The sequence below is a fragment of the Bacteroides sp. CACC 737 genome (genome assembly GCF_013874375.1).
In the GTDB taxonomy this organism is placed as follows: domain Bacteria; phylum Bacteroidota; class Bacteroidia; order Bacteroidales; family Bacteroidaceae; genus Bacteroides; species Bacteroides uniformis.
Genome location: NZ_CP059408.1, coordinates 2477263 through 2592605 on the forward strand (window position 1 = coordinate 2477263; position 115343 = coordinate 2592605).

92 protein-coding genes and 3 pseudogenes (2 of these 95 only partly in view) are annotated in these 115343 nt (G+C 45.4%); 39 read left to right on the plus strand and 56 right to left on the minus strand.

The genetic code is table 11. The features are described 5' to 3' along the window. The 10 genes from H1A11_RS10880 to H1A11_RS19750 form a co-directional block, all read right to left on the minus strand. Positions 1-1900: the 5' portion of a cation:proton antiporter gene (locus H1A11_RS10880; protein WP_005825801.1), read on the minus strand. 347 nt of this gene lie to the left of the window's left edge; only the first 1900 of its 2247 coding nucleotides appear in the window; the start codon lies at positions 1898-1900; its stop codon lies off the left edge, out of view. Positions 1901-1913: 13 nt separating this feature from the next. Next, a complete protein-coding gene (gene pfkA, locus H1A11_RS10885) occupies positions 1914-2900 on the minus strand; it encodes a 6-phosphofructokinase (protein ID WP_005825800.1) in 987 nt (328 codons plus the stop codon). Between the two features lie 22 nt (positions 2901-2922). Continuing rightward, positions 2923-3420, minus strand: a complete 498-nt coding sequence (locus tag H1A11_RS10890; RefSeq protein ID WP_005825799.1) for an RNA polymerase sigma factor — start codon at positions 3418-3420, stop codon at positions 2923-2925. A gap of 101 nt (positions 3421-3521) precedes the next feature. Next, positions 3522-3950 (minus strand): Hsp20/alpha crystallin family protein, encoded by a 429-nt coding sequence (locus H1A11_RS10895; protein ID WP_005825798.1) that lies wholly within the window; start codon positions 3948-3950, stop codon positions 3522-3524. A 75-nt stretch (positions 3951-4025) separates the two neighbouring features. Next, on the minus strand, positions 4026-4775 hold the full coding sequence (gpmA, locus tag H1A11_RS10900; RefSeq protein ID WP_005825796.1) for a 2,3-diphosphoglycerate-dependent phosphoglycerate mutase: 750 nt from the start codon (positions 4773-4775) through the stop codon (positions 4026-4028). A 13-nt stretch (positions 4776-4788) separates the two neighbouring features. Then, positions 4789-5838 (minus strand): class I fructose-bisphosphate aldolase, encoded by a 1050-nt coding sequence (locus tag H1A11_RS10905; RefSeq protein ID WP_005825795.1) that lies wholly within the window; start codon positions 5836-5838, stop codon positions 4789-4791. Between the two features lie 28 nt (positions 5839-5866). Further along, positions 5867-6349, minus strand: a complete 483-nt coding sequence (locus H1A11_RS10910; protein ID WP_181757199.1) for a ferritin — start codon at positions 6347-6349, stop codon at positions 5867-5869. A 50-nt stretch (positions 6350-6399) separates the two neighbouring features. Beyond that, positions 6400-7047: a MarC family protein gene (locus tag H1A11_RS10915; RefSeq protein WP_005851956.1), complete on the minus strand. Its 648-nt coding sequence runs from the start codon at positions 7045-7047 to the stop codon at positions 6400-6402. A gap of 102 nt (positions 7048-7149) precedes the next feature. Next, positions 7150-7602, minus strand: coding sequence for a ferritin-like domain-containing protein (locus H1A11_RS10920; protein ID WP_008777875.1), 453 nt, complete (start codon positions 7600-7602; stop codon positions 7150-7152). 160 nt (positions 7603-7762) lie between these two features. Continuing rightward, a complete protein-coding gene (locus tag H1A11_RS19750) occupies positions 7763-7972 on the minus strand; it encodes a hypothetical protein (protein WP_005654431.1) in 210 nt (69 codons plus the stop codon). Positions 7973-8766: 794 nt separating this feature from the next. Here H1A11_RS19750 and H1A11_RS10925 point away from each other — a divergent pair. Continuing rightward, positions 8767-9042, plus strand: coding sequence for a hypothetical protein (locus H1A11_RS10925; protein ID WP_151881457.1), 276 nt, complete (start codon positions 8767-8769; stop codon positions 9040-9042). Positions 9043-9183: 141 nt separating this feature from the next. On the opposite strand, the pseudogene H1A11_RS10930 reads toward H1A11_RS10925, so the two are convergent. Both H1A11_RS10930 and H1A11_RS10935 read right to left on the minus strand, forming a co-directional pair. Then, positions 9184-10637, minus strand: a pseudogene (locus H1A11_RS10930) (IS1182 family transposase). Positions 10638-10827: 190 nt separating this feature from the next. Then, positions 10828-11133 (minus strand): hypothetical protein, encoded by a 306-nt coding sequence (locus tag H1A11_RS10935; RefSeq protein ID WP_005859437.1) that lies wholly within the window; start codon positions 11131-11133, stop codon positions 10828-10830. A 439-nt stretch (positions 11134-11572) separates the two neighbouring features. On the opposite strand from H1A11_RS10935, the gene H1A11_RS19145 reads away from it, so the two are divergent. Then, a complete protein-coding gene (locus tag H1A11_RS19145) occupies positions 11573-11683 on the plus strand; it encodes a helix-turn-helix domain-containing protein (RefSeq protein ID WP_229031962.1) in 111 nt (36 codons plus the stop codon). Between the two features lie 98 nt (positions 11684-11781). Here the strand turns inward: H1A11_RS19145 and H1A11_RS10945 are convergent, their stop codons facing one another. Continuing rightward, positions 11782-12399 carry an FAD:protein FMN transferase gene (locus H1A11_RS10945; RefSeq protein ID WP_005825771.1) on the minus strand — a complete coding sequence of 206 codons (618 nt, stop codon included), beginning with the start codon at positions 12397-12399 and terminating at the stop codon, positions 11782-11784. An 81-nt stretch (positions 12400-12480) separates the two neighbouring features. Further along, positions 12481-12672: pseudogene (locus tag H1A11_RS19150) on the minus strand (site-specific integrase); the annotation flags it as partial. Between the two features lie 18 nt (positions 12673-12690). Between H1A11_RS19150 and H1A11_RS10950 the strand changes: the two are divergent. Then, positions 12691-12843 carry a hypothetical protein gene (locus H1A11_RS10950; protein WP_229032916.1) on the plus strand — a complete coding sequence of 51 codons (153 nt, stop codon included), beginning with the start codon at positions 12691-12693 and terminating at the stop codon, positions 12841-12843. Positions 12844-13339: 496 nt separating this feature from the next. On the opposite strand, the gene H1A11_RS10955 is transcribed toward H1A11_RS10950, so the two are convergent. Continuing rightward, positions 13340-14452, minus strand: coding sequence for a site-specific integrase (locus H1A11_RS10955; protein ID WP_181757200.1), 1113 nt, complete (start codon positions 14450-14452; stop codon positions 13340-13342). A gap of 1065 nt (positions 14453-15517) precedes the next feature. Between H1A11_RS10955 and H1A11_RS10960 the strand changes: the two are divergent. From H1A11_RS10960 to H1A11_RS10970, 3 genes and pseudogenes are all read left to right on the plus strand, one after another. Continuing rightward, a pseudogene (locus H1A11_RS10960) lies at positions 15518-18345 on the plus strand (glycoside hydrolase family 3 N-terminal domain-containing protein). Positions 18346-18438: 93 nt separating this feature from the next. Next, positions 18439-19566 (plus strand): lactonase family protein, encoded by a 1128-nt coding sequence (locus H1A11_RS10965; protein ID WP_138345307.1) that lies wholly within the window; start codon positions 18439-18441, stop codon positions 19564-19566. 70 nt (positions 19567-19636) lie between these two features. Beyond that, a complete protein-coding gene (locus H1A11_RS10970; protein WP_138345306.1) occupies positions 19637-20686 on the plus strand; it encodes a DUF4831 family protein in 1050 nt (349 codons plus the stop codon). 7 nt (positions 20687-20693) lie between these two features. Here the strand turns inward: H1A11_RS10970 and H1A11_RS10975 are convergent, their stop codons facing one another. The 15 genes from H1A11_RS10975 to H1A11_RS11045 all read right to left on the minus strand — a co-directional run bounded on the left by H1A11_RS10975 (position 20694) and on the right by H1A11_RS11045 (position 36474). Further along, the gene (locus tag H1A11_RS10975; protein ID WP_138345304.1) at positions 20694-21047 is read right to left on the minus strand and encodes a PqqD family protein; all 354 of its coding nucleotides are present in this window, start codon (positions 21045-21047) and stop codon (positions 20694-20696) included. A gap of 19 nt (positions 21048-21066) precedes the next feature. Further along, positions 21067-22458, minus strand: coding sequence for a nitrate/nitrite transporter (locus H1A11_RS10980; RefSeq protein WP_119961318.1), 1392 nt, complete (start codon positions 22456-22458; stop codon positions 21067-21069). A gap of 153 nt (positions 22459-22611) precedes the next feature. Then, entirely contained in the window at positions 22612-23001 is a 390-nt protein-coding gene (gene secG, locus H1A11_RS10985) for a preprotein translocase subunit SecG (RefSeq protein ID WP_009038088.1), read from the minus strand. 4 nt (positions 23002-23005) lie between these two features. Beyond that, positions 23006-23779: a tetratricopeptide repeat protein gene (locus H1A11_RS10990; protein ID WP_117964198.1), complete on the minus strand. Its 774-nt coding sequence runs from the start codon at positions 23777-23779 to the stop codon at positions 23006-23008. 4 nt (positions 23780-23783) lie between these two features. Continuing rightward, positions 23784-24308, minus strand: a complete 525-nt coding sequence (locus H1A11_RS10995) for an LptE family protein (RefSeq protein WP_117600431.1) — start codon at positions 24306-24308, stop codon at positions 23784-23786. Beyond that, entirely contained in the window at positions 24295-25545 is a 1251-nt protein-coding gene (locus tag H1A11_RS11000; RefSeq protein ID WP_117964197.1) for a sigma-54-dependent Fis family transcriptional regulator, read from the minus strand. Before H1A11_RS11000 ends, H1A11_RS10995 begins: the two co-directional genes overlap by 14 nt. 1 nt (position 25546) lies before the next feature. Continuing rightward, entirely contained in the window at positions 25547-26644 is a 1098-nt protein-coding gene (gene pdxA, locus H1A11_RS11005) for a 4-hydroxythreonine-4-phosphate dehydrogenase PdxA (protein WP_117964196.1), read from the minus strand. Between the two features lie 5 nt (positions 26645-26649). Then, positions 26650-27705, minus strand: coding sequence for a DUF4837 family protein (locus H1A11_RS11010; RefSeq protein WP_117600434.1), 1056 nt, complete (start codon positions 27703-27705; stop codon positions 26650-26652). A 70-nt stretch (positions 27706-27775) separates the two neighbouring features. Beyond that, positions 27776-28816, minus strand: coding sequence for a 23S rRNA (adenine(2503)-C(2))-methyltransferase RlmN (gene rlmN / locus H1A11_RS11015; protein WP_117600517.1), 1041 nt, complete (start codon positions 28814-28816; stop codon positions 27776-27778). 152 nt (positions 28817-28968) lie between these two features. Beyond that, the gene (locus tag H1A11_RS11020; protein ID WP_138345302.1) at positions 28969-31107 is read right to left on the minus strand and encodes a peptidylprolyl isomerase; all 2139 of its coding nucleotides are present in this window, start codon (positions 31105-31107) and stop codon (positions 28969-28971) included. Positions 31108-31229: 122 nt separating this feature from the next. After that, positions 31230-32486 (minus strand): hemolysin family protein, encoded by a 1257-nt coding sequence (locus H1A11_RS11025; RefSeq protein WP_117600436.1) that lies wholly within the window; start codon positions 32484-32486, stop codon positions 31230-31232. Positions 32487-32490: 4 nt separating this feature from the next. Further along, on the minus strand, positions 32491-33117 hold the full coding sequence (gene lptC / locus H1A11_RS11030) for an LPS export ABC transporter periplasmic protein LptC (protein ID WP_117600437.1): 627 nt from the start codon (positions 33115-33117) through the stop codon (positions 32491-32493). A 4-nt stretch (positions 33118-33121) separates the two neighbouring features. After that, positions 33122-34447 carry a M48 family metallopeptidase gene (locus H1A11_RS11035; protein ID WP_117600438.1) on the minus strand — a complete coding sequence of 442 codons (1326 nt, stop codon included), beginning with the start codon at positions 34445-34447 and terminating at the stop codon, positions 33122-33124. Positions 34448-34493: 46 nt separating this feature from the next. Beyond that, the gene (locus H1A11_RS11040) at positions 34494-35756 is read right to left on the minus strand and encodes a hypothetical protein (RefSeq protein ID WP_117600439.1); all 1263 of its coding nucleotides are present in this window, start codon (positions 35754-35756) and stop codon (positions 34494-34496) included. Beyond that, positions 35743-36474 carry a type III pantothenate kinase gene (locus H1A11_RS11045; protein ID WP_117600440.1) on the minus strand — a complete coding sequence of 244 codons (732 nt, stop codon included), beginning with the start codon at positions 36472-36474 and terminating at the stop codon, positions 35743-35745. Before H1A11_RS11045 ends, H1A11_RS11040 begins: the two co-directional genes overlap by 14 nt. 505 nt (positions 36475-36979) lie before the next feature. Between H1A11_RS11045 and H1A11_RS11050 the strand changes: the two genes are divergently transcribed. The 5 genes from H1A11_RS11050 (at position 36980) to H1A11_RS11070 (ending at position 44985) form a co-directional block, all read left to right on the plus strand. Continuing rightward, complete coding sequence (locus H1A11_RS11050; protein ID WP_181757201.1) at positions 36980-38200, plus strand: DUF4105 domain-containing protein; 1221 nt, start codon at positions 36980-36982, stop codon at positions 38198-38200. After that, complete coding sequence (locus H1A11_RS11055; RefSeq protein ID WP_117964192.1) at positions 38200-39768, plus strand: alkaline phosphatase family protein; 1569 nt, start codon at positions 38200-38202, stop codon at positions 39766-39768. The genes H1A11_RS11050 and H1A11_RS11055 overlap by 1 nt, the downstream gene beginning before the upstream one ends. A 97-nt stretch (positions 39769-39865) precedes the next feature. Continuing rightward, complete coding sequence (gene secA, locus H1A11_RS11060; RefSeq protein ID WP_117964191.1) at positions 39866-43201, plus strand: preprotein translocase subunit SecA; 3336 nt, start codon at positions 39866-39868, stop codon at positions 43199-43201. Positions 43202-43371: 170 nt separating this feature from the next. Continuing rightward, complete coding sequence (locus H1A11_RS11065; protein ID WP_044467707.1) at positions 43372-44472, plus strand: DUF6340 family protein; 1101 nt, start codon at positions 43372-43374, stop codon at positions 44470-44472. Positions 44473-44538: 66 nt separating this feature from the next. Continuing rightward, positions 44539-44985 (plus strand): hypothetical protein, encoded by a 447-nt coding sequence (locus H1A11_RS11070; protein ID WP_174647072.1) that lies wholly within the window; start codon positions 44539-44541, stop codon positions 44983-44985. A 108-nt stretch (positions 44986-45093) separates the two neighbouring features. Here H1A11_RS11070 and H1A11_RS11075 read toward each other — a convergent pair whose 3' ends face one another. The 6 genes from H1A11_RS11075 to H1A11_RS11100 all read right to left on the minus strand — a co-directional run bounded on the left by H1A11_RS11075 (position 45094) and on the right by H1A11_RS11100 (position 58598). Further along, positions 45094-48096 carry a glycoside hydrolase family 55 protein gene (locus H1A11_RS11075; protein WP_174647073.1) on the minus strand — a complete coding sequence of 1001 codons (3003 nt, stop codon included), beginning with the start codon at positions 48094-48096 and terminating at the stop codon, positions 45094-45096. 29 nt (positions 48097-48125) lie between these two features. After that, on the minus strand, positions 48126-51140 hold the full coding sequence (locus H1A11_RS11080; RefSeq protein ID WP_181757202.1) for a glycosyl hydrolase family 28-related protein: 3015 nt from the start codon (positions 51138-51140) through the stop codon (positions 48126-48128). A 66-nt stretch (positions 51141-51206) separates the two neighbouring features. Next, a complete protein-coding gene (locus H1A11_RS11085; protein ID WP_119961322.1) occupies positions 51207-51923 on the minus strand; it encodes a DUF3823 domain-containing protein in 717 nt (238 codons plus the stop codon). A gap of 20 nt (positions 51924-51943) precedes the next feature. Next, on the minus strand, positions 51944-53938 hold the full coding sequence (locus H1A11_RS11090) for a RagB/SusD family nutrient uptake outer membrane protein (RefSeq protein ID WP_119961323.1): 1995 nt from the start codon (positions 53936-53938) through the stop codon (positions 51944-51946). A 12-nt stretch (positions 53939-53950) separates the two neighbouring features. Then, positions 53951-57427, minus strand: coding sequence for a TonB-dependent receptor (locus H1A11_RS11095; protein ID WP_181757203.1), 3477 nt, complete (start codon positions 57425-57427; stop codon positions 53951-53953). Between the two features lie 157 nt (positions 57428-57584). Continuing rightward, positions 57585-58598: a FecR family protein gene (locus H1A11_RS11100; RefSeq protein WP_181757204.1), complete on the minus strand. Its 1014-nt coding sequence runs from the start codon at positions 58596-58598 to the stop codon at positions 57585-57587. A gap of 137 nt (positions 58599-58735) precedes the next feature. Between H1A11_RS11100 and H1A11_RS11105 the strand changes: the two genes are divergently transcribed. From H1A11_RS11105 to H1A11_RS19155, 5 genes are all read left to right on the plus strand, one after another. Then, a complete protein-coding gene (locus tag H1A11_RS11105) occupies positions 58736-59314 on the plus strand; it encodes an RNA polymerase sigma-70 factor (RefSeq protein WP_057258640.1) in 579 nt (192 codons plus the stop codon). Positions 59315-59668: 354 nt separating this feature from the next. Beyond that, positions 59669-60163 carry a hypothetical protein gene (locus H1A11_RS11110; protein ID WP_005831978.1) on the plus strand — a complete coding sequence of 165 codons (495 nt, stop codon included), beginning with the start codon at positions 59669-59671 and terminating at the stop codon, positions 60161-60163. Beyond that, positions 60160-61089, plus strand: coding sequence for a ThuA domain-containing protein (locus H1A11_RS11115; protein WP_009038079.1), 930 nt, complete (start codon positions 60160-60162; stop codon positions 61087-61089). Before H1A11_RS11110 ends, H1A11_RS11115 begins: the two co-directional genes overlap by 4 nt. Before the next feature lie 5 nt (positions 61090-61094). After that, a complete protein-coding gene (locus H1A11_RS11120; protein WP_255461433.1) occupies positions 61095-63233 on the plus strand; it encodes a glycoside hydrolase family 9 protein in 2139 nt (712 codons plus the stop codon). Then, entirely contained in the window at positions 63176-63496 is a 321-nt protein-coding gene (locus H1A11_RS19155; protein WP_255461434.1) for a hypothetical protein, read from the plus strand. Before H1A11_RS11120 ends, H1A11_RS19155 begins: the two co-directional genes overlap by 58 nt. Before the next feature lie 78 nt (positions 63497-63574). Here the strand turns inward: H1A11_RS19155 and H1A11_RS11125 are convergent, their stop codons facing one another. Continuing rightward, positions 63575-66208, minus strand: coding sequence for a valine--tRNA ligase (locus tag H1A11_RS11125; RefSeq protein WP_181757205.1), 2634 nt, complete (start codon positions 66206-66208; stop codon positions 63575-63577). Positions 66209-66309: 101 nt separating this feature from the next. Here H1A11_RS11125 and H1A11_RS11130 point away from each other — a divergent pair, with 101 nt between their 5' ends. Both H1A11_RS11130 and mazG read left to right on the plus strand, forming a co-directional pair. Continuing rightward, positions 66310-67356, plus strand: coding sequence for a DUF3810 domain-containing protein (locus H1A11_RS11130; protein WP_181757206.1), 1047 nt, complete (start codon positions 66310-66312; stop codon positions 67354-67356). 11 nt (positions 67357-67367) lie between these two features. Continuing rightward, the gene (mazG, locus tag H1A11_RS11135) at positions 67368-68189 is read left to right on the plus strand and encodes a nucleoside triphosphate pyrophosphohydrolase (RefSeq protein ID WP_117964180.1); all 822 of its coding nucleotides are present in this window, start codon (positions 67368-67370) and stop codon (positions 68187-68189) included. A 130-nt stretch (positions 68190-68319) separates the two neighbouring features. Here the strand turns inward: mazG and H1A11_RS11140 are convergent, their stop codons facing one another. From H1A11_RS11140 to rpsA, 6 genes are all read right to left on the minus strand, one after another. Beyond that, positions 68320-68793 carry a hypothetical protein gene (locus H1A11_RS11140; protein WP_009038074.1) on the minus strand — a complete coding sequence of 158 codons (474 nt, stop codon included), beginning with the start codon at positions 68791-68793 and terminating at the stop codon, positions 68320-68322. A 25-nt stretch (positions 68794-68818) separates the two neighbouring features. After that, positions 68819-69184 carry a hypothetical protein gene (locus H1A11_RS11145; RefSeq protein ID WP_181757207.1) on the minus strand — a complete coding sequence of 122 codons (366 nt, stop codon included), beginning with the start codon at positions 69182-69184 and terminating at the stop codon, positions 68819-68821. 47 nt (positions 69185-69231) lie between these two features. Then, positions 69232-69786 carry an RNA polymerase sigma factor gene (locus H1A11_RS11150; protein WP_117964178.1) on the minus strand — a complete coding sequence of 185 codons (555 nt, stop codon included), beginning with the start codon at positions 69784-69786 and terminating at the stop codon, positions 69232-69234. Positions 69787-69921: 135 nt separating this feature from the next. Beyond that, a complete protein-coding gene (locus H1A11_RS11155; protein WP_117964177.1) occupies positions 69922-70836 on the minus strand; it encodes a ribonuclease Z in 915 nt (304 codons plus the stop codon). Positions 70837-70870: 34 nt separating this feature from the next. Beyond that, positions 70871-71662 carry a hypothetical protein gene (locus tag H1A11_RS11160; protein WP_117964176.1) on the minus strand — a complete coding sequence of 264 codons (792 nt, stop codon included), beginning with the start codon at positions 71660-71662 and terminating at the stop codon, positions 70871-70873. A gap of 174 nt (positions 71663-71836) precedes the next feature. Next, complete coding sequence (gene rpsA, locus H1A11_RS11165) at positions 71837-73633, minus strand: 30S ribosomal protein S1 (RefSeq protein ID WP_005831997.1); 1797 nt, start codon at positions 73631-73633, stop codon at positions 71837-71839. 196 nt (positions 73634-73829) lie between these two features. Between rpsA and H1A11_RS11170 the strand changes: the two genes are divergently transcribed. Next, positions 73830-74651 (plus strand): alpha/beta hydrolase, encoded by an 822-nt coding sequence (locus H1A11_RS11170; RefSeq protein ID WP_117964175.1) that lies wholly within the window; start codon positions 73830-73832, stop codon positions 74649-74651. Between the two features lie 3 nt (positions 74652-74654). Here H1A11_RS11170 and coaW read toward each other — a convergent pair whose 3' ends face one another. Both coaW and H1A11_RS11180 read right to left on the minus strand, forming a co-directional pair. Continuing rightward, complete coding sequence (coaW, locus tag H1A11_RS11175) at positions 74655-75485, minus strand: type II pantothenate kinase (RefSeq protein WP_117600456.1); 831 nt, start codon at positions 75483-75485, stop codon at positions 74655-74657. Between the two features lie 143 nt (positions 75486-75628). Then, positions 75629-77950 carry a DUF5686 family protein gene (locus H1A11_RS11180; RefSeq protein ID WP_138345287.1) on the minus strand — a complete coding sequence of 774 codons (2322 nt, stop codon included), beginning with the start codon at positions 77948-77950 and terminating at the stop codon, positions 75629-75631. A 416-nt stretch (positions 77951-78366) separates the two neighbouring features. Here H1A11_RS11180 and H1A11_RS11185 point away from each other — a divergent pair, with 416 nt between their 5' ends. After that, positions 78367-80556 carry a glutamine synthetase III gene (locus H1A11_RS11185; RefSeq protein WP_181757208.1) on the plus strand — a complete coding sequence of 730 codons (2190 nt, stop codon included), beginning with the start codon at positions 78367-78369 and terminating at the stop codon, positions 80554-80556. A 185-nt stretch (positions 80557-80741) separates the two neighbouring features. After that, entirely contained in the window at positions 80742-81443 is a 702-nt protein-coding gene (locus tag H1A11_RS11190; protein ID WP_005832010.1) for a Crp/Fnr family transcriptional regulator, read from the plus strand. 90 nt (positions 81444-81533) lie between these two features. On the opposite strand, the gene trxB is transcribed toward H1A11_RS11190, so the two are convergent. The 4 genes from trxB to H1A11_RS11210 form a co-directional block, all read right to left on the minus strand. Then, positions 81534-82484: a thioredoxin-disulfide reductase gene (trxB, locus tag H1A11_RS11195; protein ID WP_181757209.1), complete on the minus strand. Its 951-nt coding sequence runs from the start codon at positions 82482-82484 to the stop codon at positions 81534-81536. Positions 82485-82521: 37 nt separating this feature from the next. Further along, entirely contained in the window at positions 82522-83172 is a 651-nt protein-coding gene (locus tag H1A11_RS11200) for a LolA-like putative outer membrane lipoprotein chaperone (RefSeq protein ID WP_181757210.1), read from the minus strand. A gap of 3 nt (positions 83173-83175) precedes the next feature. Further along, a complete protein-coding gene (locus tag H1A11_RS11205) occupies positions 83176-85680 on the minus strand; it encodes a DNA translocase FtsK (protein WP_181757211.1) in 2505 nt (834 codons plus the stop codon). A gap of 271 nt (positions 85681-85951) precedes the next feature. Beyond that, positions 85952-86563 (minus strand): winged helix-turn-helix transcriptional regulator, encoded by a 612-nt coding sequence (locus H1A11_RS11210; protein WP_181757212.1) that lies wholly within the window; start codon positions 86561-86563, stop codon positions 85952-85954. Between the two features lie 177 nt (positions 86564-86740). Between H1A11_RS11210 and H1A11_RS11215 the strand changes: the two genes are divergently transcribed. The 12 genes from H1A11_RS11215 to H1A11_RS19160 all read left to right on the plus strand — a co-directional run bounded on the left by H1A11_RS11215 (position 86741) and on the right by H1A11_RS19160 (position 100631). Further along, positions 86741-88036 carry a hypothetical protein gene (locus tag H1A11_RS11215; protein ID WP_255461435.1) on the plus strand — a complete coding sequence of 432 codons (1296 nt, stop codon included), beginning with the start codon at positions 86741-86743 and terminating at the stop codon, positions 88034-88036. A 96-nt stretch (positions 88037-88132) separates the two neighbouring features. Continuing rightward, positions 88133-90223, plus strand: a complete 2091-nt coding sequence (locus H1A11_RS11220; protein ID WP_181757213.1) for a BT4734/BF3469 family protein — start codon at positions 88133-88135, stop codon at positions 90221-90223. A gap of 64 nt (positions 90224-90287) precedes the next feature. Beyond that, positions 90288-90842 (plus strand): DUF5063 domain-containing protein, encoded by a 555-nt coding sequence (locus H1A11_RS11225; RefSeq protein WP_181757214.1) that lies wholly within the window; start codon positions 90288-90290, stop codon positions 90840-90842. A 3-nt stretch (positions 90843-90845) separates the two neighbouring features. Then, a complete protein-coding gene (locus H1A11_RS11230) occupies positions 90846-91469 on the plus strand; it encodes a 3'-5' exonuclease (protein WP_005826911.1) in 624 nt (207 codons plus the stop codon). 39 nt (positions 91470-91508) lie between these two features. Continuing rightward, complete coding sequence (locus tag H1A11_RS11235) at positions 91509-92690, plus strand: class I SAM-dependent rRNA methyltransferase (protein ID WP_181757215.1); 1182 nt, start codon at positions 91509-91511, stop codon at positions 92688-92690. 313 nt (positions 92691-93003) lie between these two features. Next, positions 93004-94260, plus strand: coding sequence for a nucleoside permease (locus H1A11_RS11240; protein WP_025834162.1), 1257 nt, complete (start codon positions 93004-93006; stop codon positions 94258-94260). A 26-nt stretch (positions 94261-94286) separates the two neighbouring features. Beyond that, positions 94287-94871: a bifunctional nuclease family protein gene (locus H1A11_RS11245; protein ID WP_181757216.1), complete on the plus strand. Its 585-nt coding sequence runs from the start codon at positions 94287-94289 to the stop codon at positions 94869-94871. Position 94872: 1 nt separating this feature from the next. Beyond that, positions 94873-95571 (plus strand): 16S rRNA (uracil(1498)-N(3))-methyltransferase, encoded by a 699-nt coding sequence (locus H1A11_RS11250; RefSeq protein ID WP_181757217.1) that lies wholly within the window; start codon positions 94873-94875, stop codon positions 95569-95571. Positions 95572-95593: 22 nt separating this feature from the next. Further along, on the plus strand, positions 95594-97147 hold the full coding sequence (locus H1A11_RS11255; RefSeq protein WP_181757218.1) for a DUF4836 family protein: 1554 nt from the start codon (positions 95594-95596) through the stop codon (positions 97145-97147). 41 nt (positions 97148-97188) lie between these two features. Next, on the plus strand, positions 97189-97833 hold the full coding sequence (locus tag H1A11_RS11260; RefSeq protein WP_181757219.1) for an ATP-binding cassette domain-containing protein: 645 nt from the start codon (positions 97189-97191) through the stop codon (positions 97831-97833). A gap of 11 nt (positions 97834-97844) precedes the next feature. Next, complete coding sequence (locus tag H1A11_RS11265) at positions 97845-99050, plus strand: ABC transporter permease (protein ID WP_181757220.1); 1206 nt, start codon at positions 97845-97847, stop codon at positions 99048-99050. Between the two features lie 618 nt (positions 99051-99668). After that, on the plus strand, positions 99669-100631 hold the full coding sequence (locus H1A11_RS19160; protein WP_370528664.1) for a TIM-barrel domain-containing protein: 963 nt from the start codon (positions 99669-99671) through the stop codon (positions 100629-100631). A gap of 147 nt (positions 100632-100778) precedes the next feature. Here H1A11_RS19160 and H1A11_RS11275 read toward each other — a convergent pair whose 3' ends face one another. After that, positions 100779-102638, minus strand: coding sequence for an SLC13 family permease (locus tag H1A11_RS11275; RefSeq protein ID WP_119961339.1), 1860 nt, complete (start codon positions 102636-102638; stop codon positions 100779-100781). 78 nt (positions 102639-102716) lie between these two features. After that, on the minus strand, positions 102717-102992 hold the full coding sequence (locus H1A11_RS11280; RefSeq protein ID WP_117964158.1) for a putative quinol monooxygenase: 276 nt from the start codon (positions 102990-102992) through the stop codon (positions 102717-102719). 167 nt (positions 102993-103159) lie between these two features. Here H1A11_RS11280 and H1A11_RS11285 point away from each other — a divergent pair, with 167 nt between their 5' ends. Beyond that, entirely contained in the window at positions 103160-103453 is a 294-nt protein-coding gene (locus H1A11_RS11285) for a YtxH domain-containing protein (RefSeq protein WP_117964157.1), read from the plus strand. 90 nt (positions 103454-103543) lie between these two features. Here H1A11_RS11285 and H1A11_RS11290 read toward each other — a convergent pair whose 3' ends face one another. Together H1A11_RS11290 and H1A11_RS11295 are read right to left on the minus strand one after the other, a co-directional pair. Continuing rightward, positions 103544-105205 (minus strand): IS1182 family transposase, encoded by a 1662-nt coding sequence (locus tag H1A11_RS11290; RefSeq protein ID WP_061411457.1) that lies wholly within the window; start codon positions 105203-105205, stop codon positions 103544-103546. A gap of 134 nt (positions 105206-105339) precedes the next feature. Then, the gene (locus tag H1A11_RS11295) at positions 105340-105690 is read right to left on the minus strand and encodes a helix-turn-helix domain-containing protein (protein WP_009038044.1); all 351 of its coding nucleotides are present in this window, start codon (positions 105688-105690) and stop codon (positions 105340-105342) included. 213 nt (positions 105691-105903) lie between these two features. On the opposite strand from H1A11_RS11295, the gene ung reads away from it, so the two are divergent. Next, positions 105904-106566 (plus strand): uracil-DNA glycosylase, encoded by a 663-nt coding sequence (ung, locus tag H1A11_RS11300; RefSeq protein ID WP_005826944.1) that lies wholly within the window; start codon positions 105904-105906, stop codon positions 106564-106566. A 4-nt stretch (positions 106567-106570) separates the two neighbouring features. On the opposite strand, the gene H1A11_RS11305 is transcribed toward ung, so the two are convergent. Then, complete coding sequence (locus H1A11_RS11305) at positions 106571-107278, minus strand: TIGR02757 family protein (RefSeq protein WP_181757221.1); 708 nt, start codon at positions 107276-107278, stop codon at positions 106571-106573. A 193-nt stretch (positions 107279-107471) separates the two neighbouring features. On the opposite strand from H1A11_RS11305, the gene H1A11_RS11310 reads away from it, so the two are divergent. Next, a complete protein-coding gene (locus H1A11_RS11310) occupies positions 107472-108329 on the plus strand; it encodes a GyrI-like domain-containing protein (protein WP_016272950.1) in 858 nt (285 codons plus the stop codon). Positions 108330-108671: 342 nt separating this feature from the next. Continuing rightward, entirely contained in the window at positions 108672-109568 is an 897-nt protein-coding gene (locus H1A11_RS11315) for a DMT family transporter (RefSeq protein ID WP_117974322.1), read from the plus strand. Positions 109569-109574: 6 nt separating this feature from the next. Here H1A11_RS11315 and H1A11_RS11320 read toward each other — a convergent pair whose 3' ends face one another. Beyond that, positions 109575-110591, minus strand: a complete 1017-nt coding sequence (locus H1A11_RS11320) for an N-acetylmuramoyl-L-alanine amidase (protein WP_035457740.1) — start codon at positions 110589-110591, stop codon at positions 109575-109577. A 137-nt stretch (positions 110592-110728) separates the two neighbouring features. On the opposite strand from H1A11_RS11320, the gene H1A11_RS11325 reads away from it, so the two are divergent. Further along, positions 110729-112009, plus strand: a complete 1281-nt coding sequence (locus tag H1A11_RS11325) for an O-acetylhomoserine aminocarboxypropyltransferase/cysteine synthase family protein (protein ID WP_087331714.1) — start codon at positions 110729-110731, stop codon at positions 112007-112009. Between the two features lie 64 nt (positions 112010-112073). Here H1A11_RS11325 and H1A11_RS11330 read toward each other — a convergent pair whose 3' ends face one another. After that, positions 112074-114578 carry a family 20 glycosylhydrolase gene (locus H1A11_RS11330; protein ID WP_181757222.1) on the minus strand — a complete coding sequence of 835 codons (2505 nt, stop codon included), beginning with the start codon at positions 114576-114578 and terminating at the stop codon, positions 112074-112076. A 175-nt stretch (positions 114579-114753) separates the two neighbouring features. Between H1A11_RS11330 and H1A11_RS11335 the strand changes: the two genes are divergently transcribed. Continuing rightward, positions 114754-115343: the start of an NADP-dependent malic enzyme gene (locus H1A11_RS11335; RefSeq protein WP_181757223.1), read on the plus strand. The gene runs 1699 nt beyond the window's last position; 590 of the gene's 2289 nt are visible here — the first part of the coding sequence; its start codon is at positions 114754-114756; the stop codon falls past the right edge of the window.

Below are 115343 nucleotides of genomic sequence, written 5' to 3' on the forward strand. Positions count from 1 at the left end.
GTATATCCAGGCGTTTTTCTCCACGGGTGATTGAAATCACATTTATCTGAAACAAGGTGCGCAGGCTGCTTTCTTTTAATGTTCTGCCCACATATATGGAATCAGGGGATACTGTGAAATCCGCCAAATGTAATTCCTTGAACGGGATATTGCTGCCAAGGGTGGAGCCTGTATCACTTTCTGTAGAAAGTCCATTCCCATCCGTCCCTTGAAAGTTTGCCATAAATTGTCTCTCTATAGTCAGCGACCGTTTCTTGATCCGCTTGGAGAAATAAATGACGGCAATGATAAGGGAAGAAACTACCAGCCCGGCTCCCAAGGCAACATTGAAAAGATGGGTAATGATACTCATCATGATAATCGTGCAAATCAGTATTTTGACAAGTACGATTGATACCAAAGGCCCTCTGTTGAACTTGTTGTCCGTCCAGAGTTTACGGAACTCGGCTGAATTGTTCTTTTTCATGATGATGGCCCATAGAAACGGGGATATGACAAGAAAGATGATGATGAAGCCCAACAAGTTCCCTTCCATTCCCGGCAGACTTTTCCTAATCAAAGGATGCACATAGGAAAAATATAAAGTGATGAAAAAAACGCATACGACCAGATAGAGTGTGACAGACACCAGCATAGACCGGATCAGTTTATGCCAAGTGCCCTGGTGTTTTACAGTCATTGCCCCGGACGTATAGTGTACGAGATAATCTTTCAGGAATCCAGGCATGTGGATGTCTATAAACCGGTATGCCGGTTCCGAAAGCCGTATCATATAGGGGGTAAGAAAAGTCGTTATGACAGATACGGCCACTATAACCGGATAGAGATACTTGTCCGTGACATTCAGACTGACGCCTAAAGATGCGATGATGAATGCGAACTCACCGACCTGTGTCAGTGAAAAGCCGGACTGTATGGCAATTTTCAACGGCTGGCCGGAAAGCAGGACACCAAAGCTCCCGAACAGGACCTGACCGGACAGTACCAGCAATGTCAGGATAAGAATAGGGACGGCATATTCCCACATCATGGCAGGATCGATCATCATTCCCACCGACACGAAAAATATGGAAGCGAACAGGTCTTTTACCGGCTGTACGATATGTGCGATTTTTTCCGCTTCAACGGTCTCTGCCAGCAGGGACCCCATGACAAAGGCTCCCAATGCGGCAGAAAATCCCGCTTTTGTCGCAATCATCACCATTCCCAGGCAAAGTCCCAGAGAGGTTATCAATAAAATCTCGTTGCTGGTGAAACGGCGTATCTTCTTCAGCAGGGTAGGTATCAGATAGATACCCAATGCCGACCAGAAAATCAGGAAAGCGGCCAGCTTCAATATACTTTCCAGCATCTCCTTCCCTTCAAAATGTTTGCCTACCGCCAACGTGGAAAGAATAACCATCATCACTACCGCCACCAGATCTTCGATGACAAGAATCCCCAAGACAATGCCGGTGAATTTCTGTTGGAGAAGTCCCATGTCATTGAAGGCCTTGAATACGATGGCCGTGGACGACATGGACAACATTCCACCCAGAAAAATACTGCTCATGTGGGAGAACCCCATTGCATTCCCCGCTGTATAGCCTATGAACATCATGCCACATACAATAGTGACAGTGGCAACGATAGCCGTAATGCCCACATTTATCAATTTCTTGAACGAAAAGTCCAGTCCCATCGCGAACAGCAGAAAAATGACACCGATGTCCGCCCATATTTTGATATTGGCAGGATCGGAAACAGTCGGGACCAGGGAAACGGAAGGACCCGCCATAATACCGGCTACAATGTAGCCCAATATGACCGGTTGCTTCAGCCACTTGAAAATGACGGTTACAATACCGGCAATAATCAGAATTATGGCAAGATCCGATATTAAAGGAGCAACTTCTGACATATTAACGGTTATTTTAGATCGATAATTCGTTAAGGACCCGGATCAGGCTTTTGTCAATAGGCTTGTCCTTTTTGATTGCCTGGACAAAAGGAACATAAACAATCTCGTTGTTCCGTATGCCTATCATAACATTTCGCTGGCCTTCCATTAAGGCCTGGATTGCGGCTTCACCCAGCCGGCTTGCCAGTATGCGGTCATTGGCACTCGGAGCGCCACCCCGTTGCAGATGGCCCAGGATAGAAACCCTGACATCATATCCGGGATATTCCTTCTTTACCCGGTCGGCGTAATACATGGCACCTCCATTCTTGTTTTCAGGACTTTCGGTCACAATTACGATGCTGCTGTTTTTCGTCTTTCTGAATCCACGTCCGATGAATGTTTCCAACTGGTCCACGTCCGTCCGGTCTTCCGGAATGATGGCCGCTTCAGCACCGGAAGCTATTGCGCTGTTTTGTGCCAGGAAGCCCGCATCACGCCCCATCACCTCGACAAAGAAAATGCGGTCGTGCGAGGTGGCCGTATCCCGGATTTTGTCCACACACTCCACGATGGTGTTCAGGGCCGTATCATATCCTATGGTAAAATCGGTGCCGTACAGATCATTGTCAATGGTGCCGGGCAATCCTATGCACGTCACATCATACTCCTCCGCAAAGATCCGGGCTCCCGTCAGGGAACCGTCTCCACCGATAATTATCAATGCATTGATGTTCTCTTTCTGTATGATCTCATAAGCTTTCTTGCGTCCTTCGGGAGTGATGAAAGTCTCGGAGCGGGCTGTTTTCAGTATGGTACCTCCCCTCTGGATAATGCTGCTTACGTCTTCCGTAGTGAGTTCTTTCACTTCACCGGCAATCAGCCCCTCGTAACCTCTATAAATTCCTTTCACTTTAAATCCGTTAAAAATAGCGGCGCGGGTCACGGCACGGATAGCCGCGTTCATTCCGGAAGCGTCCCCTCCGGAAGTCAGAATTCCTATATATTCATCTTTTTTCATCTATCTCAGTTCTTGTTTTGTTTCATTCTGCCAATATAGCTTTCAGTTTTTTCCGGCAGTGAAAAATACGGCTCTTTATAGTTCCCAAACTCACGCCGGTTCTTTCCGCTATCTCACGGTATTTGAATCCTGACAGGTACATCTCAAAAGGTATGAAATGTGACTCCGGTACACTTTTGATGGCATTACGTATCTTTTCCAGGTCATAGTTCTTGTCCACCTCCTCTGTACGGGACTCGTCCATGATCCGCGAATAATATGCAGGATCGGAGGATATGTACAGGCGGGTATGACCGACCTCCGCCCGGTAACCGTTGATAAACGTGTTGCGCATGATGATAAACAGCCACCCTTTGAAATTCGTGTTCTTGTTGTAACTTTCTTTGTGAAGCATTGCCTTGAGCAGGGTATCCTGCAACAGGTCTTCCGCCTTCTCCCTGTTAGCTGTCAGTTTGTACGCAAAACGGAACAGTTCGTCCTGTACGCCAAGTAGTTCTTTTTCAAAATTGAATTCCTTCATCGGTTGTGCCGGTTCCCTGTTCCGGAAGTGTCTGTTAAAGGTCGGACGGCTTTTCCGAACAAGAAAAGCCTGTCCGACCTTACGACATTCCAGATCTGGAATTATTTAACCTCGATAGCCTTGAAAGTTTTTTGTTTTTCTTCCTCCTTCATTTTCGGGATTTCAATGGACAGAATCCCGTGTTCGACTTTTGCGGAGATCTTATCCTTCTCCACATTTTCAGGCAGCAGGATGGTCTGCTGGAACTTGGAATATGAGAATTCGCGGCGGAGATACTTCTTGTCTTTCTTCTCCTCCTTCTTCTCTTCTTTCTTTTCCATGCAGATTGTCAGGTTGTTGTTCTCGTCAACATTCACCTTGAAATCATCCTTTGTCATTCCGGGAGCCGCCATTTCAACCTTGTAGTCCTTGTCATTCTCAATGACATTGATGGCAGGAGCCGTAACTCCCGTTTTTGCCAGCCACTCATTCTCGAAGAAATCGTTAAAAATACTCGGCAACCAGTTTGAGTTTGTTTTTACAGGTACCATTTTTACCTCCTTTTTTAATTGTTAATAAATAAAATATTCAAAAAGACAATACAATCCAGTCTGATTGACTGACTTTTATCGTCTGATCATACCTTGTTCGGCTACAGCCTTTGTCCGTTTCCGTATCTCTTCCGGGTTTCCAAGGTAGTAGTCCTTGACAAGAACCAGTCTGTCGTCAAATTCAAAGACATAAGGAACCGCCGTAGGCAGGTTCAGGTTGGAAATATCCGTATCGGAAATCCCTTTGAGATGCTTGATGATTCCGCGCAGGCTGTTGCCATGGGCGACTACCAGCAGGCTGTCCTTATACATCAATGCGGGAAAGATGATGCATTCCCAGTAAGGCATGACACGCCCAATAGCATCTTTCAGGGATTCCGTACGGGGAAGTTCCCTATCTGGCACACCGGCATAGCGGATATCCATGCCCGGATTACGGGGATCATCTTTGCCTACCGGAGCGGGAGCCACGTCATAGCTTCTTCGCCAGATGTGTACTTGTTCTTCACCATATTGGACCGTCGTCTCACTCTTATTCAGTCCTTGAAGCATGCCGTAATGCTTCTCGTTCAGCCGCCAGGTCTTTTCAACCGGAATCCAGTCTTCATCCAGCCGGTCCAGGACACAGTTCAACGTTTTTACGGCACGTTTCAAGTAAGAAGTGTAAGCTGCCTCAAAAGAAAATCCGGCCTCCCGTAATGCATCGCCTGCCTTGCAGGCTTCTTCGACTCCTTTCTCGCTTAAATCCACGTCCGTCCATCCGGTAAAACGGTTTTCTTTGTTCCATAGGCTTTCGCCATGACGTAATAACACTATTCTTTTCATGGATACTTCTCCTTTATGCAATGGTTATTGAAGAATCCAGATATACGTCCTGAATGGTGTTCAGAAGTTGAACTCCGTCTTTCATCGGTTTCTGGAAAGCCTTACGACCGCTGATCAGCCCCATACCACCTGCACGCTTGTTTACTACTGCCGTTACGACGGCATCATGCAGGTCGGATTCCCCATGGGATTCCCCGCCCGAGTTGATCAATCCGACACGTCCCATATAGCCATTCGCCACCTGATAACGACAAAGGTCTATCGGATGGTCAGTGGTCAGTTCCGAATACATACGCTCGTTTGTCTTTCCGAATCCGATAGCCTTGAAACCGCCGTTATTGGATGGGAGCTTCTGCTTCACGATATCGGCTTTGATGGTAACCCCGATATGGTTGGCTTGTCCTGTTAAATCGGCAGCGGCATGATAGTCGGTTTCATCCTTTTTGAAGCTGCTGTTTCTCAAATAGCACCATAAAATAGTAGCCATTCCCAGTTCGTGGGCATATTCAAAAGCCTGTGACACTTCTACTATCTGGCGGCGGCTTTGTTCCGAACCGAAATAAATGGTAGCGCCGACAGCTACAGCACCCATGTTCCATGCCTCTTTTACCGTACCGAACATTACCTGGTCGTAGCTGTTCGGATAAGTCAACAGCTCGTTATGGTTCAACTTCACGATGAAAGGAATCTTATGGGCGTACTTACGTGCCACAGCTCCCAGAACTCCGAATGTGGATGCCACGGCGTTGCATCCTCCTTCAATGGCCAGCTTTATGATGTTTTCGGGATCGAAATAAAGCGGATTGGGGGCGAAAGACGCTCCTGCAGAATGTTCTATCCCCTGATCCACCGGCAGGATGGAGACATACCCGGTATTGGCCAAACGCCCGTGCCCGTACAGGGCTTGTAGGCTCTCCAAGGTGCGTATATTCCTGTCGGAATTCATCCATACCTTATCTATCATATCCGGTCCCGGAATATGGATAAGTTGTTTGTCTATCGTCTTACATGTATGGTTCAGGTAGTACTCAGCCTGTCCTCCCAATAAATCTACTATTTTCATCTTATTTATTTTTATTGATTATTCTGGTTTATGACTCCCGTTCACCCAGTTTTGCATCCATAAAAAGGATAGCACTGTCTCCGGCTTTCCTTAGCCGACTAACAATATTGAGTACATTCGCTTCTTCTTCTACCTGCTCACGAACAAATTGCCACAAGAAGTTCTGAGTGGCATTGTCTTTCTCTTCGGATGCTACCTGTACCAATTCATCAATCAGTTTGGAAACATGTTTTTCATGCTCCAAAGTATGTTCGAATACTTCAACAGGGTTACCCCAACCTTGTGGAACCACATCGACCTTGTCCACTTTCGGGGTTGCCTCACGCTTAATCATGTACTCAGCAATGGCATATGCATGCCCGATCTCTTCTGCAGATTGTTTCTGCATCCAGCGAGCCATTCCGGAAAAGCCCTCTCTTTCCAGATAAAAAGACATCGATAAATACAGGTTGGCAGACCATAATTCTGCTGTGATTTGCTCATTCAGGGCATTTTGCAATTTTTCAGTCATGACGAATCAAACTTTTAATGTTAATAATAAATCCAAATTATCTCTCTTCTTTAAGAACAAGCATGGGCTTGTTTCAAAATTTCAATTAATACCGGACGTATCCCGCTGATAAAACATTCCACGGCGATCACCATCAGAATAAGTCCCATCAGTCTCATCATTACATTGTTTCCCGTCTCTCCCAAGATTTTTAAAAGCTGGGTGGACGCGCACAGAATAAAGAATGAAAGAATGCAGACCAAAGCGATTACGCCAAGCAATACTATTTTGAAAGTATATTCCGAAGCATCTTCCATCAATGTTATTCCACTGGAAATCGCTCCCGGACCGCATAACATCGGAATGGCAAGAGGTGTGATGGTTATATCTTTGGAATATTCTTTTCGTTCAGTTTCATTCAGTTTCACATGGGTGAAATGTGCCTGCAACATATCATATCCGATTTTAAAGATGATGATACCTCCCACAATCCGGAATCCGTCTGTTGAGATGCCGAAAAAATGAAACAGGAACCTGCCCGATAATGTAAAAAGGACTAATATGATAAATGCAATGGTACATGCTTTCAAGGCGATACATCTGCGTTCTTTCGTATCCATTCCATCAGTCATTTGCAGGAATACCGGCATCACTCCAAGCGGGTCCATCAAGGTGAATAGCGAAGTGAAACACAATGTTATATATACAAATATATCCATGATGACATATATTTTATTGTCGATTATTATATCGCAAAAAACATACCAGATAGCATTCTGCAATATTAAATTTTGCAGAATATCAATCTTAAATCCATACCGTCAAAAATAAGGTAGTCTCCGTTCGTTTTCCTTGGCGAGGATACGTAATAATTCCATAAATACCGTACTTACATATATACGGTCTGCATACAGCCCGCTGATGAAAGAATGGAAGGACATGTTCACATTCCGGCATAATATGAGAAATGTGTTTACCTGACATGATATGTACTGCTCGTGTTCAAGCAATTCATTCAGGGCATTCAATGGCGTTGTCCATTCATGTGTATCCCGTTTCATTTCATTGATTGCAACACATCCTCCATCATGGCATATCCGATTCATCATCTGATAAACCTTGTTCATATTGTCCTGTGCTTGGGAGTTTAGCCAGGAGCTAAGTATTGGAAGCCGTTCATCTTCAAAATAGACCTGCAATGACAGGTATAAACCGGTTGACCATATTTCTGTATTGATCAACTCATTCATGGCGTTTTCTATTCGTTTATCCATTATCACTCTGAATATTGAAAATCCATTACTAATATTATGTGTTATTCCCTGTATATAAAAATTCCATTCGATTGTGGGTAACCCATAAAACGGAATTCTTAAACGAGGCTTAAATAATAGGATACTTATCCGCATAGACAAATTGTCACAAAAAATAGTGCTATGGTGTCTTTTTGTCTTGTCTTCCTTGCAGAATATCCAATAAGATATCCAGTTCTCTTTCTATTCCTTCAATCTTATCGGAAATACAGTCCAAAGTATTATGGTGCAGACTAGCTTTACAGTCCTGCAACTCTCTTGATAGAGAAAGTACCTGCAACCAAAGTTCTTCCTCTGTGTGACAGGGGGAGTTACTATTATCTAGTACCATAGAAGGAGAAGGCAGAAAAGTGTCTTGGCATGTAATTTGTATGATTATGATAATGAACGGTATGTCCCGAAAGAGACAGGATGGAAATGAAAGGATAGAATATTCCACAAAAGACAGTAACAAACGAAGGGGGGGAAGTCGTTGGAGACAGTTGTCTCGCTTTTAAAACAAGTTGCTTTCATAATGTTTATAATAAGCCAACCCTGTTCCCTGGAGTTGTGTTTATATAAAGTTAAGCGTGGGAACTTTGGTATTACCGTTCAGAAGTATCCCCATACTCAACAACATATAATACACAAAGCCCCACGCCTATATATAACAAAAATCTATATAAATAGTACGTGGAGCGTCCAATGTATTATCCAATTGTTGTTTCGAAATTGGGGATTTCCTGAACTTGGATAATGCCTTAACGCTTTACTATAAATCTTCTATTTTTAAAAGACTAATACAAATGTAATAAAAGAAATGAATTCTTTCAAAGGAAATATCTCCTTTTTTAAGGGGTGGCTTAATTTTTCTTCATTAAAAGTCTTAGAATTACTGCCTGCCAAAGCCCGTCACAATTTTTTTGAAATCCTCAAGCTGTACATTAAGCTCTATATAGTACAAGCAGAAAAACAGACCATGATGCCGCAGGCAGTATAGGCCATAACCCACTCTTCCGTGAGTATCTTATCTATTTGACAATAATAAAAATGTAAAGGAGGATAATGGCATGGACAATATTCGTATCCCAATACATATAGGTTAACATATAAGGGAAAATGGTCACGGAGCCCACAAACCGTAGAATGAAAAAATATATTTCCATCGTGCACGGTTTATGCCTCTATCCGGATATTTGGCCGGTGCCGCAAAATGCACAATGTATACTCCATAAAAAACACCAGGGAGGAAAAATAAGTCATACTGAACAACGCCTGTCTGTAATGGGTCATGGATACAAATGGACTACAGATAATGGCTGCAATGGATATAACGATACAATCAAGCACAAAATAATGTACGAACGTGCCTATCAGTTGCATTTGGATGAAGCAGTACCACTTCATGCGATGTTTGGTTAGATTGAGTATGGATATAGGGGCTTAAAAATTAGACAGATACAAATTTACTAAAAAAGGAGAGGCTGTCTCAAAAGAGGTGTTTACAAACTTACTTTTGAAGATTTCATCCTTTCAAACTGCTTTTTCGTTGCCATAAGCCTCCTAAGAGGCTACTTTTGCAAGATTATATGCTATGGCTAGCAGGGCGAACTCAATTTCAACCTTCTTAAATCCACGAAGATGGAACCTCTTGAAGTGCTTGTTGTTCTTGAGGTTTCCAAATACGGCTTCCACATCCTGTGGTCGCTGACTGCGATATTTCAGACCTTCATCAGAGAGTAGCTTTTCACGTTCTCTTTCCTTGATTTTCCTCAGACGGTGATTTACCTGTACAATCCTTTCCGAGCGGCTTCTGTAGCACCGGCATCTTAACGGGCAGTCCTTATAGTTACGTGCCTTGTATCTTGATATGGTCTGCACAAAACCGTTGTTTGTTACCCGCCTTGCATCGGAGAGTCTTTCCATTCTCTGTCCCGTAGGACAATACATGCCGTCGGTTTCTTCGTTATGAAAATAATTGTACTTTATAAAGGTTTCAATGCCATGTCTGAAAGCATACAGATAGTTCTCTTCACTTCCGTATCCGGCATCACAGACAGACACGTCAGGGTATCTGCCGTAGAGGGAATGGAAATCATCCATATGCAGAGGATAGGTGGAGGTATCGCCCAACACTGATGGATGGTATAGTTCAGAATGAACTGTTTATTGGTACTGAACTGGGGATTGTATCCGGGTTTGAGTTGTCTGTTCTTCATATGGTCATCTTTCATGCGCATGAAAGTAGCATCATTGTCTGTCTTTGAGTAGCTGTTACGTCCGTCAAGTATCTTTCCCTGCGATTCATATTTCTTGAGCTGTTCAGGCCATGACTTCCTTACACGTCTTACCTTCGCTTTCATCTTCTTGTCAGCATCCACTCCATTCAGGGCATCATCTATCTGCCCGAGTGCCTTTTCCACTTTCTCCGGGGTGATATCCTGATAGGCAACCGGAGCGGAATCACGCAGTTCCTGCTTGGTGAGGGACTCGGCGTATTGCCATATCTCCTCAAGCTGTTCCGCGATTCTGGATATGCGGGTATGTATAGATTTGCCCCCCAGACGAACGTATAACGGTTGGCGTTCACCTCCATCTTCGTCCCGTCAGTACAGGCCACATCCAGACTTACAAAACCTTCCGCCACGAGAAACTTTACAATGGTTGCAAATATCGTCTTCAGCACATCCTTTAGCCGGCTGCTGCGGAAACGGTTGATGGTATTATGGTCAGGAGTTACATTGCCGGTAAGCCACATGAAGCGTATGTCATTACGACAGAACTCTTCTATGCGACGGCTGGAATAGATATTACGCAAATGCATAGACAAGAATCTGAAGCATCATGCGTGGGTGGTACGCAGAACAGCCTTTAGGGGAATACTTACGGTAAAGTGCTTCAAGGTTTATCTGTTCAATGATGCGGTGAACAACCCGGACCGGATCGTTCCGGGGAATAAAATCGCCTAAACATGGAGGTAAAAGCAGATTATCGTTGGATGTGTAACTTTTAAACATTATCTTTGGGATATCTTACTTGATGCCCTAAGATACAAAAAATTAGGGAGATGGGCAAGTTCTGGCTGAGCGAAGTTAGGGCTTACCCGATTTTTTGCAGACACAAAAAAGGCCATCCCAAAGTTTATTTGAGACAGCCTTGTTTATTTTATGTGCAAATGTAACTGTTATCCTAAATAACCATTCAGAATTATTTCAGCATTTCACCTTTTTCGTTGAAAAACACAACGCTTTCGGTTCCGACGGCATCAACCAAAGTTACTTTATAAGTCTTTACGCCATCTTCTGCCACTTCTACGGCTGCTTCCTTAATGGTGGATTCAGCATAGTCTTTCTTGATGGCGTCCTGAACTGCCTGCGGGAGTTCCTTTATATCAATCGGTTTAAACTCGTTCACCATTGCAACGATTTCAACATCTGATGCCATGTTGTTAGCGAATGCTACTGAACTACCTAATCCCATTACCAGTGCTACTGCAAACAATACCTTTTTCATAATGCTAATTATTAAATTGTTAAACATCTTATCGTCTTACGCTAAAGAATAGACAATCACCGTGCCAAATAAATGGATATTTATCATATTGCTGTAAAACAGACCCTTATGAATTATTCATATTGCATAATGCAAATGTCTGATGGGCATTTTTTCTACAATGATGTGGAATGCGATACACATGGCTACACATGGTCTAACGACTGTGAATAAGAGAGTTGAGACGTTAAAATCATGCAGACGGCATGCGAAAGGAGTCGTAACGAAAGTAATCTCTCCATTACGGCTCCTGGTTATTATCCTTCTACTGTTAAAAAGTAATATCCAATTTCACCATGAATGTTATCGAACGATAGCCGCACTCCTTGCTCAACAGGTTGTTCACCATAAACTGGAAAGCGACTCCCTTTGTCACTTTCACGCCGAAGTAATTGCGTATATGTTCGTAAAGGAGATAGCCCATTCGCTGGGATTTGAAAATACGGCGTTCTTCACCCAATTCTTTAAACGGTTCACCGGCTCTACTCCGCAGGAATATAGAAAACATTAATCTGCCAGATACCTTTTCATTCGCGGCGAGTACTCTGTCCGGTAGTTTCCGCAACTGTCCGTATAGATAATGAAATTGTCAATTTCCGGATGCTCTTTCTACAACTGACGGGCTTTGCGGCTCCCCAACGTCATAAAGGCCGTTGCATAGGCATCAGCAAGCATGCACTGATGGGCAATAATTGTAGCACTCAATATATCCTTTTGAACCGGATATCCTGTTATCGGATTGATGGCATGAGCGTATTTCCTTCCATCTTTCAGATAGAAATTACGGTAGTTGCCGGAAGTTGCGAGTCCCAGCCGTTCCGACAGTTGCACAATTTGTTCAAGCTCGGAGTTTGTTCCGGTACTGTCATCCTTCGGTCTGACAATGCCAATGCACCAATTCCACCCTTGCGGGTTCTTTCCTTTCGCTATCATTTCGCCGCCGATGTCTATCATATAGTTCGATATGCCTTTGCGGTCGAACAAACACGCGATTATGTTACAGATAGTACCGCCGCCGAGCACCGAGAAATTGAGCAGGATGCGGGGATCGTCTTTCATCACACGGTTGCCCTGTAAACGCACTTTTCGGAAGCCTACAAAGTGGCGGATACTGTCTACGAGTTGCGGAGTGATGCTGTCAAACTTTGTAAAGCCAAATCCCCACAGGTTGATAAGCGGTGCACAAGTTACGTCAAATATCCCGCCTGTTTGTTCCGACGCTTGCATGGCTGTGCGGAAAGGATTGCATCAAGTTATATATCTTACGATGTTTTTTGTGCCAAGTGTATCTCTATGTAGAATACATTTCTAATTAGCTAAGCGATATATGAAACTAATCTTATCGAAAATTTTGTCCGTATCTTCTCCGACCTTTGGGTTAATCAGTTCAGCATATATCTGCATAGAAAAGATTGATTTTGTGTCCTAATACTTTTGTAAAGTTTCTTATGGCACGCCTTTTAATATACCCGAAACAACAAAGGTATAATGTCCGATATGAAAAAAACTGGATTTTTATTGAAGCGAATCAATTCTTTTATTATTTTTACCTTTCCTTCCATAACCAACGTGGTGCGCCGTTGCGCCCTGCAGCTGCTCATGTCGAAACAGAAAACACTGGACAAGCAGACGCTGAAGGAAGCCTTACAGAAAGAAACACAGAAAATGTGAAATTATTACGTGGACTCCGACGGACCGCCCTGCTTGTGTTACCGGCTGCCTTGCCCGGGATGAACCTTTGAGATGCAACCGCCAGACAAAGGGGAAGAGGAACACTTCCATACCCGTAACCCGGCAGGACAGTCTTATGCCAGGGACACAACTATAGAAAAAAGGACAGACCTGATAGTAAGATGCGTTTGGCAAAAAAGGAAATGATGAATATTAATAATAGAAAAAGACATTTGTTCCGCAAAGCATACGCGGATATGTACATAAAAGAAGAGAAATATCTTCAAAAGGAGGATTGTTTTCCAGCCCCCCATTACTGGTAGTTTTTAGGAGATAAAGCCTAAGGATATTTTGTTTTTCTCACTTGAAAACCTTATTTTTGCATAACAAAAACGTCCTTTGAATGTATGTAAGATGAAACAAGCCGCTGAATTTCGCTCGTTTCTAAATAGTTACCTATTAAATAAAAATAACAAGAGAACTATTTAATTTTCAGTTAGATAGCAAAAGCATTGTGTTTCGAGCAATGGAAAGTAATGCGCTTGGTTATACCAGCCGATTTTATCCAACGGGCTAACTGTTTATTGGCACTGTCATTCTTGGATAAAGTGAAAATTATATCGCTATCCGTAGCTTCGCCACGTTCGGGTAACCATCTCATAGCCTCATCACTGAGGTAATTACTTTCGTTTCGACGAACCTTTTTCATTCTGAATCGGAGCATATTTGCCCCTTCATTGTCTTGAGTTAGCTCACCCCAAGTAATTGAAGCAACATCACTGTATCGTAAACCAACCAAGCAACAAAATAGAAAAGCTTGTTTCAAAGTGTTGTTTCTACATGGAACAGTTATCAACTTTTTAATTTCCCCTATAGTCAAAAATTCCCTTGTTCCATCTTCTTCTTTCGGCTTATCACTATTCTCTAACTTATCCATAGGGTTGACAGTTATAGTATCATCCTTAACCGCTTTCCGCAATACATATTTGAACTTCATAAATAAATTATGCTGTGTGTTTCGACTAAGGAAAACCTCTTTGTCACGCTCCGAACCAGTACGCTGATAATTGATGTTTTTAGCCGTTTTCAGATAGTTAATAAACCCAATGATATAGTCTTTATCTACTTGCTGAAAAGTCACTTTATCGCCAGAATATCGGGTAATATGCTTTGCTAATGAATTGAGAGTGTAGTAATACCCATGAGGATTTCCACTTTTCTTTAATGCTTCGTCAGCCTGATAGAGAATATAAGAAACCAAATTAACCTTATTCTTGGCTGAGATTATTCCTGCTCCTTTTTTATTCAGTTCCGTAATTCTGTCATGCAAAATAGTAAATGCTATCTCTAAATTTTGACGGTTCTGCTCTTTCACTCCTAAATCAGTTTCCTCATTAAGATAAAGCTTAAGAAATTCATATTCCCGTTTTCCATCCTTATACAAATCCAAATAGAGAGACAGACTATGCGACAGCTTTTTTACTCTTAGTCTAATCGGCTCTTTAGGCTGATTTTTCAAACGTTCCTTTTCCTCTTTTGTCTGTTCAGGAAAATAGCCTTTATACAGTTCATCTACTGTTTTAAAGAGTTTTTGTACTTTTCTTGCCATAAATGCACCTTTATAATGTTGTTACCAATTTGTTACCACTACAAAGATAGATAATTAAGTTTAGAAACGAGTAACAAACGAGTAACAAAAAGTACATAAATAACAGCTATACAAGAGATAATAAGCTGATTTTTACAAAAAACAAAAGAGATAGGAAATACTTGAAAATCAATTATTTCCTATCTCTTTTTTATTTCTTGTTTTCTGCTCTTAAACTGCCCAGTTGGTCAAATCCAGTCAACCCCATGACTTTGTAACAGTCTGAAATTTAAAAGATTGCGTAACTCATTGCTAAGTAGGGAGGGTGAAAAAGGGATAAATGCTACTTTATTTTTCATCCTCTACCGCTTTCTTTGGCACAAAGATACATATTCTTTTATTAGCAATCACCATATATTTACAAATATTAGCTAATACTGACTTTTCGTGATAAAAACAATAATCCTCCATACATACAATATGTGCACCCCATTGTCATCAATGTTCAAACAGCTACCAAAGCCAGTATCCGTTGACGGAATTAACCCCTGCAAGAGGGAATCTCTATCTTCTGTAATGGATATTTGCACAGAAGAGATGGGAAGTTAACGGAAAAAGTCTCTGAAGTTAACTGAAAAACCGGAAAGAATTAAGGAAGCAATCTATCCCAAACTTTGGTTTTTTCATACCCAGCCTTGGGATGTCTAAACCAAGGTTTGGTTTAGACATCCCAAGGTTGAAAAGAAAGTTCTTCCGTACAAGTAACAATTCCGCCAACAGATTCCTATTATATAAATACACCCTCGTTTAACAGATGTAGCCGTAATACTTGTATACACCGCGATTGCATCTACTTTTCAGGTTATTATAGTGTTCTCTCTTTCTTTTTAAAAGTGAATGATATGTTTCGTCTAATAATGATTTGAATTCCCCGGTAGCGTCTTGGAGGATATTTTTAGTAAGAGGAAGACCCTTCGGACAATAAAAGCCGATACTTCGGACTATTTTATCCCTTTATTTCACACATTAGCCGTATTTTTGTCAACAAAAGAAACAATAATAACCAAGAGATTTTTAGAACATATCATGAAGAACCTTATTGCCCTAACCCTGCTGCTTGGAGGAAGCACACTGCTCTGCGCACAAAAGCCTGCCAAAACACCGGCAACCTACAAGCCGGTGAAAAGTGAAATATACCGCAAAGGTTGGATAGACTTCAACAAAAACGGAGTGAAAGACGTGTACGAAGCCCCCTCCGCCCCGCTCGAAGCACGCATCGAAAACCTGCTGCAACAGATGACGCTGGACGAGAAGACCTGCCAAATGGTCACCCTCTACGGTTACAAACGTGTACTGAAAGACGACCTCCCCACCCCCGAATGGAAAGAGCTGCTCTGGAAAGACGGCATCGGCGCCATCGACGAACACCTGAACGGCTTCCAGCAATGGGGACTCCCCCCCTCGGACAATGCCTACGTCTGGCCCGCCTCGCGCCACACCTGGGCACTGAACGAGGTACAGCGGTTCTTTGTGGAAGATACCCGTCTCGGCATCCCTGTAGACTTTACCAACGAAGGCATACGCGGCGTGGAAAGCTACCGCGCCACCAACTTCCCCACCCAACTGGGACTGGGACATACCTGGAACCGTGAACTGATTCGCCAAGTAGGACTCATCACCGGACGCGAAGCCCGCATGCTGGGCTACACCAACGTCTACGCCCCCATCCTCGACGTAGGACGCGACCAGCGCTGGGGACGCTACGAGGAGGTTTACGGCGAATCTCCCTACCTCGTAGCCGAACTGGGCATCGAAATGGTGCGCGGCTTGCAGCACAACCACCAAGTGGCCGCCACCGGCAAGCACTTTGCCGCTTACAGTAACAACAAAGGCGCCCGCGAAGGCATGGCACGTGTGGACCCGCAAATGTCGCCGCGCGAAGTGGAGAACATACACATCTACCCCTTCAAACGCGTCATCCGGGAAGCTGGCATGCTGGGCGTAATGAGTTCGTACAACGATTACGACGGCATCCCCGTGCAGGGCAGCTACTACTGGCTCACCACCCGCCTGCGTAGCGAAATGGGATTCCGTGGCTACGTCGTATCCGACAGTGACGCCGTAGAATACCTCTACACCAAGCACGGCACCGCCAAAGACATGAAAGAAGCCGTCCGCCAAAGCGTGGAAGCCGGGCTGAACGTACGCTGTACCTTCCGCTCGCCCGACTCCTTCGTCCTTCCCCTCCGCAAACTGGTGAAGGAAGGCGGGCTGAGCGAAGAAGTCATTAACGACCGTGTGCGCGACATCCTCCGGGTAAAGTTCCTCATTGGTCTGTTCGATGCCCCCTACCAGACAGACCTTACCGGTGCCGACCGTGAAGTGGAAAAAGAAGAGAACGAAGCCATCGCCTTGCAGGCATCCCGCGAGTCCATCGTTCTGCTGAAGAATGCCGGTGAGCTGTTGCCCTTAGACATCAACTCCACCAAGAAGATTGCCGTCTGTGGTCCCAATGCCAACGAAGAAGGCTACGCGCTGACCCATTACGGCCCCCTTGCCGTAGAGGTGACCACTGACTGGAAGGCATTCAAGAAAAGACAAAAGGCAAGGCAGAGGTGCTCTACACCAAAGGCTGCAACCTAGTGGATGCCCACTGGCCCGAAAGTGAAATCATAGACTATCCTCTGACCGACGACGAGCAAGCCGAGATAGACAAAGCCGTAGAAAATGCCCGTCAAGCTGATGTTGCCATCGTAGTATTAGGCGGCGGACAACGCACCTGCGGCGAAAACAAATCGCGCACCAGCCTCGACCTGCCCGGCCGGCAGTTGCAACTGCTTCAAGCCATACAAGCCACGGGCAAGCCCGTCGTACTGATACTCATCAACGGACGCCCGCTCTCCATCAACTGGGCAAACAAGTTCGTCCCCGCTATCCTCGAAGCTTGGTATCCCGGCTCCAAAGGCGGAACAGCCCTGGCCGACATCCTCTTCGGCGACTACAACCCCGGCGGAAAGCTGACAGTGACCTTCCCCAAGAGCGTAGGGCAAATACCCTTCAACTTCCCCTGCAAGCCTTCTTCACAGATAGACGGCGGTAAGAATCCGGGACTCAACGGCAATATGTCACGCATCAACGGAGCACTGTACCCCTTCGGTTACGGCTTGAGCTACACCACCTTCGAGTACTCCGACCTCGACATCACCCCCCGAGTCATTACCCCAAACGAGTCTGCCACCGTCCGCCTGAAGGTGACCAACACCGGCAAACGCGCCGGAGATGAAGTAGTGCAACTCTATATCCGCGACGTACTGAGCAGCATCACCACCTACGAAAAGAACCTTGCAGGTTTCCAGCGCATCCACCTTGAACCGGGCGAAACCCAGGAACTATCCTTCACCATCGACCGCAAGCACTTGGAGCTTCTGGACGCCGACATGAAATGGGTGGTGGAACCCGGCGACTTCGTGCTCATGGCCGGCGCCTCTTCCGAAGACATCCGCTTAAACGGAACGCTGACCGTAGAGGATTATCAGACTCGAGCCAAAGCCATTGAAGTCCAAAAACCGACAAAGCGTGTGAACGCCAGCACTAACCCAGAGGATGCCGAAAACGTGCTCGACGAAAAAATCAATACCGTATGGCAAGGAAATAAGGGAGATTATATTACCTTTGCCCTAAAGAACGGAGCCAAGGTAGATAAAGTTGCCATCGCCTTTACACGCGACAACAACCTACCGGCAACCTTCGAAATCCAGCTCTCGGGCGGTGGCGGACAGTTCCTCACCGTATATTCGGGCACCGTCAGCGAATATGGCAAGCTGATTTCCTATCCGTTCAAAGGCACTACCGCCAGCGACCTCCGCATCGTGCTGAACGATGACCGCGTCGGTATTGCCGAAGTTAAATTTTAATGTGCTAATGTGCCAATATGCTAATTGGCTGCGCTGTATATGCCGCAGGGGCATTGGCACATTAGCATATTGACATATTAGCACATTAAATTAATGAAAACACTTCTTTTCTGTATGCTCGGATTAGGTTTGACAGCATGTGGCTCTTCTCCAAAGGGCACTAACGGTGGCCAGGACGAACTTGCCATGCTGGTAGGTACTTACACGAATGGTTCAAGCAAGGGTATCTATACCTTCCGCTTTAATCAGGAGACGGGAACAGCCGTCCCGCTCAGTTCAGCGACATTGCCCAATCCCTCCTACCTCGTTCCCTCGGAAGATGGCGAATTTGTCTATGCCGTCAGTGAAATGAACGACAGCACAGCAGCCCTCAGCTCCCTTTCCTTCAATCGGGAAACGGGAGAACTGCGCCTGCTGAACACCGTTCCCACCTTCGGCGCCGCCCCCTGCTACGTGGCCACCAATGGCCGGGAAGTGTTGACTGCCAACTACAGCGGTGGAACCATGTCCGTCTTTCCTTTACAGAAAGACGGCACTTTGGCCCCTGCAGACACGCTCTTTCAAGGCTCTGCCACCGGTCCCGACGCCATACGACAAGTCACTCCCCACATCCATTGCACGGTCTTTTCACCGGACGGAAAGTACATCTTCGCCACCGACTTCAGTGCCGACCGCATCCTGCGCTTTGTGATGCACCCCGACAACCCTATTCCTCATGCTTCTTTGGAAGCCGTTAACATTGAGGAGGATTCCGGCCCGCGCCACCTGACATTCAGTCCCAACGGGAAGTTTGCCTATCTCATCACCGAGTTGTCCGGCAAAGTCATCGCCTTCAGTTACGATGACGGCCGCCTGGAACAGATACAAACCACTACAGCCGACACCGTAGCCGCCCGTGGAAGTGCAGACATCCACCTCAGTCCGGACGGGAAATACCTCTATGCCAGTAATCGGCTGAAAGAAGACGGCATCGCCATCTTTGCCGTTAATCCCGAAAATGGGACCTTGACAAAGGTAGGTTATCAGCCAACCGGCATCCATCCTCGCAACTTCAACATTACACCCAACGGCAAATACTTGCTTGCCGCCTGCCGTGACAGCAATGTCATTCAGGTGTATAAACGAAACGAAGTTACCGGACTTTTAGAAGACACTCATCAGGACATTGTAGTCGACATGCCGGTTTGCGTACAATTCGTCAGATCTGTTAATAATTTATAAAGCAATATTTAGCAAAGATAACTTCATTAACTTTGTCCCTTAGCTAAATCAGTCTAAACGAATGTAGATTATGAAAAAGAATATATTGATACTCTCAGCTCTGTTCTTGTCTACCACTGCCATAGCGCAAACAGACGTAACCACCGGTGTGATGCGTGGCAAAGACTATGGAGTAACCTATATGTTGCCCAAAACAGAAATAGAAATCGTATTGCAAACCACCAAGCATACCTACACTCCCGGAGAATTTTGCAGATATGCCGACCGCTATCTGCGTCTCAACAACGTGTCTGCCGAACCGGAAGAGTTCTGGACACTGGATAAGATAGAAACCCGTATAGCCGGTATACCGGATAAGGACAATGTCTATTTCGTCAAAATGAAAGACAAAACCGTGGCACCCCTTATGGAGCTTACTGAAGACGGGATTGTCCGCTCCATCAACATTCCGTTCAGTGACAAGCCTGCTGCCAAGATGCCCGTAGCTAAAGCCACCGAAAGCAACATTGACCCACGCAGTTTTCTGACAGAAGAAATACTGATGTCCAACTCCAGTGCCAAGATGGCCGAGCTGGTGGCCAAGGAAATATACAGCATCCGCGAAAGCAAGAATGCCATCCTGCGCGGTGAGGCAGACAATATGCCCAAGGACGGCGCCCAGCTCAAGCTGATGCTCGACAATCTGAACCAGCAGGAAACGGCCATGACGGAAATGTTCTCGGGCAAAATAAAGAAAGAACCCAAGACATTCACTATCCGGTTGACGCCTAAAGAGATGAAAGATGAAGTGGCTTTCCGTTTCTCCAAAAAGTTAGGAGTGGTAGCTAATAATGACCTTGCAGGTGAACCGTATTACATCAGTGTCACAGACCTCAAAAATCCCGATGTATCTGCCACCGAAGAAAGTAAAAAGAAAGTGGACGGTGTAGCCTATAACCTTCCGGGCAAGGCACAAGTGACATTGGTGTATAACAATAAGAAATTGTTTGATGACCAACTTCCCATTACCCAATTCGGCACCGTAGAATATCTCGCACCAGTACTGTTCAACAAGAATTCAACCATCAAAGTGTTGTTTGATACGGCAACGGGAGGACTGATAAAAGTAGATAGGGAATAAAGAAATTCTAATCCCGGATGGTCAACAGGATAAATCCATCCTTACGCAATTGCATTACGTAGGCGGTGACCCGGGGAATATAATTCTCTTCCTCCCCGAAGTGCCTGGCAAGTAGAGAAATGATTTCGCGCACGGTACGATGTCCGTCTATCAGATCCCAGACGGCTGTGCCGTGTTCTTCCAGCCTCACATGGATGTCAGGAGACATCCCCTTCGGCAATAAAAAACGACGCATCCATTCGTATTTAAACCGTGGGTAGGCGAGTACGGCGCACTCACCTTCCCATTCGGTTGTTATATGTCCACAGCGGACCGGAACAGCGTCCAACAGACTTACTTTTCCTTCGGGTATTTCCATCATATGGTATCCGCTTTTCCTATTATTTCTGAATATTAGGCTCTTCCAGCTTATAACCATACTTCCTGTCCGCCTTCTTCAGCAGTAGGGCCACTACAAGGGACAAGCAGGCAATACCGGTAAATATGCACATAGGCACCGTATAGTCATACATATTCGTTCCATCAGGTTTCTTACCGGATATACAATAGGCATCAAGCACCCACCCTATCAATGTAGGAATACCCCAAAGACCGATATTCTGGATAAAGAAAATCAATGCGTATGCCGTACCCAGCTGACTTACCGGGAATATCTTGGCCACAGCCGGCCACATGGCAGAAGGTACCAGCGAAAAAGCGATGCCCAAAATTATCATCAGCACAATAGCTACCAACCAATAGTTTATATCGGGAATAGCATAAATAAAATGTACACATATCAGCATGGCTGAACCCAGCAGCATGATAGATGCGGACTTGCCCCGCTTGTCAATAAAACCACCAAAGACCGGGGTCAGAATCAGCGCCCCCAATGCCGGAAGTCCGGCAAACGTACCAGCTACATTCTCATTGATACCGTATTTGATAATCATCAACTCGGAAGCAAATTTCTGGAATGGGAATACACAAGAGTAGAACAATACACACAGCAATGCTATCAGCCAGAAACCGGGATTGACCAGAATATTCTTCACATCCTTAAAGGAGAACTTCTCTTCCTCATCTTCCGTACCGGCAGCAATGGCAGCAGCTTCCATCTGTTTGTCCAGCTTCTTGTCCATCACTGTAAAGACGAAGAAAGCAATCATACCACCCAACAACAGAACCAAGCCCAACAACACCGGTGTGGAAATACCGAAAGCACGGGCCAAAGGAATGGCTACTGCATAACCGGCCTGCGAACCGATACGTGCCAAAGCAACTTGTACCCCCATAGCCGTGGCAAGCTCTTTCCCCTTAAACCACTTGGCTATGATTTTGGAAACTGTAATACCAGCGACCTCCGCTCCTACTCCAAAGATGGAATAACCGGCAAAAGCAACAAACACCCCTGTTTTATAGCCAAATATTTCATTGATTCCAAATAAAGTCGCGTCGGTACCGGCAAGTCCCGTCATTGCATAGTATTCAAGTGCTGTACCACCTACCATCAAGATAGTTGCCAGCTTTCCGGTGAAGCGGATGCCAAAGCGGTCGAGGATTAATCCTCCCCAAATCAGCATCAGGAAAAAAACATTCAGGAAACTATAACCACCGGTAAAGAATCCGAAATCAGTACTCGACCAAGCCAAGTCCGTTTCCAACATTGTCTTCAATGGCGCTACCACGTCGTTTACATAATAAGCTGCCATCATCGTGAAGGCAACAATCACCAATGCCCCCCAACGGGTAGCCTTGGAATCATTCAATTTAAGTTTGAGTTGTTCTGTCATTGCACTATTTAAATTTCAATTTATTAATCAGATTACATAAGTTGCTGACAAAGGTAAATAAATACTTCATTAAAACGAAAAAAGGTTGACACCTTTTCAGTATCAACCTTTCTCTTATTTTTCCAAGCGGGAGTCATCCGCAATATCCTTATCTTATTCTGCTGCTGGGGCTTCTGCTGCAGGAGCAGGAGCTTCAGCCGGAGTTGTAGCTGCAGGGGCCTCCGATTGCGGAGCTTCTGTACCTACGGGCATGTTATAAGGATTAGTTTTTTCTTCTTGTTGCGCCTGTTCCAGAATCACATCACCGCCCTTACCTGTGGAAGAAGGAATAGTGTAAGCAGAAACAATACTGAAGACTACCATGACAGCTGCCAGAGTCCAAGTTGCTTTTTCCAAAAAATCCGTAGTCTTGCGCACACCCATAATTTGGTTGGATGATGAAAAGCCTGATGCCAGACCGCCTCCTTTAGAATTTTGAATCAATACAATGAAGCACATCAGCACAGATGCAATCAGCATTAAGATAACTAATAATAAATACATTTTGTTATTTTGATTTAGCGTTAATAATCAATTTCTCCAAAAATCTGATTTGGTCTGCAAAGTAAGCATTTTTTTTTGGATAATTCAAACTTAATTTTTTAATAATTTCAAGTGCCTTGTCATATCTGTGCTGTTTTATATAGATTTTGGCTAAAGTTTCCGTAAAACAGCTATCGTCCAATTCTTCCGTTACCGGCGATACGGAGCGCTCTTCCTCTTCTTCAGTCTCTTCCTCCTTCTCTACAAGAAACTCTCTTCTCGTATTCGCGACATCTGGAGACTCACTCTTTTGAATAAAGTCATCTATCAATTCATGTCCGCGCAGTTTAGGTACTTCCTGCTCATTTTCTGCATCTACACCAGGTTCTTCCTGCATTAAATAGGCCGTATAATCCACCGCATAATCCAGCTCTGTATGCTGTGAATGCTCTTCGGGAACAGTAGCCAAAAACGCATCTATCAAGGAAAGGGTACGGTCTACACTCGGCTCTTTCTCCGAATCGCCGGAAAAAAGCGACGAGACCTTCTGGGATTTCAAAGTATAGCGGTCACCCTCTATAAAGTAAAACAACACACGACGGTCTGCCACATACAACACAGCCTTGCGCAGCTCCGCGCCAAAGTTGATGTCGTGCAGCAGATAGAGGTTTTTCAGATAGAGCAAACGGAGCGACTGGAAATAAGGATAGCGTGCCACCAATGTGCGAAGCTCGTACAAAGTATCCCTATTCAGCGTCTCGGGATGCTGAATCCATTGTTGCAAATGGGTAGGCGTCATGAGTTTACCAGTTAGCTATAGTTGCATTGAAAATCTGTTCAGCAATGTCCTTCACCATCAGGGTTATCAGCTGGTCCTGCACATCGGTCAACAATTGTGAGGAATCATAGGTCTGGAAAGCCGAGAACTGCTGTTCAAAGTCCTCCTCATGGTTCGTGTTATTGGTGTAGCGCACGTTAACTGTCAGTGTCACCTTCACCTTCGAAGAGAAACCGCTGGCATCCACCGATTCATTATATTGGTTGTAACCGGTTATTTCTCCGTCTATGTCCAAGTCTCCTCCGGAGTTCACCAATTGCAGGCGAGTCTGCTGAATGAACATATCCTTCATTTTCTGATTAAACTCTGTTGCCAACGGTGCATATACATACTCTGCCCGGTTCTGGAAATCGGCAATGGAAATCGTTTTTACCTTTGTATAGTCAATAGAGCTTATCGGAGCAAGTCCCAACTTCATACTACATGAATTCACCAGAAATAACAAGCTTACCAACAAGGAAGCAAATGCCGCTTTTTTAATCCAATCCATATTCTTTTATCTTTCTGTATAACGTACGCTCAGAGATATTCAAATCCTGAGCCGCACTCTTACGCTTGCCGTGATGTTTTTCAAGCGCTTTACGTATCATTTCTTTCTCCACTTCATCCAGGGAGAGTGACTCCTCCACATATTCTTCCGTATCCTGGAAGTCATCGTCCACTGGAGTAACCGGCTTCACCGAAGGATGTATAATAGTAGGGACACTGGATGTCACCGGAGGTACCACCGCCGGAGTGACCGGCGCATAATAGGTAGATGTGGCAACCGTCGGATTGGATACCGTTCCCCTTTCAGCCATAATCTCATGCACCAGCTTTTTCAAGTCCGTTACATCCTGACGCATATCAAACAGAACCTGATAGAGAATTTCCCGTTCACTTCCGAAGCTCTTGTCCTCCTTCACTCCAAAGAAGGCAGGCAGGCGCTGCATATTGTTCTGCTCAGGCAGATAGCCCTTCAGTATGGATGCATTGATTTCACGATTGGTCTCAATGATGGATATCTGCTCGGTGATATTCTTCAACTGGCGCACATTACCCGGCCATGAGTAGCTCAGCAATACTTGCTTGCCGTCTTCCGTCAGCTGAATGGCAGGCATACGGTACTTCTCCGCAAAGTCCGAAGCAAATTTGCGGAACAGCAGCACCACGTCTTCACCGCGTTCGCGCAATGGAGGAACCTGAATAGGTACTGTGTTCAAACGGTAATACAAGTCTTCACGAAAGCGTCCGTCAGCAATGGCCTGTGTCAAGTTTACATTGGTAGCGGCAACAATACGCACATCGGTCTTTTCCACCTTAGAAGAACCTACCTTGATGAATTCACCGCTCTCAAGCACACGCAGCAAGCGTGCCTGGGTAGGCAAAGGTAATTCGCCGACTTCATCAAGGAAGATTGTTCCGCCGTTGGCTTCACCGAAATACCCCTTCCGTTCACCGATAGCCCCCGTGAATGCACCTTTTTCGTGGCCAAACAGTTCCGAATCAATCGTTCCTTCGGGAATGGCCCCACAATTCACGGCAATGTACTGTCCATGCTTGCGCCGGCTGTATTGGTGTATTATCTGCGGAAAGCTCTCCTTTCCCACACCACTCTCTCCAGTAATCAGTACAGACAAGTCGGTAGGCGCTACCTGGATAGCGATATCAATGGCACGCATCAGCGCTTCGTTATTGCCGATGATGCCAAAACGTAATTTTACTTGTTGTATTTCCGCTTTTGTCATTCTACAAATCTTCTTCTACACTATCGAGTTTCAGTTTGTCGCTATCGTCACGTTTCTCGTAATATTGCTTGCGCAGCGGATTTGCATGTGCCTCTTTCTCACGCTGGCGGTTACGGAACACATCTATAGCCACATAGATAGCCTGCCGGAACGAATCTTCAGAGGCAATTCCTTTCCCGGCGATATCGTAGGCCGTTCCATGAGCAGGCGAAGTGCGTATCACCGGCAAGCCGGCAGTATAGTTTACGCCCTCGTCCATAGCCAATGCCTTGAACGGTGCCAGCCCCTGGTCGTGATACATGGCCAGGATACCATCAAAATGGATAAAGTTATCTGAGCCCATAAACCCGTCTGCCGGATAAGGACCATAGCAAAGCATACCCTTAGCAGCCATTTCGTTGATGGCCGGAATGATAATCTCCTGCTCTTCAGTTCCCAGCAATCCACCATCTCCTGCATGCGGATTCAGTGAAAGCACTGCAATACGCGGTGCGCCGATAGCAAAATCCTGCTTCAAGGAGCGGTTGAATATCTTCAGTTTTTCTTGTATCAGTTCTTTGGTGATGCTTCCGGCTATCTCTTTAACGGGAATATGTCCGGTCACCAATGCTACCCGGAAGTCATCTTTCATCAGAATCATAAGGGCCTTCTCGCCATCTCCCAATTTCTGCTCTATATACTCCGTATGTCCGGGGAAGGCGAACTCCTCCGACTGGATGGTGTGCTTGTTGATGGGAGCTGTGACAATCACGTCTATCATCCCCTCCTTATATTCCTCAATGGCTTTTTCCAGTGCACCAAGTGCAGCTTTACCAGCTTCAACGTCAGGTTTAGAAAACTCAACCTTTACTTCATCATCCGTACAGTTCACTACACTCAAGCGATTGGGAGCCGCTTCGGAAGCGGAGTTGACGATACTGAAGTTGGCAGGCAAGTCCAATGATTTACGATGATAAGCTGCCACTTTAGGCGAACCGTAGATAATCGGCGTACACAATTCCAGCATCACCGGGTCTGCAAACGTCTTTAAAATCACTTCATACCCTACACCATTAATGTCGCCTTGTGTAATGCCGACTCTTATTTTGTTATCTTCCATTTTTATTACTTATTATTAGTAGTATCTTTTGCGGTTACACCTACCGGAATCTCCTCACCTTCCTGCTTACTGCCGGGCAGTTTCAAGGTATAGAGCGAAGCCTCCATCTGACGCACCAGATTACGTTTCATTTTATCAGGTGAATAAATAAATATTTCAGATACAATTATACGCTGATTGGCTTTGTCCAAACGTACATGCGATACGAACGGACCACCCATGAAATCACCCTTCACACGCCACAAGCCGCGGGCCTCCAGTGCATAGTCTCCCTGCACACTGATGGGACGTACATCGGTCATCAGAGAATCCGTCGACATATACATACCTTCTTGGGCACCCGGGATATTGATTTTCATCACAGAATCGCGTTTATGAACAAAATATTCTTTAGTAAACGTATCCTTATCCGTATAAGGATAAGAGTAGATTACAAAGTTCTGATCACCGGTAGCCGCATTCGTACCTGCCCAGAAGAAGTTCTCCCCCTCCTTGGTAGATGTCAGTTCGCCCGGCACCCATACATCGCAATCGAACTGGCTTTTCACCTTCGTTGCTATATAGTCGCTATGCTTGTCCTTCAATACTGAAATCTGACGGTTCATTTCCGCATGGGTAAAGAAATCGATGATTACCTGCTTGTTCTCCTCCACAAATTTCTCGAACGAAACCTCGTCCGGCGCCTGAATAGTGAGAATAGACTGAGGAGCGGCATATACATTCCTTGCATACTTGAATTTAGGCTGGGTATAGAGATCCTTGTTCACATCGACAATAATGATATTGCGAATCAGTTTTAAAGTGGCATCATAATTGGAAGGGGCAGTATACATGATTCGGAATGAACGTTCTGACTGGGGAAGCCCCGGAACATCAGAATCAAGCACATCGAAAAGCGCCCTACCGGCAGGACGTTCCCACAAGCCGGGCTCCACCACTACCAGAACTTCATACGCACGACCGCTGGAGGTCGGAGTAAACACACCCTTTTTACCACCACCGCAGGCGGAAAAAAGTGTCAGTACGAGAACCATACTTAAATAAAACAAGTGCTTTCTCATATCTCTATCATTTTAGTTTTTCACAAAGCTACGAAGAATGCGTAATATCCTCCCTACCTAAGTTAATAATTTATATTAATTCTTCTTTATTCTCCTCCTGCTTGGCAGTGGACAACATGCCACAAGCGGCAAATATATCCTCTCCACGCGATGACCGTATAGTGGTAAACAGACCGTGAGAAGTCAGATAATCACGGAACGCAATCATGGTTTCCATATCGGCTCCCTCAAGATTCACCCCAGGTATGGCATGAAAACGAATCAGGTTAATCCGGCAGTCCAGCCCGCGTAGCAGCTTCAGAAGTTCCTTTGCATACGGTAACGAGTCATTCACTCCTTTGAAAACAATATATTCAAAAGATAGTCTGCGCTGTTTGCTAAAATCATAGTTTCTTAACAATTCTACAATCTCCGTGATGGAGAACGCCTTCTCTGCCGGCATCAGCTCGCGGCGTTGCAAAGGTATCGGCGAATGAAGGCTGATAGCCAGGTGGCAATCCGATTCCTCAATAAAACGCAGCAAGCCCTTCTTCAGTCCCACAGAAGAAAGTGTAACACGCTTGGGACTCCACGCATACCCATAAGAGGCGGTCATTATTTCCAGCGCTTTCAATACCTCGTCCAGATTATCAAGTGGTTCACCCATACCCATCATTACCACATTGGTCAGCTTGTCCCTTTCGGGCAACGAATTGATTTGGTTAATAATCTGGTTAGATGTCAGATTGGCGGTAAAACCCTGCTTGCCGGTCATGCAGAATTTACAGTTCATCTTGCAGCCCACCTGGGAGGAGACACAAAGCGTAGCCCGGTCTTCGTCGGGTATATAGACAGCTTCCACAAAATGTCCCTCGCCTGCCCGGTACAAGTATTTCACCGTACCGTCTACAGAGCGCATGGCATCTACCGGCGCTTTGGCACCTACCTCATAGATTTCTTTCAGCAATTCCCGATGCTTCAACGAAAGATTGCTCATTTCGTCTATAGAAATCACCTTCTTGTCATACAGCCAGGAAGCTATCTGCTTGGCAGAGAAACCGGGCATTCCCAGATTCTTCACCACATTCTGCAATTCAGAGAGCGTCAAGCCCAATAGAGGTCGTTTCTGCATATCGTTTTTCATTAAAACAAAACTCTTTCAAGAATGCAAAGGTAGGAATAAAGTTGCACAAAGACAACGGAGAGTGTAGAAAATGAAATGTACAGACAATGAAAAAGCCGCCCGGAAGTACCGGACGGCTTTTCAATATATTTTTTCTATTCTTAGAAGAATAAATAACGTTGGTCTTTTACGTTGGCTTTCAGATACAAGTCACTGATGAACTGGCTTGCCATGCGTGCATGCATGTTGGCCAAGTTATCCTCTTCAGTTTCCTTGTTGAATGTTTCGTTCAGTTTCTCTTTTGCATAAGGTTGCAGAACGAATACACCACCATTACCCTTGATAGGAGCACTCAGCTTGTTCACTTCGGCAATAGAAGCGTATGCGCCTACCAGAGGTTCGCTGCTACGCAATGCCGGGATATAGGCAGGAGCAGAGAAAGTAACGTGCTTTACAGAATCACTGACAGCATTTGCCATATTCTTATACTGCTCGAACGAAGTTGCATTGGCAGCCTTCATATCAGCCATAATCTTCTCTGCTTTCTTGTCACGGAGAATTTCAGCTCTCAACTGGTCTTTTACCAAAGCCAGTGGGCGATAGCCTTCAGGAACAATACTTGCAACACCTACTACCAGCATATGGTCGCTCTCGCCACATTCGTACAAACCGGAAACTTCACCGGCTTTTGCCTCAAACACCCATTTCAAAGCATCTTTGGTACCTCTGATACCACCGATACCATGTTCAGAGCTGTACAAGTCGGCTCTATCCAGCAACTTATAACCAGCATCTTCCGCATTAGCAATCATTTTCTCTAAAGTATTGTTTGCAGCAATAAACTGGCTGAACTCATTGTATGCCTTACTGTAAGTTTCCTTACTGAATTCTACCGGACGCTTGATAACGGCTACCTTATATTTATCCTTGACAGCCTTCTTGTTGGTTACCTGCAAAATGACATTTGCCTGTCCCAACGCCAAGTTGGTCAGCTCGTTCTGTCCCAAAGTAGTGACAGCAGTAATATATTTCAAGTTGTCACCGTCAATCTGTGCGCCTTCGTAATTAGCAGAAGAAATCCAGGTAGGCTCACCGGTCTGACCGTATTTTTTCGCAACTTCAGCAAAGCTGGCACCCTCCTTAATAGCATTGTAGATGCTGTCGGCCAAAGTCTTCGTCTTTTCAGCATCTTCAGCAACCACTTGAATCTGACGGAACTCGATAGAGTCCGGCATGGCAGCAGTAGCCAATTTCTTGAAAGAGTTGAGAGTATTGTCCGATACGTTATAATAAGGTCCGAACACACCACCCACCGCAACAGAGTCCAAACGGGCAGTCACATCAGCGGGCAGAGACTTAGTAGTGTAGAACAAGTCTGTATAAGGAGTTTCGGAACCGGTAGAACGGATGAAGGTAGTATAGTCAGAAGGATTGGCAATAAGTTGCTCCGTATATTCCTCCATTTCCTTTTGGAGAGCAGCTCTGTCTTCTGCACTTGCAGTTACCTGCACATCAATAAACTTAATGTTACGGGTTTCCACATATTGCTTGAATTGCTCTTTCTTCTTATCGTAGGCAGCTTTCAAGTCAGAATCCTTGATGACAATAGTAGAATCAACAATAGAAGAATAGGGAACTGCTGCAAGCAACAGGTCTGACTGATCCACTCTTGCATCAAATGCATCCTGAGCTTCCACAGGATTGGAGAAGAGAGATTTCGTAATCAAAGCCTGATACTTTTCCTGAAGACGAGCCTGGATAAGAGACTTCTCAAGGAAAGACCAGAACTTATACATAGACTCATAATACTCTGCATAATTGGAAGGCATCTGTGCCTTGTTCATCTTGGAATAGTCTACTAGGAACTTCTTCAACATATCCTTATCGAACGCACCGGTCTGGGGATTACGGAACGGAGTCTGTTGCAGCATCGGATGCACACCGGCATCAATGATAGCCTGAACTTCCGCCTTAGATACAGACAAGCCAAGTTTCTTAGCTTCTTTTTCAATCAGTTTATTATTGACGTATGTTCTCCATACTTCATCTTTGATTCGGTTGGTTTGTTCATCGCTCAATGCACTGTTGCCACTGGAGAACTTGATAACTTCTGTATATTCTTCTACCAATGCTTGAAAATCCTGAGCGGAAATTGTCTCCCCGTTCACTTCACCAACGTCTTGTGACTGGTGTGGCTGAAGCACTTTCCACGCGTCACCTGCGATGAAAGCAAACAGCGCCAAACCAATAACAATCACCAATAAAGGTCCTTTAGACCGAATGTTTTGTAATGTTGCCATTTTAGTTAATATGATTTATTTGTTTATTATTATTTTCCTAACATGTTCATTTTAGCGCACGAAGATACAAAAAATGCTAATACGCATCCATTTATTCTTTAAAAAATTACGCCTAAATGAAATTATTCAATGACTTTCAGTCTTACCAACTCAATTTTAGTAGCTGTCACCTTGATTATTTTAAACTGATAATTATCCACTTCAATCACTTCATGCAGCTTCGGGAAACTTTGATAACGGTTCAGAATCAGACCGCCCACTGTCAGATAATCGTCCGATTCCGGCAGGTCGAGCCCGAAAGTCTCATTTACCTTTTCTATTTCCAGACGGGCCGAAAGCACATATTCACGTTCACCCAGCTGCTTACATACATAGGACGTATTATCATGCTCATCCTCAATATCGCCGAAAATTTCTTCCACCAAATCCTCCAAAGAAACGATGCCTGCCGTACCACCAAATTCGTCCACCACTACAGCAATCGTTTTTTTCTGCTGCATGAACAGTTTCATCAGTTTGTGAGCCGACATCGTTTCGGGTACAATAGGCACTTCCTTCACGTTATTCTTCCAGTCTACCGGATTCCTGAACATTTCCGACGAGTGAATATATCCCACCACATTATCTATATTTCCATCATATACTATGATTTTAGAAATACCCGACTCCACAAAAAGACATTTCAATTCTTCCAATGTGGTGGTCAGATCTACAGCTACCACCTCTGTACGCGGTACAATACAGTCGCGTATCTTTATATTCGAAAAATCAAGCGCATTTTGGAATATCTTTACCTCTGCATCCAGTTCTTCTTCACTTTCCGCATTCTCTATGCTCGACTGGATGAAGTAATCCAAATCCACTTTGCCAAAAGCCTTGGCCGACGCTTCCTTGTTTACTTTCATCCCAAATATCCGAAGGAACAGATACGACAATCCCGATGCAAATTTTGAAACAGGAAACAGAATGACATAACATATAAATAAAGGAATGGCACACACCCTCAGCATCAGATTGGGATTGATTTTAAACAAAGTCTTCGGCAAGAACTCACCGGTTACCAAAATAATAAGAGTGGAAATTATAGTCTGCACCAACACCATTACAAAATGGTTGGAAATAATTCCGGCAAGAAGATTCACCTCTATGATTTGTGCCATCAAGATACCATAAATGACAAGCGCGATATTATTACCAACCAGCATGGTCGAGATGAAGTTATTCGGGTTGCGAAGAAAATAGGAAATGATACCGGAAGTGACGCCTGACTTCCTTTCCATCTCAAAGCGCAGTTTATCTACGGAAACAAAGGCAATCTCCATTCCTGAAAAGAAAGCGGAGAAAGCCATGGTTATCAATAAAAAAATAACGGTATCCATTTTATCAATTTATGGTATCAGTCTGCAAGCTATCTGCTGCGGCAGCCTCTTCGTCAACATAGAAGATGCCCTCCGGCTTGCGAATCGTGTAAACAGTCATTTGCTGATTGGATTCAAAGCCATGTCCCGTAATGATACGGTCAGGCTGTTCGATACGGATAAACTCATCCGAATAAATTCTTTGTGTCCGCTGGTCCCAATACAGCAACTCTGTATCAAACTGCTCACCTTTCAAATTCTGTATATGCACATTCCCCATCAGTTTCCATAACTCTTCCTTATTAAAGAAATAGGCTGTATCGGCCTTGATACTTGCCTCCACTTGGAAGATAGAGTCAAACTTTTCCAAATAGACCCCCTTTTCAAAAGCCCAGTATGGAGGATTCTTCCGGTCAAAGACCAGCCACTCTTCCGTATTGATGCGGTAACGTGTTACACCGGAATCAGACACTAGCGTAGTCACCCCGCGGGTGTCCATCACCGCCATAGAATCACGCTCGGTAATGGCATCGCCCAGCTCCTTCTTCTTCCCGGAACATGAAGAAAATAAAAGAAGCATAACCATTGCCCCAAAGACAATGGTTATGCTCGCATTTTTATGATAAACAACGTTGATGAGTTGTAGCAACATAGTTTTATCTGATAGTTGTAGATTCACCTATCCATCCGCCGATAGTGATACGGTCACCAGCTTTGTAACCCAACATAAAGAGGTCTTTAGCCTGGGGAGTGTGACGGGAATAAGTACTAATCAGCTCGTTAGCACGTTCTGTAACTGAAGGATCCACCGCTTTAGCTCTCTGCAACTTATCAATTACTACAAAGTAAGTACACTTATTCAGAGCTGGCTCGTCAGTCCAATTAGGATTGGAACCGTAAAGCTGTGCCAGCAAGATATAAGGATCACCATAGTTTTCCTTAAAGCTAATAGCCTTCTGGCAATATGCTCTTGCCTGAGAAAGTTTCTTAGCCTGCATCAAAGCAGCAGCAGTGGCATATGCCATTTCAGCTTTCTTGTCATTATCGGTTTCCTTAGCCAATGCTTCGTCAAAGTATTTCACGGCATTGTCATAGTCACCTTTTTTATAGTACATGTATGCTACACCTACAGCAGCATCGGCAGTCGGGTCAATTTGATACATGTATTCAGAAGCCTTGAAATAAACTTCACTTTCGTTACACTTCATCAATTTCAAAATATTCAATGCTTTCTTCAAGAAAGTAGAGTCTGTCTTATTTTCTTCTACTTTAGGGCCATAGATATTCTGCAAAGATTCACAATCAGCCACACCACTCTGGATGAACATAGCTACCAAATTATCCTTGATAGTTTGCAGGTTTGCCTTCTTTGCCTCTTTGGTCTCAGCTGCGATAGCATCATCCGCATACTTGGAAGCATCAATATAGTCTTGGAAGAACTGGTCAGTATGATTGTCATCTGCCTTTACCTTCTGCATAGAAACATCCAAGAAATAGTGTAAAACTGCACCTTTGGAGCCGCCCTTTTCTGCTTGGACAGATTCTTTCAGCCAATTGTAAGCTGTATTAAGGTCCGGAGTCGGAGCAAATTGAAGATAATCCACTGCTTTGGCACCCAAAGCATCAGCTACACTCGGCACCCCCTTCATTCCCTTGTTAACAAATTCAGGAATGTACTTCATTCTCAAGTCATACACATCCATCAGCTCATCAAAATACTTCTTATAATCAGCAGAATTTCTATCTTTAATCTGACTCAAGAAACCCACTAAAATCTTCTGAGCATCTGTAAATGTATAATACCGCAGTGTAGGGCAATCCTTCAATACAGCCATACAAGGAGCGTATGCATCCTTAAAGTTACCAGCTCTCACTGCTTCATGAGAGATACTACTGTTCGAATTACAATTTTCAGTCTGTGCGAAAGTACTGGTCGCTCCACCCGAAAGGAGCAAGACAGCCACAAGCGTCTTAATTTTCATTGTATTTAAATTTTAGTTGTTATATTTTTTGTCTATTCAATTTCCATTAATCCACTTTACGCTTGAAGAACCAGCGTTCGTTAAAGGTTACTCCGATACAAATACGCAATGTATTTTCGTTCAAGAACGCAGCTTGGGTTCCTTTGGTTCGCACGTATTGCGCAGAAAGGCTCAATACGGAACGGGTTCTCGGTATAGGTAATCCAAAACCGGCAGTAATGCCATATTCATCAGCGGCACGTACACCGTCTATCTTATAATAAGGCTTGGAGTAATAAGCTCCCAAACGATACTTCACATGAGACAAATAACTTCGTCCCATAGGATTCGGCAGATATTCTGCACCAACGGATACTCTTCCACGGTCGCAAAACGCCTCGTCATTATTCATATAGCTCACTTTACTCCAATTTTGAAACATCACATCCGCTCCCACCGTCAGACGATCGTCGTACACGTATGTCACACCTGCTCCAAATGTTGTTGGAATGCCGCAAGTAACAATAGTGTCCCTTGTTACCGAGGTAACTCCCGTATTACTATTGCCAGTCTGCGTAACTTCGTACGCATCGTTGCTCAAATCATGCCCCGGAGAAAATACGATTCCCAATGTTGCAACATGCTTTTTTCCAAACTGGTGGGTGTACTGTGCTCCAAAATCCAATTTATAGCTCTTTACAGCCACATTAGACTGTATTGTAATAGGAAATACACTAGAACTGGACGGAAAGGTTTCCGCAGCGGTTCTTGTTATATCTCCCCAAAGATACGAAAAATTCGCACCGACGGAAAGATTTTTAATTATTTTAAAGCCTGCACCTAAATAAAGCTGGTGCAGACCTCCTTCTCCCGAATAGCTTACCGTCGTAGATTTGTCTGGGAATTCCGTATCTTCCCGGTACTCTCCCATGCTGTATCCCACATTCGAATAAGGCAATAACCCCAAGCTTATGGCAGCCCATTTACTTGCACGAAATTGCATCGTGATGTAATCAAAACTGGAATTCTTGGCATTTTGTTTCAGAGTGCCGTTACTGAGGTTTGTATTCTGTAGAGAGACTGCTCCATCAAAGATAAAAGTCAGCGAATCTACCGCCGTATAGGATGCCGGATTAGCAAAGTTAGTCTGGTACTTGTCTCGTAAACCATAGGCAATACCACCCATCGCCCTGCTGTTACTTGAGCCTTGTTCAGACAACTGTCCATATCCATATCGTGTATAGGGAGAATTCGTATTATTTTGAGCGACTGCCGCTCCTGATAATATCGTAAGCAAGAGCACTAACAGTGTTTGTCTATAGCCTGTCATTATTATAGTTTAAAATTCTATTTAATCCTTTCAACACTAAAAATCTGTCTGCAAAGATGATACTTTTTAAGTTTGTATCAAAAGAAAAATCATCCCCGCCCGTTAAAAAAACCAAAAGTTCAGGATATTTATGCTTCATAGCCGTAACGTAACCTGAAATTTCATATTCAATACCCTTCAGTACTCCGGCACGGATAGCCGTATCGGTATCCTTCCCCATGGGCACCATCCGCCCCTCAAGAGTCACCATTGGAAGCCGTCCGGTAAACTGATGAAGCGCCTTGAAACGCATCTGCAGGCCGGGAGAGATATTCCCGCCATGATAGCGGGCAGCAGCATCGACAAACTCATAAGTGATACAAGTACCGGCATCAATCACCAGTATATCCCTGCCAGGAAATTGCTCATTGGCTCCTACCACCGCCGCCATACGATCATACCCCAGCGTCCGGGGAGTTTCATAGAGGTTTTCTACCGGAAGAGAAGTCTTTTCATTGAGCCACAGAATGGGAACAGCCATACCTTCCAGTTGCGACAACACCTCTCTGCTCAAATCAATGACAGTAGCCACTATCGCTTTTTCAATCGTATATGTACGGCACACTTCAGGCAATCGTTCCAACGTCAGATTGGAGTCATACACCACCTCTACGATACGTCCACCATCAAACACCGCCATCTTGGCAATTGTATTTCCTATATCAATAATGAGATTCACCGTATTGCATAAATTTAGCGGCGCAAAGATATAACATTAATATTGAAATTCAGCAGAAACTACCTCTTTATTAGAAGAGCAACCGCACAAGAATTCTTATTCATATCCGTACCAAACAAGCACAATGCCACTCCAATAATTTGTTGAGATTTATTAAAACCACAACGCCATACCACAACCACCTGATTATCAATATAGTTGAGATGCATTACATTCAGTATACGACCGATCCCTATTCAGTATACGATTGAATGGCATTCAGTATACGGCTAAACCAGGTTCAATATACCACTATTCTTTCACCTATATCATTTGTAAATAGAAAACACTTACCGCTCGTACTTGGCAGTTGATTCAAAACAGCCAATAATGCGAATCAAGAATTGTATCAAGTTCATAATTAAAAAAGATTCTTCGGACACAGATGACTGGGATAACACGAATAACCACTTTAGTTCCTCATCACAAATTGGGATAATATTAGTTTTTTCCGTAAGTTTGCAGCATGAAACGAAGCCTACTTATACATATATATATAGTAATCTTTTTCTTCTGTTTGCCTGCAGCGAATGCCCAGGTGACACAACAGCAAAAGAGTGCTGCAACAGACTCCGTGCGCGTCAGTCTACTGACTTGCGCTGCAGGAGGAGAGATTTATTCCCTATTCGGACACACTGCCATACGGTACGAGAACTATACGCGCGGCATTGACGCCGTCTTCAATTACGGCATGTTCAACTTCAACGCCCCTAACTTCATCTTCCGTTTTGCCTTGGGAGAAACGGATTATCAACTTGGAGTGACCGATTATGAGCATTTCGCCGCCGAATATAACTATCTGGGACGCGATGTCTGGCAACAGACGTTAAACCTAACAGAAGAAGAAAAAGAATGCCTGATAACACTATTGACAGAGAACTACCGCCCCGAAAACCGAGTATACCGCTACAATTTTTTCTACGACAATTGCGCCACCCGCCCGCGAGACCAGATAGAACGTGCCATCAACGGCACGCTGCAATACGCTGACAATATGACTGATAACAGTACGGGAATCTCTTTCAGGGATTTGCTGCATAAATACAGTGAAGGCCATTTGTGGTCACGTTTCGGCATGGACTTATGCATGGGCAGCAAAGCAGACGAACCCATCAACCGCCGGCTGGCAATGTTCGTCCCCTTCTACATGCAGGAGTATTTCAATAAAGCGCAGATTGTGGACAAAGAAGGACAAGCACGGCCACTGGTTGCCAAAGAAGAAAAAATCGTAGTAACGGGTAAAACACCAGCCGACTTCGTCAGCAGAGGCATCACACCGATGCAGTCGGCTTCGCTATTACTGATACTTGTAGCAGGCATCAGCATTTACGGCATACGAAGAGGAAAAACTCTCTGGGGCATGGACCTCATACTCTTCTTGGTTGCCGGAATGGCTGGATGTATACTGGCATTTTTAGCACTATTCTCACAGCATCCGGCAGTAAGTCCCAATTATATACTATTTGTATTCCATCCATTTCACCTTTTTTGCCTTCCATTCATGCTATCCAGGGTACGAAAAAGGGAAATAAGCCGCTATATGCTGGTTAACTTTGCAGTTTTAACACTTTTTATAGGGCTTTGGGCAATAATTCCGCAGAGAATTCCGCCAGCAATATTACCTTTGGCACTGTGTTTGCTGATACGTTCTGCAAGCAACCTCATTCTGACATACAAACGAAAGTAATGAAAAAAGGACTGATAACTTCCATACTCGCACTTACATTCAGTGGTTTGCAAGCCCAACCGCTGCCTGCCTCCCCAAAGCTGGTGGTAACATTGACCATTGACCAGTTGCGTACAGACTATATGGAAGCATTTTCGTCCTTATACGGAGAAAAGGGGTTTAAGCGCTTACTGCGTGAAGGTAAAGTCTTCCGTCAAGCAGAATTTCCTTTTTGCGGAACGGACCGAGCCTCGGCCATTGCCGCCATCTATACCGGGACAACACCGTCCATGAACGGCATCATTGCAGAGCAGTGGCTGGATGCAGGTACACTACGCCCCATAGACTGTGTAGAAGACCCCAACTTCATGGGCAACTATACCGACGAAAGCACTTCCCCCTCCCAATTACTGACCTCCACCATTGCCGACGAGCTAAAAATAGCTACCCGCAACAAAGGTCTGGTTTATGCCATTGCGCCTTTCCGCGATGCCGCCATATTGGGTGCCGGACACGCGGGGAACGGTGCCTTCTGGCTTAATAACAATACCGGAAAATGGTGCAGTACAACTTATTATAATGAATTTCCGTGGTGGCTGAGTCAATACAACGACCGGAAATCTCCCGACTACCGTATCAAGGATATGGTATGGACACCTGCTCTTCCTTTTACCAACTATACATTTCTGCCCGAATGGCGTAACGAACCATTCAAATACAAGCTGGACGGTGAACGGGCAAACAAATTTCGCCGCCTGATTACCAGTCCTTTCATCAACGAGGAAGTCAACCTGCTGACCGAAGAGCTGCTGAACAAGAGCACTATCGGACAAGATGACGTACCCGACCTATTATCGCTGACTTACTACGCAGGAAATTACAACCACCGGAGTACGCAGGAATGTGCCATGGAAATGCAAGATACCTACGTACGGCTGGACCGTAGTATAGCTTCCTTATTAGAGCTCATAGAACGTAAAGTTGGGCTCCACAACGTACTTTTCTGCATCACCTCCACCGGCTATGCCGACCCGGAAGCTGCCGACCCGGGCGTATATCGGATACCGGGTGGTGAATTCTACCTGAACCGCTGTGCCGCCCTGCTGAACATGTACCTCATGGCATCCTATGGCGAGGGACAATATGTGGAAGCTTATTATGACCAACAAATCTATCTCAACCATAAACTTATTGAGAACAAGCAGCTGAGCCTGACTGAAATTCAAGAAAAATCTGCCGAATTTCTGGTTCAGTTCAGTGGCGTGAGCGAAGTATATTCAGCTCACCGCCTGCTTTTGGGCCCCTGGTCACCGCAAATAGAACGTATACGCAATGGTTTTCACCGCAAGCGCTCTGGCGATTTGCTCATTGAAATACTTCCGGGCTGGACTATCATGCAGGAAAATAGTATTGATAACCGTGTAGTACGTACGGCCGATATTCCTGCTCCCCTCATTTTATTGGGAGGAGGAATGAAGGCTGAAATCATCCGTATACCCATCAGTATCGACCGCATTGCCCCTACCCTGGCAAGTGTAATGCGCATCCGCGCCCCTAATGCAAGTACAGCATCTCCCCTCGACTTTTGATTCTAAAATAATCTGTGCAAATCTGGATAATCTGTATAGAAATCAGTAACTTTGCACGCTCAACTAACTCAGCAATAATAATAAAAACAAATATATAATGGGATTTAATGAATTTTTAAGCTCGATTTTCGGCAACAAATCCACACGCGACATGAAAGAGATACAACCGTGGGTGGAGAAAATCAAAGCCGCTTACCCGGAAGTAGCCAAACTCGACAACGACGCCCTACGCGCCAAGACAGAAGAACTGAAAGCCTACATCCACGATTCGGCAGCCGAACAACGCGCCAAAGTGGAAGAACTGAAAGCCAGCGTTGAAGATACCGAACTGGAAAAACGCGAAGACCTCTTCAACCAAATCGACAAAATCGAGAAAGAGATATTGGAGATTTATGAAAAAGCGCTGGACGAAGTATTACCCACCGCTTTCTCTATTGTAAAGGAAACAGCCAAACGATTCTCTGAAAATGAAGAAATAGTGGTTACAGCTACCGATTTTGACCGCCAACTGGCTGCCACTAAAGACTTTGTACGCATCGAAGGCGATAAAGCCATCTACCAGAACCATTGGATAGCAGGTGGCAACGATACTGTATGGAACATGGTACATTATGATGTACAGCTATTCGGCGGTGTGGTTCTACATAAAGGTAAGATTGCCGAAATGGCAACCGGTGAAGGTAAGACATTGGTAGCTACCCTACCGGTATTCCTCAATGCCCTGACTGGTAACGGCGTGCACGTGGTAACAGTGAACGACTATCTGGCAAAACGTGACTCCGAATGGATGGGTCCTCTTTACATGTTCCACGGTTTGAGTGTAGATTGCATCGACAAGCACCAGCCCAACTCTGATGCCCGTCGCAAAGCTTATCTGGCAGACATCACGTTCGGTACAAACAATGAATTCGGTTTCGACTACCTGCGTGACAACATGGCTATCAGCCCCAAAGACCTGGTACAACGCCAACATAATTATGCCATTGTCGATGAGGTGGACTCAGTATTGATTGATGATGCCCGTACTCCGCTGATTATCTCCGGACCGGTTCCCAAAGGCGATGACCAACTCTTCGAACAGCTCCGCCCACAAGTAGAACGTCTGGTAGAAGCTCAGAAAAAACTGGCTACCCAATACCTGGCCGATGCCAAGCGCCTGATTGCATCGAACGATAAGAAAGACCAGGAAGAAGGCTTCCTCGCTTTGTACCGCAGTCACAAGTGCCTGCCCAAGAACAAGGCACTCATCAAGTTCCTCAGCGAACAAGGCATCAAGGCCGGTATGCTGAAGACCGAAGAAATCTACATGGAGCAGAACAACAAGCGCATGCACGAGGTGACTGACCCGCTGTACTTCGTTATCGAAGAGAAAATGAACAGCGTGGATTTGACAGACAAGGGCGTAGACTTGATTAGTAGCAATGTAGAGGACCCCACTTTCTTCGTACTCCCCGATATCACAGCGCAACTCTCTGCCTTGGAAAACGAAACAGAGCTGACAGACGAACAGCGCCTTGAAAAGAAGGATGCCCTGATGACCAACTATGCCATCAAAAGCGAACGTGTGCATACCATCAACCAACTGTTGAAGGCATACACCATGTTCGAGAAAGATGACGAATATGTGGTAATCGACGGTCAGGTAAAGATTGTGGATGAGCAGACGGGACGTATCATGGAAGGACGTCGTTATTCTGACGGTTTGCACCAAGCCATCGAAGCCAAAGAAGGCGTGAAAGTAGAAGCTGCCACCCAGACTTTTGCCACCATTACATTACAGAACTATTTCCGTATGTACCACAAACTATCCGGTATGACCGGTACGGCAGAAACAGAAGCCGGCGAGTTGTGGGACATCTACAAACTGGATGTAGTGGTTATTCCGACCAACCGCCCCATTGCCCGTAACGACATGAACGACCGCGTTTACAAGACAAAACGTGAAAAATATAAAGCAGTCATCGAAGAGATAGAAAAAATGGTGGCAGCAGGACGCCCCGTACTGGTGGGTACCACTTCTGTTGAAATCTCTGAAATGTTGAGCAAAATGCTCACCATGCGTAAGATTGAACATAGTGTATTGAATGCCAAACTGCATCAGAAAGAAGCGGATATTGTGGCTACTGCCGGTTTGAAATGTGCTGTAACCATTGCTACCAATATGGCCGGTCGTGGTACCGACATCAAGCTGAGTCCGGAAGTGAAAGCTGCAGGCGGTCTTGCCATCATCGGTACAGAACGCCACGAATCACGCCGTGTGGACCGTCAGTTACGTGGTCGTGCAGGACGTCAAGGCGACCCGGGTTCTTCTGTATTCTTCGTATCTTTGGAAGATGACCTGATGCGTTTGTTCTCCAGTGACCGCATTGCCAGTGTAATGGACAAACTAGGTTTCAAAGAAGGTGAAATGATTGAACACGGCATGATTTCCAAGTCCATTGAACGTGCGCAAAAGAAAGTTGAGGAAAACAACTTCGGCATCCGTAAGCGTCTGTTGGAATATGACGACGTGATGAACAAGCAACGTACAGTAGTCTACACCAAACGCCGCCACGCTTTGATGGGCGAACGTATCGGTATGGATATCGTGAACATGATTTGGGACCGTTGTGCCAACGCCGTCGAAGCACCCGACTATGAAAACTGCAAGATGGATGTGCTCCAGACGCTTGCCATGGAAGTACCTTTCACCGAAGAGGAATTCCGTAATGAGAAGAAAGAAAAACTGGCAGACAGAACTTTTGACGCTGCCATGGAACTCTTCAAGCGCAAGACAGAACGTATGGCACAGATAGCCTATCCGGTCATCAAGCAAGTATACGAAATGCAGGGACACATGTACGAAAACATACTTATCCCCATCACAGACGGAAAACGTATGTACAACATCTCCTGCAACCTGAAGAAAGCTTACGAGACAGAATGTAAGGAGGTGGTGAAGTCATTCGAGAAATCCATCTTGCTGCATGTTATCGACGAAGCATGGAAAGAAAACCTGCGCGAGCTGGACGAGCTGAAACACTCCGTGCAGAATGCAAGTTACGAGCAGAAAGACCCGCTACTGATTTACAAGCTGGAATCTGTGAACTTGTTTGATGCAATGGTCAACAAAATCAATAACCAGACCATCTCTATCCTGATGCGTGGACAAATCCCGGTACAAGAGGCTCCGGCTGAAGCCCCTGAGGCTCCCCAGGCTCCCCGCCAAGTAGAGGTGCGCCAGGCTGCTCCGGAACAACGCCAGGATATGAGCAAGTATCGCGAACAGAAGGTTGATTTGAATGACCCGAACCAGCAGGCCGCTGCGGCACAAGATACACGTGAACAACCAAGACGCGAACCTATCCGTGCCGAGAAGACCGTAGGACGCAATGATCCTTGTCCTTGCGGAAGCGGTAAGAAATACAAAAACTGCCACGGAAGGAATGCATAAATCAAAGCTATAAAATGATAAAGCGATAGGGTGATAAGATGATACCGTCAGGTATCTTTTATCACCCTATCACTTTTTCTCCTACCACATTATCACATTTTTTATTCGTTCCAGCTTTTGAATATTCAGCTAAAAGAGTACTTTTGCTCCAAAGAACAAAACCAAAGACTATGACCAAATATCACTATTGTCTGTTATTGATGGGGTCTCTGCTGTTAGGCAGCTGCCAGAGTGTAGAACAACTGTCCATTGATTATATGCTTCCGGCAGAAGTCAGTTTCCCGGCAACACTGAAACGTGTGGCTGTTGTCAACAACATGCCAAACGTACCGGACAACAAACTCATCATCAGTGAGGAAGAACAGAAAAAAAGCGAGAATGAGGTGGCACGCCTCACCAACTACTACAATGGAGACGCCGCAATAACAACCGAATCTCTTGCAGAGGCCCTTGCCAACGAAAACTACTTTGAAGAGGTTGTGATATGCGACTCTGCCCTCCGGAGTAAAGACATCAATCCCCGCGAAAGCACATTATCGAGGGATGAAGTACTGGAACTTACACAGAATTTGGACGTAGATTTCCTGATAGCCCTGGAAAACATACAAATGCGTTCCAATCGCAAGATAAGTTATATGCCCGACTGGGGTGCGTTCCTCGGCACAGTGGACGTAAAGGTATATCCTACCGTCAGAATATATTTGCCTAACCGCAAAGGTCCTATGGTAACCGTCAACAGCAATGACAGTATTTTCTGGGAAGAGGCAGGAAATGGTGAAGCGTCAGTACGTTCCCGCCTCATCAGCGAAGAAGACATGGTGAAGCAAGCATCTGAATTTGCAGGAACGGTTCCGGTAAGACATCTACTCCCCTATTGGAAAACTGGTAACCGCTATCTCTTCAGTGGTGGTTCTGTAAATATGCGTGACGCAGCCGTATATGCCAAAGAAGAAAATTGGAGTAAAGCAGTAGAGCTCTGGAAGCAGACCTACGAAACAAAAAAAGGAAAACAGAAAATGTATGCAGCCTATAACACCGCTTTGGGCTACGAAATGCAAGACAGCATAGATACTGCCTTGGAATGGGCATTAAAAGCGCAAACCCTTGCCCGTGAGAAAAGCAAGACAGACAAAAAAGAGACAGGCGAAATACATGATGGAACCATCTCCTATTACATCTTTATCAGCATGTATGTAGACGAATTGGAGAAACGAAAAGAGGGAATGGCACGCCTGAACATGCAAATGAACAGATTTGATGATGATTTTTAGTCAAATGATGCAGAGATAACCGTTTTTTTTATACCTTTGAACAACCATTAAGAAAAGAAAGTTATTATGAAGCTCAGTCAATCGTCATTAGCACTCTTGGAGGACACTCTTAAAAAAGCAATCGGCAAATACACCTGCGGTTGCGAACAGACTATCGTTACAGACATTCATCTGCAACCGAATCAGAATTCGGGCGAACTGTCTATCTTTGATGATGAAGATGAAGAGCTTGCCAATACTTCCATTGAAGAATGGATGACATACGAGGGAGATGATTTCTACGAAAATGTAGAACGTATCTTGTCCTCACTGCTCTGCAGCATGAAAAATGAAGGAAAGTTCGACAAGCTAACAATTCTGAAACCATTCTCTTTTGTACTGGTGGATGACGATAGAGAAACAATAGCAGAACTGCTGCTGATGGATGATGATACTCTATTGGTCAATGAGGAGCTACTGAAAGGATTGGATGAGGAACTGGATTCTTTTCTGAAAGAGCTGCTGGAAAAATAATATTCCAAGTAATCAGCCTATAAGGAAAAGAGACCTTCTTATAATAAATTAGCCCCTGCGATATAAAACAACCGCAGGGGCTAATTCTTTTTTTACCTACACCAATACCTAACGTATCTTAATCCCATAGAAAGAACTTGAGGTGGTAACAAAAAGCATATCCTTCTGCCTCCCACCAATTGCCAAGGAAATCGGGCGTTCTTCTATCTGAATACGTCTCTGCTCTTTACCATATTTGTCATAGACAAATATTTCACCATCAGCAACATAAACATTTCCGTCAGCATCGGTCACATTACTGTATTGGCCATAAGGACATATTATTCCTTGTTCTGTCAAACGGCCATCCACACCAACGGAAAGTTGTACTGTCGTTTTATTCATCTCATTTACAATATAAACCGGTTCTGACTGACCGGGCACTGTAACAGTCAAAGCACAAGAACGTCCCAAATCATAGGTATCCGGAATAATTGTCACGCCATCCGGAGCGACAAAACTATACTCAGGCATAATGGCAACCACCTTGTCAAAGTCACCTCTCCAGCGACTGGAAGGGTGAATGACCTTCTGTATATTCTTCATACCGGCTGTAACAACACGTGGCATAGGCTTCATCGTAGCATCCACGCTATCCGGATTAAAAGAATACCCCCAAGCACTCCAGCCACTGTTACCCCAACCACTGTACATCGGATTATCATCCGGCAAGCGCACTACCGTTTCCTGCTTGCCGTTCACCAGATAACCCGGCTGAGGGTCATAGCGGAAAATAACCAGCAGATTGTCTTGCGTATCAGTGGCCAATGTAAAAGGCTTCCAGGGATAATCAGCTATCAAAGTAATCTGCTCCGTGTCTGCCGACCATCTATAGATTTTCTTCAGACGGTTTTCACAGAAGTAGATATTTCCTTTACTGTCGGTAGTAGCTCCGGAGGCCAGTTCAAAACCGGTAGCCAGCTTCACAGGCTTGTCCATGACCGTGCAGGAAGGGCGAAGGCTCTTCTCGCTACCCGAAACAGTGAGACGGGCAAAGTCCCACGAATAAACGGGCAACTTCTTATTCATATCATATATAGGAAACTCTATGACTGGCAATATCTGCGTATAATTGTGCATATTACGGAAAGTGATATTCTTGCAATCCCATATGCGGAAACCTATCCTCTTTGGCATAAAGGCACGGATAACGCGATACATCCACACATTTACCATTTCGATATTTTGACAATTGGACATTTCTGCCATATAACAATCAGGCCCTTCACGACCTTCTTCCTCAAACTGGAAAGCATAAATTTTCCAGTTGGCCACATTATGGAAACGGGCTTCAGTACGGACATGATGCTCCAAAGACATGGCATAAATACGTCCCGGAGTCTTCGTTTCGCTAATATAAAGCCCACTGGCAGCATACGTACTGGCTGTCCAAACATCCTTAATTGTCCCACCGCCATTGTTTGTAATCCACAAACTCCAATACTGGTTGTCCCAAGCCATATCCTTACCGGTCTCCATGACCGGAGAAGACGGGGAACTAATTCGACGCTCGCCCCTGCGGTAAGACGACTGTCCGGAAGCATTCGGAGCCGGTTTGCGCAAGGTGCCGTGCCCGCCTACAAACTTCACATCATTCAAGTACGAACACTCACCCGCCATCCATTTACAGCCGACAGCACGGTAATTATACGCACCAGTATTAATACCTATACCATTCAGTACGTCGTCGCCGCCTTCGGAAGATTCAACCAAAGGCACAGGCACGCCGAAACCACTGAATGCAGGCTCGCTTTCCTTCAACAGAAATTGAGTCCCAAAAGGATGCAGCCCAATCAGCTTAGTACCGGGAGACAGCTTCAACGTTCTCGTCAGACGATACCACCCCTGGGGCACATAGATGTTTTTATGCAAAGAGACAGCTTTTTCAAAAACTTCCGTATCATCAGTCTCGCCATCACCTTTTGCCCCTAAGTCGCGGATATTGACCCATGTCTCCATTGCCGGAAGAACCGGAAGGTCCTTGCCAAGTGGAACCGGCAGTTTTGCCACCGGCTCTATTTCACATATTTCCCTGAAAGAAGAAGCATCATTCAAATCCTGATACACCAGACCGTAAGTAAACTCCTTGACTCTGTACATTTTTGCTTTTCCGGCAACTTTCTTTCCACTTTGAGCATAGTCCACCAGTACGGGAACATTCCTGCAATCCACATTCACCAGATTCAATTGCGAAAAAGTATTTCCCTCTACGCTTACCCTGACACCGGCTTCCGAAATATTCTCCCACAACGAATTCTCCACATGAAGGCGGTCTGCCAGATTCTCTGCCATTTCAAAGGCAACGGGCGTATTCTTCACATGCATATTGACGATGGCAAACCCCACCTCTTTTGAATAGACAGCCGCTTTTCTCTGCCCCTCAAAGTAAGTATCGACCATCATCATAGGCCATCCCGGAGAAGTCCTGGAAGAAATTATCCCATATTCACCGCCATAGAACCTGACGTCTTCCAGTTCATTGCCCACATCATACATGCCGGCTTTTCCCGAACCAATCCGAATGTCGCAATGATTGATAAATCCATGCTGGGCAAAATGCGCACGAATGGCGACGGCTTGAGGATTACCTTTGTCTATACGGAAATCCACATTGGACACCGCACTATAGAAAGTACCTGCACCGGCATCCGAAGGCTTCCTGCCCTCTTGTGCCAGCCCTCCCGTAAACCATATCATATAATTTTGAGTAGTCTGGAAACCGGGTGTATCGGCTCCCAAATAAATCACCGGCCGTTTCTTCCCATAACCAATCAGCCGAATGGATGAGGGAATTTGAATCGTCTTGCTAATGCGATAATTTCCTTCCGGCAGAAACAGTATCCCAAAATTCTTTTCGCGCTTCACCTGATTGATTGCCTCTTGAAGCGCATCGGTCACGTCGGACTTTCCATCAGCCTTGAAGCCGTAATTCTCCGGGGTAAAGTAGAATGCTTCCGGATCGTCCGGTCTTTGCGTATAGGCGGAACCACCCCCTACCGCCCACCCGGACGACATATTACAGATAATCCAACAGACTATCAGCAGGTATCTCATTATTTGATAATTTCTCATTACACAGATTGTTTTAATATGGATTTTCCTTATTTAATACGTACACCAAAGAACTTGGAACGGCCTGTGACAAACAATGTATTGCCATCCTTACCGCCAAACTGTAATGTGGACGGACGTTCGGGAACACGAATCATCCCTTTCTTCTTGCCATCCTTATCAAATACATATATTTCTCCGTCAGCCACATACAAGTTCCCTTCCTTATCTACAGCAGAACCAAATTCGCCCTGCTCCACAAAATAGCTCAAGTTGGAGAGCGTGCCGTCATTGGCCACATCCATCTTCACCATTCTGCGGTCATATTCATCAGAGGTATAGAAAGGCTTTCCCGGATAGGCTTCCAGCAAGGAAGAACTACGTGACAAGTCGAAATAATGAGGAATGATAGTTTTTCCATCCGGTGCCAGGAAGCACATTTCAGGAACATAGACCGACACCGCATTGAAATCGTGGAAGTCTCTCCAACGGTTAGAAGGATAAAGAGCCTTATACACGTTCTTCACTTGACCCATCGGAACACGCGGCAACAGTTTGATGGTCTCTTCCGGATTTTCCGGGTCAATGGAGTAGACTCTCATTGTATATGCGGAATTACCATATCCGCTGAAAGAAGTACCTTTTGTATCAGGCATTACCGGCATTTCCTCCGGTTTACCATTAATCAGATATCCCGGCTGCGCATCATATCTGAACAATACCAATAGATTATCTTCTGAATCAAAAGCCAGGTTGGAGGGTTTCCACGGGAAATCTGCCAGCAGCGACAAGCTGTTTGTCTCTACCGACCATTTAAAGATACGACGCATCCGATGGTCGCAGAAGTAAATGTTACCTTTACTGTCGCGCGCAATGCCTTCGGCAAATTCCAAATCGGAAGCCAATTGGTTCACCTTACCTATTTCATTGCCTAACGGTTGCTGATGAGGTTCTTTTCCGGTTACAATCAAGCGAGAAAGTTCCCACGGGCGGATGTCAATGTCTTTGTTGACATCGAACACTGCAATGTTATTCGTATATTTAATCTGAGAATAGTTATGCAGGTTCAGAAATGCGATGTTCTCGCAATTGCGGATACGTACAGAACTGTGATACGGTTCATTGACACGGATAACGCGGAACATATACAAGTTTGCAAAGGTCACATCTTTGCAGTCGTCCATCTCTATCGGTTGGCAATCGGTACTTTCGCGGCTCTCTTCCTCGGTTTGCATGCAATACACCTTCCAGTTGGACACCTTGTTGAAACGTACTTCATTTCTTACATGATGCTCGATGGACATGGCATAGATACGCCCCGGAGTAGAAGTATTGTTGGCATAGAAACCATTGGTGGCATATGTGCTTGCTGTCCAGATGTCTTTAAAGGTGCCACCACCGTTGTTGGTCACCCACAGACTCCAATACTGGTTGTCCCAAGCAAGGTCCATGCCCGAAGCCGCTACCGGATTATCGGGAGAACTGATACGAGCCGGTCTGTTCCACCGGCCACGTGGTTCCTCAACACCCGGTTTAGGTTTCCATAAACCGCCATGCCCGCCTACAAACTTCACGTCATTCATATAAGAATCTGCATTTGCCATCCACTTCACACCTACAGCACGATAGTTATAACCGCCGGTATTGATACCAATGCCCACCAGCATATTTGCACCGCCTTCCGAAGATTCCACCATCGCTTTCGGACCGCCAAAACCACTGAATGCAGCAGTACTTTCGTCTAGCCGGAACTGAGTGCCAAAAGGATGCAGGCCTATCAACTTGGTATCGGGCTTCATCTTCAAAGTTTCGGTAATGCGATACCAGCCCTGGGGTACATAGATATTATCATACTTGTCAATAGCCTCCTGGATGGCCTTCGTATCATCCGTTTCCCCATCTCCCTTTGCACCGAGTTCGCGCAGATTTACCCATGTTGCCATTGCAGGCAGTGTAGGGATGTCCATCAGTTGGGCAACCGGCATCTTCTGTATCGGTTCAATATCAACCAACGTTTCATATTCCGGCATATCCACCATGTTATCCATCTGCAAGCCGTGGTCGTATGACTTTACCTTATAGATTTTATGAGCAACATGGGTGGCCGTATTGCTACGGGTATATTTCGCCAAGGTCGGTACATTCTTACAATATACATTGCGGAAGGTTATCTGATTGTTGCTGTTGTTCTCGTTGGTAATCACCACTGCCGGACCACTTACATTTTCAAAATAGCTGTTTTCCAAAAATAACTTGTCGCAATAATTAGGGTCAATATCAAATACAGCCGGAACATTCTTGGCATACAGATTCACCATTGCCAAACCGGACTCCTGACAACGAAGAGCAGCTACACGTTGTCCCTCAAAATAAGAGTCGACCATCATTACCGGCCATCCGGGAGAAGCTTTTGTCGTATAAATGCCATAATCTCCCCCGTAAAAAGCAACGTTTTCCATTTCATTACCGACATCGAACAGCCCTGCCTTACCTTTACCAATATATATTGTGACATAACTGATAAAACTATGCTGCGCATAGTGTGTACGCAATGCTACCGCATGGGGATTACCATCTTCAATACGAAGATTGATATTGGACATTGCACTATAAAAAGTACCGGCATTTGCATCACGAGGGACTTGCCCTTTTTCTACCAAACTACTGGTAAACCAAAACATATAATTAGCCTTTCCTTTATCTATCGAGACTTCTTCTTGAAACCCAGGAGAATTTTTAGCGAGAATAAATTCCGGACGTTTTTTTCCATAACCAATCAAGCGAATAGAACCTGGAACATAAATTGTCTTACTAATTTTATACTTTCCCTCAGGAATAAAAAGTATACCAAAGTTCTTTTCCTTCTTAACCTGATTTATAGCAGCTTGTAAGGCATCTGATACATCCATCTTTCCATCAGCCTTTATCTGATAATTTTCAGGGGTAAAATAAAAAGCCTCAGGATCATTAGGCTTTAACGTGTAGATAGAGTTTTGCTGAACAGCATAAAGTTGCATACATATTAACCCTATAAATATCAAAAATATAATTCTGATTTTTTTCATGGTTTCATTTTATATATGATTAAAAAAGCGTTCAACCATAAAGCAGAACGCTTTTTCTGCTATTTTTTATAATTTTATGACTACTAATGGTGCATAGTTATGCCGTACAGTCCCTACACCAGATACATCAGCTAAAGCACCAATTCGAAAATAATAGTTCTTACTATACTTGAAAACATTTGTATTTTTCTCCAAGTCAATTGTTAAAGTATATTTTTTAGAGGAAACAACCGTCTCACTTGGTGAAATTGTAATCTTATCACTACCACCATTCAAAGAATATTTTACATTGTTTCCAACCCATTTATCTGAGAATGCAAACAACTGAACTTCTTTGACTTTCACTTCCGGCTTACCAGTTTCAAGAAAAAAAGTTGCAGTTATAACATTACCATTTTTTACAATATCAGGATTCTTTATGCGAAGATAAGGAGTTACTTTAAAATCATAAAAATTATCACCATCATTTATTACAAAATCTTTTATCTCAAAAGGATAAAAGTTACAATTCTCAAATCTAACGTCATATGTAGCAGCAAATACCATATTATTACGATATTCACCTGTATTCATAATAGACCAATATTGATCGGCCGGATTAGTAAATCCATGCTCCCTTACTATGATAGAAGAACCATTCTCAATATCAGTACCAACCAATTCTCCAGTCACCTCATCAATAATAGAACCATGAATTGAAGCATCTGGCCCATCATAATTATCAATCTCGCATGAAACTAATGCAAAAAAACAGCATGAAATTAATAATAATATCTTTTTCATAATTATTTAAATGTTTTGTGTTAATAACCAGGATTCTGAACTAATCCATTTGTATTGATACCCGGAATCCCTCTATAATAACTTGTAGATTGGAATGTATAACCACCTTTTGATTCATCCGTAAAGTAATTTGCCCTCACAAAAACATATTTTGGAGTTGGTTCACGCAGGTCAAGCATAGGAATCAAAACCTTACGAATTCTATTTCCACTAAACTCCGTATGAAACTCTCTTCGACGCATCATATCCCAAAAACGTTTTCCCTCAAAAGCTAATTCTACACGACGTTCCTTCAAAACATTCTCCAATGTTAAAGGTATATTATCAATATGCCCTGCTCTATGACGCAATGCATTTATATATTGCTTAGCTAATGTTTGATCTCCATATCCACTACTATTTTCTACCACAGCCTCTGCATAATTTAAGTATATTTCTGCCAAACGCATATCAATATAAGAAGTAGTAGAAGAATTGTCTAAACCTGATATATTCTCACCTTCAGGCATATATTTACGAACAGAAAAACCTGTTGCAGTCCAGTTGGCATCCTCAGAACTACCTACATTTAGAAAACCTGAGAACAATGTCTGCCCAGCAGCTCCTAAACCATAATATGTCTTTCCATCCTTTCCGACAGCCGACTCGTTAGAATAAGCAATATAATTATTATCTACTTCTATAAGACCACCTTGTATAATAATCCGTGTACCACCATAAGAAGAGCCAGGAACAATAATACTAGCCAACAAACGTGCGTCTTTATCTGCAAAAGGTGTATATAAATCATCATATTTCTTGAAAGGTATAGACATTAACTGTGTTTTATTGGCCTCTACATTATTAAAATAAGTAATTACATAATCTTCATTACCATCAGTACGAGTCACAATATTTGCGCTTTTTCCTATACCGTCATCAGTATAATCTTCAAATAAATCAACTATATCTAAAGTCGGATTAAAACGCCCATACTTTAATGCTCCCCCCGTATTTACTTGAGAAAGGATATAAAATTGTGCATAACTATGGCCTTGATTAGAGTTGGTTGTCCCATCCAAATAAGCTTTACTGAAAATCACTTCTTCATTCTTATCATTACGGAACAACTGCTGAAAATTTGTAACAGCCTCTTCACTCGATATAGGGTTTGGTTTATAAATAGATTTTCCTGACTGGGCAATAATTATCTCAGAAGCAGAAATACATTCTTTATAAAATGCGTCCGCATCCGATATACTCATTCCCCCTATCAATTTCTGTGTTACAGCTTCACCAGCTAATGGAGCCTTATCCCAATATTTTGCTACAGAAGCCGCATGAAGAGCCACCCTTGATTTCAATGCATAAGCAGCCCATTTAGAAGCACGATAAACCCCATCCGTAGAAGAAACAACTTCTGGAAGATTCTCTACAGCAAGATCACATTCCGTCAATACAAACTTCCACGTATCCAATTCCGTACTACGAGGAATAGCAAGAGAAGAGGGATTACCAGGGACATATTCATCATCTTGCACATGCTCCACTAAAGGTACACCACCATATCTTTTTACCAAACCATAATAAATATATGCACGTACAAAATGAGCCTCACTAAGTAAACGATTTGCACTATCTTCTGAAATAGTTCCTTTTTCTCGAGCTTTCCTTACATTTTCCATAAAGATATTCACCTGACGAATATCACTATAAGGCCAATAATCAAATCCTTCCGGACCTATACCTTGCGCACCGTCACTACGAGTAGCCTCATCTGTAAAGAAAGCAATATTTGACGTCGCATTCACTCCGTCATATCCACGTTGATTAAATCCAGCATTAGGACGATAAGTAAAATCTTCGATAGGCATTAAAGTATATATATTTGCCAACAAAGCTTTTAATCCTCCTTCTGTTTCTGTCAATTGCTCACCTGAAACTTTATCTAACGGTTCCAATTCTAAAAAAGCATTGCAACCCAAAAGTCCTATTAGGGTACAAAAAGACAATACTGATAAAAATATTTTTTTCATAATATATTTACATTAAAAGTTTATATTCAATCCAAAGTTATATGATCTCATCAACGGATATGCAAGATTCGCTCCCCAATCCCTTTCCTCACGTTCTGGGTCTGCATTTCTCAACATACGATTACATAAAGTGAATAAATTAGAACCATTAACAAAAAAACGGGCACTATTAATACCTATTTTTTTCATAAGTGACTTAGGCAAAGTATAACCTATTTCCAAACTCTTTAAACGAAGATAAGTTGCTAATGGATTCCAGAAGGAAATGCCATTATTCCACTGATTACCATTATCAGTAGTATTTGAGAAATCGGAGCGCAATGCAGGATAATATCCTGCAACCCACTGTGTAGAAGGATTATATGGATCATCCGTAACATTCACTGTATGCCAACGATCCATAAACTTCTCTAACAAATAAGTTTTATTAGTTTTTGCACCATATCCCCATACATCATCATTAGCATAGCCAATAGAATAACCAGAAGCACCTTGGAAAAGCATATTCAAATCAAAATTTTTATAAGAAGCAGCTAACGTCAAACCATACTGAATCGGAGGATTAGCTCCAGTAGCCCAAAATTCGGGAACACGATCATTCCAATCAATCATGCCATTACCATTCAAATCCAATAATCTGAAACTCCCAGGAAGCATTTTGGAATTACCCAAATTGCCACCCAATAAAGGGGCTGTTTCATATTGTTCCAGAGAGGTATACTGTCCATCATATTTATATAACCACATTACATTCTGATTACGATTCTCAGAACCATTCTGCCATCTATCCATAGAGCTTGTATATTCACCATGTTCTACATGCAAATTCTTCTCACGTGCATAAGTGAAATTGGCAGATACCGAGTATTCAAAATCTTTACCCACCTTACCTCTATGTCCTAACGAAATTTCAAATCCTCTATTTTGGTTAGAATTAAGGTTTTCTTGTGGAAAACTCGCTCCAAATGTATTAGGAACCGATTGTACCCGGTCAGCTAAAATACCTTCATTCTTACGGTTAAACCATTCAATAGACCCACTTAGTTTTCCATTCCACAAATCAAAATCCAATCCCACATTAGATATTGTTGAAGTAACCCATGAAAGGTTATCCGTAACTACACCAGGTGCCACCATACCCGTAACCTGACTATTACCATCAAACACATATCCTAAAGAACCTGCTGTATAAGCAGATATGTACTGAAATGCATCACCGGCATCATAACCACTCTTACCAAATGAAGCCCTTAACTTCAAGTTGGTAATAAATGGTAACTTCTCCCTAATAAAACTTTCCTCAGAAATACGCCAACCTACGCTGAAAGAAGGGAAAAAAGCCCACCTATGGCGCGGTGCATAACGATAAGAACCGTCATAACGTGCCACAGCTTCTACCAAATACTTTCCGGCATAATCATAATTCACGCGCATCAAATATGCAGCCAACCGCCCCAAACGACGATAACCAGAATTAGTTGCTGTTCCAGAACTAGCTTGATCTAATATATCATTTGTAAATAGTTCCGAATATTGACGGGCTCCACTTAAATTATCACGACGAGTGCCACTCAGTTCAGCAACAGCAGTTATATTTAAATTATGCAAATTAAAAGAACGCATATAATTGGCTTGTGCACGTCCATAAATTTTTTGATAAAGATTCATTGTATTCGAATATTTATCTGTACCATACTTTCCCGAAGGTTCATCAGTATAATAATCAAATAGTTGATATGATTTTTGCAGCTCAGAATTGTTACGATTATTCCCATCAAAAGATCCTAATGCACTTAAAGTCAATCCTTGTACAAACGGAAGTTTCCAGCTTAATTCGACATCAGCAGAATAGGTTAATCCTCTATTTCTGCGGTAACCGTCAAGGTCTGGATCAACTAATGCAAATGGATTCTTTCCCTCCGGACCAATATTTGATAAATGTTCTGGATTATTCATTGTATGGGTTCCGATACCACGATCATTGACCATTAAAGTCTTAAATGTCCACTGAAAGTCTTCACGAGGTCTCTGGGTTTCATCCCAACGTCCCGATACATTTACATTCAAATTTAATCCCTTAGTTATTTCAGCAGTCAAATTGCTTCTCAGATTATATCTGTGATAATACTGAATACCACTTTTCAATAGACCATTATCGCCAGTATATCCGAAGCTAACATAATATTTCACTCGTTCAGATCCACCTCTTACTGATATATTATGTGACTGCTGGAAAGCTAACTTATTCATAAACATATCAATCCAATCATGATCTGTATAACCGGGAGCCCCTATCCTATACTTCTCCAAAATATCATCAGTATATGCAGCTGCAGCCTGATCATTACGTGCTCTCTCATTGGCCATCATACGATATGTATAGGCATCAACTGTCTCTTCCATAGCTGTGGGATTTTTCACACCAAACAAGGCAGAATAGGACACACGCGTTTTTTCGGCAACTCCTTTCTTCGTCGTGACAATAATCACACCATTGGCAGCATTCATACCATAAATGGCAGCAGAAGCATCCTTTAATATAGAAATACTTTCAATATCTTCCGAACTCAATTGCGCCAGCTCTTCTGTACCATCCCGTGTAATACCATCAATAACAACAAGTGGCGTGCCATATCCACGAATACTGACCATATTATCAAAAGTACCAGGCTCACCAGTTCGTTGACGAATCAATAACCCCGGCATCTTACCTTGAATATTACTAATCAAATTTTCCGTTTTAGTAGTTGCAATTTCATCAGCTTTAATTGCTGTGACAGCACCAGTCAACGATTCTTTTTTTTGGATACCATAACCTACTACCACAACTTCATCCAAAATCTCAGTATCCTCTACTAGTACTATATTGAAAGATGTCTTACCAGAAATACTGATATTTTGTGTCTTATATCCAACATAACTCACAACAAGTGTTGCACCAGAAGCCACATTATTTAAAATAAAGTTACCATCTATATCAGTAATAACCCCATTAGTGGTTCCTTGTACGAGAATACTTGCTCCAATAATCGGCTCACCTGCTGTATCACTAACAGAACCTTTAATCGTTGATACTTGTCGAACAGCTGATACCCCATCAGTCTCAGTAGCCTTATCATAAAGAACTATATTACGATCTAATACTTTATAAGCTATATTCGTTCCCTTAAATATCTCATCTAAAACTTTAAATATAGACTTATTAGCAGCTTTTATTGTTACTCGGCGTTTAACATCAATCTGTTTATTATTATAAAAAAAAACAAATTCTGTACCTTTTTCTAACTCTGTCAGGATTTCGTCAACAGTTTTATTATTAAGAGCAATATTCAACATCGTTTTTTGGGCATAACCATCATTGGCAAATGCCATGCTCACTAAACAAAATAACATAAAGAATGCACATTTCATAGCAAGAGGAATTTTTTTCATGCATCTCATCAGGACACTTTTTGCCCTAAATGATTGGATACAATAGTGTTTTTTCATAATTTTGTATTGATTTCTAGTGAAAAAATAAAGTTGCTTTATCTGTCGCCAAACAGATATTTAAAAGTTACTGTGTTTCATGCAGGAAAATGCGCCAACATTTTCCTGCATGTTTTTCTAAACGGACTTGTGTTTCATCATACTACTTTTTAAAGGGTTAATAAACTTCTATTACCTGTCTCTCGGCATTCACATCACCATCTTCAACAAACTTGAAATGAATATTCGAGGAGATTCGGAAGTGCTCCAATATTCGCTCCAAACGTTGTTTGGTAAATGTAGCCGTAAAGGAATTCTGCTTCAATGAAGCCTTTTTCAGAATGAATTCCACATTATACCTTTTGCTCAAACTCTTCAATATATCTTCAAACGGAGTGTTCCTGAAAATCAAGCGTCCGTCCTTCCAACATGTTTCCACGTCTACATTGACTTCTTTCACAACGACCTTTTCCCGCACTATATCATAAATAACCTTTTGCCCCGGTATCATCATTACATTATTCCTCCTGCCATTATTCACATAGGAGAAACTGACTTTACCCGAAACCAAAGTGGTCTGTACCGTCCTGCTCCCTTTGTAAGCCTCTACGTTGAACTCCGTTCCATGTACCACTATCTTGGAATTGTTCAGCGTGCCGACAATGAACTTCTTTTCATCTTTTGCGACAGAAAAGAATGCTTCACCCACCAACTTCACTTCCCTTTTATCATCGGCAAATCGGGAAGGATAGCGCAACGACGACGACGAGTTCAGAACGACTTCCGTTCCATCCGGCAATTCGACAGAAGTAGTCATTCCCGGATTTGTCCTGACTTCCATCATATGTATCTCTTCTTTATCCTTGTCCCAATAAAGGATAGACCACGATACCATCAAAGGGATGAATAAAATGGCGGCCGCCCGTTGCATCCCTCTAAATAATACCCGATACCTATTGACCTTTTTCTGTTTCATCTTACGATGTACATCCTCCAAGGCCTTCTTTACATCCAGCCTGGATGAAATCTGCGCCATGTCCGCCGCCAGACCGAGTGTCTGAACCTGGCGGGCTGTCCTGCGGTTCTCTTCCGATGCTTCCAGCCACTCCTTTATCAGAGCAGTTTCATCCTCCGTTGTCTCTCCTTCATAATACCTGAGAAGCAGGTTCTCCATTCCCTCTCTTTTTACCATAATTTTTATTGCTAGCTTTAATCTAAAGACAAACGGGGGAAAAGAACTCCTAAACAAAAAACTAAAAATATTTTATATACTTAGATTATAATGGGAAAAAAAGCTATTTTTGCCCAACAATAATGAACCCCCACCCTATGAGAAACAGACCATTAGAAGATACATCTTTATTATCCGCCATACAAAAAGGAGATAGAAGTGCTTTTGATGTGTTATTTCAAAAGTACTATTCTGTGCTCTGCACCTACTGCTATCGTTTTGTCCGGTTGGAAGATGCAGAAGAGATTGTTCAGGACGTCATGCTATGGCTTTGGGAAAACCGCGAAAGACCCATTATCGAATATTCGCTCAAGCAATATCTGTTCAAGGCTGTCTACCATCGTTGCATGACCCGGATTGCCCAAAATGAAGTGAAGCAACGGGCAGACACCGCTTACTATGAACGAATGTTCGCCATGCTGCAGGAGGTGGATATCTATCAAATCAACGAATTAAGCAAGCATATACAAAGGGCCATCAACGAACTGCCGCCTACTTATAGGGAAGCTTTCATCATGCATCGTTTCCAGAATCTGAGTTACAAGGAAGCTGCCGAACTACTCAACGTTTCCCCAAAAACGGTAGACTACCGCATTCAGCAGGCTTTGAAGATTTTAAGGGTCAAGCTGAAAGATTATCTGCCACTGATATTGATGCACCTGCTCACCTCGCATTAAGACCATACACAAGCAGAACGTCCCCTATACCGTGCCGGCTACACACCGGGACTTAGCCCTAAAGAGTATAGGACTGAGAGGTCAAAACATCCGGATGTTTTACCCCAATACATGGGGATGTTTTCACCCAAAACACCCGGGTGTATTGCCCTAAAACATCCGGGTGTTTTAATGGAAAGGATGCGGATGTTATGACCTCTCAGTATACGGGTCAGACCGGTTCAGTCCTGATGGGAGAGGCACTAAGTCCCTATACATCCCGTATTCATTAATTATTCTAAAAAAAGTTAGGGAAAACTCCGGGCCACCGGTCATATAAGCAAGAAGCAACCCTATTATTATCATAACCTCAAAATGCACGCAATGAGAAAACTGATTATCCTATTGTCGGCGCTGGTGTACGTCATCCATGCACAAGCGCAATTTTCAGTGACAGCCCATCAGGAAGGATGGGACAATATTCCTCCACAAGTACAAAAACCGGGATTTTCCTTTCAGCAATCCGTATTTGCCAATATGGACGGGGACGATGCCCTTGAAGAAGTAATGCTTTTCGGACGTGACAACGGACACTACCCCACTTTCGACCTTTTCAAGGCCTACTATGCAATCGTAGACAACTATACCAAAGAAGTACAATACATTTCCGACGAGATTTATGTCACCGACAAGTACAATCTCCTTGTAGAAGACCGCAACAAGGACGGCATCTCCGAGCTCTACATATCCTACTTCAAAGACGGAAAGTTCAGCGTAGACGAACAAGGTTACAATCTGCGCACCACACGCTGCTACGACCGTATAGAATGGAACCCTACTGGCAAAAACTTTAAATCTTCCGGAAAATGAAAACAAGACTGACACTTATCCTGGTACTCCTTATTTATATAGGAGCTGCCTCGCACACACACGCACAGCAAAAGAAAGTAATCAAAACCATGATGATAGCCGGGCAGGACGGCAGCCATTACTGGCAAGGCGCCTGCGAAGCCATGAAGCAGATATTGGAAAACAGCGGAATGTTCAAAGTGGACTTCGCCTTTACACCCGACTTTGGTGGAGACATCGCCACCTTCAAACCCGATTTCCACCAATATGATTTAATCGTCATCAACTACGGCGGAGCTACATGGACAGAGCCCGTACGCAAGAATTTCGAGAAATACGTTGCCGATGGAGGCGGTGTGGTAGTGATACATTCTTCCGTCGTCCCAATGGCCGACTGGAAAGAATACAACGAGATAATAGGCATGGGGGCATGGGACGGACGAAACGAAAAGGACGGCCCGTATCTGTACTGGAAAGACGGACAATACGTCTACGACTACTCTCCGGGGTATGCCGGCTACCACGGCTTGCAGCACGAAACCGTCATAGAACACCGCGCCCCCCATCATCCTATCCTGCAAGGATTGCCTCCTCAATGGAAACACTTCAAGGACGAGATATATACCCGCCTACGCGGTCCGGTAAGAAACATGGAAATATTGGCAACCGCCTACGAACGCGGACGGCATGAACCGTTGATGTGGACAGTAAGCTACGGGAAAGGGCGCATATTCGTCGACCTCCTGGGGCACTGCGGCAACGACCCGAACATGACTTACTCCATGCGCTGCACCGGTTTCCAGGTGACTTTACTCCGGGGATGCGAATGGGCTGCCACCGGCGCCGTCACCCAAGAAGTTCCCGCAGATTTCCCACTGAAGGATACTTATACATTACGTCCGGAGTTCAAGGCTCCTTTTCATGCTTACCCTGAAACCAAACACTGAATACCATGAAATACATCATCCGAACACTGCTGCTGGCATGCTGCTGCATGCAGGCACAAGCACAAGCTCCGTGGAAACCCGATACGGAACTGGAGAAACAATTACAGCAAAGCAATCATGTGCACCGCATAATGAAAGCTAATCCCGCACACGCCGGACTGACGCGGTGGGAAAAGAAAGAGGTATTGAAAAGCAGGGTACTCCCTCTGGCCGAAGATTTCGGCGCTCTGCGCCATACCGGACCCGGAACCATACATGTAGACCGTAAAGTCACTGTCTCAGGCAAAGGAAGTGTCCGTCTGGACACTCCTGCCTCCCTGGGCAAGAAGAATCCAACAAACCGGAATTACGCCACCCCGGAGATTATCCGTCCCCTCGACCGGGAAGACTTGCGGGAATACAACCGCTTTTCCGTTTGGGTATATGTGGATGCACCGGGCGTTTATCTGACCTTTGCCGGATTCACCCTATACAATGAAGGGGAGAAAATCATGCCGACTCCCGGACGCTTTGAAGGACAACACTTCGAGACTGTCTATCCCAACAAATGGCAGCACATCATATGGGAAATACCGGACCTATACCGTGATTGTGTCACAGGCTTTTCGGTAAACATCATGCTGGCAGGTGCTCCTGCAGGAGCCAGCGAACACATGAGCCTATACATAGACGACATGCGCATCGAAAAGGTAGAAGCGGAAAACAGCCGGGGATTCGACCTGCGAAAAGATGCAATGGCCTACTGCCACAGCGGATACAAGCCGGGAGCACGCAAGCAGGCTTTGGTGCAGCACGTACCGGAAAGGACTTTCAGCCTACACGATGCCGCCACGGGACAAACCGTTTATCAAGGTAAGGCCAGTCCTCTGAATCAAGACAAGAAGCAGGACAAAGGATTTCTTGTGCTGGACTTCAGCAGTTTCAATACGCCCGGACAATACTTCCTCTCCATCGGTGATGTACAATCAAAGCCTTTCCCCATCGGAAATGATGCCTACCTGTCTACCGCCTGGCACACGCTGAACTTCTTCTTTTCCGAACGTTGCGGTTTCGACCAGCCCGGCATTCATCAGGAATGCCATCAGGATGTATTCGCCTATCATCCCGACGGACGGAGCATGAGTATTGCCGGAGGATGGCACGATGCAGCCGACCTGACTCAAGGAACGGGAAATACAGCCGAATCGTGCATCGCCCTCCTCGAAATGGCCGGTGCCGTACAAGGCAAAGACAGTATCTTCTACGAACGCCTGCTGGAAGAGGCACGCTGGGGAGTGAACTGGATTCTGCGTACCCGCTTCGGTGACGGCTACCGACTGGGCGGACTGATTATCGGCATTTGGACAAAGAATATCCGTGGTGACAAAGACGACATGCAGACAGAAGCACGAAATACACCTACGGACAATCTGAAAGCCGCTTCCAGTTGCGCACTCGCCGCCCCTCATTTTGAAAAGAAAGACCCGGTATTTGCACGGTGGTGCCGGAACAGTGCCATTGAGGACTTCCAATTCGCCATCGACCTGCTGGATACACAAAGGACGGAACAGAACGAAACCGAACTTTATGCCCTTGCCACCGTCACAGCCATGCGTTTGTACCGCCTTACACAAGATGTTTACTATCTGGACTGGGCAACCCGGCTGGCACGTACCGTCATGGCAGGCCAACAATTGGAAAAGCGTACCGACTGGAAAATCCCCCTGCGAGGTTTCTTCTATGAATCTTCCCAGAAAAAGCGTATTCTGGCCTATTATCACCAAAGCCAAGAGCACTTGATGGCCGAAGGACTCTCGATGCTACTGACAGATGCCCCCACCCATCCGGACGCCCCGTTGTGGCAGGCATCTTGTGAAGCCTATGCAGACTATCTACGCGGGGTTTCACAACTGATTGAACCGTATGGCATACTGCCAAGCGCCGTATACGAGGTGGATAATACCGATTATAAGAATCTGTACCATGAAGGCGAGCAGGTAGGGCTTCCCAGTCTGGAAGAATACAATGCACAAGTGCGCAACGGTATCCCTCTCTCAAAGAACTTCTACCTGCGCCGTTTCCCCGTTGCCTACCAGTTCAGGGGATCATGGGTAAAGCCAAAGCAGCCTTTATTCTTGCACGCCTATTCAATGATAAAGCGTTAAGGGATATTGCAACCCGCCAGGTAGAATACATATTAGGCTACAACCCGTTTGCCATGAGTACCGTTTATGGAGACGGATATGACTACCCGCCACTTTACGGAGCCTATGCCGGAGATGTGGTGGGAGCTGTACCCGTAGGAATCGAAACATTCGAAAATGAGGACGAACCCTACTTCCCGATGCAAAATAACTGCACTTACAAGGAAATCTGGACACACACCACCGCACGCCTAATGTGGTGCGTAGCAGAACTATTCAAATAAACAGTTCATTATACCGCTAAAAAAAGCTCCGGAGTTGAAGGTTCCGGAGCTTTTTCTCTGTTTTTATGTGACGGACAGTTATGCCTTTTTCAATGCTGCAATACTTTCCTTGAGAGATTTGATGATACTTTCAGCATCTGCCTGCTTCTTGCGTTCCATCTCAAGAACGGCGGCAGGAGCATTATTCACAAACTTCTCGTTACCCAGTTTCTTCAGCACACCCTGCAAGAATCCTTCCTTATGCTTCAGTTCGGCCTCCATACGGGCTATCTCGGCTTCCACGTCAATCATGTTACCCAAAGGTACGGCATATTCCGTAGTACCTACCATGAAGGAAGCAGCACCGTCGGCCTTGTTCTCCACCACATTGATGGACGAAAGGTTACACATTTTCGTAACAACCGCGTTGAACGCCACAACCGGATTCTCACCGATAACCTGCAACTCAAGTACCTCTTTTTGGGCGATGTTCTTCTGCAAACGGATGGAACGGATATTGCTGATAACCTCTTTCACCACTTCAAACTCCCGGATGATATCCTCATCTACCAATGCCGACATTGACAACGGGCTTACCATCAAGCTCTCACCGTCTGTACGGTCGCAAAGATGCTGCCACAACTCCTCTGTAATAAATGGCATGAACGGATGGAGCAGATGCAACAAGTTATCAAAGAAACCGATAGTTGCTTCATACACTTTCCGGTTAATGGGCTGGCCGTATGCCGGTTTAATCATTTCCAGATACCAGGAAGAGAATTCGTCCCAGAACAGTTTGTAAACAGCCATCAGCGCTTCACTCAAACGGTACTTGCTAAACAAATCAGCCACTTCGGCAGCTACTTCATTCTGCTTGGCCTCAAACCAGCGTACTGCCAGTTCTGAAGCTTCCGGTACCGAAACTTCCACACTGACTTCCCAACCTTTAATCAGACGGAAAGCGTTCCATATCTTATTATTGAAGTTACGTCCTTGCTCACACAATGCATCGTCAAAGAGGATGTCGTTTCCGGCAGGAGCTGAAAGCATCATGCCCATACGTACACCGTCGGCACCGTATTTCTCAATCAAATCCAGCGGGTCGGGAGAATTACCCAACGACTTGGACATCTTACGTCCCAGCTTGTCACGGACAATACCCGTAAAGTAAACGTTCTTGAACGGCATCTTGCCTTCGTACTCATAGCCTGCCATAATCATACGGGCTACCCAGAAGAAGATAATGTCCGGACCGGTCACCAAGTCGCTGGTAGGATAATAGTAGCTGATTTCCTCATTGCCCGGATTATTGATACCGTCAAACAAAGAGATAGGCCACAGCCAGGAAGAGAACCAAGTATCCAAGCAGTCTTCGTCTTGACGAAGGTCTTCCTGTTTAAGACCGGCATTACCCGTTTTCTCTTTTGCCAACGCCAAGGCTTCTTCGGGAGTGGCAGCCACTACATAGCCACCTTCCGGCAAGAAATAGGCAGGAATACGGTGTCCCCACCACAACTGGCGACTGATACACCAGTCCTTGATATTTTCCAGCCAGTTCTTGTACGTGTTCTTATATTTAGCAGGATAGAACTTCAATTCATCATTCATTACCGGCGGCAAAGCCATGTCGGCAAAGTGCTGCATCTTCAGGAACCACTGCATGGAAAGCTTCGGTTCGATGGGCACATTGGTACGTTCGGAGAAACCTACCTTGTTGGTATAGGCTTCCACTTTCTCCAACAAACCGGCAGCAGCCAGGTCCTTCTCAATCTGCTCGCGCACATCGAAACGGTCCATGCCGATATACAAGCCGGCAGCTTCACTAAGCGTTCCGTTATCATTGAAGATGTCGATGCTCGGCAGGTTATACTTTTCACCCAGCATGTAGTCGTTCACATCATGGGCAGGGGTTACCTTCAGGCAACCGGTACCGAACTCGATGTCTACATAATCGTCCTCAATGACCGGAATCACGCGTCCTACCAACGGAACAATCACCTTCTTGCCCTTCAACCAAGTATTCTTGGGGTCATTCGGATTGATACACATGGCAGTATCTCCCATGATGGTTTCGGGACGGGTGGTAGCAACCACTGCATAACGTCCTTCGGGGTCACCTTCTACCATGTACTTCAGATAGTACAGCTTGCTGTGTTCTTCCTTGTAGATAACTTCCTCGTCACTAAGAGCGGTCAGCGCCTTCGGGTCCCAGTTCACCATGCGGACACCACGGTAAATCAAACCTTTGTTATACAAGTCGACAAAAACCTTGAGCACGCTTTCACTGCGTTTCTCATCCATTGTGAAAGCTGTACGGTCCCAATCGCAGGAAGCGCCCAGCTTGCGGAGCTGCTTCAAGATGATGCCACCATGTTCATCCGTCCATTCCCAAGCGTGCTTCAAGAATTCGTCGCGGGTAAGGTCTGTCTTCTTGATGCCTTGTGCGGCAAGCTTATTCACCACCTTGGCCTCGGTAGCAATGGATGCATGGTCGGTTCCCGGCACCCAGCAGGCATTCTTGCCTTCCATACGGGCACGTCGTACCAGAATATCTTGTATGGTATTATTAAGCATATGTCCCATGTGCAACACACCAGTGACGTTGGGGGGTGGAATGACGACGGTGTAAGGCTCACGACCATCGGGTTTCGAACTGAATAATTTGTGGTCCAACCAATACTGGTACCACTTTCCCTCCACGTCAGCGGGATTGTACTTACTTGCTAATTCCATGTTTTTAAATCTCTATAATTAATTTATTGCGAATAACGGGGACAAAATTAATGAATTAAAATTTAAATATATATTTTTGTCCCTACAAAACAGTATATAAAATGAGGGGGAAGCTAAAAATCCGGTATGTCATATTAATCGTGTTACTGTCTGTCACATGGGCAACACAGCTCATACCAAGCTTGGGAGAAATATATGCGCAGTCTGTATATCCGGTAATCTCCCATATTCTGTCCTCCTTTTCAAAACTCATACCTTTTGCCGTAGGCGACTTGTTTATTTTCCTCAGCATCATCGGACTCCTTTTCAATCCCATCAGGGCACGCTATATCCAGAAAAAGAAGTGGAAACAAATTCTGCTGAACGAGATGGAATACTTGCTGTGGATATACGTATGGTTCTATCTGGCATGGGGACTGAACTACTCACAGAAAGATTTCTACGGCAGGACAAACATACCTTATACTGCCTATACTCCCGAAATCTTCCGGACATTTGTAGACAACTATATAGACAAACTGAACACTTCTTATACGGACATTACTTCTATTGACGAACCATTGGTCTGCCGGGAAAGCGTATACGGATACAACCAAATCAGTGATACGCTGGGGGTACACCGCCCTCCTCACTCTTCTCCACGTGTAAAAACCATGCTTTTCACCCCGTTCATTTCCATGGTCGGTGTTACGGGAAGCATGGGACCCTTCTTCTGCGAATTTACACTGAACGGTGATTTGCTCCCGTCGCAATATCCCGCTACTTATGCCCACGAGCTGGCCCACCTGCTGGGTATCACCAGCGAGGCTGAAGCAAACTTTTACGCTTATCAGGTCTGTACCCGTTCGCAAGTGAAAGAGATTCGTTTCAGCGGGTATTTCTCCGTACTCTCACATGTGCTGGGTAGCGCCCGCCAACTGATGAGCGAAGAAGAATACGCAGAGCTTTTCAGCCGGATACGTCCTGAAATCATAGAACTGGCCCAAAAGAACCAGCAATACTGGATGGAAAAATACAGTCCGCTCATCGGGGACATTCAAAACTGGATTTATGACTTGTACCTGAAAGGAAACAAGATTCAAAGCGGACGCAAGAACTATTCGGAAGTAATAGGCTTGCTTATCTCATACGAAGAATGGAAAAACTAAATTTCAAAACCATGCATACAAGAAAAGAACAGATGGAAGCCTTCGGCCGCTTCCTCGACATACTCGACGAACTGCGCGAGAAATGTCCCTGGGACCGCAAGCAGACCAATGAAAGTCTGCGCCCCAATACTATCGAAGAGACTTATGAACTTTGTGACGCCTTGATGCGCGATGATAAGAATGACATCTGCAAAGAGTTGGGCGATGTGCTGCTGCATGTAGCTTTCTACGCAAAAATAGGCTCCGAAACCGGTGATTTCGATATGAAAGACGTATGCGACCGTCTTTGTGAGAAACTTATCTTCCGCCATCCCCATGTCTTCGGTGATGTAAAGGCCGAAACCGCAGGTCAGGTTTCTGAAAACTGGGAACAGTTGAAGTTAAAGGAAAAAGATGGAAACAAGACAGTATTGAGCGGTGTACCCGCCGCCCTACCCTCACTCATTAAGGCCTATCGTATCCAGGACAAGGCCCGCAATGTAGGATTTGACTGGGAGGAACGCGAGCAAGTGTGGGATAAGGTAAAAGAAGAAATCCAGGAATTCCAGGCTGAAGTCGCCCATATGGATAAGGAGAAAGCTGAAGCCGAATTCGGCGATGTCATGTTCAGCCTCATCAATGCTGCCCGCCTCTACAAAATCAATCCGGACAATGCACTGGAACGCACCAACCAGAAGTTCATCAACCGATTCAACTATGTAGAAGCACACAGCATCAAGGAGGGTAAAAATCTCCATGACATGACACTGGAAGAAATGGATAAGCTATGGAATGAAGCGAAAGCACTGGAAAAAGAAAGCAAACAAGATGATTCTTCTAAAGGTCAGGTTTAACTGGCTAAAGTAGAGGTTTAGGGAACTAAAGTAGAGGTTTAGCAAGGCTAAAACGAGGTATCTCTCATTAACAAAAGAAGGTTGCTCACACCATCGTGGCAACCTTCCTTATTTGTAATTCATTCACTACTCATTTTTTCCCTTGCGGTCTTCGCTGGGGGCCATCTCCCTTTTTATGCATGCCTTTCAGCAGTTCACGATGGAAACGCATTTCAGCTCTTTGCACCAGATAAATCTTTTTACAAGACAATATCTTCTTGAATTTATCAAAGTAGGTCTTGTCCAACCGGTCAGAAGCAATACGGGCATCATACACACCTTCCATAATTTCCTCATACTGGGCTTCGGTTGTTTTTTCATCTTTCCCTTGCCGGAGCAATTTCCAAGCCTCGTCATTCAACTGCTTTTTCCGGTCTTGCAATTCAAAATACAATGGGAAGAACTTAGCTGCTTCCTCACTCGTCAGCCCGGCTTTCTCCGTTATAAACGCTTTTTGTTTGGCACGAAACTCTTCGGGTGACAGATGCTGATCACATCCATCACTAGCCCAAAGCAGGGGCATCATGCCACATATCATAACCAATAAAACAATCAGTCTTTTCATTTTTAAATAGTTGAGTGTTGTTACCTTATTCTGCATCAGAGTCTGCCAAATAAACATACAATGAATAATCATCCAGCATGGAATTCTCTACGGCCATATTAATATATTCCATTTCTGTTTCCGTATCATCAGCAGCCATACGCTCTACAGATGGAGTATACTCCGAAGAAGCCACGCGGATAATCAATGCCGCACCTATAAATATGGCGGTCATATACAACCAAGGCTTTACCTTCTGCCACATTGTAGGCTCTGTCTGTACAGCAGTGAGTTTTTCTTTTTCGGGAAGCCGGTTCATTACCTCTGAAGTAAGATTCTCAAAGTAGCCGTCAGGAACGCGGAAAGGATTTTCCGTCCCTATCTTTTTCAGTATTTTATCTTCTTCTTTCATAAGCTTTCTCCTTTCTGTTTAATTAGACATTGTTTTGTGGCAAAGGTTTAATATTCCTCACCCAAAAACTTTTCTATTTTCTTCACGGCATGGTGATAAGAAGCCTTCAAGGCACCTACGGAAGTACCGAATATATCAGACATCTCTTCGTATTTCATTTCCTGGTAATACTTCAAATTAAACACCATACGTTGTTTTTCCGGCAAGGCAAGCAAGGCTTTTTGCAAAGCCATCTCTGCTTTATCACCGGAGAAGTAAGGATCACTTTCAAGCTTTTGAAGTGCATCTGCCTCGGGATCATCCAAAGATACTGTGGAAGCAGCCCGTTGTTTGTTCAGAAAAGTGAGGCATTCATTCAAGGCTATGCGATAGAGCCAGGTAGAGAGTTTAGCCTCTGCCCGAAAATAATCTATATTGGTCCATGCCTTAATGAAAGTATTCTGAAGTAAATCATTGGCATCTTCATGAGAGAGGACCATACGACGAATCTGCCAATACAGCTGCTCGCTATATTGGGCAACAATCATCTCAAATCCCCGCTTTTGTGTGCTTTCTTCTTGCAGAAGGGCCAACACTTCGCGTTCATTATAGGAAGGGGTCATAAATTTCTATTCGCATTTGTTATTTTAGACTGCCAAAGATAATGCAAACCGAAAGCAGAACAAAATGAACGAGTTCATTTTTTATGTCGAGGTGCAGTTATCTTCGCACTTGTGCAAAGATACGAAAAGTTTAATTCATACCGATACACAAAGTGTTTCTTTGGCAAGCTGAGTATCCGGAAAAATAGCGGATGCTTCTTGAAGTAAGATATTTTCATCTTCATATCGTGCCGAAAAATGTCCTATCAACAACTTCTTCACCTCAGCCCTCCTGGCTATTTCAGCCGCTTGTGCAGCAGTTGTATGAAATGTTTCTTTAGCACGCGGTGCATCCTCATTCGCAAATGTCGCTTCATGAAAAAGCAAGTCAACTCCTTTTATCTGCTCTACGATAGAAGGAAGATAGATGGTATCCGAGCAATAGGCATAACTGCGGGACGGAGCAGAAGGGCGGGTCAACAAGTTGTTGGAAACAGTTTTTCCCTCCGGTGTCACGTAATCGGCCCCATTCTTTATACGATTCAATTCGTATACCGGCACTTGGTAGAAATCGACCATTTCACGGATAATATGGTTAGGACGCTGCTTTTCTGCAAACAAAAAGCCACAACACGGCATACGATGACGCAAAGGAATGGTAGTAACCGTCAACGAACGGTCTTCATAAATCAGCATCGGTTCTTTCGTATCAAACTCATGGAAAAGGACCTTGTACGTCATCTGTCTATTAAAAAAGTCCAGCATAGGTGTCAGCAATGTTTCCAGCCCTTTTGGAGAATGGATATGCAACTCGGCTGTACGTCCTAAAAGGTTTAGTGTAGAAATCAGTCCCAATAAGCCAAAACAATGGTCTCCATGCAAGTGAGAGATAAAGATATGATTCAAACGTGAAAACTTCAGATGTGATTTACGGAACTGCAACTGTGCCCCTTCCCCACAATCAATCATAAACAGCTTGTCGCGCACGTTCACAATTTGAGACGTAGGGAAATGACGTGTTGTGGGTAAAGCGGAACCACAACCAAGAATATGTAACTCAAACTTTTCCATTCCAAACCTTCCGAACTGATTTCTACTCCTTGATTTATAGAAGAGCCTTTATCTCTGAAATTCCAAAGGATATTTCAAAAGTTTCTCTAGATTTATTCCCTTTATACAGATAGCCCACCCCTTTATCACACTTCACACATACTTCCAAGAACATGCGCAAGGCTGGATCGGAGGAATTCAAAGAGTTCTTCACATTTGCCTTCATCTGTTCTGCATTTTCCTTCAAAGCAGACATCTGTACTACAGATTCGTCAATCGTATAATGATACAGCACCTTATCCGACTCGATTGTCAGTTTATTGAGCAAAGTGGCTTCATCCACCTGCATCGGGCATGATACGTTGGTCATCTTCACTTGCTCTTCCAATTTCTTCTTATCACTGCTTTCAGCAGCTGAACCGCCATTCAATATATCTTTCAAGTCTTGAGTAGTCAGATAACACTCCACTTCGTTACCGGATGTCTTTCCTTTATAGATGAACTTCATACCGGAATCAGTACCGACAACCAAATCCAGCATCTCTTTAATAGCCCCTTGTGGATTACCCAACATAACAGTCACAGCAGACTTCATTGCATCGGGATTCTTTTTCAAAGCATCTATATCGAGGAAACTTTCATTCATAAGCAGCACATATACCACATCCGCCCCATCAAAAGTAATGCTGGATATTTCGCCGGAAGCTCCCATATCCATGGGACATTGTTTGTTGGCAGCCGCGATAGCCAGCTTGAGTTTAGACTTCTGGCCGCATGCGGTTAGTAACATCAGTGACAGGCAAGTGAACAACACCGTCTTCCCTACATTTTTGAACATGTTTTTCATAATAAATGAAAATAAATTATTGAATATTTCTATGATTACAAGAGCAACCACCCTGCAAAGATAAACATTTATGGAAAAACCATCCTTAATTCCATAAAATTCTATTGACAAATCATAAAAAAGAAGGGCACTTGTTTACGCAAGTACCCTTCCTTCATTTATAGAATGGAGTAATTATTTCTTTCCAGCTTCCATCTGTTCCTTCAAGGCAGCCAAAGCATCGATGTCACCCAGAGTAGTAGATGCAGCCTGGTTTTGGATAGCAGGAGCAACGTCTTCTCTCTTACCGGTTGACTTCTTAGTAGCAGCCTTCTTTTCAGCTCTTTCTTCTGCCTTTGCAGCATCTTCAAAGATACGGCTGTGAGAAAGGATAATACGCTTAGCATCCTTATTGAACTCAATTACCTTGAATTCAAGCTTCTCGTCCAACTGAGCTTGTGAGCCGTCTTCCTTAACGAGGTGCTTCGGAGTAGCGAAACCTTCTACACCATAAGGCAGAGCAACTACAGCACCCTTATCCAGCATTTCAATAATAGTACCTTCGTGTACAGAACCTACTGTAAATACAGTTTCAAATACATCCCAAGGATTTTCTTCGAGTTGCTTGTGGCCAAGGCTCAAGCGACGGTTTTCCTTGTCGATTTCCAGAACTTGTACGTCGATGTCTGCACCAATCTGAGTGAATTCAGACGGATGTTTAACCTTCTTCGTCCAAGACAGGTCAGAGATGTGAATCAAGCCGTCAACACCTTCTTCGATTTCAACGAATACACCGAAGTTAGTGAAGTTACGAACTTTTGCAGTGTGCTTGCTGCCGATAGGATACTTCTCTTCGATAGTTTCCCAAGGATCAGACTTCAGCTGTTTGATACCCAAAGACATCTTACGCTCTTCACGGTCCAAAGTCAGGACTACTGCCTCAACTTCGTCACCTACCTTCATGAAGTCCTGTGCAGAACGCAAGTGCTGTGACCAAGACATTTCAGATACGTGAATCAGACCTTCAACACCCGGAGCGATTTCGATGAATGCACCGTAGTCAGCCATAACTACAACTTTACCCTTCACGTGGTCGCCAACTTTCAGGTTAGCATCCAATGCATCCCAAGGATGTGGAGTGAGTTGCTTCAAGCCGAGAGCGATACGCTTCTTCTCATCATCAAAGTCAAGGATAACAACGTTGAGTTTCTGGTCGAGTTCAACCACTTCTTTCGGATCGCTGACACGGCCCCAAGAAAGGTCTGTGATGTGAATCAAACCGTCTACGCCACCCAGGTCGATAAATACACCATAGGAAGTGATATTCTTAACGGTACCTTCGAGAACTTGTCCTTTTTCGAGTTTACCGATGATTTCCTTCTTCTGTTGTTCCAGTTCGGCTTCGATAAGAGCCTTGTGGGAAACAACCACATTCTTGAATTCCTGGTTGATCTTAACAACCTTGAATTCCATTGTTTTGCCAACGAATACATCGTAGTCGCGGATAGGCTTCACGTCGATTTGAGAACCCGGCAAGAAAGCTTCGATGCCGAATACGTCTACAATCATACCACCCTTTGTGCGGCACTTGATGTAACCCTTGATAATTTCTTCGTTTTCCAAAGCTGCGTTTACGCGATCCCAAGAACGGGTAGCACGAGCTTTACGGTGAGACAGAACGAGCTGTCCTTTCTTGTCTTCCTGATTTTCGATGTATACCTCAACAGTATCACCAACCTTCAGTTCAGGATTGTAACGGAATTCACTCATCGGAATGATACCGTCTGATTTGTAACCGATGTTCACAACTACTTCACGCTTGTTCATTGCGATTACGGTTCCATCAACTACCTCGCGGTCGTTAACCTTGTTCAACGTATTGTCATACGCCTTTTCCAGTTCTTCGTGGCTTGCACTGGCTACTGATTCGCCGTTCTCATAAGCATCCCAGTTGAAGTCTTCAATAGGAGCTACATTCTTTAAATTTTCCATTAATAAATAAATTGTTTAACTCGTTAATTAAGTGAGACTTTATGTTGACTCATTGTAAATCGGGCGCAAAGATAGAAGTATTTTCTTGAACTACAAAACAAAAAGCATTCAAAACAGCAGTGGAATAATCAATTAAAGAACAAAAAAAATGTTACCTTTGCATCGTTTCATTTATACATAATCTCAATAATTTATCATGAAAAAGATAATCGCATGCATTTCCATCATTTGCTATACATTATTATGTTATAGCCAAAATCAGACAACGGACAACAACTACCGTACACAAAAGAACATTTCCTATCTTCATCCTGGCGAAAAGGACAGCTATAAGCTGGAGCGTTGTAAGCTCGACATCCATTATCCTACAGATAAAAAAGGATTTGCAACCCTTGTCTGGTTTCACGGTGGAGGACTGGAAGTCGGAGAGAAACATTTCCCGAAGGAGTTCTTGAATCAAGGCTACGCCGTGATAGCCGTAAACTACCGACTCAGCCCGCGTGCCCAAAATCCTGCCTACACGGAAGATGCCGCAGAGGCCGTTGCTTGGACTTTCGAGAACATAGAAGAATTCGGAGGAGATAAAGATAAAATATACATAGCCGGTCATTCAGCCGGTGGTTATCTCTGTCTGATGCTCAATCTGGACAAGAGTTACCTGGCAAAGTGGAATATTGACGCCAACAGCCTGGCAGGTGCTTTCCCCATCAGCGGACAGACTACTACCCACTACACCATCCGCAAAGAACGCGGGCTGCCTTCCGACACTCCGATTATAGATAAATATGCTCCTTCCAATAACGTAAGAAAGGACGCTTCACCCATGATACTTATCACTGGCGACAAAGAGTTGGAGATGCTGGCACGCTATGAGGAAAACGCTCATTTATATGCCCTCCTCAAAGCACTGGGACAAAAAACCACCCTCTATCAGATGGAGGGATTTGACCACGGTACGGTGGCCGCTCCCGCATGTACCTTGATAAACAGCTATATGAAGAAGGCAAGCAAGAAGTAACCACTACCCTTGCCTTTCTTTTACGTATGCCAATGCCGCTCCTATTGCTGTTCTATATTCAGCATAGGGCGGTATATGAAAATGTACATGATAGATGGCTTCCATTTTAGAAAATACCTCCCGGCACTGAGGCAGTTGGGTAAGATTCCCTATCAGAACGAAATCCTTGATAGGACTATTCAAAGCTGACAGTACAGCAGCTCCTCCAATGGTTTGAAGCACCGTATAAATTATACCGCAGGCAATATCTTCTTGAGAAGCATTGCTATCTGCTTTCCCGAAAAGAGAGGCGGTAGCACTCACAGGCAAGTCAGGCAAAGCAGTGTTGCAAATATCACCTATCTGCAAGTTGACACGAGTTACATCCCCTTTCTCAGCCAACTCGGACACTTGATGAATATCATGAGTTTTCAACAGCAACCTTGATAGTCCCTGCAAGGTACCTCCACCAATCCCCAAGCCGCCAATATGCTGCACCTTGTCGCCGTCAATTTTCACAAAAGAAGTGCCGGTACCCATGCTGACTACAATCAGTTGGTCTATATCCGTTGCATGTCTGGCTCCCAAACCATTGGCAATAAACTCATCCGTTTTGCGAGTAGGCAGTCCATATAGAGGGCTGTTGACAAATGCGCTTCCCACTCCCGTTAGCATCACCTGCTCCACATCGACCAGCTGTATACCATTGTCATAAATATACTTACCGAATGCTCCGAATAAGGAAGTCACCGGGTCGGTAGCCGTAATAAACATTGGAGACTGTATCTGTTCTCCATTAATTCCAACGATTTTCGTGGTACTTCCACCCACATCTATTCCTATTACTATACCCATAGCTCCAAGTAATTTGCAGCAAAGTTACAAAAGAATCAATAATTGACAATTGATTAATGTGTCAATATGCTAATTGGCTGCGATATGTTTATGCTGTGCCATCACGCCGCAGGTCATTGACACATTATCACATTGGCACATTACTATCGGTTAAACAGCTCGAAGGTGAATTTGCAACCAATTTCCTGATACTTCCAGTTTGCAAAGCTGGCAAACAAGCCAAAATCAAAAATATGCGTACCAATGCCATACCCTACTTCCAGATAAGGTTTCAAGTGAGGTACTACCAGTGCATTCAGATACAGACGTTCGTTCAAGACATACTGGGTATATTTCATCAAATGGCGAAGCAGAAGGAAAGGCGCTTCGTATGTAAGGTGTCCACGGATATATTTGCGGGAAGAGTTATACCAACGCCCATCAAGCAATTGGAACACCCCGCCAATATCATCGCTCCAACCCATAGGCAGATTGGAGCGTCGCAAATTGGCAAAGTCCACAAAGTACAGTTCTTTCTGATTGGTGAACTCTCCCCAGCCAAAGCGCCAATAAATATCGCGCATCAATCCCAAAGAAACCTGATGCTGCAAATCGACCTCCACACGCTCGTACGAACCGCTGCTCTGCAATACTCCGCTGATGCCCCGTTCCCAATCCACCGAGATGGAAGGGTATTTGGAGTGAAGGTTCACCTTACGGTCACCATTCATATAGTAATATTGTCCCGGAGTCCAAGACAAACGGACACGGGGGGCAAAACTGTTATAAGTATGCCGAAACTTATTCAGGACATTGGGGTCGAAATTCGGAAAGAACGACGAGCCGCCGGAACCTACGTTTGTTACAGATTTTACCGATGGCATACTCGGATAGTTAAGTTCAAACCGGGAACGGTTCACTTCCGTACGTCTATGCATGGATATACCCACTTCCAGCGACAAGCCGTTCACTATCTCCCAGCTATGGCGCAGATTCAGATACAAGTCCTTGAAATAATCCAGATGTATCTGGTTGAAATCAAAGATACTGTCGGGAATAGCTTTCAAGTCATCCAGCACATCACTACTATAAATCCGGTTACCATTACCAAATTCCAGATGAAATGCCGCACGCTTACGAGGCCAATAATCAAAATCAGACTTCACCCTCCAGTAAAATTCTTTCTCTTTAAAATTATAACCTATCCGGGGAACGATTCGCAGCAGGCGGTCGCCCCTGAATATACGGTTGTACTTGAATTCCTGCCGATACGAAATTCCATGTTTGCCGCTATAACTCAAAAGAAAAGGATTAATCAACGGCGAACAGCGTACACTTCCCAATTTATCAAGGTCTACTGTGTAGCGACTAATCAGAGCATCCCCAATCTGTCCCCAGAATTCCAGATTCTTATTGACCGGCTTCTTTTTCCGGATGAGTGTATCCCGACGCAAGAAAAAATCCTGATACAATGTTTCCTCGTGCGGGGTCAACGGAATGGGACGTAAAGTTTTAAAGTAGGCAGTATCACGCCGAAAAGCATTCGTATCCGTACGCAACGTGTATGAATCTGACAAGTCATATTTACTTTTCTTCACCGACTTCCGTATATCACTTCCAGGAGCTTTCTGAATGATGTTCTTATAATCGAGTACAGCTTCATAAGTACCATCTACCACATTTCCCAAAAAACGGAACGTTGCATCCACATCATACTGCAACGGAAGAAATTCGTCCGAATCGCCCACATTACCCATCTTCACCAGATTATTGAACCGCACCATCTCATTACGTCCGGAAAAACGCATCTCGCGTACACTCCACACGTTATCACTCACAATCAGATAACCGCCCACCAGCTGAAAGCTTTTGCTTTTCGGCATAAAACGGATTTTATACTGGCGAGCATGCCGTTCCCCCATCACCGTATCAATCCGATAAGTATAATATTTTTTGGCATTGGGTGCTAAAGGAGAGAGTAGTTTGTCATATAATAGGGTAGAAGAATAGATATTGATGTGAAAATATTCCGGCAATCGTCCGTCCATTTCCCAAAACTCGGAAGCAGTGCCGACACTTGCCTTTACCTTCTGGTCATAGATGTCGGGAGCAGTAAAATGCAAATCGCTATAAGTTTCCATCATATATTCCCGCACCCCTTTTTTGGGCCGGAACATGGAAGGGATGTAGCGGAGAATATGATTCTTCTTACGGATATTCACCCAGCCCTTTATGTAAAGCTCAGCCTTGTAACTTTCAATAATACGTTCATAAAGGGGGGCAAAGAAGATGACTTTCTCCATGATGGAGTCTGCGGAACTCACATGTTTGTCAACCGGATAAGATACACGCTCCGCCCCTGCCTTCTGTACAAAAGAAAACAAGAAGCAAATCCAAATCCATATAAACAACAAACGTTTCAACCGCAATTTCTCCTTATAGAATCGGGACAAATATACGGAAGAATTCGTGTAATGCAAAAACATGTTCCATAAAGAAGCAGGGATGACACTTGTGACACCCTTTATTATAAAACATATGTTACGCGCGAGAGACAATAATACACAAGCACACATAGTTTGTGCAAGATAAATACGAACCTATATAAATTGTTATAAAAAGGGCGCCACAAGTGTCATGTACAGAATGATTCGTAATTGTGACGCATGAAAATTACTAATCACGACGCACTAAGATTACTAATCGTGATGCGGAAAGATTACTAATCATGGCATGGAACAAACGTAAGCTTTGAGTCGTTTTTCCATAACAAGCAAACTTTTTCAGGGGGTATATCCTCAAAAAACACTAATATTTTCAAGAATACCCCCTAAAAAAGAGGGGGTGGTTCAAAAAAAACATGTATTTTTGCGCCCAACAACCAATAAAAGGAAAGACTTATATGTCAAAAATGCGATTTTTTGCTTTGCAAGAACTTGCCAATCGGCAACCTCTTGAAGTGACCACCCCTTCAAACAAACTGTCCGACTACTACGGCAGCCATGTCTTCGACCGTAAGAAAATGCAGGAATACCTGCCTCGGGAAGCCTACAAAGCCGTAACCGATGCTATCGAGAAAAGCATTCCCATCAACCGCGAAATGGCAGATTTGATAGCCAACGGTATGAAAAGCTGGGCAAAGTCCCTCAACGTCACCCACTACACGCACTGGTTCCAACCTCTGACGGACGGAACAGCCGAAAAGCATGACGGCTTTATCGAATTCGGCGAAGGAACAGAAGTGATTGAACGTTTTTCCGGCAAACTGCTCATCCAGCAGGAACCGGATGCATCCTCTTTCCCCAACGGAGGTATCAGAAACACATTCGAGGCACGCGGATATACAGCCTGGGATGTTTCCTCACCCGCTTTTGTGGTAGATACTACGCTCTGTATCCCCACCATCTTCATCTCTTATACCGGCGAAGCACTCGACTATAAGACTCCACTGCTCAAAGCCCTGGCTGCTGTAGACAAGGCAGCGACAGACGTATGCCAGTTGTTCGACAAGAATATCACACGCGTTTATACCAACTTAGGCTGGGAACAAGAGTATTTTCTCGTTGACTCGGCACTGTACAATGCCCGTCCGGACCTTTGTCTGACCGGACGCACCCTGATGGGACACTCTTCGGCCAAAGACCAGCAACTGGAGGACCACTATTTCGGCTCCATTCCCCCACGCGTCACAGCCTTCATGAAGGAACTGGAAATTGAATGCCACAAGCTGGGCATTCCGGTCAAGACACGCCATAATGAAGTAGCTCCCAACCAGTTTGAACTGGCACCTATCTTTGAGAATGCCAACCTTGCCAACGACCACAACCAGCTTGTAATGGATTTGATGAAACGCATTGCCCGCAAGCATCACTTCGCCGTACTGCTTCACGAGAAACCCTACAACGGCGTAAATGGTTCCGGTAAACATAACAACTGGTCACTCTGCACCGATACAGGTGTCAACCTCTTTGCACCGGGCAAGAATCCGAAAGGAAACATGCTGTTCCTCACCTTCCTGGTGAACGTGCTGATGATGGTGTATAAAAACCAAAACCTGCTGCGGGCTTCCATCATGAGCGCCGGAAACAGCCATCGCCTGGGAGCCAACGAAGCACCTCCCGCCATTCTGTCCATCTTTCTGGGCAAACAGTTATCTTCCATCCTCGACGAGATAGCCCGCCAGATAAGCAACAGCAAGATGACGTCGGAAGAAAAAACGACACTGAAATTAGGCATCGGACGTATTCCTGAAATATTACTGGATACCACCGACCGCAACCGCACTTCCCCATTCGCCTTTACAGGTAACCGTTTTGAGTTCCGTGCCGCAGGTTCATCCGCCAACTGTGCTGCTGCCATGATTGCCATCAATGCAGCTATGGCCAACCAGCTGAACGAGTTCAAAGTTTCCATCGACAAACTGATGGAAGAAGGAGTCGGCAAGGATGAAGCCATCTTCCGCATTCTGAAAGAAACCATCCTTGCTTCCGAACCTATCCGCTTTGAGGGCGACGGCTACTCCGAACAATGGAAACAAGAAGCCGCCCGCCGTGGTCTGACCAATATCTGCCACGTTCCCGAAGCCTTGATGCACTATATGGACAACCAGTCCCGTTCCGTACTCATCGGCGAACGTATCTTTAACGAAACGGAGCTTGCCTGCCGCCTGGAAGTGGAACTGGAGAAATACACCATGAAGGTACAGATAGAAAGCCGTGTACTGGGCGACCTTGCCATCAACCACATCGTACCGACTGCCGTTATCTACCAAAACCGTCTGTTGGAAAATCTCCGTGGCCTGCGCGAGACCTTCTCTCCCGAAGAATACGAAATCCTCAGTGCCGACCGGAAAGAGCTTGTACGCGAAATTTCCAAGCGCGTAACCGCCATCAAGGTACAAGTACGCGAAATGACCGAAGCCCGCAAAGTGGCCAATCACATGGATAACTACAAAGACAAGGCTTTCGCTTACGAAGAAACCGTACGTCCTTATCTGGAAAGCATCCGTGATCACATCGACCACCTCGAGATGGAAATTGATGATGAAATCTGGCCGCTTCCGAAGTATAGGGAGTTGCTGTTCACAAAATAATGTGGCAATATGCCAATGTGCTAATGACCTGCGGCGTGAGAACACAGCATAAGCATAGCGCAGCCAATTAGCACATTGGCATATTGCCACATTAGCACATTGACATACATCTTTTTGTCACATTTGTGCAATATTTAATTTTTTCTTTTTACATTTGTGCTGTATAACACAGTTTTGCAGCAGTTATGGTAAAAGTAAACTTATCTGATATTAATGTTCCGGAGTTGATTGCAGATATATGGTCTCCCCTGAATGACGAACAACGGGAATTCCTCGCCAACCACTTCACACTCCAGAACTACAAAAAAAACGAAGTCATCCATTGCGAAGGCGAGACACCTACGCACTTGATGTGTCTGCTGAGTGGAAAGGTAAAAATCTATAAAGACGGAGTCGGTGGTAGAAGCCAGATTATCCGTATGATTAAACCTGTCGAATATTTCGGTTACCGCCCTTACTTTGCAAAAACAGACTATGTCACGGCAGCATCTGCATTCGAGCCGTCTCTTGTTTGCCAAATCCCCATGACTGCCTTGATGACTCTGCTCACACAAAACAACGACCTTGCCATGTTCTTCATCAAGCAATTGTCCGTTGACTTGGGCATTGCCGATGAACGTACCGTAAACCTGACGCAGAAACATATCCGCGGAAGACTCGCAGAATCCCTGCTGTTCCTCAAAGAAAGTTATGGTTTGGAGGAAGACGGCTCCACCTTGAGTATCTATCTCTCGCGTGAAGATCTGGCCAATTTGTCAAACATGACCACTTCCAACGCCATACGTACGCTGTCACAGTTTGCCACAGAACGGTTAATCACCATCGACGGGCGTAAAATCAAAATCATAGACGAAGAAAAGCTGAAGAAAATCAGCAAGATAGGATAAGGAATAAGTGACAAGGGATAAGCGATTAGGGGTTAGGGATTAGCATAATAAAAACACATTGTTGCCATCCTAATCCCTAATCGCTAATCACTAAATCAGTCCTTTCGCAGACAAGTATCTTTCCGCTTCAATGGCTGCCTGGCAACCGGTTCCGGCAGCGGTGATGGCTTGACGATAGTGAGGATCAGCAACGTCTCCGGCAGCGAATACGCCCGGCACTTTCGTACGCGGTGTTCCCGGCTCGGTGACGATATAACCTACTTCGTCCGTATCTACATAAGGTTTGAAAATATCAGAGTTGGGTTTATGGCCGATAGCCAGGAAGAAACCGTCAATAGCCACATCATAGCGCTTCTCATCAGGTTCACCCATACGCTGTACCAAATGCACCCCTTCCACACCGTTTTCTCCAAACAAGCCTACGGCATTATGTTCGAACAGTACTTCAATCTTGTCATGCTTCATCACACGCTCCTGCATAATCTTGGAAGCGCGAAGATAAGGTTTGCGGACAATCAGATAAACCTTGGCAGCCAGTCCGGCAAGGTAAACGGCTTCCTCGCAGGCAGTATCTCCACCCCCTACAACAGCTACCGTTTTCTTGCGGTAGAAGAAACCGTCACAAGTGGCACAAGCGCTGACACCCATCCCCGCATATTTCTTTTCATCCTCCAGTCCCAGATACTTCGCTGCGGCACCCGTAGCAATAATCAGCGTTTCAGCCTCAATCACCTTTTCGTCATCAATTGTAATCTTGTAAGGTGCTTCAGCAAGATTGGCGGCAGTAGCGACTCCATAACGCAAATCTGCACCAAAACGTTCGGCTTGCTTCCGCAGGTCTTCCATTAATTCCGGACCTCCGATACCTTGGGGATAACCGGGGAAATTCTCCACATCAGTAGTGGTTGTCAACTGGCCACCGGGCTGCAATCCTGCATAAAGCACCGGTGAAAGATTGGCACGGCCTGCATAAATAGCGGCAGTATAGCCGGCAGGACCCGAACCGATAATCAGACATTTTACTTTTTCTGTTTCCATCATTATATTATTTACTATTTGACTATTTACAATTTACTATTTAGCGCATGTCGATGACTTCAGCTGTGGGATAGGCTTTTTTGTCAAAGACAAAAAAACTATCCGGATAGGATTGTCCTGTCTGGTAGCTATCAATAAGGATAGTAGTCATATACTTACTTCCTCGTGGTGCCAAGTGCACTTGATGCAGACGATACGTATCCTTTGTCACAAACAGATAGACACTTTCAGGGTCTTTCCTCTTGTCGGCAGCAGTCATGGTGATGTAATAAACAGACTTGTCCTGCTTACCACCGACACTGCTCAACTTCAATTTGTATCCCTGCTTGTAGAGGGACAACCAAGCATACGGATTAAGAGTCTGCAATTCCTCCTGTGTAGGTTCCGATACATTCACCTCATCTGCCGAAGCCACATAGCTCCACTGCGTATGTCCGTCAAACCAAGTCTTCATTCCCTCGGTCTCAACCACAAACTTCTCACCTTCCAGATAGAGAACTCCCGCATAAGAGCCCTGTTGTTCGTTCACGGTAAACGCCAGCTTCACCCCTCCCGCTTTCCGAAAGGCTTCGGCTGTACGCTCCAATATATTCTTGGCATCCGGTTGCTGTGCCGACATCGGCACAGCAAACAACAACAATAGCATGCCAAGTAAAAGCTTATCAAGTTTCATCATTCTATAAACAACCATTCCTTATTGCAAATTGTTTAACCGCATTTCCAGGTCGTTCTCATCTATACAGAACACCTCACGCGCCTTGCTGCCTTGCGCCGGTCCCACAATCCCCGCTTTCTCCAACTGGTCCATGATGCGGCCGGCACGATTATAACCGATGGCAAACTTACGCTGAATGAGCGACGTAGAACCCTGCTGGTGAATAACGACGAGACGGGCTGCATCCTCGAACAAAGGATCGAGACGTCCCATATCCACATCCCCCAAATCACCTCCTGCATTTTCATCCACATATTCGGGCAGATAGAAAGCAGTGGGGTAACTCTGCTGGCGGGCGATGAACTTCGTAATCTCCGCCACTTCGGGCGTATCGATAAAGGCACACTGCACACGCACCGGGTCAGCTCCCTGCAGGAATAACATATCACCGCGGCCTATCAGCTGGTTGGCTCCCGGACGGTCGAGGATGGTACGCGAATCGACCATTGCCGATACACGGAAGGCGATACGCGCCGGGAAGTTGGCTTTAATCGTACCCGTAATGATGTTTGTTGTCGGTCGCTGTGTAGCGATAATCATATGTATACCCACAGCACGCGCCAACTGGGCGATACGTGCGATGGGCAGTTCCACATCCTTACCGGCTGTCATAATCAAGTCACCGAACTCGTCGATAACGACTACGATGTAAGGCATGAACTTATGCCCCTTTTCCGGATTCAGACGACGGTTGATGAACTTCTCGTTATACTCCTTGATATTGCGCACATGGGCAGCTTTCAGCAAGTCATAGCGAGTATCCATCTCCACACAGATGGAGTTCAAAGTCTGCACCACCTTCGTGACGTCCGTAATGATGGCATCTTCCCCGTCGGGTAATTTCGCGAGGAAGTGATGCTCAATCACGGAGTAGATGCTGAATTCTACTTTTTTGGGGTCTACCAGCACAAACTTCAGCTCTGCCGGATGCTTCTTATATAATAAGGAGGTGATGATGGCATTCAACCCCACGGACTTACCCTGACCGGTAGCACCGGCAACGAGCACGTGCGGCATCTTGCACAAATCCACCATAAACACTTCATTCGTAATCGTTTTACCCAGTGCGATGGGCAAGTCGTAAGTAGACTCCTGGAACTTCTTGCTACCGATAATGCTCTGACCGGACACAATCTTCGGATTGGAGTTGGGCACTTCAATACCAATCGTACCCTTTCCCGGAATGGGAGCGATGATACGGATGCCGAGCGCCGAAAGGCTGAGGGCAATATCATCTTCCAGACCGCGTATCTTCGAAATACGGACGCCCTGCTCGGGAGTGATTTCATACAGTGTCACCGTAGGACCTACCGTCGCCTTAATGGTACTGATTTCTATACCGAAACTACGCAGAGTATTGATAATCTTATCCTTGTTCGCGTTCTGCTCTACCATGTCAATGGTCGGACCATTGTCATCGTAATGCTTCATCAAGTCTATTGTGGGGTAATGATAGTTTTCCAAATCCAGACGGGGATTGTACGGCTCCTTCTCCGTTCCCACATACTCCTCCTCTTCAGCCTTCTCAACCTGGAATGCCGGCTCCTTCTCTACCGGCTGTTCCCGAAAAGGGGGTACCGGCTCCGGTACAGGAGTCTCAAAAGTCATGGTAACATCCTCATCCGCAGACTTGGCAGGCTTTATCTTTCCATCACTTCCACCCAAGTCAAGGGTGATTTCATTCAGCGATTCGGGCTCTTCTTCCTCTGTGGCAATCTCCTCCTCCTTTTCAAGAACCTTTTCCGGCTCCGCAGCTTCCGGTGTCGGAGCAGCCGCCTTTTCCTTTGCACCCCAAGAGGTCTTGAACTCTTCCGGCGTTTCACCCTGCACACTTTCCGCCTTCTCCTTACGCTTCAAGAAGCTGAGACTGAACAATCTGCGCAACCAGATGACAGTCCGTGCACTCAGATAGATGAGGAAGCAGATGGCAGTTACCAACAATAGCAGCCATACTCCCGGCACACCGACTTGAGACACAAGCCAGTTGCTGACATTGTATCCGTGCATACCGCCCAGATAGAGGAAAGAGTCCTTGTACTGGTCTACAAACACAAAACCGAAAAATACCGAGAACCACACCAGCATCAACGAACAGCCGATGAACCACTTCCACAAACGCACCACACGCACCCGCATCAGCTTCAATCCCGCCACAGCCAGGAACACGAGAATCAGGAAAGACGATACGCCGAAACAATCATTTATCAGATAGCTGGCCAACTGCGCACCGCGGCTACCGGCGTAGTTCTTCACCCCATTATTGGTGGAAATCAGCTCCTGCGCACTGCCTCCGTCAATGATGCTCTGGTCTGCCGCTCCCGTGAAAAAGAACGACGAAAAGGCGAGCAACAAATAAACCGAAAAGATTACCAGTACCAAGCCGATAACGAAATGAACAGTTTCACTTCTAAATAACGCTGCCACTTTCCCAAAAAACGAGAGTGACAGCTCCGTATCTTTAGCTGTTGAATTTTTCTTTGCCATATTTTTTAAATAACTATTGAGAATTGATTGCAAAAATAATAAAAACTATCCTTCTGCCGCGTTGTTTTCATTCTTTAATTTCTCGTCTGCCGATTATAGGTATTCCTAATCTACAACTGTAGTTTTATCGCATGTTTTACTTACATGCTTGCATGAAATGATATAGCGCACTAATTTACAACAGATTGTGCCATGCAAGCAGACCTCATGCAAGCATGTAGGCAGATTTTGCCTACATGACGCAATCCATGCAAGCCCTATACGCATCAACCTACTCTTTTTCCTTCAAAAAATAAATCGGCTGTTTCTGCAACCCTTTGTTCACCAACACATTCTCCTCACAAAGACGACGAATCTGCCGCGTCGCAGTCGTGCGGGTCATGCCGCAAATCGACTGTACAACACTGCGGGTGATGAACTCATTTTTACGTAAATATTCCACCACTTTTTGCTTCACCTCATCATCCGTCAGCCTCTTTTTCGTGAGATTCCGCAATTTCAGCGGCTTTACCTTCAATACTCCTATCTCACTGCGCAGCGCCTTGTCCGGTCTGAAAGTAACATTTTTCAACTTTACCTTAGTACTTTTCCGCTTTGTCTCCAGTGTCACCGGTTCCGTGCAGGTCAGCGTGGGAACAAAGTAACCGATGCCGTCCAAATGTACCTGCCTGCCCTCCCCCAGCTCGCGTCCCACAAAATGCGACAAAGCATCGAGTACCGCCAGTACATCCGTCTCGGTCAGCGAGCAGTATTCTTGTATATGCCTGCGCAGCTCATCGGTCGTCGTGGAGCCGTTCAGTTTAATCCGGGGATGCAGGGTCAGCTCTTCCCCTTGTTTATCCTTCGTTTTCGGGTTTTCGTACCAATCAAATAAAATTGCCATATTCTTTCCTCCATTTTTAGATTCATTTCTGTTGCTGTCTGCAGGTTTCGCTCATGCAAAGTACCGGCTTTCATTAGGCAGAGCATAGGTCTTCCTTACGCAAAGAAGCGTTCTTCCTTCTGCTGAAAGCTTATCAACAAAAGATGCGCACAGCTGTGGTTCACCTTCTTCATATTTGTGATACACCTTCTTCACAACTATGAGAAAGACATTCCACTGCTGTGCGCAACTACAAACTACAGAGGCAAAGATTTGGAGATATTCCGTGACCGGCTCAATGAAAATGGACTACAGGACCAGATTGACGCATTCCATCAGGCCACCGGCCGGTTTGCCGTCGAATGCTACAAGGCTGATATTGAATACGGCCTGCGCACTGCCGGTTTAGGCGGATTCCAGATGCTCGACCTTCAAGACTTTCCCGGACAAGGCTCGGCACTGGTAGGCATTCTGGATGCTTTCATGGACAGCAAAGGCATTGTCACTCCCGAAACATTCCGCGGCTTTTGTGCTCCGGTGGTACCGCTGGCGCTTATGGACACCTACTGTTACAGCAACAAAGAAGAGCTGAACATAGGCCTCGCCCTGACAAATTACGAAGAGCAACCATGGGCTGATGCATTATGCTGGCGTCTGGAAAGCTTGAGCGACGGCGTAACTTTTATTCGCGAAGGCAAAGTCCCCGCCCATGTAGAGCAAGGAAAAGTGATGCAGGTGGGCGAGTTGAAAAGCACCCTTACCGAAATAGACAAGCCTGCCCAATTACGACTGACACTGACCACCGGGAATTATCATAACTATTATAACTTATGGGTATACCCCGACCGGACACCGGAAAGCGAAGCGGACATCTTCATCTGTCAATCCTTGGATAACAAGGCACGAAAGATACTGAGCCAAGGAGGAAAGATACTGCTTATACCCGACCACAAAGCCATTGAAGAACAGAGTGTAGGCGGACTTTTTACTCCTGACTACTGGAACTATGCCATGTTCAAAAGCATTTCGGAAAACGCCGGCCGCGAAGTTTCGCCGGGCACCCTCTCCTTGCTGATGGACGAGAAACATCCCTTGTTCCGGCAGTTCCCCACCGAGTGCCATAGCAACTGGCAATGGTGGAGCATCGTACGCCATGCCCGCCCCTTTATTCTGAATGCTACGCGTCACGAATACAAGCCGCTTATCCAAGTAGTAGACAATGTGGAACGGAACCACAAGTTAGGCTTGCTGTTCGAATTTGCCGTAGACAACGGTAAGGTATTGGTTTGTATGAGCAATCTCGAAGCAATTCGCCACACTCCGGAAGGAGGTCAGCTGCGCAATGCCATTTTAAGCTATATGAAGTCGGCTGAGTTCTCTCCCACCGAGACGCTGACCTCACAGCAGTTGCAGCACATATTAACAACCGAGGTGAAGAAGCAAGACATTGTCGGCGTGAAAAACCAGTCGGATTACGACGTACAGCCAGAATAAAAAATAAGTATGAGAAGTTTCATCATAATTCCACTTTTCCTCGGCTGTCCCGTCATTTTTCAGTAGCTTTGCAAACTTTAATACAGCAAGCAACTCATGAAACTTACCCTTATACGCACCGCTCGTGAAACCGGCAAAGAGACATTCAGCACATGGCCCAGCGACACCTTGATGGAGAAGATGAAAACCGAGAACAAAGCCGGACACATATCCGCCTTGCGCAGCCTCATTCCCCACATCACCGGAAGCAACGGACACTACCCCTGCATAGACAAACTGCCACGCATCTGCCCTGCCGCAGAATATGCCCGCAGCAAAGAGGGGGAAAGATACCTGAAAACCTATAACGGACTGGTACAGATTGAAGTCAACCACCTGGCCAATGCCGTGGAAGTGGAGCAAGTAAAGCACCAGGCGGCCCTGCTGCCGCAAACTTTTGCCGCCTTTTGCGGAAGCAGCGGACGAAGCGTAAAAATATGGGTACTGTTTGCCACCCCCGACGGTTCGCGCCCCAGGCAGGAAGAAAAAATCAGGCTGTTTCATACCGCTGCCTACCGGCTCGCCGTAAACTGTTACCAGCCCCTGCTCCCCTACCCCGTCACGCTGAAAGAACCTGCCGTGGAGCAAAGCTGCCGCATGACGCTCGATGACCGTCCCTATTACAATCCGTCTGCCGTCCCTTTCTGTCTGGAACAGCCTTTGTCCGTGCCCGACGAGCCCACCTTCGGCCAACGGAAACAGACCGAAGCAAACCCGCTGATGCGTATTGCCCCCGGCTATCCGGCCTCCCAAACCTTCTCCATCCTCTTCGAAGCCGCCCTGAACCGTACCTTCGAAGAGCTGGAAAACTGGAAACGGGGCGATGACCTACGCCCCCTGCTCTACCTGCTTGCAGGGCATTGCTACAAAGCCGGCATTCCCGAAGAAGAGGCAGTACGCCAAGTCATGATGCACTACTACCGCGAAGCGGATGAACAGCTGGTGCGCATGACCCTGCACAACCTCTACCGCGAATGCAAAGGCTTCGGCACCCGCAGCAGCATGACCCGCGACCAAATCACCGCCTTCCGCCTGGAAGAATTCATGAACAGACGCTATGAGTTCCGCTGGAACACCGTGCTGGGAGAATTGGAATTCCGCCAACGGGACTCCATACACTTCCACTTCCGCCCTGCCGACCAGCGGGTAAGAAGCAGTATCGGACAGAATGCCCTGAAAGAAGGAATCAGCGTATGGGACAGAGATGTGGCACGCTACCTCAACTCGGACGCCATTCCCTTGTACAACCCCGTCGAAGAATATCTGAACAGCACCGGACATTGGGACGGCAAGGACCGTATCCGCGCATTGGCCGACCTCGTCCCCTGCAACAATCCGTACTGGCGGGAACTCTTCTACCGCTGGTTTCTCAGCATGACGGCGCACTGGCAAAACATCGACCGCCAGCATGGAAACAACACGTCTCCCCTGCTGGTCGGGGCCCAAGGCTATCGTAAAAGTACCTTCTGCCGCATCCTGCTGCCACCCGAACTGCGCTTCGGCTATACCGACAGTATCGACTTCAAAAGCAAGCAGGACGCAGAGCGGAGCCTCGGCCGCTTTTTCCTGATAAACATCGACGAATTCGACCAAATCAGCGTCAATCAGCAAGGTTTTCTAAAGCATCTGCTGCAGAAACCCGTGGCAAACCTGCGCAAGCCTTACGGCACCGCCATCCAGGAAATAAGACGCTACGCCTCCTTTATAGCCACCAGCAACCAGAAAGACCTGCTGACAGACCCCAGCGGCAGCCGCCGTTTCATCTGCATCGAAGTCACCGGCCCCATCCATACCAATGTCACCATCAACTACCGGCAACTCTACGCACAAGCCATGGATACCATAGCCAAAGGTGAACGCTACTGGCTGGACGATTCCGACGAAGCCATCTTGAAACAGACCAACCGGGAGTTTGAACAGCCCACACCGTTGGAACAGCTCTTCCTCTGCCACTTCCATCCCGCCGAAAATGAAGAGGAAGGAGACTGGATGACCCCTATGGAGATTCTCTCCTTCTTGCAAACCAAGACCAAAGACCGGCTGTCCATCAATAAAGTGGCTCTGTTCGGACGTGCACTCCACAAACTGGGCATCAGCAGCCGCCGGAAGACAAGAGGAACAGAATATCATGTAGTGAAAAAAGAATAATCCTGCCAATTAATTTGCTTCTACTTTCGGTTTGCGCTATCTTTGCGTTTCAAATCAAGAAGATATGAAAAAAGAAAGTCAAGTGATATTCGACCGGAATGCCGTAGAGTTTGTGACCGTAGCCGCCGAGTTCTGCAAGTTTCTGGAACAAGCGGAAGGGGTGAAACGTTCCGCATTCGTCGATACCTCCTTAAAAATACTTCCGCTGCTCTACCTGAAGGCCTCCATGCTGCCCGAGTGCGAAACCATAGGAGACGAGGCGCCGGAAACATTCGTCACCGAAGAGACCTATGAGGTACTCCGCATGAACCTCGCCAATATCCTGGCCGAGAAAGACGACTACCTGGACGTATTCGTATCCGACATGAAGTATAGTGACCAGCCCATCACCAGGAACATTTCCGAAGACTTGGCCGACATATACCAGGACATCAAGGACTTTATCTTCGTATTCCAGCTGGGTTTCAACGAGACGATGAACGATTCGCTTGCCATCTGCCAGGAAAACTTCCGCCTCCTTTGGGGACAAAAGCTTGTCAACACCCTGCGTGCCCTGCACGAGGTGAAGTATGCGCAAGGCGAGGATGAAGAGGAGGAAACCGCAGACTTTGAATATTAAATTATGGTTATCAAAAGAACAATAGATAAAGAAACAGTGAAAGACCTGCCCAAAGCCGCCTTTCCGGGACAGATACATGTCGTACAGACACCGTGGGAAGCGGAGAAGGCAGTCGCCTATCTGAAGTCCTGCCCGTTGCTGGGCATAGACAGCGAAACCCGTCCGTCGTTCACAAAAGGACAGATACACAAGGTGGCCCTGCTGCAGATTTCCTCAGAGGAACATTGCTTTCTGTTCCGCCTCAACCTGACGGGACTGACTCTGCCGGTTATCACATTGCTGGAAAACCCGAGTGTAACGAAAGTAGGCCTTTCCTTGCGGGATGACTTCATGATGCTGCACAAACGCGCGCCCTTCGAACAGCATGCCTGCATCGAATTGCAGGAATATGTCCGCGCTTTCGGCATCCAGGACAAAAGCCTGCAGAAGATATACGCCATCCTCTTCGGGGAAAAGATTTCGAAAAGCCAGCGCCTTTCCAACTGGGAAGCCGAAACCTTGACCGAACCGCAGAAACTGTATGCCGCCACCGATGCCTGGGCATGCCTCAACATCTACAACAAGCTGCAAGAACTGAAACGGACAGGAGATTTTGAGATAGAAGCCAATAATAATGTGGTAATGTGATGCACATTATCACATTATCACATTAATCACATTATATATATGTACAAAGTATACCTTAAACCCAATAAAGAGGAGTCATTAAAGCGTTTTCACCCGTGGGTGTTTTCCGGCGCCATCGCACATTTCGACGGAGAGCCCAAAGAAGGGGAAGTAGTTGAAATCTATACATCCAAAAAGGAATTCATAGCCAAAGGGCATTTTCAGATTGGCAGTATCGCCGTACGCGTACTGACCTTCCGCCAAGACGAAGAAATCAATGCGGACTTCTGGAAACGCAAACTCAGCATAGCATACGACATGCGCCGCAGTATCGGCATAGCCGGAAACCCGACAAACAACACCTATCGCCTGGTGCACGGGGAGGGAGACAACCTGCCGGGGCTGGTTATCGACATTTATGCCCGCACCGCAGTGATGCAGGCACATTCTGCCGGCATGCACCTCGACCGCATGGCCATTGCCGATGCCCTTACCGAAGTGATGGGCAGCCAGATTGACAATATCTATTACAAATCGGAGACGACCCTTCCCTTCAAGGCCGACCTCTATCCGGAGAATGGTTTCCTGAAAGGCGGCAGCACGGACAATGTAGCCATGGAGTACGGCCTGAAGTTCCACATCGACTGGCTGAAAGGCCAAAAGACCGGTTTCTTCGTAGACCAACGCGAGAACCGTTCGCTACTGGAACGTTATGCCAAAGGCCGCAGCGTACTGAATATGTTCTGCTATACCGGCGGCTTCTCCGTATATGCCATGCGTGGAGACGCCAAACTGGTGCATTCCGTGGACAGCTCTGCCAAAGCCATCGACTTGACCAACAAGAATATAGAACTGAACTTCCCGGGTGACACCCGCCATGCCGCCTATGCAGAAGATGCCTTCAAATACCTGGACCGCATGGGCGACCAATACGACCTAATAGTTCTTGACCCTCCTGCTTTTGCCAAGCACCGCGATGCCCTGCGCAATGCCCTGCAAGGCTACCGCAAACTCAATGTCAAGGCTTTCGAAAAAATCAAGCCCGGAGGTATTCTTTTCACTTTCTCGTGCTCGCAAGCCGTCAGTAAAGAAAACTTCCGCACAGCTGTGTTTACAGCCGCTGCCATGTCCGGCCGCAGCGTACGCATCCTGCACCAACTGACGCAACCTGCCGACCACCCGGTAAGCATCTACCATCCGGAAGGGGAATACCTAAAAGGGCTGGTTCTATATGTAGAATAAAGGAAAAGAAGGCCTCATCGGCTTTCTTTTCTTAAATAGAGTTAATAAAAAGCAGAAAAACGTCAAAACAGTATGTTATATAACATAAACCGTGTATATTTGCACTGTGTTTTTCATGGTATTAGATTTAAGGTTAATAAAGATTGGGTGTCTGGGATAGATACCCTTCTTTTTTTATAATACATTCCTTCCCAAAATCCATCCCTCATTAATCTCTTTCGTTGAAGAAAAAGCCGTACAGAACTTGTTTTTCTCCTAGTCTCATTGTACATTTGCATCTATTACATAATTTAAAATATAAAAAGCTAATATTATGAGCATCAAATTCCGACTCACTGCCATGCAATTCCTGCAATTCTTCGTTTGGGGAGCATGGCTGATTTCATTAGGTGGTTACATGGGCGGTACGTTACATTTTGAAGGCGGACAAATCGGAGCAATCTTTGCAACCATGGGTATAGCCTCACTGATAATGCCTGGACTGACCGGTATCATCGCCGACAAATGGATAAACGCCGAACGCCTTTATGGCATACTCCACCTTATCGGTGCCGGTGCCCTGATTTATGCTTCCACTGCCACTACGTACACCCACATGTACTGGGCCATGCTGCTCAACATGCTTGTTTATATGCCCACGCTATCCCTGGCCAACACCGTGTCCTACAATGCGCTGGAAAGATATAAAATGGATTTGGTGAAAGACTTCCCCCCCATCCGTGTATGGGGAACGGTAGGCTTTATCTGTGCCATGTGGGCTGTGGACCTTACCGGGTTCAAGGCAAGTGCGGCACAACTCTATGTGGCAGCCATCTCGGCAGCCATGCTGGGACTTTATGCTTTCACTTTGCCAGCCTGCCCCCCCATGCGCAGTGAAGGAAAAACGATGCTCTCCGCTTTCGGACTGGATGCACTGGTGCTGTTCAAGCGCAAGAAGATGGCTATCTTCTTCTTGTTCTCCATGCTGCTGGGAGCCGCCCTTCAAATAACAAACACATACGGCGACCTTTTCCTGGGTTCGTTTGCTTCCATACCCGAATATGCAGATTCGTTCGGTGTGAAACACTCCGTCATCCTGCTCTCCATCTCGCAAATGAGTGAGACGCTGTTTATCCTTGCCATCCCCTTCTTCCTGAAACATTTCGGAATCAAGCGTGTTATGTTAATCAGTATGTTTGCATGGGTATTCCGTTTCGGGCTTTTCGCCCTCGGAGACCCGGGAAGCGGACTTTGGATGCTCATTCTCTCGATGATTGTCTACGGCATGGCATTTGACTTTTTCAATGTATCGGGCTCGCTGTTTACAGAAATGGAGGCACATCCCAGTATCCGTGCCAGCGCACAAGGCTTGTTCTTCATGATGACGAACGGTGTGGGAGCCATCATCGGAGGTTATGCCAGCGGAGCCGTGGTGGATGCCTTCTCGGTATATGCCGAAGGCGGAGGACTGGTAAGCCGCGACTGGACACCGGTATGGTTTATCTTTGCAGGATATGCCTTAGTCATTGGTCTGTTATTTGGAATAGTATTCCGCTATAAGCATAATCCGGAGAAAATAGAGAAAAACTGATTGAAAATCAGGTTGATTTAATAGGTATGAATAAGAAGAAGATAGAACTACAAGTACTAAACATTTCCAACAGCCAGGCGCAAGCGGGCGCCTATGCCCTGGTACTGGGTGAAGCGGGCGGCGAGCGTCAGCTTCCGATTATTATAGGTGCCACCGAAGCACAAGCTATGGTCATCGAGATGAAAGGTATTGTACCGCCCCGTCCGCTGACCCATAACCTATTCGCTTCCGTTCTTGAAGTGCTGGGCGTAAAACTGATGCGTATTCTTATCTATAAAGTAGACAACGGAGTATTCTACTCTTACCTTTATATGAAAGCCGAAGAAACCATTCTCCGGATTGATGCGCGTACCAGCGACGCCGTTGCCCTGGCATTGCGCATGAATGCCCCTATCTTTGTCTACGAAGACATCCTCGAAGCAGAATGTCTGAAAACCGTCGAAGGTTCCATCGACCCGATGGAAAGCAGCGAACCGGACAAAGACGAACTGCTGCAGGAAGACACGATAGGCATACTGAAAACGGCCCTGCAAAAAGCAGTCGATGAAGAGGACTATGAACGTGCCGCACAGCTAAGAGACCAGATTAACCAACTCAAGAACAATTTGTAATATGCACGTATTCTATACCCCCGACATACAAGCCCACGCAGAGCTGCCCGAAGAGGAAGCCGCACACGCCGTACGCGTCTTGCGCTTGCAGGCTGGAGACGAGGTCATGTTGACAGACGGAAAAGGCTGCTTTTATCGTGCCGAAATCAGTACGGCTACAAACAAGCGCTGTCTGGTGAATATTCTGGAAAACCTTCCGCAAGCCCCTTTGTGGAAAGGTCATCTGCACATTGCCATGGCGCCTACCAAGAATATGGACCGTACAGAGTGGTTTGCCGAGAAAGCGACGGAAATAGGGTTTGACGAACTGACATTCATGAACTGCCGTTTCTCGGAACGGAAAGTCATCAAGACGGAGCGCATCTCCAAAATTCTGGTTTCCGCCATCAAGCAGTCGCTCAAGGCACGCCTGCCCCAACTGAATGAAATGACAGACTTCAACAAGTTCATCACACAGCCTTTTCCGGGTCAGAAATTCATCGCCCACTGTTATGAAGGCGAAAAACCGCTTTTGAAGGATATGGTACATCCCGGAGAGGATGCCCTCGTACTAATCGGTCCCGAAGGAGACTTCAGCGAAGAGGAAGTCCGGAAGGCGACGGAAAACGGTTTTATCCCCATCAGCCTGGGAAAATCAAGGCTGCGCACAGAGACGGCGGCACTGGTTGCCTGCCACATCCTCAACTTACAGAATCAATGATACTCACTAAAACAAAAACTATATGAAAAAGAACCTATTCTTCCACTTCTCAGTACTGGCAATGCTCATCGTGCTGATAAGCGCTTGTTCGTCCAAAAAGTCGGAATATATCAATGTGATTCCCTCCGATGCCTCGCAAGTCATCGCTGTCAATTTAAAATCATTGGCAGACAAGGCCGGTACCAAAGATAAAGAGACTAAAGAAGCACTGCAAAAGCTGACAGATGCCTTGAAAAGCGATATGAATGCAGCCACTTTCCAACAATTGGAGGCTGTACTGAAAGACCCTGCCAAATCAGGAGTGGACGTTCATGCGCCCATCTATATCTTCAATGCTCCCTCGTTCCCCTACACCACCATGGTAGCCAAGGTTCAGAACAAGGATGACTTGCTGAAACTGCTGGAAGTTACGGAGAAAGAACAGATAATCAGCCACGTGTCAGAAGCGGACGGCTACAGCTTTGCACAAATCAACAAGCAGGCACTGCTCGCTTTCACTCCCACCACGCTTATGGTGGTGAACTACACCGGCACATCGCAATTGGAAAAAGTCAAGGAGGAAATACCCGCCCTACTGAAACAGACGGAAGAGAACAGTATCAACAGCAATACTGCTTTCAAGAAGATGCAAAAGCAGAACGGAGACGTCAACATGCTCATTACTCCCTCCAGCCTGCTGAGTGCCTATGCCAATCCGCTGAATTACGGAATATCCCAAAGTATTGATTTGAAAGATTTGAAGATGCTGGGAAGCCTCTCTTTCGAAAAAGGAAAAATTGAGCTGAAGATAGATAACTATACAGAGAATGCAGAACTGAAAGCCCTCTTTGAAAAACAGGCCAAAAGCACTTGCCCCATCGAAAACACATTTCTGAAATATTTCCCCAAATCTACGCTGGCACTGCTCAGCATAGGTATCAATGGAGAAGAGTTCTACAATGTGCTGCAAGAGAATGAGCAGTTCCGCAACGATTTCTCCATTACCAAAGCCGCTGAAGTAAAGGACTTGTTCAGTGCTTTCCACAACGACCTGACCATAGGCCTTATCAATGTAACCATGAACAGTAATCCTTCTTTCCTTGCCTACGCCAGCGTAAAGAACGATGCTCCTCTGAAAGCCCTTTATGAGAAAAAGTCCGAACTGGGACTGAAACGCGGCGAAGACATCGTGAAATTGAATGAGAATGAATATGTCTATAAATCACGCGCTATCAACATTTTCTTCGGCATACGAGACAAACAAATGTACGCCACCAACGACGAACTGCTGTATAAGAATGCCTGCAAGACCGCTGACCCGTCTGCCAAAGAAACAGACTTCGCTTCCAGTCTGAAAGGCAAGCGTACAGCCTTTGTCATCAATGCGGAAGCCGTACTCGACCTGCCCGTTATAAAATTGCTTGTTGGGTTCGGCGGACAAGAGTATAGCACCCATTACTCGCTGCTCGGCAATATCTCGTATCTGGAAGCTGTCGGTAACGAGGACAAGGCAACCGTTACCCTGCAACTGAAGAATAAGGATGTAAATGCGTTGAAACAGATTGTGGACTTCATCAAGCAGTTTGCAGGAATGTAATTTAAGGATTAAAGATTAGAGATTAAGGATTAATACCACTCATGAATAGGATTCACCTACGGCAAACACTACCTCAAGTGTTTGCCGACCGTGATGCCATTACCTCAGACGTATGGCATCGGGACATTACGTTCCACAAAGGGAAACGTTATCTCATAGAAGCCGCTTCGGGTACCGGAAAGTCATCGCTTTGTAGCTATATTTACGGCTATCGGCACGATTATCAGGGAATCATCAACTTTGATGAACGCAACATCCGTTCACTCTCCGTCAATGACTGGACAGATATACGCAAACACTCTCTCAGCATTCTTTTTCAGGAGTTGCGTATCTTTCCCGAACTTACCGCCATCGAGAACATACAACTGAAGAACCGGCTTACCAATTTCAAAAAAAGGAAAGAAGTCCTTACCCTCTTTGAGGCCATCGGCATTGCCGACAAGGTAAACGAAAAAGCCGGAAAGCTATCTTTTGGCCAGCAACAAAGAGTCGCCTTTATCCGCAGCCTCTGCCAGCCTTTCGACTTCATCTTCCTGGACGAACCCATCAGCCATCTGGATAACGAGAACGGAACAATCATGGGCAGACTGCTGACAGAAGAAGCCAGCCGCCAAGAAGCGGGAATCATAGTGACTTCCATAGGTAAGCATCTGGAACTAGAGTATGACGAAATTTATAAATTATAAATGTAGCTAATATGAATCGACTTGTTTGGAAACTTCTCCGCCAGCACATCAGTGTCGGACAGCTGGCAGGCTTTTTCCTCGCCAATCTCTTCGGCATGATGATTGTATTGCTGAGCGTACAATTCTATCGTGATGTCCTTCCCGTTTTTACGGAAGGGGATAGTTTCATGAAGAAGGAGTATATCATTGCTACCAAAAAAATCAGTACTCTGGGCAGCTTTGCCGGGAAAAGCAATACCTTCTCCAAAGAGGAGATAAAGGACCTGAAAGCCCAACCTTTTACTAAGGGGGTAGGCGCGTTCACTCCTTCCCAGTTCAAGGTTTCTGCCGGACTCGGTATGCAGGAAGCCGGTATCCGTCTGTCAACAGAGATGTTTTTCGAGTCTGTACCCGACGAATATGTGGATGTCAGTCTGGACAAATGGCATTTTGACGAAGATGCCCGGGTAATTCCCATCATCATTCCACGTAACTATCTGAACCTCTACAACTTTGGCTTTGCACAAAGCCGGAGTCTGCCGAAACTCTCCGAAGGCCTGATGAGTCTGGTACAAATGGATGTGATGATACGGGGTAACGGACGTGTGGAACAATATAAAGGCAACATTGTAGGATTCTCCAACCGGCTGAATACCATTCTCGTTCCCCAATCCTTCATGGACTGGGCCAATAAGAATTTCGCACCGGAGAAAGAAGCGGAACCGTCCCGGCTGATTGTGGAAGTAAAGAATCCTACCGACACAGCCATCACCGACTATTTCCAGCAAAAGAATTACGAAACTGAAGGCAACAATCTGGATGCCGGGAAGACAACTTATTTCCTGCGCCTCATTACGGCCATCGTCATGGGAGTAGGATTGTTCATCAGCATTCTGTCATTCTACATCCTGATGCTGAGCATCTTCCTGCTTCTCCAAAAGAATACGGTAAAACTGGAAAACCTGCTGCTGATAGGATATAGCCCGACGCAGGTAGCCACACCTTATTATATACTGACAGTAGGGCTGAATGTACTGGTACTGCTCCTCGCCATCGGCTGCGTGGCATGGGTGCGCAGTTACTATATAGAAGTAGTCCAAAGCCTCTTCCCGCAATTGGAGAGCGGATCACTGCTTCCATGTATATTGATCGGTTGCCTATTATTTTTTGCTGTATCACTGCTGAATATTTTGGCAATAGGCAAAAAAATTATCAGTATCTGGAAAGGGAGAAAATAAAGATGGAAAAATTCCATCCAGCAAATATAAAGTTCATGATATGCCATCATTACAGCAAACATCCGCCTCTACATATACCGCACCCGAAAGGAGATGGAACGGAAACACAAAGAAGAAATCCTTTTGCTCCGCATCCGCAACTTGATAAAGCAGTGCAGCCGTTATGAAGCGGACAAAAGAAATGTACGGTTGCCACCCCTCGGAATATGCGGAAAAAATGCAGAAATCAACCTGAGTGTTGTTCCGTTTCAACAAGATTGTTGCCGTCTAAAGAGGATTCAGGGCTACTTTTGCAGCATAATTTTAAAAGAACCATGAAAATGAATTTTATGAAAAGAGCCGGCTTCGTGCTGACTTGTGCAACCATGCTTGCAAACTTGTGTGCCGCCCAGAACACAGAACGCACACCTCAAGGAATGAAATGCACCACATAAGGAATGGACATCCGTGTGGAATTCTATTCGCCTTCCATTGTGCAGGTTTCAAAACTCCCGAAGGCAAACCCTACAACAAAGAAAGTCTGGTAGTGGTCACAAGCTGAATGCCAAGCTGATGATTGTGGCATGACCCGGCTTTGGCACCCACACAGAGCAACGCAAGGAGTTGGATGCCAAAGGGATGATTATCAACTTCAACACTTGGCCACCCAAAAGTGGCACACGCCCCTACGACGTCTACAATCCCGAAGCAAGGGACATTTATTGGAAATATCTGAATAAAGGCATTTTCAGTTACATCGGCAACGACGACTGGTGGCTCGATTCTACAGAGACTGACCATATCAACCGACAAGAATCGGACTATGACCTCTCCACTCACTTGGGGTCTTACCGGAGTGTAAAAAATGTCTACTCACTGATGCACAACAGCGGAATAGCCTCGCATCAAAAGGCTTTGAGCAAAGACAAACGCGTTATCATCCTGACCCGTTCCGGATTTATCGGACAACAACGTTACGGCTGCAACACCTGGAGTGGTGACGTGACCTCCACTTGGGACATGCTGGAGAAACAGATTCCTGCCGCACTGAACTATACCTTGATGGGCATCCCGAACTGGAACAGTGACATAGGTGGCTTCTTTGCCGGACGCTGGATGCAGTTCGGCACTTTCTGCCCGATAATGCGTTCGCACGGTACGGAGTTGCCCCGTGAAATCTGGAACTTCGGCAAGCGTGGCGAGTGGTGTTTCGATGCCCAGGAGAAGGTGATTAATCTGCGCTATCGCCTTCTGCCCTACGTTTACAGCACTTCCTGGGATGTGTTCCACAATGACGGTACATTCATGCGTCCTTTAGTAATGGATTTTGCGCCGGTTTACCTCCCTCAAGGCGCAGACTGGTGGGACTTCTGGAGTAACGAAAAGCAGCAGGACAGACAGACCTTGAACCACAGTGTATCGTCAGAGGACAAGGCCCGTCCTCTGACGATAGAAGAGCGGGAAAGCAGTTTTCCGAACATGCTGAAAAGCCGCAAGTTCAAGGTTGTCCTGGTCGGTCAGGACTCCGGTACGGGAGACCGGCCGATGAAAGGCAGAAAGACAATAAGCTATGCAGGAAAGAAAAAGAGTATAAAGCTGTAACAGTAAAAAGGAGGAACGTGTCAAAACTACCTTACTATTTTTTAGGCGCGGATTACGCAGATTTCAAGAATCCAATTTGCATAGTCCGCGTTACTCCACGTAATCCGCGCCTAATATTACAGCATAATGAAGTGGTCATATACTTTGCTAAAAAGGAAACAACAACGGCAGCACAAATACCATCACCACTCCCATAATAATCTGCAACGGGAGCCCCACTTTTATATAATCCATGAATGTATATTGTCCTGCCGGCATCACCAGTGCATTGGGCGGTGTAGAGAATGGAGAAGCGAAACACATACTTGCCGCAACCGTCACGGCAAACAAGAACGGAACGGGACTTACTCCAATCTGAATCGCACTTTGAAGAGCAATAGGGGCCATCAGCACTGCCGTCACCGTATTGCTGATGAACATGGTCATCAATGAAGTGGTGAAATAGATACCTGCCATCAACACAATAGGACCATAACTGCCCAACCCACTTACAAGACTGTTGGATATATATTCCGAGGCACCGGTCTTTTCGAGTGCAAGAGACATGGGGAGCATGGCTGCAAAGAGTACAATTGTTTCCCAGTTTATCGTTTTATAGGCGGCTTCCACATTCCTGAAACATCCCGTCAGCACCATCAGCAAGCCGGCAATCATCACCGCTGTCACCGGGGCCACGGGAATAAAGTCGAAGACCATCATGGCAACCATCAGCACCATGATAGCGGCAGCTATGGGCGCTTTATAATCCAGCGTCACTTTGGCGGCTTCTGCCAAAGGCTGCCCCAATACCACCCAATCGGAATCTTCCCTGCTTATCCGTGCGATGTCCTGCCACGCACCCTGCACCAGCAAAACATCGCCACTATGCATACGCTCACGTCCCAATTCACGTAATATATATTCCTTCTTACGACGGATGCCCAATACATTTACATTAAATTTATCACGGAACCCAGCTTCCTTCACCGTCCGGTTCACGATATTGGAAGAAGGCATCAACACAATTTCGGCAATTCCGATGTCATAAAAGTCAAGGGACTTGTCGGCTTTAGAGGCTTCTTCAGTGGTATGCCCGTCGAGCATTTCCATTAAAAAGTCTTCAGCAAAACGATTTACGTTCGATACCTCTCCCGTAATATAAAGCACGTCGCCCACCCAAATAGTCGTATCGGGTGATGCCAATTTCTGGGTAATAGTTTTCAGGAATCTATGTTGGGAAGAGTCTACACGCCGTACTTCAATGATATTCAGACCATACTTGCGGCGTACATCCAGGTCTATGATGGTTTTTCCTATCAGACGGGAATCATTGACAGCCCTCAAACGGAACAGATTGCTGGAAAGTCCGTACTCCTGCACCAGTTGGTTCAATGATTTGCCCGACAATGTTCCGTCATTCTTTTTGCCTTTCTTGGAGAGAAACCATTTGGTCAGAGGCATTAAAACCAGGGTTCCCACTATCACGCACACAATACCCACCGGCAAAAAGGAAAAGAAAGACAGCGGTTCAAAGCCCGCTCCCGTCAATGTATTCTGAATAACCAAATTAGGAGGCGTACCGATAAGTGTCATCATACCACCCATGCTGCTGGCAAAAGCCAAAGGCATCAATAGACGGCTGGGATTCATTCCTGCACTCAGTGCCAAACTCACCACGATAGGCAGCATCAAAGCCACCGTTCCCGTATTGCTCACAAAAGCACCAATGGCAGAAGTAACCAGCATAACCAGCAAGAAGAGTTTCAGCTCGCTTTTGCCTGCCAACTTTAGAATACGCGAACTTATCATTTTAGCCAGCCCGGTCTGAAAAATGGCGCCGCCCACAACGAACAAGCCTACCATCATAATCACCACCGAGTTGGAGAAGCCGGAAAGGGCCTCTTCAGGAGTAAGAATCTGAAATATCAATAAACCAATCAGCGCACAAAGCGCCACAATGTCCGAACGGACTTTGCCTGCTACAAAAAAGGCAGCGGAGAGAACAAGGATAATAAGGGTAATCAGCATAAATATGTATATTAAGAATGCACAAATATACTTATTTACGCATGATCACACAACCCCTTACTACCTCAAACTACTGATTTAGAACTCGAATTTTTCCAGCTTCATGGCGGCCAGCCCCTGGATTTTGGGCACCAGGGCCACAAAATGGTCCGCTTTTTCATGGGCAGACAATGACTCTGCATCTTTCCATGTTTCACAAATCATAAGAACATCGCTGCGAGTGGCGCTCTCAAACACATCATAGGCAATGCATCCATTGTCCTTCAAGGAATATGCGACCAGTTCTTTGGCAGATTCCAATACTGCGGTACGGTTTTCCGCACTTACCTGAATAAAAACATTTAATCTAATCATACTTGTATAAATTTTAAGTGTATCGCAAATTTAAGCAGAATAAATCTCTCCACCAACAAAAGTAAATTGTTATTAATTCCTTTCCCGCCGGATGAACCAATCTTTGGCAAGTATGTTGTCTCATCAGAATTGATTCTAACTTTAACTATTAAAAAACTGACTTGATTATGAAATGTAAAGATTCTAATTTCTGGATCGGACTGGGAATAGGTTCGGTTGCCGGTGCATTGGCCTACCACTTCTCCCGTACGGAGAAAGCTAAAAAGCTGGAAGATGCCATATGCCGTGCCATCCACAAAGCAAGTGGCGAAGCCAAGGAGTTCATCAACACTGCTGAAGAAGAAGCATTGCACACTGGCACCAAAGTAGCGGACAAGATGGCCCATGAGGTCCATGAGGCCGCAGAGAAAGCTGACAATCTGAAAAACAAGGTTCACAATTTTGCCGATGCCAAGAAATAAAACAAGCACTTGGAAACTTCTGAAGGAGGTTGTGTCAAAACGTTGGCACAACCTCTTTTATATTTTAAGTTCTGCTATATTTTCTTTTGGCTATGCTACTTTTTCCTCATGCATTTGGCAGCAAGTTGCTATATTCCAATTATATCGGGTTATAAATAGTCCCATAAACAAATATTTGGCAACTGTAATGAGCCCCTTTCCTTCTTTTATCAGTTTAGCGCACATTTTTTTGATATTAAAGGCTATAGCAAAGAAAGCAAAGTCCATTGTAACCTTGTCTTCTCCCACATGCCGGAATCTTCTGTATGCCATGTTGTATTTCATTTGTCCAAACACAGCTTCTGGTTCTATACACCTCCTGCCTCTATGCTTGATACCTTCTTCTGAGAGCAACCTTTCCCGTGCCTGCCGTTTGTATTGATTTAATCGGTGGTTGACTTCTATAATACGGTTCCCCCGAGCTTTAAAACAACTGCCACGCAAAGGGCAACCTTCGCATCTTTTTGCTTTATACCGGGCACTTTCGGTGATGTATCCGCTCGCTGTCTTGTCACGTTTGGTTCCTATACGGTTCATGTGCTGTCCCATAGGACAAACGTAATAATCCTCTTGGGCATTGTAATGGAGACTTTCGGCATGGAACGGGTTGGGAGTATAACGGGGACGCTGTTCTTTATGGAAGTAATTGTACTTGATGAAGGCTTCTATCCCATTCTCCTGCATGAACCGGTAATTTTCTTCCGAACCGTAACCGGAGTCTGCCACGCAGATATTCGGTAAACGGTTATAGCGGTACTGGAAAGAGTGGAAAAAAGGTATGAGGGTCAGTGTATCGGTAGGGTTGGGAAACAGACGGAAGTCTGTGATAAATTGGTTTTCAGTACCTATTTGCAGATTATATCCGGGTTTGGTCTGCCCGTTCTTCATGGCATCTTCTTTCATGCGCATGAATGTGGCACCAGGATCGGTCTTGGAATAGGAGTTACGTTCTCCAAGGGTATCAAGGTGATTGTCATATTCTATCAGCTTGTCACGATACCCTTCAAGTTCCCTGACCTGCTTCTTCTTTTTGCGCAGGGCTTTCTTTTCTTCCTTATCCTTTGTTGCAGGCTGGCGTTCCAGGGCTTCTTTAAGTTCATCCACTATGTCAGAGAGCCTGCAGGAAGTAAACTCCACGGATGTGTCTTTTATAGAGTTCTCCTGTGCAATGGTTTCATCCACCTGCTCCAAGAGAATACGGATTTTATCCATTAGTCTCGTACGGTTCCGTTCGACTGTCTTGCGCCAGACAAAAGTATATTTGTTGGCTTTGGATTCAATCTTGGTGCCGTCAATATACTCCACATCAAGGCTGATGAAACCTTTATCGGCAAGGACAAAAATCAACTGGGTAAATACATTATTTATTTCCTCCTTTACACGGTTACGAAAACGGTTGATCGTGATAAAATCCGGATGCTCATTACCGGCAAGCCAAATATAATGAATGTCACGAAGGAGGTGCTTCTCTATTTTACGGCAAGAATAGATATTATTCATGTAGGCGTAGATTATCACCTTAAGCATCATTTTAGGATGATAAGGACAACGGCCCGTTTCCTTATAAAGCTTCTTGAAACTCTCAAGATTGAGGTTGTCAATAACAGCATTCACGATGCGGACCGGGTCGTTCGCAGCTATGTTTTCATCAATTCTTTGTGGAAAAAGAACGGTTTGGTTGGGAATGTAAGGACGAAAATGTAACTTTGCCATAACGAAAAACTTTATGCCTAAAGATACGAAAACTTTGGGTAATAACAAAGCCCGGGCTTGAGAAAGTCTGGGCTTTGCGCATAAAAAAAGGCTGTGTCAGCATTTTGACACAACCTCTTTTTCATATCGCCCCATCAGTTCTGCAGACTGCGCCGATTCAAAATATCATTCATATGCTCCAATGCCCATCCTACCAAAGATTCAATATGCGGCATCAGGCTACATCCGGTTTCTGTAAGGTTATACTCCACACGGGGAGGAACTTCCGCATAGACTTTCCTGACAATCAGCCCGTCCGTCTCCAATGAGCGCAATGTAACCGTCAGCATCCGCTGGGAAATATCCCCTATGGTTTTCTGTATATCGCAAAAACGCATCGTTCCATTCGCTTTCAGTGTGACCAGCACAAGCATTGTCCATTTGTCTCCCAACCTGCTCAGTACATCCCGTACCGGACAAGCATCCATACGATGAAAATTTTCCATTCCTTTATTTTACCAATCAGTTCAACCTCAGCAATGGCGACTCTATGCTTAGTGTCCGGCATTGCACCACAAAAGTAATAAACTTACTCAAAATAACTATCGTTTCATACGATAATTAAAACATTCTTTATACTCGTAAATGCATCTGCCTCATCCGGATTATTTGTATTTTTGCAACATCGTTTCCTATTCATATGTAACTGCAAGACTCTTATGAACGTAAAAATAGAAGAAAGCTGGAGAAAACGCCTGCAAGAGGAGTTTGACAAACCTTATTTTGAGAAGCTGGTAGCATTTGTAAAAAGTGAGTATGGACATGCCAACGTGCTACCTCCCGGCCATCAAATTTTCCACGTCTTCAACTCTTGCCCGTTCGAGAAAGTGAAAGTCGTCATACTCGGACAAGACCCTTATCCTAATCCCGGTCAGTATTATGGAGTCTGCTTTTCCGTACCGAAAGGAGTAGCCATTCCCGGTTCTCTGGCAAACATATTCAAAGAAATACATCAGGACCTGGGAAAGCCCATTCCGACTTCCGGAAATCTGGACCGTTGGGTAGCGCAAGGCGTATTTCCTATGAATTCCGTCCTCACAGTACGTGCCCACGAAACCGGCTCGCACCGGAACATGGGATGGGAAATCTTCACAGACGCTGTTATCAAGAAACTGAGTGATGAACGGGAGAATCTTGTATTCATGCTTTGGGGAGCGTACGCCAAAGAAAAAGCCGCTTTAATTAATAGCAGCAGGCACTTGATTCTGACTACCGTCCATCCGTCCCCACGTTCTGCCGAATACGGATTCTTCGGTTGCAGGCACTTCAGTAAAGCCAACGATTTCTTACGAAGCAGAGGGATACAAGAAATAGACTGGTAACGCGCTACAATACTCCGCTGACTCCGCTTCCAAACAAAGCAAAGTCCCCCAGGCACGGGTCGTCCGGAAAGGCCTCTGCCAGAGCTTCAGTAATCCGGCGGGCATTCTTCAAAGAAAATGTTTCTGTCTCGGTGAGTCCCAAAGCATAAGCCACACGGCAGACATGCGTGTCCAAAGGCACAATCAGGTCCCTGCAATCAAATCTCTCCCAAATACCAAAATCCACTTCCGGACCTTTCCTTATCATCCAGCGCAAAAACATGTTCAGTTTCTTTTGAGGACTCTTCGCCGAGACTTCCAAAAATGCACATAACCTTTCCATCGGATTACCGGCATACGTACATAAGGCATCCTCCAGACTGTCAAAAGCAGAATAAGCTGCATGCAAACGTCTGAAATAGGAATGAAAGTCAGCATAAGAAAGCATCCGGTAAAAACTGCTTCTGTCCGCAGCAGGAAAGTCATTCTTCCATCGGCAGGACAACACGTATTGATGAGGTGATGCCCCCATCAACCTATACAACTCTTCAGCCTTTTTCAATATCTGTTTACGGTTGCCGAAACTCATGATGGCAGTCAGCAGCCCACTGATTTCAATATCCTGCTTCCGTTCATAGCGATGTGGAAACTGTATGGGATCGTTCTGAATGAAGCCGGCGCAATGATAGGCCGCCGCCCACTCCCAAAGTTGTCTTTTAATCTCCTCGGTCATCTGCAAGCATTTGTTTTTTCATCTGAAATGCAAAGATATTGCAAATCGAATGCAAAACTTTCATGCTTGCACGAAAAAGTTGTGCCGGGATATAGCTTATCTTATTTAAAGATATTGCATTTATAGCAACATCGGACAAGTAACCTATTTCTTTTCCTCCTATTTTTGCAACATGAAAAAGCCCAATAGAGCCATGCAGCAGAAAAAGACAACCCAGGAGGAATACCAAAAGTGTGTGAACGCAGTAGTGGATTATATAAATCTGCACCTCGGAGAAGAAATTGACCTGAAATCTTTGGCCAGGATTTCCCATTTCTCTCCCTTCTACTTCCACCGCATCATGAAAGCTTTTCTGGGTGAACCCGTCGGTACGTTCATTGTCCGGACGCGTACCGAAGCCGCTGCCCGGTTGCTTCGTTACTCGGACATGCCGATAGCGGACATAGCCTACCGTATAGGCTACTCTTCGCCCTCGTCACTGTCAAAAGTATTCAAGCAATTATACGGCATTTCACCATTAGAGTATCGTAACAATAAAAACTTTGTAATTATGAAACCAGCCATTATTCGTCCGGAACTGGAACTGAAACACGAAATCAAAGAAGTTCCTGCCCGCAATGTGATTTACATCCGCCTCTTTGGCGACTATAAACTGAACGACTATTGCAGCGCATGGACGCGCCTTTGCCAGTTCATCCAGGAAGAAAAACTGCCTATGGGAGAAGTGATGCCCTACTGCATCTATCACGATGACCCCAAAGTGACACCCCCTGAAAAGCTGCGTACCGATGTATGTATGGTCCTACCCTCATTTGCAACGGCCAAAGGAGACATAGGATTTAAACAGCTCGCTGCAGGCCGCTATGCCATATTCCTATACAAAGGTCCATACGAACATCTGCAGGCCGTATACGATACCATCTACGGGAAGTATATCCCCGAAATGGAATGTAGCTTACGGGATGAGTCCAGTGCGGAACGTTACCTGAATAACCCCGCAGATACGGCACCGGAGGAACTGTTGACAGAAATTTATATTCCGGTAGAGTAGGCAAACTGTTCTGCCGGAGCCATCAGACTTTCTCCCCGGAAGAGTTTAGGAACCGGACAGCGAACAAGTATTCGTTCCTCCATGGAGTAAAAATCGTTCCACCATGGTGGAACGATTTTTACTCCGCGGTGGAATGATTTTTACCTCATGATGGAACGAATAAATATCAGGCAAGCCGGTCGATACTATATTAGATACCCATATCTATACTGTATTGTAAAAAAGGGACACTCCCTTGTCTGTATGCTTGTTTTTATTCATTAATTTTGCACGACGCAATGCGAATCAAGCAATTGACGCAAACAGATAATTTTAAAATCTCCATTAAAATCAAGATAAAAGATGCAAAATGTTTCCATAAAAGGGTTTATATATGCGGCTCTCTCCTCTGCCACCTTCGGGCTGGCTCCTTTCTTCACCATTTCATTACTCCTTGCGGGCTTCTCCTCTTTCGAAGTATTGGCCTACCGATGGGGAATAGCTTCACTTACCTTGGTCGTTTTCGGCATTATGCTGGGCGAGACATTCCGCATCAGCAGGAAAGACTGGGGAACGGTGTTCATCCTCAGCCTGCTCCGGGCAGCTACCTCCTTCAGTCTGGTCATCGCCTATCAGAACATAGCCAGCGGAGTGGCATCCACCATTCATTTCATGTATCCGCTGGCCGTGGCACTGGCCATGATGGGCTTTTTCGGAGAAAAGAGGTCATTCGCCATTCTGTTTGCCGTGTTGGTGTCACTAAGCGGAGCTGGACTTTTGTCATCCGGCAAAATAGACTTTGAAGGAGGAAACACGACCATCGGGCTGATTGCTGCCGGTCTGTCCGTATTCTTTTATGGAGGATATATCGTAGGAGTAAGGAAGAGCCGTGCCGTGCAGATTCCCTCCACTGCATTGACATGCTACGTAATGGGGTTGGGAGCCTTGTTCTTTATTATAGGAGGATGTCTGACCGGAGGCATCCGGCTGGCCAATGACACCCATACATGGCTGAATATTCTCGGACTGGCACTGCCGGCAACAGCTATATCCAACATCACCCTGGTAAAGGCCATTAAATACATAGGGCCTACACTGACTTCCATTTTCGGGGCCTTGGAACCTCTGACAGCCGTAGTTATCGGTTGCCTGATATTCAATGAAAGCTTCACACCGGCCAGCGCCGTCGGCATGGCGCTGATAATAACGGCCGTTACAGTCGTGGTGGTACACGAAAAGAAAAAGGAGAGCCAGAGTTGATTGTCCTTATTTCGCCTTTTTATAATCCGTGATGAAACCCTCCATCATCCACTTGGCCAAGGCCTGGCGGTTCGAACTGATTACAAAACGGCGCTGGTCAAAAGTGTTCTGGATATTTCCCAATTCCACGAATACGGAAGCGGGAGAAGTATTGGCTAACACATAAAGATTGCGTGCGCTGACAGTTCCGGTAAACCCACGGTTGGGCTGGTGCTTGTCATATTTCGACTCGAAAGTTTTCTTCATGGTCTTAGCCAGACGCTTGCTGTCGGGCTTGCTTTTAGAGTGGTAAAAGAACACATCGGTCTGATGGCTCTTGCTGCGACTGTCCACATGAAGAAAAATGGCACGGCAATATTTATAGTTCTTGCGGTCCTTCTTGTAAAACTCATTGATTTTGGCGCAACGTTGCCGGAGACGTGCCACTTGGTTCAAGGGTATGGGAGCTCCCATGCACGTCTCACGTTTGCTGTTGGAAAGGTACTTGTCATCACGGATTCCGTCTTTAGCATCCTGGATAATGATACGGACTTCCGCTCCCTCTTGCATCAAGTTACGGGCAAGGCGCAAAGCCACATCATACGCATACTCATCTTCATGCAGTTCTATTTTGCCGATTCTGCCGATAGCTCCGGGGTCGGGGCCTCCATGCCCGCTCACTACATAAAAACAAGCACCCTGCAAACGGTTGGATGTCACTTTTACACTGGCAAGCGCTTTCCCGAACAAAGGTTCATTGATTGTCTTCTTCCCATTGCCAACCGGCTTTGATAATGGGGGCAGTACATACTTCACTCCCAGCCGCAATTCCTCCTTCCCTTTAAGAAGTTTCTTGTTCAGCTCCAAAAACTCCTTATAATAGGCTCTCCCCGGGCGCTTGTTACGTTCCAGGAAAACAGAGATTCCTTCTCCACGTCTCGGACTATCCCGCTCTTCCTGAGCCGAAGCATTAAAAGCAAACGAAGTACAAAAGAGGATGGTCAGTAAACAAAATATGCGTTTCATATTCCAATTATTCATCATTTATTCGGTTCGCTACAAATTTCCAGCCGCTAATTTATAGCATTTTACCATACTTAAGCACAAAATTATAATTTTTTCCCTACTTTTGCGACAACTTACGCGATAATAGATAAGAAACTTTTAAAACAGATAACATTATGGCAAAGCAATTCAAGCCGGAGACGCTGTGCGTACAAGCCGGATGGACTCCTAAAAAGGGCGAGCCCCGTGTACTCCCCATCTATCAAAGTACAACTTTCAAATATGATACCAGCGAACAGATGGCGCGCTTGTTCGACCTTGAAGACAGCGGCTATTTCTATACCCGCCTGCAGAACCCTACGAACGATGCAGTAGCCGCCAAGATTGCCGCCCTCGAAGGTGGTGTGGCCGCTATGCTGACATCCAGCGGACAAGCAGCCAACTTCTATGCCATTTTCAATATCTGCCAGGCAGGAGACCATTTTGTTTGCTCCTCTACCATCTATGGCGGAACATTCAACCTCTTCGGAGTAACTTTGAAGAAATTGGGCATCGACGTCACTTTCGTCAACCCGGATGCCAGCGAGGAAGAAATTTCCGCTGCTTTCCGCCCCAATACCAAGGCCCTATTCGGCGAAACCATCTCCAACCCTACGCTCGAAGTGCTCGATATAGAGAAGTTTGCCCGCATTGCCCACAGCCACGGCGTGCCCTTGATTGTGGACAACACCTTCCCTACCCCCATCAACTGCCGTCCGTTTGAATGGGGTGCCGACATCGTAGTACACTCTACCACCAAATACATGGACGGACATGCCACCAGCGTAGGTGGAGTCATTGTAGACAGCGGTAACTTCGATTGGAATGCACACGCCGACAAATTCCCCGGACTGTGCACACCGGACGAGTCTTACCACGGACTGACTTATACGAAAGCCTTCGGCAAAATGGCTTACATCACCAAGGCTACAGCCCAACTGATGCGCGACCTGGGCAGCATCCAGTCTCCACAAAACGCATTCCTGCTGAACCTGGGTCTGGAAACACTGCACCTGCGTATGCCCCAACATTGCAAGAATGCACAAGCGGTAGCCGAGTATCTTGCCCAGAACGATAAAGTGGCTTGGGTGAATTATTGTGGTCTGCCGGGCGACAAATACTACGAGCAGGCACAGAAGTACATGCCGAACGGCTCTTGCGGCGTTGTCACCTTCGGCTTGAAGGGCGGACGGGAAGAGTCTATCAAGTTTATGGATTCACTGAAACTGGCGGCCATCGTGACTCATGTGGCCGATGCACGTACTTGTGTGCTGCACCCAGCCAGTCATACACACCGCCAGTTGACAGACGAGCAACTGATGGAGGCAGGTGTACGCCCCGACCTAATTCGCTTCTCGGTAGGTATAGAGAATGCAGAGGATATTATTGCGGATATAGAACAAGCGCTGAACGCCTAAAGGAATAAACAAAAGGGAGTGCATTTTCGGACAATGCACTCCCTTTTCATTTCAATATTCTCTATTACTCAACATTCAATATAATCGTCAAACTTTCCTTGCCTTGGTAGAAGGTCTTTGCTTTCACGACCAGGGAACCACACTTCACCGGTTCTTTCCATAAGGTTGACTGGGCAGTAGGTTCCGAACCATCAGTTGTGTAACGTACTTCAGCACCATCAATGGCCACATTAGCATACAGATTTCCATCTTTTACCAATAATCCCGGCTGAGGCAAGCGGAAGTTAATCCCATTCTTTGCCCAATAAGGCATTTCACTCTTGCTGATTTTCTCATAATAAAGTGCCAAAGCCTGATTGAAAGCCTGCTGCTCCCGCACGCCGGACAGATTTTCCCATACCGGATGAGCATTCCAGCCACGTTCTGCCAGCCCTAAGATTTTCGGGAAGAGAAGATATTCCACGCCATCAAAACTACGGATAGTTTCGGCGAATAATTGCCCTTGTACACCCATAATATGTTTCTTGCCTATCTCTGTCAAAGCAGTCTTCCCCTTTTCCGCATTACCCAAATCAATGGGATTGCCTGCCATATCCACACGCAGCGAACGATAAATGCTGAAAGGAAGCATAGAGAAAGAGACAGACTCATCCACATAACCTCCCCAATCGAGTCCACGCTCGTCCGGATGACCATTGTAAGCCATATCCATATAGAAATTGCCCACGTTGCAAAGGATGACCGGGTAACCGTTATTGGCTGTCTGATAAACCACTTCATCAGAGCCCGGTACAGTATTCCAGCAATACACACCGGCAGCCTGACCCCTCAACTGTTGATGAGCCTCTTCGGTATGCCCCAAAGCAACTTCCTGCCAACCACTGAATTTCAGTCCGTTCTTCTGCATCACATCCGCCATTTGCGTAATGAAATACTCCGACAAATCATGAGCTTTCGTCATGCCTTTTTTCTTCATCAGTTCCTGACATTTCGGGGAGCCCATCCACACGCCGCGAGGCACTTCGTCACCACCTAAATGCACTGTAAACAATGAAAGACCGGCTTCCTGATACATCGCATTAAGTTCCTGAATCACCTTCTCCATAAAACGGTAGGTAGAAGGCAAGGCGACATTCATCACATTGTCCGTATAATATTGTACAGAAACATAACGTGAAGTATCTTCCGGTTCACTCAACATATATTCTGTAGCTTTTCCCGGATCAGTTTCAAAATATTTGTTATAGCGTGCCTTCATGGAGACAATGGCAGCGCGGGCATGCCCCGGAGATTCTATTTCCGGAACAATGCGGACATGTCTTTCGGCAGCATACTTCAGCAAATCAATAAATTCCTCGCGGCTATAATATCCATTGCCTACAGTCTTTGCATCAGGGTCATAGCCACCGTCATAACATGGGTAGAGGCACTGGCTTTCGTCAGTGGTATGTCCGCGACGGCTACCCACAGCAGTCAGTTCCTCCAAACCGGGAATCTCCAAACGCCAGGCTTCATCATCACAAAAATGGAAATGCAGGACATTCAATTTATAAGATGCAAAAATATCCACCAGTTTCTTCAAGTTCTCCGGAGCGGTGAAATTACGGGCAATATCTATCATTTGTCCACGATATGCCAAGTCCGGATAATCCCGGATGGAGACTGCCTCCAGCAAATAAGGTGTCTGCTTATCCTTCAACATTGACAAAAGTGTCTGTGTACCATTAAAGATGCCATGAGGAGTGGCAGCACTGATTTTTATCAGGTTGTCACCTATATTGATAGTATAATATTCATCATTTACGGCCTCCTTCCTATCAAGCAGTTCTTCCAGCACAATCTTCACGGAAGCATTTCCGACAACTTCCAAACCATACAAACCTGTCAGTTTCTCTTTCAACAACTTGGCTTCACCGGCAAAGTTCTCCGGAAATGCCAAAGCTACCTTACCTTCCAATACGACATTATCGCCTTCAATGGCTACCGCCTTCTTTACAGACGGAAGAATGTCTGACTGCACCAAAGCAGGAGCACCAGACAAGCGAAGATTGGATTCATAAATCTTAGTCGCATCCGGATAGCCGCTCATTGACTCGGGAGAAGGAAGCGGCAGCGCCTTCAAAGCCACGGGCAACGGACTGCCCTCTTTACCATCCACAGTCTCCACCCAATAAATTCCTTCCGGTACATGGGAGTTCCGGTCCAGCTTGTAAGTGCAAAGGAAAGTAATCCGCATGGAATCACCGGGAGCCAGCGAAGCAAATTCGTCTGTCGGATACATTTTGAAAAAATTACCGTTCACTACCTCTACCTTCACTTCAGAGGCTCCTTCCTGCTTCACCCCTCGGGGAAGCTGTGAATAGTAAATCGTCCAGTTCTTTTTTAGAGGTTTTTGAGAGATATTCTTGAGAATAAAGGTATTCTCATAATATCCGGGTTCGATGTCACTTGCACCCATTTCCCAGGTCAGAGCAACCGGTGCCTTAGGTTCATTACTCGTTTTACATCCAGCAAATAGTGCCATTACACAAAATAATAATCCTGCCAGAGGAAGTTTCAAAATTCTCATGCAACTCATATGTTAAGTTAATAAATGGGGGTAATCTCTAAAATCTGATGCCAAAAATAAGCATTTTAAGCTAATTAACTGATAAAAGTAATAGATTTTATTGACAGCGAGCTACAATTTAGAACTTTTATACCTACATTTGCAGCCAAATTATAACCAATTTAACTATTCTACCATGGCTAAAATAACCAAAGAAGCAGCCTTGCTCTACCATTCGCAAGGCAAACCGGGTAAGATTGAAGTAGTACCCACCAAGCCTTACAGTACACAAACCGATCTTTCTCTCGCCTACTCTCCGGGCGTTGCAGAACCGTGCCTCGAAATTGAGAAAAACCCGCAAGATGCATATAAATATACAGCAAAAGGCAATCTGGTAGCTGTCATCTCCAACGGAACCGCCGTGCTCGGCCTGGGCGATATTGGCGCCCTCAGCGGCAAACCCGTCATGGAGGGTAAAGGTCTGTTGTTCAAAATTTATGCCGGTATCGACGTATTCGACATCGAAGTAAATGAAAAAGACCCCGACAAGTTCATCGAAGCTGTCAAGGCTATTGCCCCAACATTCGGAGGTATCAACTTGGAAGACATCAAAGCACCCGAATGTTTCGAAATAGAATGCCGCCTGAAAGAGGAATTGGACATCCCCGTGATGCACGACGACCAGCACGGCACCGCCATCATCTCCAGCGCAGGATTGCTGAACGCCCTGGAAGTGGCAGGCAAGAAGATAGAGGAAGTGAAAATCGTCGTAAACGGTGCCGGGGC

Excerpts from the sequence above, each read along its gene's own strand:
- H1A11_RS10890 (WP_005825799.1), bottom strand. The coding sequence starts at position 3,420 with ATGAAGGAATTCAATTTTGAAAAAGAACTACTTGGCGTACAGGACGAA.
- H1A11_RS11235 (WP_181757215.1), top strand. The coding sequence starts at position 91,509 with ATGTACAAAGTATACCTTAAACCCAATAAAGAGGAGTCATTAAAGCGT.
- rpsA (WP_005831997.1), bottom strand. The coding sequence starts at position 73,633 with ATGGAAAATTTAAAGAATGTAGCTCCTATTGAAGACTTCAACTGGGAT.
- H1A11_RS11055 (WP_117964192.1), top strand. The coding sequence starts at position 38,200 with ATGAAAAAAGGACTGATAACTTCCATACTCGCACTTACATTCAGTGGT.
- H1A11_RS11330 (WP_181757222.1), bottom strand. The coding sequence starts at position 114,578 with ATGAGAATTTTGAAACTTCCTCTGGCAGGATTATTATTTTGTGTAATG.
- H1A11_RS10980 (WP_119961318.1), bottom strand. The coding sequence starts at position 22,458 with ATGACAGAACAACTCAAACTTAAATTGAATGATTCCAAGGCTACCCGT.
- H1A11_RS11245 (WP_181757216.1), top strand. The coding sequence starts at position 94,287 with ATGAATAAGAAGAAGATAGAACTACAAGTACTAAACATTTCCAACAGC.
- H1A11_RS10895 (WP_005825798.1), bottom strand. The coding sequence starts at position 3,950 with ATGGTACCTGTAAAAACAAACTCAAACTGGTTGCCGAGTATTTTTAAC.
- H1A11_RS10975 (WP_138345304.1), bottom strand. The coding sequence starts at position 21,047 with ATGATGGAAATACCCGAAGGAAAAGTAAGTCTGTTGGACGCTGTTCCG.
- H1A11_RS10935 (WP_005859437.1), bottom strand. The coding sequence starts at position 11,133 with ATGAAAAAGGTATTGTTTGCAGTAGCACTGGTAATGGGATTAGGTAGT.
- H1A11_RS11310 (WP_016272950.1), top strand. The coding sequence starts at position 107,472 with ATGCAGCAGAAAAAGACAACCCAGGAGGAATACCAAAAGTGTGTGAAC.
- H1A11_RS19145 (WP_229031962.1), top strand. The coding sequence starts at position 11,573 with ATGTTCGTAAAGGAGATAGCCCATTCGCTGGGATTTGAAAATACGGCG.
- H1A11_RS11290 (WP_061411457.1), bottom strand. The coding sequence starts at position 105,205 with ATGGCAAAGTTACATTTTCGTCCTTACATTCCCAACCAAACCGTTCTT.
- H1A11_RS11275 (WP_119961339.1), bottom strand. The coding sequence starts at position 102,638 with ATGCTGATTACCCTTATTATCCTTGTTCTCTCCGCTGCCTTTTTTGTA.
- H1A11_RS10990 (WP_117964198.1), bottom strand. The coding sequence starts at position 23,779 with ATGACGCCTACCCATTTGCAACAATGGATTCAGCATCCCGAGACGCTG.
- H1A11_RS11100 (WP_181757204.1), bottom strand. The coding sequence starts at position 58,598 with ATGGTAAAAAGAGAGGGAATGGAGAACCTGCTTCTCAGGTATTATGAA.
- H1A11_RS10945 (WP_005825771.1), bottom strand. The coding sequence starts at position 12,399 with ATGCAAGCGTCGGAACAAACAGGCGGGATATTTGACGTAACTTGTGCA.
- H1A11_RS10915 (WP_005851956.1), bottom strand. The coding sequence starts at position 7,047 with ATGGATATATTTGTATATATAACATTGTGTTTCACTTCGCTATTCACC.
- H1A11_RS19155 (WP_255461434.1), top strand. The coding sequence starts at position 63,176 with ATGGGTAAAGCCAAAGCAGCCTTTATTCTTGCACGCCTATTCAATGAT.
- H1A11_RS11020 (WP_138345302.1), bottom strand. The coding sequence starts at position 31,107 with ATGGCAACATTACAAAACATTCGGTCTAAAGGACCTTTATTGGTGATT.
- H1A11_RS10910 (WP_181757199.1), bottom strand. The coding sequence starts at position 6,349 with ATGACTGAAAAATTGCAAAATGCCCTGAATGAGCAAATCACAGCAGAA.
- H1A11_RS11200 (WP_181757210.1), bottom strand. The coding sequence starts at position 83,172 with ATGGTTGTTTATAGAATGATGAAACTTGATAAGCTTTTACTTGGCATG.
- H1A11_RS11065 (WP_044467707.1), top strand. The coding sequence starts at position 43,372 with ATGACCAAATATCACTATTGTCTGTTATTGATGGGGTCTCTGCTGTTA.
- H1A11_RS11050 (WP_181757201.1), top strand. The coding sequence starts at position 36,980 with ATGAAACGAAGCCTACTTATACATATATATATAGTAATCTTTTTCTTC.
- H1A11_RS11255 (WP_181757218.1), top strand. The coding sequence starts at position 95,594 with ATGAAAAAGAACCTATTCTTCCACTTCTCAGTACTGGCAATGCTCATC.
- pdxA (WP_117964196.1), bottom strand. The coding sequence starts at position 26,644 with ATGGAAGATAACAAAATAAGAGTCGGCATTACACAAGGCGACATTAAT.
- H1A11_RS11160 (WP_117964176.1), bottom strand. The coding sequence starts at position 71,662 with ATGAAAAACATGTTCAAAAATGTAGGGAAGACGGTGTTGTTCACTTGC.
- H1A11_RS10965 (WP_138345307.1), top strand. The coding sequence starts at position 18,439 with ATGAAAACACTTCTTTTCTGTATGCTCGGATTAGGTTTGACAGCATGT.
- H1A11_RS11120 (WP_255461433.1), top strand. The coding sequence starts at position 61,095 with ATGAAATACATCATCCGAACACTGCTGCTGGCATGCTGCTGCATGCAG.
- H1A11_RS11140 (WP_009038074.1), bottom strand. The coding sequence starts at position 68,793 with ATGAAAAGACTGATTGTTTTATTGGTTATGATATGTGGCATGATGCCC.
- H1A11_RS11110 (WP_005831978.1), top strand. The coding sequence starts at position 59,669 with ATGCACGCAATGAGAAAACTGATTATCCTATTGTCGGCGCTGGTGTAC.
- pfkA (WP_005825800.1), bottom strand. The coding sequence starts at position 2,900 with ATGAAAAAAGATGAATATATAGGAATTCTGACTTCCGGAGGGGACGCT.
- H1A11_RS11225 (WP_181757214.1), top strand. The coding sequence starts at position 90,288 with ATGAAAAAAGAAAGTCAAGTGATATTCGACCGGAATGCCGTAGAGTTT.
- H1A11_RS11070 (WP_174647072.1), top strand. The coding sequence starts at position 44,539 with ATGAAGCTCAGTCAATCGTCATTAGCACTCTTGGAGGACACTCTTAAA.
- H1A11_RS19160 (WP_370528664.1), top strand. The coding sequence starts at position 99,669 with ATGATTATCAACTTCAACACTTGGCCACCCAAAAGTGGCACACGCCCC.
- H1A11_RS10995 (WP_117600431.1), bottom strand. The coding sequence starts at position 24,308 with ATGGATTGGATTAAAAAAGCGGCATTTGCTTCCTTGTTGGTAAGCTTG.
- coaW (WP_117600456.1), bottom strand. The coding sequence starts at position 75,485 with ATGGGTATAGTAATAGGAATAGATGTGGGTGGAAGTACCACGAAAATC.
- H1A11_RS11210 (WP_181757212.1), bottom strand. The coding sequence starts at position 86,563 with ATGGCAATTTTATTTGATTGGTACGAAAACCCGAAAACGAAGGATAAA.
- H1A11_RS11075 (WP_174647073.1), bottom strand. The coding sequence starts at position 48,096 with ATGAGAAATTATCAAATAATGAGATACCTGCTGATAGTCTGTTGGATT.
- H1A11_RS11285 (WP_117964157.1), top strand. The coding sequence starts at position 103,160 with ATGAAATGTAAAGATTCTAATTTCTGGATCGGACTGGGAATAGGTTCG.
- H1A11_RS11155 (WP_117964177.1), bottom strand. The coding sequence starts at position 70,836 with ATGGAAAAGTTTGAGTTACATATTCTTGGTTGTGGTTCCGCTTTACCC.
- H1A11_RS11000 (WP_117964197.1), bottom strand. The coding sequence starts at position 25,545 with ATGACAAAAGCGGAAATACAACAAGTAAAATTACGTTTTGGCATCATC.
- H1A11_RS10925 (WP_151881457.1), top strand. The coding sequence starts at position 8,767 with ATGAAAAAATATATTTCCATCGTGCACGGTTTATGCCTCTATCCGGAT.
- H1A11_RS10955 (WP_181757200.1), bottom strand. The coding sequence starts at position 14,452 with ATGGCAAGAAAAGTACAAAAACTCTTTAAAACAGTAGATGAACTGTAT.
- H1A11_RS11080 (WP_181757202.1), bottom strand. The coding sequence starts at position 51,140 with ATGAAAAAAATCAGAATTATATTTTTGATATTTATAGGGTTAATATGT.
- secG (WP_009038088.1), bottom strand. The coding sequence starts at position 23,001 with ATGTATTTATTATTAGTTATCTTAATGCTGATTGCATCTGTGCTGATG.
- lptC (WP_117600437.1), bottom strand. The coding sequence starts at position 33,117 with ATGTTGCTACAACTCATCAACGTTGTTTATCATAAAAATGCGAGCATA.
- H1A11_RS11325 (WP_087331714.1), top strand. The coding sequence starts at position 110,729 with ATGGCAAAGCAATTCAAGCCGGAGACGCTGTGCGTACAAGCCGGATGG.
- H1A11_RS11280 (WP_117964158.1), bottom strand. The coding sequence starts at position 102,992 with ATGATTAGATTAAATGTTTTTATTCAGGTAAGTGCGGAAAACCGTACC.
- H1A11_RS11185 (WP_181757208.1), top strand. The coding sequence starts at position 78,367 with ATGTCAAAAATGCGATTTTTTGCTTTGCAAGAACTTGCCAATCGGCAA.
- H1A11_RS11085 (WP_119961322.1), bottom strand. The coding sequence starts at position 51,923 with ATGAAAAAGATATTATTATTAATTTCATGCTGTTTTTTTGCATTAGTT.
- H1A11_RS11320 (WP_035457740.1), bottom strand. The coding sequence starts at position 110,591 with ATGATGAATAATTGGAATATGAAACGCATATTTTGTTTACTGACCATC.
- H1A11_RS10970 (WP_138345306.1), top strand. The coding sequence starts at position 19,637 with ATGAAAAAGAATATATTGATACTCTCAGCTCTGTTCTTGTCTACCACT.
- H1A11_RS11220 (WP_181757213.1), top strand. The coding sequence starts at position 88,133 with ATGAAACTTACCCTTATACGCACCGCTCGTGAAACCGGCAAAGAGACA.
- H1A11_RS11205 (WP_181757211.1), bottom strand. The coding sequence starts at position 85,680 with ATGGCAAAGAAAAATTCAACAGCTAAAGATACGGAGCTGTCACTCTCG.
- H1A11_RS11145 (WP_181757207.1), bottom strand. The coding sequence starts at position 69,184 with ATGAAAGAAGAAGATAAAATACTGAAAAAGATAGGGACGGAAAATCCT.
- H1A11_RS11010 (WP_117600434.1), bottom strand. The coding sequence starts at position 27,705 with ATGAGAAAGCACTTGTTTTATTTAAGTATGGTTCTCGTACTGACACTT.
- H1A11_RS11305 (WP_181757221.1), bottom strand. The coding sequence starts at position 107,278 with ATGACCGAGGAGATTAAAAGACAACTTTGGGAGTGGGCGGCGGCCTAT.
- secA (WP_117964191.1), top strand. The coding sequence starts at position 39,866 with ATGGGATTTAATGAATTTTTAAGCTCGATTTTCGGCAACAAATCCACA.
- H1A11_RS11090 (WP_119961323.1), bottom strand. The coding sequence starts at position 53,938 with ATGAAAAAAATATTTTTATCAGTATTGTCTTTTTGTACCCTAATAGGA.
- H1A11_RS11130 (WP_181757206.1), top strand. The coding sequence starts at position 66,310 with ATGAGGGGGAAGCTAAAAATCCGGTATGTCATATTAATCGTGTTACTG.
- H1A11_RS11095 (WP_181757203.1), bottom strand. The coding sequence starts at position 57,427 with ATGAAAAAACACTATTGTATCCAATCATTTAGGGCAAAAAGTGTCCTG.
- H1A11_RS11115 (WP_009038079.1), top strand. The coding sequence starts at position 60,160 with ATGAAAACAAGACTGACACTTATCCTGGTACTCCTTATTTATATAGGA.
- H1A11_RS11040 (WP_117600439.1), bottom strand. The coding sequence starts at position 35,756 with ATGACAGGCTATAGACAAACACTGTTAGTGCTCTTGCTTACGATATTA.
- H1A11_RS11035 (WP_117600438.1), bottom strand. The coding sequence starts at position 34,447 with ATGAAAATTAAGACGCTTGTGGCTGTCTTGCTCCTTTCGGGTGGAGCG.
- H1A11_RS11240 (WP_025834162.1), top strand. The coding sequence starts at position 93,004 with ATGAGCATCAAATTCCGACTCACTGCCATGCAATTCCTGCAATTCTTC.
- H1A11_RS11170 (WP_117964175.1), top strand. The coding sequence starts at position 73,830 with ATGAAAAAGATAATCGCATGCATTTCCATCATTTGCTATACATTATTA.
- H1A11_RS11315 (WP_117974322.1), top strand. The coding sequence starts at position 108,672 with ATGCAAAATGTTTCCATAAAAGGGTTTATATATGCGGCTCTCTCCTCT.
- H1A11_RS11025 (WP_117600436.1), bottom strand. The coding sequence starts at position 32,486 with ATGGATACCGTTATTTTTTTATTGATAACCATGGCTTTCTCCGCTTTC.
- H1A11_RS10905 (WP_005825795.1), bottom strand. The coding sequence starts at position 5,838 with ATGAAAATAGTAGATTTATTGGGAGGACAGGCTGAGTACTACCTGAAC.
- H1A11_RS11265 (WP_181757220.1), top strand. The coding sequence starts at position 97,845 with ATGAATCGACTTGTTTGGAAACTTCTCCGCCAGCACATCAGTGTCGGA.
- mazG (WP_117964180.1), top strand. The coding sequence starts at position 67,368 with ATGCATACAAGAAAAGAACAGATGGAAGCCTTCGGCCGCTTCCTCGAC.
- H1A11_RS11250 (WP_181757217.1), top strand. The coding sequence starts at position 94,873 with ATGCACGTATTCTATACCCCCGACATACAAGCCCACGCAGAGCTGCCC.
- H1A11_RS11150 (WP_117964178.1), bottom strand. The coding sequence starts at position 69,786 with ATGACCCCTTCCTATAATGAACGCGAAGTGTTGGCCCTTCTGCAAGAA.
- H1A11_RS11230 (WP_005826911.1), top strand. The coding sequence starts at position 90,846 with ATGGTTATCAAAAGAACAATAGATAAAGAAACAGTGAAAGACCTGCCC.
- H1A11_RS11190 (WP_005832010.1), top strand. The coding sequence starts at position 80,742 with ATGGTAAAAGTAAACTTATCTGATATTAATGTTCCGGAGTTGATTGCA.
- H1A11_RS19750 (WP_005654431.1), bottom strand. The coding sequence starts at position 7,972 with ATGGTACTAGATAATAGTAACTCCCCCTGTCACACAGAGGAAGAACTT.
- H1A11_RS10920 (WP_008777875.1), bottom strand. The coding sequence starts at position 7,602 with ATGGATAAACGAATAGAAAACGCCATGAATGAGTTGATCAATACAGAA.
- ung (WP_005826944.1), top strand. The coding sequence starts at position 105,904 with ATGAACGTAAAAATAGAAGAAAGCTGGAGAAAACGCCTGCAAGAGGAG.
- H1A11_RS11295 (WP_009038044.1), bottom strand. The coding sequence starts at position 105,690 with ATGGAAAATTTTCATCGTATGGATGCTTGTCCGGTACGGGATGTACTG.
- H1A11_RS11125 (WP_181757205.1), bottom strand. The coding sequence starts at position 66,208 with ATGGAATTAGCAAGTAAGTACAATCCCGCTGACGTGGAGGGAAAGTGG.
- trxB (WP_181757209.1), bottom strand. The coding sequence starts at position 82,484 with ATGATGGAAACAGAAAAAGTAAAATGTCTGATTATCGGTTCGGGTCCT.
- gpmA (WP_005825796.1), bottom strand. The coding sequence starts at position 4,775 with ATGAAAAGAATAGTGTTATTACGTCATGGCGAAAGCCTATGGAACAAA.
- rlmN (WP_117600517.1), bottom strand. The coding sequence starts at position 28,816 with ATGCAGAAACGACCTCTATTGGGCTTGACGCTCTCTGAATTGCAGAAT.
- H1A11_RS11105 (WP_057258640.1), top strand. The coding sequence starts at position 58,736 with ATGAGAAACAGACCATTAGAAGATACATCTTTATTATCCGCCATACAA.
- H1A11_RS11180 (WP_138345287.1), bottom strand. The coding sequence starts at position 77,950 with ATGTTTTTGCATTACACGAATTCTTCCGTATATTTGTCCCGATTCTAT.
- H1A11_RS11260 (WP_181757219.1), top strand. The coding sequence starts at position 97,189 with ATGAATAGGATTCACCTACGGCAAACACTACCTCAAGTGTTTGCCGAC.